Here is a 113880-nt window from a genome sequence, read left to right on the forward strand (position 1 = left end):
AACTGGCCTTCGGTGACCACTTGATCACCTTCATCCAGCCCCTTGCTGATCATGACGTGGCTGTCGCCTACTTCGCCGGCTACCGTCACCGGCTGCATCGCCACGGTCTGATCCGGCTGCAGCTTGTAGACAAAGTCGCCATCCGGACCCCGCTGCACCGCCTGCGCCGGCACCACCAGGCCGCCGTTCACGACTTGCACGCGCAGCTTCACATTGACGAACTGACCCTGCCACAGCTTCCTGTCGGGGTTGGTGAACAGTCCACGCAGCTTGAAGGTGCCGGTGGTGGTGTCGATCTGGTTGTCGACCACCTGCAGGTAACCGCTGGTATCGAGCGGATGTGCATCGGTGCGATCCAGCGCAACCACCTCCAGCTTGTTCGCGCCGTTCTGGAAGGCGTCGCGTACTGCTTCCAGGTTCTGCTCGGGCAAGTTGAAGATCACGTAGATCGGCTGGATCTGCGTCAGCGTAACGATCGAGGTCGTGGTGGTGACCACGTTGCCCGGGTCCACATTGCGAATGCCGGCCACGCCGTTGATCGGCGAGATGATCTTGGTGAAATCCAGCTGCACCTGGGCCGAGCGCGCGGCCGCCTGGTCGGCAATCACCGTGGCCTTGAGCTGCGCCACGTTGTTGCGATAGGTATCCATGTCGAGCGCGGCCACATAACCCTTGGCCACCAGTTGCTGGTTGCGGTCCAGCGTGCTGATGGCCGTAGCCAGCGTGGCTTCGTCCTGCTTCTGCTTGGCGACGGCCTGATCGTACGCAGCCTGATAGGTGCGCGGGTCGATCTGGGCGATCACATCGCCCTTCTTCACATCCTGGCCTTCCTTGAAGTTGATGGTCCACAACTGGCCGCCAATCTCCGGGTTGACCGCGACGTTGTTCAGCGCCGTCACCGTACCGAGTGCGGTCAGATAGACCGGCACGTTCTGCTTGACCGTGGGCTCCACCGTGACCGGCACCGGCGCATTGTCCTGACCGCTGCCACCCGGCTGGCCCGATCCGCCGCCGCTCTGGCTGGCATGCTGGCCTTGACCGCCGCCACGATGATGGCCATAGCCACCACCGGCTGCTTCAGGTTTGTGCAGCAAACGGAAGGCCACTCCCCCGACTACGAGCACGGCGATCACGATCAACGCGATCTTCCAAAAACGCGACATGTGAAACTCCTGGATTAAACGGGGGCCCACCCGACCCACCGGCGCGTACAACGCACTAGCCCTTCAACTTGCTTACAAGCACTTGCACGCAAGCATAGGGGTAGCTCAACGAGATTGGACAATGCCGGTTGACACAGGTGCCTTGTGACCGATGGCAGGGTCCAACGAGCCTGCTTTTATAACCTGCAACGCCCGCGCTGGTTATCTGACCGGCGATTCGTACCATCCGGCACGGCACTGGGCTGGCCGCCTGGTCAAGCCATACGGCGCCCGTGGTCGGTTATCAATGCAGCAACGCGGATGCGGGCTTCGAAGACGAGCTCGAAGCCCAAGCGTAGCAGCCACTTATGACAACGTGGGTGGCTTTTTTGCGCTGCCGCGAAACACAGCATCGCGAAGGTACACAAGCAGCGATGCCCGACATACCGGCATGCAGCTCGCCCTCGGCCCGCGACTCTTCGTCCCATGTACATCGCGCCGGCTGGGCTTAACTTGTCTCGAGCTTCGTCTATACTCGGAACCTTAATTGTCCGCGGGGGCTCAATGGACCGCGGCGCATGGTCGCCAAGGGGTGGCGGCAAGGCACGGCACGGGGACGTGGCGGCTTTCCAGACTAATCATTTGATGACTGGAGTATTGCGTGAGCGGTTCCATGAGCAAGTCCGATCGGAGTTTCCTGCATCAATTCTCATTGCTTATCGCTGGTCTTGCTGTACTGACCCTGGTCCTTATCTTCACCGCCTGGACCATCTACGAGCACGAGCCGCAGGAAACCAATCCGAACGCCGCGCAACAACTTTCCTCCAGTCTTGCTCCGAACGGCGCCGTGTATGCCGGCAACACCGGCCGCGCCGCCATGGAAGCCGCGCAGGAAGCCGCCGCCAAGGCCGCTGCCGCCCAGGTCGCCTACGGTGGCACCACGGACGGCAAGACCATCTACGACAACCTCTGCCACAGCTGCCACACCGCCGGCGTCGCCGGTGCGCCGGTGCTGGGCAACAAGACGATGTGGGGTCCGCGCATCGCCGAAGGCCTCGATACGCTGATCAAACACGCCACCGACGGCTACCACGGTCCGGACGGCAACTTCATGCCACCGAAGGGCGGCAATCCGTCCTTGACGGACGCGCAGGTGAAAGCCGCGGTGACCTGGATCGTTAGCCAAGCGAAGTAGTTTTAAGAGAGAGTGGCGAGGAGTGAGAAGTAAGAGAGAGCGGGAAGCCGCATGCCTTCTCTCACTCCGCACTACTCTTCACTCACTCCTGCCTTGAGTGGGGCCTCAATTTGGCTCCCGCAACTTCCGCATCCGATTCCCGACCGGCTCGTCGCAACTTCCTGCTGCCCAGGGCGGTAGCCCGGCCTTGACGGATGCACGGGTGAAAGAAGCGTTTTAAGAGAGAGTGGAGAGGAGTGAGGAGTAAGAGAGAGCCAAGAGCCGGCACGCCTTCTCTCACTCCTCACTCCTCTCCACTCTCTCCTGCTCTTCACATGGCGGCTATCATTAGCCCCCATGACTCCCCCCACCCCAGACCCGACCCAATTTCCGGACCAGCTCACCGAGTTCTTCCTGCAAGGCCCGGCAGGTCCGCTTGAAGCCATCAGCGATGTCGCTGAGCCTCCCTGCGCGCGCCGCGGCACGGCGATCATCTGCCACCCCAACTCCAAGGATGGCGGCACCATGCGCAACAAGGTGGTGACCATGCTGGAGCGCAGTCTGCGCGAATCCGGACTGGATACCTTGCGCTTCAATTTCCGCTGCGCGGGCGAATCCGCCGGCGAGTACGACAACGGCATCGGTGAAAGCGAAGATCTGGCTGCCGCGGTGGCCTGGGTGCGCAAGATGCGCCCGGACGATGCGTTGTGGTTGGCCGGATTTTCGTTCGGCAGCTACGTCACGCTGCGCAACGCCGTGCGCTTCAAGGCCGATGCGCTGATCAGCATCGCGCCGCCGGTCGGCCGCTGGTCGTATGAAACCCTCGCGCTGCCGGCCTGTCCCTGGCTGGTGGTGATGGGGGAGGAAGACGAGATCGTGGAGCCACAGGCCGTGTTCGACTGGATCGATAGCCTCGAACAGCCGCCGGAACTGATCCGCATGCCTGAAACCGGCCATTTCTTCCACCGGCGCCTGATGGATCTGCGTGGCGCGGTCAAGCATGCGATCCGCGATTGGCTGCCGGCGCCGAGAGCTTAAAAGCAGGAGAGAGTGGAGAGGAGTGAGAAGTGAGAGAAGAGCGAACAGCTCCCCTCCTTTACCGCCCTCCGCTTAACCCACGCTTTTCTCTCACTTCTCACTCTTCTCCACTCACTCCTTAGCTTTACCCGTATGACGGATCTCTCCCCCAGCACTCGTTATCAGGAAGGCGTCGCCGCGCATCGTTGGACGTCCGATCCGGCGCAACAGGCCGTGTTACCTGAATTCGATCGCATTCAAGCGGCGCTCTGCGCGAGCAACGGAAACGGCAACAGCCTGTTTGGCCGCCTGAAATCGCTGCTGGGCGCGGAAGAACGCGCAGCGGTGCCCGGCCTTTACCTCTGGGGCAGCGTGGGCCGCGGCAAAACCTTCCTGATGGATTTGTTTGCTGCCAGCCTGCCGCATGGCGTGGCGTTGCGCCGTCACTTCCACCGTTTCATGGGTGAAGTGCACGAAAGCTTGCGCGAGCTGGGCGACCGGCAGAATCCGCTGGTCGAGGTTGCCGCCGGCATTGCGGCGCGTTGCCGCGTGCTGTGCCTGGACGAGTTTCTGGTCAACGACATCGGCGATGCGATGATTCTGGCCAATCTGTTCGATGCGCTGTTTGCGCGCGGCGTCACGCTGATCACCACCTCGAATACGGCACCGGCGAATCTCTACAAGGACGGCCTGCAACGCGCGCGGTTTCTGCCCGCCATCGCGGCGATTGAAGCGCACTGTCACGTGGTCGAGATGATCTCCGCGCACGACTGGCGTCTGCGCGCATTGACGCACGCACCGGTGTACCACACACCACCCGGCGCCGAAGCGGAGCGCGAATTGGCGCGCATCTTTGCCAGCCAGGCACAAGGCGACATCATCGATGGCGGCGAGTTGATGATCAACGATCGCCCGATCCCGGTGCGCAAACGCGCCGCCAACATCCTGTGGTTCGATTTTGCGGCGCTATGCGATGGCCCGCGCGCGGTGGCCGATTACATCACCCTCGCCAAGGCGGGTCCGGCCGTGATCATTTCCAACGTGCCGCAGTTCACCATCTATAGCGAGGATCCGGCCAAGCGCTTCATCCAGCTGGTCGACGAGTTTTACGACCGTCATGTGAAGCTGATCCTTTCCGCCGCAGCTCCGATCACCGAGCTGTATGACGGCGAGCGCCTGCGTGCGGAATTTGGCCGCACCGAATCCCGCCTGATCGAAATGCAGAGCGAGGAATACCTGGGCTTGCCGCATCGCGCGGAATAAGCGCTACTTCGTCTTGCTTCGGCATCGACGCAAGATCGACGTGTGTCTACGAAGGAAGCAAATCCGCATCAACGTCCCGGGCCGCCAATAGCTTATCGATGCGACGCCCGTCCGTATCGACCACTTCCAGCCGCCAGCCCTCGTAAACAACGTACTCACCCACTTGCGGTATGTGCGCCAACTGGGCAAGCACGAAACCAGCCGCGGTGTGATACGCACTGCGTTCGGCGGGCTGGCGCAATTGGAGCCGTTCGAACATCTGGAATACCGGGCAAGCGCCATCGATCAGCAGGCTGCCATCTTCGCGCTCGACGATATCGGGCATGTCGCCTTCGGTTTCCGGCATGTGCCCCACCATGGCTTCGAGCAGATCGGCCTGCGTGACGATGCCTTCCAGTCCACCGTATTCATTGCGCACCAGCACCATGCGTACCGGGGCGGCGCGGAAGCGTTCCAGCACCTTGAAGATCGGTGTCGATTCCTGAATCGACAGCGGCGCATGTAACGCCGCCTGCAGATCCGGTTCACGACCATCCAACAGCTGATCGAGCAGATCGCGCTTGGCGACGATGCCGAGCAGTTCGTCGACATCGCCCCGCCCTACCGGAATATGTTCATGCCGACATTCACGCAGCGTGCGCAGGATGTCCCTGCGATCGTTGTCCAGATCGATCCAGGTTATGTCGGTGCGCGGCGTCATGATGTCACCGATGCGGCGATCACCGATATTGAACACGCGCTCCACCACTTCCTGCTGGGTGCGCAGCAGCAGTCCGGCTTCCTGGCTGGCCGACACCAGCAGCTTGAGCTCTTCGGCCGAATGCAGCATCTCCTCGCTGACACCGGGACGCAGCCCGCACGCGCGCAACACCAGATTGCCCAGGCCGTTGAGCAGCACGATCACCGGACGGAATACAAACAGAAACAGATTCAACGGCCGCACCACCCACAACGCCGTGCCTTCGCTGCGCTGCAGGGCGAGGCTTTTCGGCGCCAGTTCGCCCAGCACGATATGCAAGGCGGTGATGATGCTGAAAGCGATCGCCACCGCGATCACCTCCGCGCCCAGGCCCGCATACTTGCCGGCCACACCTTCCAGCAGCGGCGCAATCAAATGCGCCAGGGCCGGTTCACCGACCCAGCCAAGCGCCAGCGACGACAGCGTGATACCCAGTTGGGTCGCCGCGAGGCTGGCGTCGAGGCGATCCACCGTGCGCAACAGCGGCTTGGCGTTTGCGCGGCCTTGCGCGACGAGTTCGGCCACCCGGCTGCGGCGCACCGCCACCAGCGAAAATTCCGCCGCGACGAAGAAACCGTTGGCGGCGACCAGCAGAAATACCGTAAAGACGCCTATCCATTCGTTCATCGCCAAGCATCCTTTGCAGATCAGTTCGCCATGTGCAGAGCCATCTACCCGCAGCTTACTTTGCCTCTGCCCGTGTTAAATGTTCGATCCGCTTCACGCGGTGCTACCACTGCTGCTACGGTGACGCCCTTCTCCTACGATCCGGAGTCGCCATGCTGACCGTCATCGCCTTTGCGCTTCTGGCCGGCGCTCAGCCAGCCGCCTCCACCGATACGTTCACCGCGCGTGTGCAGCGCGCCAAGATGCTGGAGGCGAACGCCACCGGGCCGGCTTACCAAAAGCAATTCTGGGACAAGACCAAGCAGCCGATGACCGAGGCACTGCGCGGCTGCATCGCCAGCAATATGCCTGCGGACAAATCGCCCTTTACCCTGGTCGCCGACATTTCCCCGGACGGCCACCCGCTCAACGTCGAAGTGCGCGCGCCCACGCCGGTCGCCCGCTGCCTCGCCGGACAGTTCTCCGTCTGGAGCTTTCCGGCACCACCCAAGGCGCCCGGTTCGACCAACTATCCTGTCGAAATCGACGTAAGCATGTAAGCGACCGCCATGGCCACCGTGCTGATTCCGCTCCCGCATATGGACTACGACCCCAGCGAGGTCGCCGTGCCATGGCGTGTGCTGACGCAGGCCGGACATCACGTCATATTCGCCACACCGGACGGGCAGATCGCCAGCGCCGATCCGATCATGCTGAGCGGCATGGGGCTCGACCCGTGGGGCTGGTTGCCCGGTGTGCGTCGCCTGCCCGTGTTCGGCCTGCTCCTGCGTGCCAACCGCGATGCGCGCCGCGATCATGCGCGGCTGGTCCAGGACGTCGCCTTTCGCTCGCCCCTGCGCTGGGATGCCATCGACGACAACTCGTATGACGCGCTGTTGCTACCGGGTGGCCATTGCGCTCGCGGCATGCGCAGCTACCTGGAAAGCGAACGGCTCAAGGCCGTGATTGCCGCCAGCTTCGCGGCCGACAAGCCGGTCGCTGCGATCTGCCACGGCGTCCTGCTGGTCGCGCGTACGCTGGGTGCCGATGGTCGCTCGGTACTCCATCGGCGGCGCACTACCGGCCTGACCTGGGCGCTGGAAAAATCCGCATGGTCGCTCACCCGCATCACACGCTTCTGGGATCCGCATTACTACCGCACTTACCGCGAAGAACCCGGACAGCCCGCCGGCTATATGTCGGTGCAACAGGAAGTGACACGCGCACTCGCCGATCCCGCCGATTTTCTCGACGTACCCAAACATGCGCCGCACTACTGGCGCAAAACGTCCGGCATGGTGCGCGATAGTGATGGCGACGACACGCCGGCCTTCGTGGTGCGCGACGGCAATTATCTCTCCGCCCGCTGGCCTGGCGATGTGCATCGCTTTGCGCAGGTATTTGCCGACATGCTGAGCGCTGGCCGGAAGTAATGGTGTATTCCCATGTCTGCTTTCGCATGATCGATCTCGCCGGCGATTTCATCCGTCGCGCCGGGGCAACGGGCTGAGGAAAGCACGGATGACGCACAGCGCAATCAATCGCTCACGCCGCGACAGCTTCAAAGCGATCATCCGCGTCGTCAGCGGCAATTTCCTGGAAATGTATGACTTCATGGTCTACGGCTATTACGCCCCGGCCATTGCCAGAACGTATTTTCCTAGTCATAGCGCCTACGCCTCGTTGCTGCTCACCTTGCTGGCGTTTGCGGCGGGCTTTGTGATGCGCCCGGTCGGCGCCATCGTGCTCGGTGCTTATATCGATCACTACGGCCGTCGCCGCGGCCTGATCCTTACCCTGGGCCTGATGGCGATCGGCACCTTGCTGGTGGCAGCGGTGCCCGGTTACGCAACGATCGGCGTGTTTGCTCCGCTGCTGGTAGTGGGCGGCCGCTTGCTGCAAGGTTTTTCTGCAGGAGTGGAATTGGGCGGTGTATCGGTCTACCTGGCGGAAATCGCCACGCCAGGGCATCGCGGCTTTTACTGCTCATGGCAATCGGCCAGCCAGCAGGTGGCAGTGGTGTTCGCCGCGCTGCTCGGTTTGCTGCTGCAGTACTGGCTGCCGCCGGAAGCCATTACAGCGTGGGGTTGGCGTGCGCCCTTCGTGATCGGCTGCCTGATCGTGCCGTTCCTGTTTCTGATCCGCCGTTCACTGGAAGAAACCGAAGCGTTTCTTGCGCGGCACCGCCCCGGCATCGGCGAGATCTATCGCTCCATGCTCGCCAACGGACGCATCGTGCTGGTCGGTGTCGCACTGGTGATGATGACCACCGTGTCGTTCTATCTGATTACCGCGTACACGCCCACGTTCGGCGTTGAAGTGCTCAAACTCTCGCAGTTCGATGTGTTCGTGGTGACGCTGTGCGTGGGTGTGTCGAACTTTGTCTGGCTGCCAGTGATGGGCGCGTTGTCCGATCGCATCGGCCGCCGTCCGCTGTTGCTGGGATGCACCGCATTGGCACTGCTCAGCGCCTATCCCGTGCTGCACTGGCTGGTCGCCGCACCCGATTTCGGCAAATTGCTCGGCGTGGAGCTGTGGCTGTCCTTCATCTATGCCAGCTACAACGGTGCGCTGGTGGTGACGCTGACCGAAATCATGCCGGTCGACGTGCGCACGACGGGCTTTTCGCTGGCCTACAGCCTGGCCACCACGCTGGGCGGTTCCAGCCTGGCGATATCGCAATGGCTGATCCACGTCACCGGCAATAAAGCCGCGCCGGGGCTGTGGCTGTCTTTTGCGGCGCTGTGCGGCCTGATCGCCACCTTGATCGCCTTCCGCAGCAGCGATAGCCGGCAATCGCATCGAGCGTAAGTTGGGTAGCTCCGGATCAAGTCCGGAGCAGCCCCATGCACGGCGGCATGGCGCGAGCCTACCGGCCGCATCCGGGTCGCCACCATGCGCTACCCTACGGTTCGCCTCCTCCCGTTCGGAGCCAGCGATGCGCGCACCCACCGGTTCGGTTGTCGGACTTTGCTCCGCCTCCGCCACGATGTCGGCGATGGGCATGGCCTTCCTGGGCTATTGGGGCATCCACGAACCGATACCCTGGAAGGTGGGCGACATCCTGGTGGCATGCCTGGCTTTTCTGAGCTTCGGCGCCCTGGGTTCGACGATCTGGCTGATCACCACGCCGGTGCCGGAAGACGGCCACGAACGGATCGTCCCGGCCCGCCGGGCCTTCGCCACGGGCATGATCCTGATGTGGTTGGCGATCGTGATTGCCGTGCTCCCGTAGCGACGGTCGTGCCGCAAAATCATGAAATTCCCGCAGCCCGCACCCGGTCGGGCTTCGCGCCGCTTATCCACTGGCTTATCCACAAATTATTGGGTTGACCGATGGCAGCTACCCCGATATGTTGTGTCTCGTCGGTCGCTTCTCTCGGATTAGTCCGAGGGCGGCTTGAGGGAATCCTGGTGTAAATCCGGAACTGCCCCGCAGCGGTAAGCGGAAACGAACGCCCATCATGCACTGGCTCTGGGGCCGGGAAGCGGGGCAACTAGGCGGGTCGCAAGACCCACGTCCGCAAGTCCGAAGACCTGCCGACACGACATGACCGGAGCGTCATGCCGAAAGTGACGGCCTCCGCGGGGAGGCGAGTCGCATGACGCGGCGCAGTATCTGTGTCATGCGAAAGCGGCCGCGGCAACCGCCACATCAGCCCTGCGCGCGGGAGCAGGCGGTTGAAATCTGGAAGCCCGTCCTGACCGAACCGGACCCGAGAAGTCCGGCCATGGGCAGGTTCCACAGCCCGGAGCGTCCGACATGCAGCCTATTGATACCGAATCGCGCGAGCGCACTGACGCGCGCGATGAGTCGTCCGTCTTTTCCGCCGACGCAACCACGTCAGCCACTGCCAACCACGTAACGATGTCCGCTACCGCCGAAGCACCCTTTGCCCTCACCCCACCTCACAACCCCGGCCAGATGCGCGTCACCAAGCGCAACGGCGGCCAGGAAATTGTCGACGTCAACAAGATCGTCCGCGCGGTCACGCGCAGCGCCGAAGGCCTGCACGCGGTCGATCCGCTGCGCGTCGCGCTGAAGACCATCGGCGGCTTGTACGACGGCGCGACCACGCTGGAGCTGGACCAGCTATCCATCCGCACCTCCGCCGCGCTCACCGCTGAAGAACCGGAATACGGCCAGCTTGCCGCGCGCCTGCTCGGCGCCTTTATCGACAAGGAAGTAAGCGGGCAGGAAATCCAGAGCTTCTCGCAATCCATCGCACGCGGTGCCGAGCTGGGCATCGTCAATGCGCGTCTGCGTGATTTCGTCAGCGCCAACGCGCGCAAGCTCAACGATGCGATCGATCTGCTCGCCACCCGTCGCTTCGAATACTTCGGCCTGCGCACGGTGTACGACCGCTACCTGCTGCGTCATCCGCAGCTGCGCAAGGTGATCGAAACGCCGCAGTACTTCTTCATGCGCATCGCCTGCGCGCTGGGCGGCAGCGAGATCGCCGAAACGCTTGAACTGTATCGCCTGCTTTCTTCGCTGGAATACATCGCCAGCTCGCCGACCCTGTTCAACTCCGGCACGGCGCACGAGCAGCTCAGCTCCTGCTTCCTGCTCGACTCGCCCACCGATTCGCTGGAGTCGATCTACGAGAAATACGGCGACGTCGCCAAGCTCAGCAAGTTCGCCGGCGGTATCGGCCTGGCCTATTCGCGCGTGCGTTCGCGCGGTTCGCTGATCAAGGGCACCAACGGTCATTCCAACGGCCTGGTGCCATGGCTGAAGACGCTGGATGCATCCGTCGCGGCCGTGAACCAGGGCGGCAAGCGCAAGGGCGCGGCCTGCGTGTACCTGGAACCGTGGCACGCGGATATCGAGGAATTCCTCGAACTGCGCGACAACACCGGCGACGAAGCGCGCCGCACGCACAACCTCAACCTGGCCAACTGGATTCCCGACGAATTCATGCGCCGCGTCGAGCACGACGGCAACTGGTCGCTGTTCGATCCGAAGACCGTGCCGCACTTCGTGGATAGCTGGGGCGAGACGTTCGAGCGCGCCTATCACAAGGCCGAGGCCGAAGGCCTGGCGGTCAAGACGGTCAAGGCGCGCGAACTGTATGCGCGCATGCTGCGCACGCTGGCGCAGACCGGCAACGGCTGGATGACGTTCAAGGATCGCAGCAACGCGACCAGCAACCAGACGGCCAAAGCCGAAAACGTCATCCATCTTTCGAACCTGTGCACCGAGATCCTGGAAGTCACCAACGCCGGCGAAACGGCGGTGTGCAACCTGGGTTCGGTCAACCTTTCCCGGCATGTGGTGGATGGCGCCTTCGATTTCGCCAAGCTCGCTGCGACGGTGCGTACGGCGGTGCGTCAGCTCGATCGCGTGATCGACCTCAACTTCTACCCGATCGACACCGCGGCGGTGGCCAATCGCAAGTGGCGTCCGGTGGGACTGGGCGTGATGGGCTTGCAGGATGTGTTCTTCAAGCTGCGTCTGCCGTTCGACTCGGCTGAAGCACAGGAACTGTCCACGCGCATCGCCGAAGAGATCTACTTCAACGCCTTGTCGCAATCGAATGCACTGGCCGAACAGCACGGTGCGCACCCGGGCTTTGCGGAAAGCCGCGCCGCCAACGGTGAGCTGCAGTTCGACTACTGGAGCAACGCCAAGCCGAACGACCGCGCACGCTGGGATGCCCTGCGCGAAGCGATCAAGGCCAAGGGTCTGCGCAATTCGCTGCTGATCGCCATCGCACCGACGGCAACCATTGCCTCGATCGCCGGCTGCTACGAATGCATCGAACCGCAGGTCAGCAACCTGTTCAAGCGTGAAACGCTGTCCGGCGACTTCCTGGTGGTGAACCGCTACCTGGTGGACGAGCTGAAGACGCTGGGCTTGTGGACGCCGGAAATCCGCGACGCGATCAAGCTGGCGGAAGGCTCGATCCAGGGCATCAACGCCATTCCCGAGCGCCTGCGCACCATCTACCGCACCGTGTGGGAGCTGCCTCAGAAAGCACTGATCGACCTGGCTGCAGCGCGCGGCGCCTATATCGACCAGAGCCAGTCGCTGAACCTGTTCATGGAAAATCCGAACATCGGCCAGCTCAGCTCGATGTACATGTATGCGTGGAAGGCAGGAGTGAAGACGACGTATTACCTGCGCTCGCGGCCGGCAACGAAGATTGCGAAGACGACGGTGACGGCTGCCGCTGTTGTGGCGCCGGCTCCCGATGCGCAGGAAGCGGCGACTGCTGCAGTGTTCTGTTCGCTGGAGAATCCGGAGTATTGCGAGGCTTGCCAGTAGTCACATTCCCGTCGCCCCGGCGCAGAGCCTGCCCCGGACTGGATCCGGGGCCGGGACCCAGCGACTTCCTACACGCTATAAATCGAGGACTCCATGTCAATCACAGCAAAAGCCCAACACATCCTCGAACCGGGTTTCGAACTCACCTTGCGTCCCATGCGCTACCCTGAGTTCTACGAGATGTACCGCAACGCCATCAAGAACACCTGGACGGTGGAGGAAGTGGATTTCTCGCTCGACGTCACCGACCTGAAGTCGAAGATGACCGATGCGGATCGCCACCTGATCCATCGCCTGGTTGCGTTCTTCGCCACCGGCGACACCATCGTTGCGAACAATCTGGTGCTGAATCTGTACCAGCACATCAACGCGCCGGAAGCGCGCATGTATCTCTCGCGCCAGCTGTACGAGGAATCGCTGCATGTGCAGTTTTACCTCACCCTGCTGGACACCTATATTCCTGATCCGAACGAACGCAACAAGGCCTTCTCCGCGATCGAGAACATCCCTTCGATCAAGCAAAAGGGTGCGTTCTGCTTCAAGTGGATCGATTCCATCCAGAACCTGCAGCGCCTGGAAACGCGTGAGCAGCGCCGGCAGTTCCTGCTCAACCTGATCTGCTTTGCTGCCTGCATCGAGGGTCTGTTCTTCTTCGCCGCGTTTGCCTACGTGTATTTCCTGCGCTCGCGTGGCTTGTTGCATGGATTGGCCTCGGGCACCAACTGGGTGTTCCGCGACGAATCCGGGCACATGGCCTTTGCCTTCGAAGTGGTGCGTACGGTGCGTGCGCAGGAGCCGGATCTGTTTGACGAGGAGATGCGCACCCAGGTCGAGGCCATGCTGGAAGAGGCCATCGCCTGTGAGACGCAGTTTGCCGAGGACGTGCTTTCCGGCGGCGTGGCGGGTCTGTCGGTCAAGGACATGCGCCAGTACCTGGAATACTGCGCAGACCAGCGCCTGACCCAGCTCGACCTGCCGAAGAAATACGGCGCGAAGAATCCGTTCGATTTCATGGATCTGCAGGATGTACAGGAAGTCACTAACTTCTTCGAACGCCGCGTCTCGGCCTATCAGGTCGGCGTGGAAGGCGAAGTTGCCTTTGACATGACGTTCTGATCACCAGCGCTTGCATGGATTCGCCGCAGATCGTTCTTACCGATACGCCGGATGCCAGCGAACTGCTGGCAATCCGGCGTGGGCTCGATGCCTTCAACCGCGCGGCGAGCGGTATCGACGACCAGCGTCCGATCGCGTTGCTGGTCAAGGATCCCGCGACACACGACGTGCTGGGCGGCCTGAATGGACGCACCTCGCGCGGGGTGCTGTTTGTCGATGTGTTTTTCCTGCCCGAGTCGATGCGCGGCAACGGCCTGGGCAGCCGGCTGTTGCAGATGGCGGAAGACGAAGGCCGCCGTCGCGGCTGCCGTATCGGCCTGCTGCACACCAACTCCTTTCAAGCGCCCGAGTTCTACAAAAAACACGGCTGGCGCGAATACGGCAATTTCCCCAGCGATCCACCTGGCAACCGCCGCATTTTCTTTACCAAGGATCTGATGCCGGCGACGTGAGCGGCGTGGATTGGGTATGCTGCGGGCATCACCGCCTGGCATGCCACGCATGACACCACGCAGATTTCTGGCCAAGGTTTTCCGCCGCATCGCCTACGAAATCGATCGCTCCCTGTTCGATCAGGCTAATGCACCGGCCACACCGGCATCGACCGCATCAAACGCAACGCTCACGCTCACGCAGGATTTTGATCCGCTGGCCGTTCCGCTACGTGATAACAAGCTCGCCGGCTGGTTCAACGAAGAACGCCGTGAGTTGTATACCGGCTTTGCGCTTGGCCCCGATGATGTCGTCGCAGATATCGGATGCGGCACCGGCATGCATGCGCGCTTCTGCGCAGATCAGGGCGCGCACGTCATTCTGGTGGAGGCCAACGAGGCCAAGTTGAATGTAACTCGCGCGCGCTGGGCGGCCGACAATTCGAAGGTCGAATCCCATCTGCATAGTGCAATCCCCTTTCCGATTGCAGATGGCCGCTGCACGCGCATTGTCTGCAATGAAGTGCTTGAGCGCGTCGAAGATACTTCGGCCTTCCTGGCCGAGTTGAAGCGTATCGGCGCACCAGGTGCGCGCTACCTGATCTGCGTGCCGGCGCCTTTCAGCGAACGCGTATTGAAAAACATTGCGCACCCTTCCTACTTCGAACCGCCGAATCATATTCGCATCATTGAACCGGACGATTTCCGGCAGATGGTGACGGACGCCGGCTTGATCGTCGAATCCGAATCCAGCTACGGCGCGTATTGGGCAATCTGGTGGTGGCTATGGTGGTGCGACCCGCAGCCGAGCACTGCACCGCGTCATCCGGTGCTCGATCACCTGGCGTTCGCCTGGAACAGCCTGCTGGATAGCGCGAGCGGCCCGCATATCAAGAAAGCACTGGACCGTTGCGTGCCCAAGAGCCAGGTGATCGTGGCGCGCAAGCCATGATCGAAGCTGCTTTCGATACTTATCCCGCAGCCGTCTTTTCCTGATCACACACAAAAACACCCGGGACCGAACACCCCGGGCGTTGTCGTTGCGACTTGAAGCCGGGAATTATGTCCAGCTGTTATCGTCGTCGAAATTACCACCGTCAAAATTGGCGTCGTCGAAACCGGTGGACGAGAAATCCTGGCCGCCGCCGTTCGACAGGTTGCCGTCATCGAAGAAATTGTTTTCGGTGACGTTTTCGATGATCTCCGGCTGGCCGCCAAAGCCGCCACCGAAAAAGCCACCGCCACGGTGGCCACCGAGCAGATCCTCGATACCGTTGAACAGGAACATGCCACCGGCCACACCGGCCGCCGTGGTGGCTGCGCTGGCCAGGAAGCTCGGCGCGGCGCTCTGCGGCGCGGCGGGCGCGCCACCAAACAGGCGCTCGCGCCACGTCGGCGCCGGGGCCTGCTGTTGCGGCGGATAAGGCGGCGGGTTAGCGCCCCAGCCGGACGGCTGCCCGCCGAGGAAGCTGCCGCCTTGCTGGCCGGCCAGCTGGGCCTGCAACTGGGCGATCTGCGCCTTGGCCGCATCCAGCGCGTGCTGCTGCAACAGGCTGCGCTGCACCAGCAGATAGAGCGCATCGGGCTGACCGGCCAGGCGTTGGCGGATCAAGGCGTCGGCCTGGGCATCCTTGCCGACGCCATTGACGGCGGCCAGGCGCTGAAGAAAGTCGTCGAGAAGGAGCTGTTCCTGGGGAGTCATGGGGTTCTCCGTTGCGCTGTAGATGAATGCCGGCGCAGTGCTGGCAGTACATGGAAATATGCACGAGATATGTGACCTCAAGAGGCGCGTCGAGTGCAGAGCGATTTCCGTGCTGCTGATATTCAGTTCATTTTGGGGCCGGCGTCTGCCGCACGCGCCGCAGTGGATACGGCCCTACTGAGCCGTTCCAGCGTAACCATTTTTCGGCGTTCAGGCTGCCATGTGCGCCAGGCTATGGCTATGGCGCACATGGCAGATCAGTTGCTAGCCCACCCGGTAAACCGCGCCATGCAGCGCACGCGTGCTTCCCGTTCAGCGCCAGGGCCAGGGCTTGAGTTCGTACTCCTGCGGCGGCGTGTCGCCGGCAAGGTTATGCACGAAGTAATCCCAGCGGCGGCGCGTGATATACGGCGTGTCCGGGCCATAGGCGTGATGCTGGTTGGGCAAGAACAACATGTCGAAATCCTTGTTGGCCTTGATCAGCGCATCCACCACCAACAGGGTGTTGTAGGGCGGCACGTTATCGTCGATGGAACCGTGCACCAGCATCAGCTTGCCCTTGAGATTCTTGGCGATCAGCTGATTGGCCTGGCTGTCGTAATTGGTGCTGCCGTCCTTGTTGGTGACCAGCAGCCCCTGCCATTTCTCGGCCCAATCGTCTTCATAGTCGCGGTTATCGTGGTTGCCGCTTTCCGACCAGCCGACCTTGAAGAAGTCGGGATAGCGGAACATCGCATCGGCCGTGGCATCGCCGCCGCCGGAATGGCCCCAGATGCCGACCCGGTCAAGATCGATCCAAGGATAACGCTGGGCAAGCTGCTTGATTGCCGTCACCTGATCCGGCAGCGTGTTGTCGCCCATGTTGCCGTACCACGTGTCGTGGAACGACTTGGAGCGCCACGGCGTGCCCATGCCGTCGATCGCCACCACGATAAAGCCGAGTTCGGCCAGCGACTGGTTGTCGTAGTGCGAAGGCGTGAAGCCGAAGGTTTCAACCGAGCCGGTCTGCGGACCGGGATAGATGTAATCGACGATCGGGTACTTCTTCTGCGGATCGAAATGGGTGGGCTTGAACATCAAGCCGTACAGATCCGTCTTGCCGTCGCGCGCCTTCACCGTGAACGGCACCGGCGGCTGCCAGCCGGTCGCCAGCAGGCGCTTGATGTCGGCCTTGGCGACGGTGGCGATGATGTGTCCGTCATTGGCATCGCGCAGCACGGTGACCGGCGGCGTGGTAGTGGTCGAATAGCTGTCGACGAAATACTTGCCATCGTCCGACATGGTGATCTCGTGATCGGCCGGTTCCGGGGTCAGCAGCACCGGCTCGCCGCCGTCCAGGCTCACCTTCCAGAACTGCTGGTAATACGGATTGACGCCGGCAGTGCGGCCCACTCCGCGGAACCACACCGTGCGGGTTGCCGCGTCCACTTTCAGCACTTCGGTCACATTGCCGTCGCCGCTGGTGATGGCGTGCTTGAGCTGGCCGTTGCCGAGGTCGTAGAGGTACAGGTTGCCCCAGTCGTTGCGTTCGCTAAACCAGATGGCCTCGTGTGTGCCGGGCAGGTAACGCCAGTTCACTGCGCCGTTGCCGCTCTCGTAATAGGTGGGCACATCCTCGTGGAACACGGTGCGCACTGCGCCGGTTTTCGTATCGGCGATGCGGAAGGTTTCGTGCTTGTGATCGCGCGAGGTGGATACAAAGGCGAGCGTCTTGCCATCCGGCGCCCACTTCACATCATCCCAGCCGCCATTGTCGCCGCAACTGACGTCGTCGCAGAGAGTGGAGCGATGCTGATCGGCCGGCATGTTCAGGCGCACGACCTTGTGGGCAGGCACGTCGATGACCACGCGTTCGATCATCGTGATATTCGCATCGCCCGGCAGTGGGTATTTCCAGGCCTGCAGTTCGGGATGGCCCACCTTGGTGGTGACCAGGTACATGTCGCCATCGCGGCGCTGATCCTGCTGGAAGGTCGCGATCTGCTTCGAATCGGGCGACCATTCCAGAATGGCGTTATCGGTGTGCTTCCAGCCCGCGTTGTCGGTGGCGTAGCCGAAGTTTTCCACGCCGTCGGTGGTGAGCTGGGTTTCCTTGCCGGTGGCGACATCGCGCACCCACAGGTTCCAGTTGCGGATAAAGGCTTCCTGCTTGCGATCCGGCGACAGCACGCCCGGCTCCTTGCCTTCCTTCACCGGCGCGCATTCGCCGGCGCCCTGCAGATTGCAAAGGTATTTTTTGCCCGCCGCCTCGATTTCGTCGCGCCCGTCGGCGGCGACCCGGAAATCGGTGATGCCAAGTTTGTCGGCCTTGACTGTCTTATCGCCGGCCTTGGTCAACGCTCCCGCCAGCTTGACGTGGTCGAACAGCGGCGAAGCGCTGCCGTTGGTTGCATCCATTTGCAGATAGTGGTCGCCGCCGGCGTCGTGATCGACGTACCAGAAATGCGTGCCATCCATCCAATGCACCGTGCGCACCGCGTGATCCACCAGCGGCGCGGTGTTGTACATCATGAAGCGCTCGGCCTGCGCGTAGTCCTGCGCAGTCAGCGTCCGGCCCTCGGCCATCGCGCTGCCGGCACTCGATGCCGCCAGCAGCCCACACAACAGAGCGCCGTAAAGACGCGACATGCCGATTGTCGAACGCATGCTTGCTCCCAATGAACTTGCCGAAGAACTCGAAACAGCCACCGCCGGCGCTGTCCCCAACCAGGCATCCTAACCCGGACACCGTCTGCTCACCCCTGCCAAAGGTACTCAAGAACCCGGCTACCGGCACGCCCCGCATGGCGCCGTGGCCGGCGTGGCTTTATTGTGTACGGCCCTTTCTCACCGCTGATCCGCCATGACCTCCACCCTGCCCGAAGCCCACCTGCTGGAAATGGTCTTTCCGGACCACACCAACCACCTGGGCACGTTGTTCGGTGGACAGGCCCTGGCCTGGATGGACAAGGCCGCCTTTATCGTCGCCTCGCGTCATGCGCGGCGCACCGTGGTCACCGCGCGCTCGGAGGAAGTGAACTTCCGCGTCCCGGTACGCAAAGGACAACTGGTGGAGTTGGTCGCGCGCATCGTCGGCACCGGGCGTAGCTCGATGCAGGTGGAAGTGGAGATGACCGCGGAAGACCCGCTCACCGGCGACCGCCGCATCTGCACCACCGGGCGCTTTGTGATGATCGCGCTCGATTCCAACGGCTCGCCCACGGCTGTACCGCAGTTGCACTCCGCCTGATACCCGGATAACTGACCATGTCCCAGCCATTGACCGTCATCGGCAACTACATCTCGCCCTTCGTGCGCAAGGTGCTGGCATGTCTGGAGCTCAAGGGCATCGACTACGTGATCGATCCGATCACGCCCTTCCTCGGCAACGAGGACTTCAGCCGATTGAGCCCGCTGCGCCGTGTGCCGGTGCTGATCGATGACGACCTGGTACTCAACGATTCCTCGGTGATCTGTCAGTACCTGGAAGACAAATATCCCACCCCATCGCTCTACCCTGCCGATATCGGCCAGCGCGCCAAAGCGCGCTGGCTGGAGGAATTTGCCGATACGCGACTGGCCGACGTGCTGGTGTGGCGGCTGTTCTATCAACTGGCGGTCCTGCGCTATGTGTTCGGGCAGGCCACCGATGAAAGCGTGGTGCAGAAAGCGCGCGAGGTGGATATTCCCTCCGCGCTCGATTATCTGGAAACACAGCTTCCCGCGGATGGTTTCGTCTTCGGCGAGCTGTCGATTGCCGACATCAGCATCGCCTGTTATTTCCGCACGGCATCGTTCGTACGCTACACGGTGGATGCGCAGAAGTGGCCACGCGTTGCGGCACTGGTGCAGCAGGTGCAGGCCTTGCCGTCGTTTCAGAAACTGGCGCGGCTGGAAGACAGCATGCTGCGCATTCCGGTTACGCAACAACGCGAAGTGCTGGCCGCGGCGGGAGCGCCGCTCACGCGTGCGACGTTGGCAACGGATACGCCGCGGCATGGGTTTCCGCGCAGCTGATTTGCCGTCACCGCTTCGTAATGCGCTACCAGGCGCAACGTCAAAGCTGTTTGCTCATCTGCTCCACCAGCCAGTCCACAAACACGCGCAACCTGGCCGGCATCTGCCGGTGCGGTGCATACAGCACGGTAACCGGCAATGACGGTGGCGGCGTGGCGGGAAGAAGCTCTCGCAAGGTGCCGTTGGCAATGCCTTCCGCGACGCGATAGCGCGGAAACTGCGCGATGCCCAGTCCCGCTTCGCAACAGGCAAGATAGGCTTCCACACTGCTGACCGTGACCTGCCCGGGCAGGATCACTTCGCGCCGCTTGCGTCCCACCATGAACTCCAGCGGCTCGCTGCGATGCGTGGTGGGCGAGGCCCAGTTCACGGCGCAATGCCTGTTCTGCAAATCGGCCAGCGATTGCGGCACGCCATGTTTGCGCACGTAGGCGGCGCTGGCCACGGTCAATTGTTCGAGGACGCCGACGCGACGACCGACCAGGTTCGAGTCGGGCAATTTGCCGACGCGCAAGACGCAATCCACGCCTTCACGCAGCAGATCGACAAAATGATCACCGGTGCCGATATCCAGCTCGAGCAAGGGATAACGTGCGAAGAACGCAGGCAGCGCGGGAATCAGCCAGAGGCGGGCCATCAGCGCAGGTACATCGATGCGCAGATGTCCGCGCGGCTGTACCGTGGCTTCGCGAAAATCCGCTTCGACGGCATCCATCTCAGCCAGCAGGCGCACGCAATGGCTGTAATAGGCCTCGCCATCGCGCGTGGCGTGTACCCGCCGGGTCGTTCGCTGCAATAGCTGTGTGCCCAGCCGTGTCTCAAGCCGCTTGATGGTATGCGTGACGGTGGCGCGCGGCAGGTTCAGATCATCGGCCGCCGCAGTGAAGCTGCCCAGTTCAATGATGCGGGTGAACAGACGCATGGCATCGAGGCGATCCATGGATTGTTGATCCAAATGAAATGGTGATGGCCATTATTGAGCATTTATCGCATCACCGTACAAGCCGAAGATGTGCTGTCCCCCCAACCACGAGATGCATCATGCAAACACGCACACTCGGCAAAAACGGACCTGTCGTTTCCGCCCTCGGCCTCGGCTGCATGGGCATGAGCGATTTCTACGGCGCACGCGACGACGCCGAATCGGTCGCCACCATCCAGCATGCGCTCGACCGCGGCCTGACCCTGCTCGACACCGCCGACATGTACGGCCCATTCATCAATGAGGAACTGGTCGGCAAGGCGATCAAGGGCCGCCGCGACCAGGTTTTCCTGGCCACCAAGTTCGGCATCGTGCGCGACGCCTCCGATCCGACCAAGCGCGGAATCAGCGGCCGGCCGGAATATGTGCGCGCCAGCTGCGATAACAGCCTCAAGCGGCTGGGTGTGGATCACATCGATCTGTATTACCAGCATCGCGTGGATCCGAATGTGCCGATCGAGGAAACCGTTGGCGCGATGGCCGAGCTGGTGGCCGCGGGCAAGGTGCGTTATCTCGGATTATCCGAAGCCTCGGTGCAGAGCATCGAGCGCGCCAGCAAGGTGCATACGATTACCGCACTGCAAAGCGAACTGTCGCTGTGGACCCGCGACCTGCTGGACAACGGCACGCTCGCGCGATGCCGCCAACTGGGCATCGCGCTGGTGGCCTATTCGCCATTGGGACGCGGCTTCCTGACCGGCGCGATCACCCGGCCGGAAGATTTTGACCCGGACGATTTCCGTCGCACTAATCCACGTTTCGTCGGCGAAAACTTTGTGCACAACCTGCAGCTGGTGAAGCGGGTGGAGGCACTGGCCCAGGAAAAAGGCTGCACCCCGGCACAACTGGCACTCGCCTGGGTATTGGCGCTGGGCCAGGACATCGTGCCGATCCCCGGCACCAGGCGCCGTTCGCGTCTGGACGAAAACCTGGGCGCACTGAATGTCCATCTGAGCGAAGGCGACCTGGCCTCGATCGAGCAGATTTTCCCCATCGAGGCCGTAGCCGGCGAGCGTTATACCGCGGCGGGAATGGTTCATGTGAATCGGTAAGAGAGAGAAATAAGGAGTGAGGAGTAAGAGAAAAACCGGCCTTTCAGCGCTCTTCTCTCACCTCTCACTCCTCTCCACTCTCTCCTATAAAATAGGGAAATGACTTCCCCCGAATACTCCCCCCTCGGCAAGCACACCGTCTACGCCGACCGTTACGATCCCAGCCTGCTCTTCCCGATTCCGCGCCAAGCAAAGCGCGATGAGATCGGGGTGGATGAGCCACTGCCTTTCCAGGGCGTGGATATCTGGAATGCGTATGAGCTGTCCTGGTTGGACATGCGTCGCAAGCCGGTGGCGGCAGTGGCGGAGTTTCATGTGCCGGCGACCTCGCCAAACATCATCGAGTCCAAGTCCTTCAAGCTGTATCTCAATGGTTTCGCACAGGAGCCGGTTGCCAACGCGGCGGCACTGAGTGCATTGCTGCAGCAGGATCTGTCGCGTGCGGCGGGCGCGCCGGTGATGGTGTATATCCGTGAGCCGCGCGCGGCAAAGCATCTTTTTGCCGATCTCGAAGGCGAGTCGATCGACGGTCTGCCGGTGAAGATCGATGATTACGGCCCGCCCAAGGCCGACTATCTGCGTGTCAGCGCGGCTGGCGATGTCGTCGAGGAAGTCCTGGTATCGGACCTGCTGCGCTCTAATTGCCCGGTGACCGGCCAGCCGGACTGGGGCAGCGTGCAGATCAAGTACCGTGGCCCGGCCATCGACCGCGAAGGATTGCTGCGCTACCTGGTTTCGTTCCGCACGCATAACGAATTCCACGAACAATGCGTGGAACGCATTTTCATCGACGTGATGAAGCGCTGCGCGCCCGAGCAACTCAGCGTGTACGCGCGCTACACCCGCCGCGGCGGACTGGACATCAATCCCTTCCGCAGCACCGGCAAGGCGCTGCCGGACAATGTTCGCGGCGCAAGGCAGTAAAGGCAGTGAGTGGAGAGGAGTGAGAGGGGTGACAGGCAGGTTTCGCTGGCCTTTCTCTAACTCCTCACTCCTCTCCACTCACTCCTAGCCTTACCGGTTACACTCGCCGCCCTGGTCATCGGCACTTCAGATCGGCGGCGCTAGCCTTGTCCACCGGTCCGAAGTCGTCAGCCTCCGGTTCTCTTGCTCCCTTATTTCGGAATCCCGCCCATGAAACTCTCCGCACGTTCCGCCGCCCTATACAGCGTCACGTTTGCCGGCCTGCTGGCGCTCAGCGCCTGCGGCAAGAACGAGCAGCAGCCTGCGAACCAGCCCGCTTCCCCGAGCACGGCGCCGGCAGCACCGAGCACCGCCGCCAAACCCGCTCCGGCCAGCACGGCGCCGGCTCCGGCCAGCACGGCCGCCAAGCCTGCCGCAGCCAGCACCGCGCCGGCTGCCGCCACGGCCGCTCCCGCTGCGGCGGACAACACCTTCCAGGTCGCCGACATCACGCTGGGCGATGCCGTCACCCCCGATCACAAGGTGCGCAAGGAAGTCGACACGTTCGCGCCGAACCAGAAGACCATCTATGTCAGCGTTGACACCAGCGGCAGCACCACTGGCGCCACGCTCAATGCCAAGTGGAGCTACCTGGAAGGCAACGGTGAACTGGTGAATAGCGTCAGCCAGTCGATCGTTGCCGATGGTCCGGCCACCACCACCTTCCGCGTGCAGAACCCGGACCTGTGGCCGGTGGGCAAGTACAAGGTGGACATCCTGCTTGATGGCAAGCAGGTCGCGAGCAAGACCTTCGAAATCAAGAAGAGCTGAGCCTCGCCGACATGATGTAGATGGGGCGCCCCACGGGCGCCCCTTTTTCGTTGAACATGTTCCATCGAGCACGTCCCGTTGAAATGTCCTCGTCACGCGCACCGTTGCGGATGCGCCCTTGAGCGGACCTTTGGCGTCGGACATGTCGTCGCGCATGGCATCGCAAGTTATTACCTGCAATGTCTGATGTGGCACCATCGCAGTGTGAGGGATGCTCTAATCCATTCCCCGCAGATGGCATGATGCCCAGAAGGCTCTCAGGGTGTGTCGCGCGGCGCAGGGAAGACTGGCCGTCTTTTCAAGCCGGGCGGCGCAGGCTGAGAGCCTTCTGGGCATCACCCCATTAGTAAATCCAAAACGCAGTGCTGGCCCTGTCTGTCCGCATGCCTTCGGTCCATCGTCTCGACAGACGGCCAGTCTGCCTTCGCCGATGACCCGGTGGCCTGCGAACAGACAGGGCCAGTGCCACCTGTGGCGAATGGATTAGAGCATCCCTAAGGAATCGAGAGAGTCGTAGCGTGGAGCAACAAGGCGGGGCCGAAGTCCTTAGCCAAGAAGATGCCTTGAGCCGGCAGGGCCCGGTCTGGTTGCGTCGATTCGGTGGTCCGGCATTGTCGGTGCTGATGCTGTGCCTGGCGCTGTGGGCGCTGTACCGGCTGGCCGGCGAGGTGAGCTATCACCAGGTCGGCGAGTACATGCATCGCCTGCGCCGCGGACGTATCGGCCAGGCTATCGTGCTGACCGCGCTCGGCTATGCGGTGATGCCGTTCTACGATCTGTTCGCGCTGAATTCGATTGGCCGCAAACTGCCGCGTCCGCGCGTCGCACTGATTTCTTTTATCAGCTACGCCTTCAGCAATACGCTGGGCATGGCGATGCTGGTGTCCGGCTCGATCCGTTATCGCTTCTATATCCAGGCCGGCTTGTCGACGATGGAAGTGGCCAGGGTCGTGTTGTTCTGCACGATCAGCTTCTGGCTCGGCCTGTTCACGATCACCGGCGTCACGCTGATATTGGTGCCATTGCCGACCGGTTTGCCGCTGGCGTCCGCACGTGTGCTGCTCGGCGTGACACTTTGCGTGATTCCTTCGCTGTGGTTGCTTGGCGGCGCCTTGATGCGCCGGCCGATTCGTCTGTGGCGCTGGCATTTTCGATTGCCGCCGGTGACGGTCGGCCTGCGCCAGGTGCTCGTCGGGGCGGTGGACTGGGGGCTGGCCGCCGCCGTGCTGTATGCGCTGATGCCCGATGCGATGGTGCTGCATTTCGGCTCGTTCCTGGCGATTTTTGCGCTGGCGCAGATCGCGGGCCTGATCAGCCATGTGCCGGGCGGTCTGGGCGTGTTCGAAGCGGTGATGCTGGCCGGCTTTGGCGCCACCGGCAATCAGGCGCTTTCGGCACCGATTCTCGGCGCATTGGCAGCGTATCGCGGCGTCTACTATTTGCTGCCGTTGTGCGCCGCGACGGTCGCCGTGGTGATCCGCGAAGCGCGCGGATTGCGCCAGGCTGCGCTGCTCACACCGTGGTTCAACGGCATCCTGCCGCCGTTCTTTGCTGGTCTTACCCTGGTCTCCGGCGCCGTGCTGCTGTTCTCTGGCGCCACCGCGGCACTGCCCGGGCGCATGGAATTGCTCAGCGATCTACTGCCGCTACCGGTGCTGGAGGTTTCGCATTTTCTCAGTAGCGTCATCGGCATGTCGCTGCTGATTCTTGCGCGCGGACTGCAGCGACGGCTTGATGCCGCGTATTGGCTGACCCTGGTGCTGCTGATCGCCGGTGCGGTCGCCTCACTGCTCAAGGGCATCGATTACGAAGAAGCCGGCCTGCTGATCCTGCTCGCCGTTGCCCTCGCGCCTGCGCATCGCCTGTTCTACCGGCGCGCGTCAATGTTCGAAGTGACCTTCTCGTTTGGCTGGGTGCTGGCATGCGCGACCGTGCTGGGTTGCACGGTATGGCTGGTGTTCTTCAGCTACCAGCACGTGGAATACAGCCGCGACCTGTGGTGGCAATTCAGTTTCTATCACGGCAATGCGCCGCGCGCACTGCGTGCGCTGGTCGGCGCCACCGGCGTCGCATTGCTGTTTGCACTCACCACGCTGATCCGCTCGGCGCGGCCACGCCCCACCCTGCCGGATGAGACCGAACTGGCGCGCGCATTGCCACTGATCAAGCGATTCCATTCCGCACAAGCGCACCTCGCCTTGATGGGCGACAAGAGCCTGCTGTTCGATCCGGAGGACAAGGCGTTCATCATGTACGGCATCGAAGGCCGCAGCTGGGTCGCCATGGGCGATCCGGTCGGCCACGATGATCGTGCACGACAGGAGCTGGTCTGGACCTTCCACGAACACTGCGAACGCGGCGGCGGCTGGCCGGTGTTCTATCAGGTCGCACCGGACGATCTGGATCTGTATCTCGAAGTCGGCATGAGCCTGCTGAAAATCGGCGAAGAAGCGCGCGTCAGGCTGGAACACTTCAATCTCGACGGTAAATCGAAGAAAACCTTGCGCGGCACGGTCAACAAGCTGACTCGCGATGGTCTGCGCCTGGAAATCGTGCCGGCCGCCAATGTCCCGGCCTTGCTGCCGCAACTACGGCCGGTCTCGGAGGCCTGGCTGCGCGACAAGCGCGTGCGTGAAAAAGGCTTCTCGCTCGGCGCATTCAATGAGCACTACCTCTCGCGCATGCCGATGGCGGTGGTGTGGCAAGACGACAAACCCATCGCCTTCGCCAATATGTTCCTGTGCGAAAACATGGAAGAAGCATCGGTGGACCTGATGCGCCAGCTACCCGACGGTCCTACCGGACTCATGGATTATCTGTTCGTGGAACTGATGCTGTGGGCCAGGGCCGAGGGCTATCGCTGGTTCAACCTCGGCATGGCCCCGCTTTCGGGCCTGCAGAGCCGGCGCCAAGCACCGTTGTGGAACCGGTTCGGTGCGCTCATCTTCGGCCGCGGCGAGCGCTTCTATAATTTCCAGGGTCTGCACCGCTACAAAGACAAGTTCGACCCCGAGTGGGAGCCGCGCTATATGGCAGTGCCGGGCGGCATTGCCCTGCCGGTGGTGCTCACCAATGTCGCCAGCCTGATTTCGGGCGGCCTTACTGGAGTTGTGCGTCGATGAAATTCCGCATCATCGCAATCGTTGTCTGCCTGGCGATTGCTGCATCTCTGATCATTTGGAAACCCTTTCCCCGCCCCAGCCTGGAAGAAGCCACCGTCGCGCTGACGCCTAAAGTGCAGGCTCCGGCGGGTCACGATGATGTGCTGGCGGTGTTCTACTCCGGTGACGGCGGCTGGCGCGATCTGGACAAGGAAGTAGGTGCGCGCCTGGCCAATCGTGGCATACCGGTGCTCGGCGTCAGTTGCCTGGCCTATTACTGGCGCAACCGCTCGCCGGAGGATTCCGCGCAAGATCTGGATGCACTGATCACCAAATACGCCACGCAGTGGCACAAGCAGAAAGTGTGGCTGATCGGCTTCTCGTTCGGGGCAGACGTGCTGCCGACGATCGTCGACAAGCTCAGCCCCGCCAATCGCGCCCGCATCTCTCAGCTGGTGCTGCTATCACCGAGCCAGGACGTGAACTTCGAAGTCGAGCTGGAAGGCTATATGCGCGAGAACTGGCTCAAGACGCACACCAAGGCGCTGATGGAATGGATCAATCCGGTAGCGCACTATCCCGCGCTACCGCCGATCACCGCACTGCAAAACAAACCGCCGATGATCTGCTATTACGGCCGCGAAGACGGCGACGACACGGTGTGCGACGACCCGAAACTGCCGACCTGGGTAAAAGTTTACGAAATGCCGGGCGACCATCATTTCAATTACGACTATGACGGCCTTGCCACGCGCATGATCGGCGACTTGCCGGCTGACTCCGCAACCGTGCAAAACACGGCACAAAATTCCATGACAGTGCACTGATTACCTGGCGCACGGCCTGATAATAAAAACCACACAATCCAATCACGCTCATGCCGTTGACGCGCATGACGCGGTGAGCATGCACGCCTTTACCAAGGTGAATGCCGGCAACCTCTTTATACAAACCAGGCACGAATGATTCACGTGCGCGGTGATCGAATCGACAACCGCACTCGGTGCATGTGCCTTGTGCATCCTTTCAAGCTGAAGAGGTAACGTCATGAACCAAGACATGCTCAGGGGTCAATGGAAACAGCTCACCCCCAATATCAAGCAGCACTGGGGCAAGCTCACTGATGCCGACCTGAAGGTCAGCGAAGGAAGCGTGGAATACCTGACCGACAAGGTAGAGAAACGTTACGGCATCAGCCACTCTGAAGCCGAAAAACAGGTTCGCGAGTTCGAGACTCAGATCAGCAAGCATACGCATCACTGAACCTTTCATCCGCGGCCCCGCACCAGCATACGTACCCGAGCAGCTCGCAAGATGGCTGGTGCGGGGGCACAGGGCACCCTCATCATCGCCGCGGCGCGCTTAGAGCGTGAGACCGCGCGACATAAAGACGTAGAGATCGCACCGCAGGCAGCAGCGTGATGCGCCTCACTGCATGCGCCCGCCGACCGGCTGATGCATGACATGCTGGCCGCTGTACAGTTCACGCCCATCGGCAACACGTCTTCAGGCATACCGCGAACCTCCCATTGCTGAATTCGTGCCGGACACGTCGCCCGTCCTGGCTGCGACCACGCTTCTGCGCGCGGGCGGACAACCCTTCTGGAATTCGCCTGAGTTCAGTAACGCGAGACGATCACGCGTATATCCCCACGTGATCTGCACACCACGCAAACAAATCGTGCGCACGGCATTCATGTGACTTAACCGTTCCAGCGCACTCCCACACATTGTTTACAGCGGGGCTGTTCGAATCGATCGCGTCAGATGCGTGGCGTCTGGCTTATCCATCGAAGCGCACGAGGTGACTGTAATGAATCACGACACGATCAGTGGCCAATGGAAACAACTCGGCGGCCAGATCAAAAAGCAATGGGGCAAATTGACCGACGATGATCTGAAAGTCGTCGAAGGCAACGCCCAGATGCTCGCCGGCCGGTTGCAGGAACGCTACGGCATCGCCCGCGAGGAAGCCGAACGGCAAGTCCGTGACTTTCAGAAGGATCTGGACGTCAGTAGGCAGAAAGACAAGCCACTGAGCCACTGACCCGGATGGCGCGCCACACCCCGAGGCGCGTGCATCCAGATCAAGCACGCATGCCATCATTGATTAGGAGATCGCCATGCTTTATTGGGCTGCCGTATTTTTTATCATCGCGATCATCGCTGCCGTATTTGGTTTTGGCGGCATTGCCGCCGGTGCCGCGAGCATCGCCAAGATACTCTTTATCGTGTTTATCGTTCTGTTTGTGCTATCGCTGATCTTTGGTGGCATACGGCGAGGACCTCGTCTCTAACAGTCCGCTGATCTAGATGGACGTCACGGTGACGAGCCGTGGCGTCTCTTTCGCTGCGAGGGCGCGATTGTTTATCGCGAAAGTGCATAAACAAGACCTAAAAAAGCTATAAACAATTCAAGCCGCGTAGTTGCTGCTGAATACGGAAATCCTGTCGACATGCACGCTGCCGATCGGTGTCAGCCAGGTTTCGTTCGCCACCACGGATGTACATGGCCCTAGGGTGCACAGGCGGATAGGACGCTGCGCCACCTCTTTCGCCAAGCGCTGCAATACGCTCCGCAACATCATGCCGATGAATGGCGTATAGAGATAGAACACCGTACCGCTAGAGAAGTCGGCTGAACGCACGTCCTGGTGGATAAAGCTCGCATTGGCAAGATTCAATGCCTGGGCGCACTGCCGTGCACACGCGACGTAAGCCGTTTCCAGCTCGATGCCAACGCAATACGCCTTGGCGCAGATCGCCGCCAGCAGGGGAACATGTCCAAGCCCCGAACCGAGATCCATCAGCACATCGCTGCCGCTTAGCGACAGGCGGCGGACGGCATCAAAGATATGGCGCGCCGGCGTCGGCTGGTAGAAGACCATTTCCGGCGCCAGTGCGGCGATACCTTCAGCCGGCGCCTCGAATGCGAGCACGCCGCTTAGCAAGGCGTCCAGGTAATCGTAGCCTTGCCCGCTTTGTTGGTCGCATGATGCGCTGCCACCTGACGCCCACTTCAATAGTTCATCTGCACCACGGCCTTGCTGGATCTCGCGCCGGATCTGCTGATAGATCCGGCGATTGATCGCATCCAGCCCGTCATAGATCGCCTTGGCGCGGCACCGGACTTGCCCATCCTCGGCCCGGTCGTGCGCGTCGAGCAGTGCGTCATCCAGACGATCGAGCATCTCGATCCGCTGGCGCAGCCGAGCCGGCTCATGCAAGGAACGATCGCGTTCGCACGCGTCGAGCAGGCGTTGCATGGTGCTGCTATTCATCGGCCCGGAACGCCTCCGTTATCGGCACACCAGGCATGGCGCCTTTACGCCGCATTTGAACATCACCGAAGGATGGCATCCTGCGTGATATCGCCAGCGAAGGCTAAGCGAAAGCTCGCTCGTGAAAGCTGCATAGCGTAACGACCACCTTTCATTCGAGGCAGGCATGCATCCTCCGGTTACGGTACGACCTGTTGCAAAGGATGACTTTGACGCATGGAAGCCGCTATGGAACGGCTACAACGCTTTCTACGGCAGAAGCGGCGCCACCGCACTCCCGGATGACGTATCGCGCACGACCTGGTCGCGCTTTTTTGATGCTTACGAACCGGTGCATGCCCTGGTCGCGGAATGCGAAGGACGCTTGCTGGGGCTCGCGCGCTATCTTTTTCATCGCAGCACGACCCAGATCCAGCCGGTCTGTTACCTGCAGGATCTTTTCACCACCGAAGCGGCGCGAGGCCGGGGTGTAGGGCGTGCCCTGATTCATGCCGTGCATCAGCGTGCGGTGGAGATGGGTTGTCTGCGCCTCTACTGGCATACCCACGAAACGAACACCAAAGCCATGGCGCTTTACGACCAGCTCGCCGATAAATCGGGCTTCGTGGTCTATCGCAAAGCGCTATAGGCCGGGCTGGCGATCAGGCCGCCGCGCTGCGGCGCAACCAGTCGGCCAACTGCGCCAGCACCTGGTGACGTCCGGTCTCGGTCTCATTGAACAGTTCGTGGAACAAGGTATCGAAAAAGCGGCTGGTAAGCTGCTTGGTCGCCCATGCGCCATCAGCGAAAGCACGGCTGCCGGACGGATCAACCAATCGATCGCTGCCCGCTACCAAGAGCAAGGTGGGCACCTTCAGGCGCCAGGCGTCGGCGATGCTCGACGCACCGGCACGGAAAATGAAGTCCGCCATGCGCGGCGTAACGGCGCCGCTGCACAGCGGGTCGTTGCGATAGTCTTCAATCACCTTGGGATCGTGCGACAGGCCCTCCAGCGACAGGCCATTACGCAAGGGAAGGTTCGGCAGTACGCGCGTCAGTAGCGCGGCGAGGCGGCGCAACCAGGGGGCTTCGTAGGTGCGCAGCGCTGGCGAGGAAAGAATCAGCAGCGGCGGCTGGATCCAGTCGTCGAGGACGGTCCGCAACGCCACCGCGCCACCCATGCTATGACCGAGCAGCAAGGGTGGCCTGCCGAAGCCGGCGGCGTAATCCCGGTAAACCACCGCCAGGTCCCGCAGCAAGTCATCGCTCCGTTTGATCGCGGCCCGTTGCCCAGGGGTATGCCCGTGTCCACGCTGATCGTAGCTGCGGACCGCATAGCCCCGCGCAAGAAACCACTGCGCAAGCTGTTCATAGCGTCCGCTATGCTCGCCCAGCCCATGCACGATCAGCACGGCCTGATGCGCCGTCGGATTCGGCCAGTCGCGCAGATATAAAGCCTGGCCGTCCGGCATGGCCAACCACCTTGCCTCTGCCGGATCCGTTACGTGACGGTCATTCGCCATCGAGTGCGCTTGCTCTTGCTGTTCCATAGATCACCCTGCCCCTCAGCCTGCGTACCTTACCTCTGCGGCCCTATGCCGGGGAACTGTGCGGGCGCACGTGCCGCATATCGTGGCGTGCGATAGGGACGATATCGGTCTGGCAGGGTGCCTGGAAAAGCACTCACGCTGCGAAGAACAGGCATCCGGATGCAGCAAAGCTGCGCCTATCCATTCGCGGGTGACAACGACGCCCGCGCGCTATCGTCGCACTCGCCACCTCGTGGCAAATCGGGCGCGATGCAAAGTAAATGGGGGCATAGCCAAGCAATAAATGCGCCGAATATTCCGACGCATTATTCGCATCTAAATATCCCGTAAGCCTAAATACAGCCAGTACTCCATTACACCTCAAGTGATTATGCCAAGCCATTGCGGCGCATCACCGCGGATGGGTCTATATTAATGACCAGGCCCATGTGTTGTCGGCAAATTAACATAACTAGGCAGGCAATCTTCCGCTTTGACAACGATCTGTGAAGGGGATTTTCACACTTTCGAGACATGTCCCAGACGCCACGCGTTCACAATAAATACCGCGTTAAAAGTATTATCTCCCCCAGCTCGGGCGACATAGCTGGAGCTAACAGCGATTTTCGCTTCAGTTCAGAAGGAGAAGGAAAACTAAACCTACACGAAAGGCGGAGGGATTCGCAGGACCTTGGTGGAACTTGCCAAGCTGCTGGTGTTAAACAGGCCGCATCGGCTGCATGAAGCTGGCGGCGTTTCATCCTCCCCCGGATAAACGTCGATATCACATAAAGAGGAGACACCTCATGATGAAGCGTAGGAGTCTGTATTTTTTAGTTGCACTTGCTCTGGGCGGCGCCGGTGTCGTGCATGCGCAAGACAATACGTCTACTGCCGCGGGCAGTTCGACCAGTAATGACGTCACCAACACCAACTACGACGATCGCTGGTATATCGGCCCAATGGTTGGCTGGTATCACAACGACGCCAAGCGCTACACCAACCGCAATCAGATCTACTACGGTCTTGATGTCGGCAAGTTCATTAACCCGAACGTGTCGATCGATATCTTCGCGGACCGCACGGACCGCCGCTTCCGTAGCTCGGTCGATCCCGGTGGCCGCTGGGCAAGCAACAACATTGGCGTTGACGCGCGTTACTTCTTCCTCGATTGGGACGCATGGCGCCCCTACCTGGTCGGCGGCATCATGGCCAGCCAGCACATCAACTCCTTCGATCACAAGGTTGAGCCCGCCGCTGAAGGCGGTGTAGGCCTGTCGAAGACAGTCACTCCGAACATCGACGTCCGCGCCGAAGTCAAATACCGCTACGACTGGGACGACAAGACCTTCCCGCAGCGCAACGGCTATGGCGACGCCGTGGTCGACTTCGCAGTGCTGTTCCGTATCGGCCCGCCGCCGGCTCCTGCCGCGCCGCCTCCGCCGCCCCCGCCGCCGCAACCTGACTGCTCCAAGCAGTTCCGCAACGGCGTGAACCTGTGCGACAACAAGTGCCCGGATCTGCCGGAAGGCACGATCGTGGGTCCGGATGGTTGCCCGCAGAAGGTCGTTATCGATCTGAAGGGCGTGAACTTCAAGTTCGATCGTCCGAAGAAGGGCGAGACCAACATCGAACCGACGCTGGCCGTGCCGGCTTCCGATTCGATGGCGATCCTGGATCAGGCGGTGGACACGCTCAAGCGCTATCCGCAGGTGCACGTGACGGTCGCCGGCTACACCGACAGCGTGGGTACCCCGCAGTACAACCAGGGTCTGTCGGAACGTCGTGCGAAGATCGTGTACGACTACCTGACCGCGCATGGCATCGACCCGAGCCGCCTGGAAGGCCCGATCGGGCATGGCGAGAACGATCCGATCGACACCAACAAGACGGCAGCCGGTCGTGCGCGCAACCGTCGTACGGAATTGCAGGTCCAGCAGTAATTGGACAGTTGCAAAGCGTCACGAAAAAGCCCGGCTCCGGCCGGGCTTTTTCTTTGCCTACCGTGGCGACAACGACACCTATCCGACGCATCCTTGCGCTGACCATCGACCATCAGCTCACGAACAGTTCAAGCGCGTTGGCTGAGTGCGCCATGCTCGGAATGCTCTGCCGTCGGTTGCGTCGCAATGCCGTCCAGCATGGCCATCACTTCATCGGGCACGTTCAGATTGGCCGCGGCAAGGTTTTCGTTGAGATGCGCGAGGGAAGATGTGCCGGGAATAAGCAGCACGTTCGGCGCGCGGCGAAGCAGCCATGCAATGGCCACCTGCATCGGCGTCGCATCCAGGCGCCGTGCAACGTCCGACAGCACCGACGATTGCAGCGGAGTGAATCCGCCCAGCGGAAAGTACGGCACATAGGCGATACCATCGCGCGCCAGGCTGTCGATCAATGCATCGTCGTGTCGATGCACCAGGTTGTAGTGATTTTGCACGCATACGATCGGACAGATTTTTCGCCCCTGCTCGACCTGTGCGGCCGTCACGTTGCTTAGCCCGATGTGACGAACCAGACCTTGCCGCTGAAGATCGGCAAGGATCGAGAGCGGCGCCTCGATGGACCCCTCAGCCGGGCCATGTGGATTGATCATGATGCGCAGGTTCACGACCTCGAGCACATCCACGCCGAGGTTGCGCAGGTTGTCGTGGACGGCCTGCGTGAGCTCTTCGCGCGAGAAAGCCGGGATCCACGATTTGTCTTCGCCGCGGCGCGCACCGATTTTGGTAACGATCACCAGCTCATCCGGATAAGGCGCAAGCGCTTCCCGGATCAACTTGTTGGTGACGTGTGGACCGTAAAAATCGCTGGTGTCGATATGGTCTACGCCGGACTCCACCGCGGCGCGCAGGACGGCCAGTGCGGCAGCGTGGTCCTTGGGCGGTCCGAATACGCCGGGTCCGGCCAATTGCATGGCGCCATAGCCGAGCCGCTTAACAGCGCGGTCGCCCAGCACAAACACCTCGGATTTACGGGTCATGGACATCGTCAACCTCCTCTCATGGATAGCTGCAAAGCCTAAGCGTTGTTTGATCGCGCGATAAGAGCGCACAATCTGCACGACCCGTGCGGATTAGCGAACAATGAACGTCGATCTCAGCGACTTGAACGCCTTTATGTCGGTGGCCAGGGCCGGCGGCTTTCGCGACGCCGCACGGTCTGGGGGCATGAGCCCTTCCGGGCTGAGCGAAGCGGTGCGACGACTCGAAACCCAGTTGGGCGTCAGGCTGCTGAACCGCACCACGCGCAGCGTCGTGCCGACCGAAGCAGGCAGGCGCTTGCTCGATCGCCTGGGTCCTGCATTGGCCGAAGTGGAATCGGCGCTCGACGTCGTCAACAGTGCCCGCGACAAACCGATCGGCACCTTGCGGCTCAATGTGCCAGTGAGTGCAGCGCGACTGGTGCTGCCGGCGCTCCTCCCCGCCTTCCTCGCCGCGTATCCGGAAGTGCAGGTGGAGATCATTGCCGAAGACAGTTTTGTTGATCTCCTGACCTCCGGATGCGATGCAGGCATCCGCTACGACGAACGGCTCGAACAGGACATGATCGCAATACCGATCGGGCCCCGCGTACAACGCTTCGCTGTCGCGGCATCACCAGCATATCTCGACCGCCACGGACGCCCGCAACATCCGCAGGACTTGTTGTCACATGCATGTATCCGCGGCCGCTTCAGCAGCGGGATGATCAACGCATGGGAGTTCGAGCGCGCAGGCCAGCTGGTCAAGCTGGAGCCTTCCGGCCCCTTGATCGTCCGCATTGGCACGGCCACTGATCTTGGCGTCGACGCAGCGGTGGCCGGGGCCGGCATCATTTATCTGTTCGAGGATTGGCTGCGCCCTTATTTTGATCGCGGCCAGCTCGAACCTATTCTTGAGTCATGGTGGCAACGCTTCAGCGGGCCGTTCCTTTACTTCCCAAGCCGCCACCTGATGCCTGCGCCGCTGCGCGCATTCGTCGATTTCGTCAAGGCGACGAATCGGGATGAATGAGCTTGCTTGAAAAGCAGCGATAGCCAAATCGGATCGCCGAGCAAGATGTCTCAACCCCAGATGCTCAATGCGGAACAAGGACCAAGGCTCATCCGGCCGCGCAGGAAAGCGTTTCCGGACCTCTCACTGGTCAGGGGCCATCCGCCAGCTTTCGCTCCATGTGGATGACACTGTCACTTCGCTCGGTGACTTCGAACCGAAGACTTTCATAAAGCTGATACGCACGACTGTTGGACGCCTTGACCTCCAACCGAAGCCGATGGAGTCCGAGACTCGTTGCAGCAAGCAGAGAAAGCGCCTCAATGGCGGCGCGCATCAGTCCCCTGCCGGCGAATTCGGGAGCAACGATAAACCGACCTACTTCGGCATCGGCGTGCGCCAGGTTAACGTCGTACAGGGAAACCTGGCCGATACGCTGCCCGGATTCCAGCTCTTCGGCGATGAAGACGAAGTCATCGTTTTTATCCGCATAGCGGGTGAACCAAGCCACGTGATGGTCCCAGCTGATCAGCTCACCGGAAAAGAACTGTTGACGCGCCCCATCCCGGTTTCGCCACTCAAGCGTCGCTGGCAGATCGTCTTCCTGCAGAAGGCGTAGCCTGATCGGACCATGTGAAAATGGCGGGATCGGCTGCTTCATGCCTTGGCGTATTGCAGGATGATGTCGCTGATGGTGTGCACATCCTTGCGCGTGACGCCCATGTGCATCGGCAGCGACAGGATTTCACTGCTCGCGGCATGCGCCTGAGGACAAAGACCGCTGAACTCTCTGTACATGCGGTATTCGGTGTTGTCCCGGTAATGCACGCCGGGGAAGATGTCGTGCTTGTTGAGGATCAGGATCATCTCGTCCCGGTTCGCGATGCGGATCTGAAAGAGATGGCGCGAGGATTCGCAACCTTCCGCCATGGGAATCAGGCCAATGTGCTGGTGGCCGCCAAGCCTGGCTTCATACCATTTGGCCAACTGGTGTCGATAGGCATTGTCCGCGTCCAGGTATTTGAGCTGCACCAGGCCGATCGCGGCCATGATGGAGTTTCCATGGTACTTGAAGCCGACGTCTTCCACGTCGTACATCCATTTGTAGGCGCCATGGGACATGGTGCGGGCGAAGGTGTCCTTGCTGATGCCAAGCCAGCTCAATTTACGCGCTTGTACATCATCTTCCTCGTGCTTGAAGCAGACCATGCCGGAATCCGCGGTCGGCAAATTCTTGACGGCCTGGAAACTGAAAACGGTCGCGTCGGCGTCGCCGCATACGTGCCTGCCGTGAAGACGCGTTCCCGCCATGTGGGCGGCATCCAGAATCACCTTGATGCCGCGCCCGTCGCACAGCTGGCGCACCCGTTCATACTGGCCGACGTTACCGCCGATGCCGACAAAGACCACGGCACGCGTGCGCTCGGTGATGTTTGACAGAATGCTCTCAGGATCGAGGCAGAGTGAATCGTCGACATCGGCGAATACCGGCTTGAGCCCGGTGTGCACGATGGCGTGATTGGTCGATACGAAGGTCAGCGGCGTGGTAATCACCTCATCGCCGTCACGCCACTGATGGCGGTCCTTGAGAATCTTGAAGGCGAGATGCAACCCCACCGTGTTCGAGCTTACGAAATGCGCATTCGGCAAGCCGGTGTATTCCTTCCACGCATCCTCGAACTGCAAGGTCTTGAAGCCGCTGCCGGTCCAGCCCTTTTCAAGGCATTCCCTGATTTCAAGCAGGCATTCGTCCACGCGAAAACTCGGCACAAAAAGCTGAACTGACATCTGCCACTCCGACCATTCGATTCAAAGGCGGTAGCAAACCCGCCACACGCCATTAAATTGACGTCCGGGTAGCTAGCAGCAATTAACATGCCAAGCTTCAACTCTGGCTTTAGTTCGATGTAGAGTGGCCGAAACAGGGCTACCGATGAATCAGCATGCTATCGATGGGTTCTGGATAGCGGGCATTGACTTGGCTTGGACGGAGTAACTCCACATGGCGACGGGAACAGTGGGCACCGATCCACTGGTGAGCATTTTGATTCCTACCTATAACCGACCGCGCTATTTTGAAAAGGCGCTGAAGTCGGCTTTGGTACAGAGCTACAAAAACATCGAAATCATTGTCGGTGACGACAGCACCAACGACGAAACGGAAAAGCTGGTGCTCGCGTATCGAAAGGTCGCCAAGAACATCAAGTACGTGCGCAACAAACCCCGTCTTGGCGGCATCGGCAATTTCCGTAAATGCATGGATCTGGCGCGCGGCCAGTTCATCAATTACCTGATGGACGATGATCTTTTCCATCCCCAGAAAATCGAGGTGATGATGAAGGTCATGCGCAGTGACAAGGATGTTGCGCTGGTCACATCATCCCGCGTGTGCATTGATGAAAACGACGTCGCGGGGGAGGAAGTCGGCGGCCTTAACCTGTATCTGAACGAAAGCAAGTCCTTTAATGGCGCCGAGGTTGCCAACCTGTGTCTTCGGACAGCCCACAACCTGATCGGCGAACCAACCACGGTCCTATTCCGGCTGTCGATGCTGACAGAGCCTTTCGGGGTGTGCGCCGGTCGCCAGTATGGGTGCAACTCGGATATGGCCTCGTGGGTCGTGCTGATGAGCAAGGGCAAGATCGCTTATATAAAGACTCCCTTGAGCTTTCTAAGAGTTCATCAAGCACAGATGTCCAATACATTCCACATGTATTGCCATGGTGTATCGGACATGCTGCATCAGCTTTATGTGGCGGAACAATTTGGCTTCCTGCTTGAAAAGGACGAATTTTTAGCTGGCGCCGAAAGGGTGATGCACCTGATGCCGAAGCTCGTCAAAGACGCGGGCACCAGCAACCAGGGGCAGCTCCTGGCTGAATCCGGACTCATGGAAAATTTTGCGCGCGTCATGGAGAAAGTCAGTCAACTCACGCGCGCGTAACGCATCGGGTTGTGTTCGCCGACCAGTCACTGCGTGGCAGACGAACGTACCTACCGATGCGCTCACGGACATCCCGCAGCAAGCATCGCGCATGGCTCGCCTGCCCGGCTGGAATTTTTCGGATATCGTCACCATATGGCCTTTTCACAGGCACATCGGTGATTCCCGATGTTGAAACAGCTTCTGATGAGGTACCCCGTATGAACAAGCCAAGCGAAACGGCCGTCCTGGCGGGCGGGTGTTTTTGGGGCATGCAGGATCTGTTGCGGCGCTATCCGGGCGTACTGTCCACGCGCGTGGGCTACACGGGTGGTGACGTGGCCAATGCGACGTATCGCAATCATGGCACGCATGCCGAGGCGATCGAGATCGTGTTCGATCCGGGCCAGCTGGACTACCGCCGCATTCTCGAATTCTTCTTCCAGATCCACGATCCAACCACCAAGAACCGCCAAGGCAACGATGTCGGCATGAGCTATCGCTCGGCCATCTTCTATCTCGACGAAGAGCAAAAGCGCGTCGCGGAAGACACCGTGGCCGACGCGAACGCCTCAGGTCTGTGGCCAGGCAAGATCGTGACCGAGATTGCGCCCGCCGGCCCCTTCTGGGAAGCAGAGCCGGAACATCAGGATTATCTGGAACGCTATCCCGACGGCTATACCTGCCACTTCATTCGGCCGGATTGGAAGTTGCCCAAGCGCGCTTCGTGACGCACCAGCGGAAGCGACCGCCGCGGGCAACGGCCAACGGCGATTCAACATGGTTTGCCCGCTTGCCGGAACGGCCCGTATCGAATTGCCTATGGCCGGCTAAGTTGTGCAATGGCGTCATTGGCCACGTCCTTGAAGAGCTCGGCATTGCCATAGGCTCGTGCAGCCAGCATCGCGCCATAGATGAGAGACACGAGCAATTTGGCCTCCGACTTGGCAGTGCCCCTGAGCTTGAGCTGTTTGCTTTTGGCGCCTGACGCAAGCACCTCTTCCAGCCACTTGTCGAAGTTTTCGAAATACGCGCGCACCTCCTGCGCCACTTCGTCTGGTAGCGCGGGAAGCTCCGCACCCAACATGCCGGCAACGCAAAACGGTGCACTGTCGTCCGCGATGCACCGTTCCCAATAACCGACATAGGCTCGCAACTGCGTCAATGCATCGGCGCCGCTCGCCTGCAAGGTCAGCAGGTCGGTATCGAACATCTCGCGATGTTGCCTTACCACCGCAATGGCCAGATCCGTCTTGGTCGGGAAGTGGTGATGGATGCTCGCCTTGCGGATGTCGATGGCGTCGGAGATGTCGGCATAGCTAAAGCCGCTGTAACCACGCCGCATGATGAGTTGGCGCGCTGCTTCCAGGATCTTCCCGGCGGTGATTTCTCCACTGTTGGTCATGCAAATATCTACCATCTAGTTGGTCGGATACGCGTAAGTGTATATCCAGCAAGGGAAAATCGCCAAGGTGAGAAAGTGCTTGCAGCTTATCCTACCAACTAGTAGGATGGCAAAGCCAGGCAAGCAAGGCCTGCCGAAGCCTTCTCGATCCCTCAACTGACTTCTGGAGTACGAACATGAAAACCGCATCCCGTGTAAGCCGTATCGCCGCCGCACTCGCCCTTTCCTTTGCCGCCGTGGGTGCCCAGGCCGCTACGGCGGCGCCGGTCAAGAACATCGTCCTTGTCCACGGTTACTTCGCCGATGGCTCGGGCTGGCAAGCCGTATCCGATATCCTGACCCGCGATGGCTACAAAGTCTCCGTCGTACAGGAGCCGGAAACCTCGTTCGAGGATGACGTCAAAGCAACCACACGCGTGATCGATGCGCAGGACGGCCCAAGCATCCTGGTCGGACATAGCTACGGTGGTGCAGTGGTCTCCCAAGCCGGTAATGACGCCAAGGTTGCCGGTCTGGTCTATGTGGCAGCGTTCCAGCCGGATACCGGCGAAAGCGCCATGGTGCTGAACAACAAGATGCCGTCCGCCACCAAGGCGATCAAGGCAACCGCTGATGGCTACCTGTATCTGGATCCGGCTCAATTCCATCAGGACTTCGCTGCTGATCTTCCTGCCGATGAAGCGAAGTTCATGGCGCTTTCCCAGGTTATGCCAGCAGCCAAGTCCTTCGGTACGCCAATCACCGCCGCCGCGTGGAGGATGAAGCCGAGCTGGGCTGTTGTCGCCACTGCAGACCGCGCGATCAATCCGGATCTCGAGCGCTTCATGACCAAGCGCGCCGGCAGCAAGACCATCGAGATCAATGCGAGCCACGTGGTCTATATGTCGCACCCCACCGAGGTCGCCAAGCTGATCGAACAAGCTGCAGTTGCGTCTGGCAAGTGATGAGTTACCTGGAGTTGCTCGCTTGCAAGGCTCATGCTGATGAGCGCCTTGATGCGGAACCGGGAAATCCGGCATTCCGCATGGCCAGGCGATGGCGAACGCTCGCCATCGTCTGGCTCCACTTTCCAAGCAAGCAGTGGATGCTATGCAAGCGGTCTAAGTGATTTTGTTTGGACGCGCCGCGCCGCGTGTCCCTCCTGTGTCCCTGGTTAGTTATGTCCGCAGTCGAAAGCGGACATGGTTTTGCTCTCAACTCATCTAAGACCCGAGAGCACTGCCTGGCTTGAATGCGCTTGACATAGAGACATCATGATGTCATGATGTGTACATACAAATAAAGGACTGCCGTGATACGCCCATCCCTCCGGGTCGGATGGTTCGCGGACGCCCAACTGTCTGCGTGAAGACCGAATCACAGAACAGTTGGCGCAGGATCGACCTGAATACCTTGCCCGCAGTATCTGCGCGGCGGCAGACGAGAGAAGAGGTTACGTATGCTTAAAGAGTTCAACATCGCCGAGAGAGGCGAAGGCTCCTATTGGCTGCTTGCCATTCTCAGATGGGTGATGGTTCTGATTTTTATTTCGTTCGGCATACAGAAATTCACGCCGCAATCGGCACATGGTATCGCCGTGTATATCTCCAACAGCCCGTTTGTTTCCTGGCTATCCATATTCGGAATTCGGGGTGAGGCTAATCTGCTTGGTGTTGTTGAGCTGACAACGGCAGTGGCGCTTGCTGCTGGAGCATTCATCCCCGTTCTGTCGGCCATCGGCTCCTTGATGGGTGTCGGCACTTTCATGATCACTTGGTCGTTTTTCTTCACGACACCAGGAGTCGTGACATGGAGCCTGTCCACGGACCCCATAGCGTGGAACCTTGCCGGAGAATTTCTATACAAGGACATCGTGCTTCTTTGCGTTTGCCTCGTATTGTTTTTGGCATCCCTGCCGAAAACGGTTGTTCGTCTTCGAATAAACTGAGTTCCGCCATGCCCGCCAAGCTTTTCGTTGACACCAAGCAGGTGGCCAACTAGGTATTCGTCGATACCCCAAAGAGGTCGCGTCTCAGCATGCCCGAAAGCCCTTCAACGCGTCTGCCGCTTTACGCCCAGATCGAAGATGTTCTCGCAGCCCGTATTTCGAGCGGCGCGATGCCGGTTGGAACGCAACTTCCATCGGAAGAGGAACTGAGCCGCGAGTTTGGCGTTAGCCGGACCACCGTCCGCGTGACGATTCAGAACCTCGTACGGCAGGGCCTGGTGGAAATCAGACGTGGTCGAGGGACATTTGTGGCCTCGCCGAGAATGGTTCAAGAACTCGCAGAGTTGACCGGCTTCGTTGAGGATATGCGGGCCTTGGGCCGAACACCCACCGCCCGCGTGCTCAGTCGAGAGATTGTTCCGGCCGCCTCGCTCGTCGCAGAGAAACTTGCCGTTCCTGCAGGAACAGCGGTGGTGCAAATTCGGCGCGTGCGATTGTCAGACGGCGTGCCACTCTCGTTCGACGAGACCTATCTGCCGGAGCAACTCGGCCGCAGGGTGATAACCGATGACCTCGCCAAAGAGCCCATCTTCACTCTGCTGGAAGAGCGATACGACACTCCGCTGGTCGAGGCTGAATATGTTCTGGAAGCCACCGTGGCTGATCCCACCGTCGCGATGGCGCTGGAAATTCCCGTCGGCAGTCCGATCTTCTTGATCGAGCGAACTTCTTACACCTCGGGACATCGCGCCGTCGACTACGAAAGGCTGTATTACCGGGGCGACTACATTCGGTTCAAGACACGCTTGGCCCGACGCCGAGTTCCTCCTGGCCAGAAGTGAGATTGCATGTTGGCAACATCTGTTCCGGGACTCTTTTGTATCTCGGTGGGCGCGAGCGCCCTGGGTGGGGCGCTCGGAATGAGCAGCGGCATCTTCATCGTCCCTATCTTGACCCTCATCGCAGGTGTGGATGTTCGCGTCGCCATTGGTGCCAGCATCGTTTCCGTGATCGCCTGTTCCTGCGGTAGCGCTGCGTCGTTCCTCAAGGAGCGTCTTACGAACGTGAGGCTCGCGATTGTGTTGGAGACAGCGACCACCCTCGGAGCTGCGAGCGGCGTGCTGCTTTCCGGTGTCGTTCCGGTTTCAGTTCTCTATGCGGTATTCGCCATGGTGCTTCTGGTTTCCGCTTGGCAGATGCTGATGCGCCGAGGGAACGCCGCTGCGCATCCTCATGACGGACCGAACGATGGGTGGGTGCGCCGGCTTGACTCTGTCTATCCAGACCGCGCCATCGGCGGCGATGTGGCCTATCGGGTCGAGCGCCTGACGGCGGGCCTCGCCTTGATGTACGGCGCCGGGCTGCTGTCCGCGCTACTTGGGATCGGCAGCGGTGTACTAAAGATCCCGGCCATGGACACCGCGCTTCGCTTGCCGATCAAGGTCTCGTCCGCGACGTCGAACTTCATGATAGGTGTAACGGCAGCCGCGAGCGCAGGCGCCTATTTCATCCGCGGCGCGATCGTGCCGACGATCGCGGGCCCCGTTGCGCTAGGGTCGGTCGTCGGTGCACTTCTGGGCGCACGCCTCCTGGTGCTCATCTCGCCGAACAAACTTCGCTTGGTCTTCGTAGCCGCGCTGCTGGTCTTGGCGATTCAGATGATCCTCGCAGCGGTGGGCGTACGCAGAGTCTTTGGGGTATGACGACGCCGATGTGCAGCGCTGCTGATCGATTGAACAGCCGCTTGGCGTGGCTCCTGAGCCGTGGAAGCGGGGTGTCATGCTGGCTCATCGCGATCGGGATGGTGCTGCGCACGTTTGCCGCAAGCGCACGATCGGGAGCTGATCGTCTTGTCTCAACCGGAATCGTCCTGTTGATTGCGCTCCCGACCATTCGCGTCGCGACGATGGGTGTGTGCTTTCTTTTTCGCCGTGAATTCGACTTCGCTCTGATCGCTGCTCTTGTCCTCGCGATCTTGGTTGCATCGACTTTGCTCGGCGTTGCTGCGGGATGACCGCAGTGAGGCACTGAATGAATCGATCGACGATTGGTTCGACGCACATCTGTCCGGCAAGCAAACCTCGGGGACAAGGTTAAGCAGACGTCGATGCTCGGCGGCAGGGTCAAAGCGTCCACGATAGTGCCCAAAGGCCGCCCTACGTCCTCACCTGCAATGTCTGTTTTGGGTGAAAGCGGACGCTATGCGCAAGAGTAAGCTGGTACAGCCCTGCCTGTTTGCATCGAGTTACTCCTTTATTCCTTCATGGACCATCACGTGTCCGCGGTGGCAAGTCCGATTGTTCAGAACATCGAAGGACTCATGCAACTCTCACGCGCTGTGATAGCTCCGCGAGCGCTTCGCGGGCCCCTAACCTGCTGCCTTCAATGCAACTCCGAGGAAGCGTTCGACGATCCCCGACAGCATCGGCTCGACGGGGAGTGTGTAGTGGGTGGTATTCGGCAAGATGGCGAGCTCGTTTGCGGGCCGCAGGGAGCCATCGATCCCGGCATCGCGCTGGCCGCCTCCCAACGCCTTCCAGAACTCGACCATGTGTTCGGGCCGGATGGCGTCAGCGTCGGCAAAGACCAGCAGTGTGCGTGCCTGAAGCTTGGCGACGTCGGCGCTCCAGTCGAAGGGGCGTTTGGTCAGGTCACCAACCTTCCTGAAGAGGTTGGTCCAATCGACATCGGGATAGGCCTTCCCTAACGGCGATGCCTTTACGCCAGGACCGAACGTGGCAGCGTTGGCCTCCAACTGCTTGAAGGCCGCCACCACCTCCGGATAAAAGCCGTCCTGCCTCATTGCCGCGGACACGAGCACAAGCCGGTCGACCACGTCCGGATGGCGGATGGCGGTCTGCAGCGCGACGCTGGCACCCAGCGAGTAGCCCATGACGTCGGCCTTGCCGAGGTTCAGATGGCCGATCAGCGCGGCAATGTCATCGCCCATCGTTTCACTGCGCAGTGGCCTGTCCGCGTCTGGCGTGCGCCCATGTGCCTGGAGATGGGGAGCGATCACCTGCCGGCCCGCAGCCAGTTCGGCCAGATTGCTCCCGAAGCTGTCCGGGTCGATGCCACCGTGGAGAAGAATGAGCGGCTTGCCGGCGCCATGCACGCTGTAAAAGAGATGCTGGCCATTGACGTCGGCAAAATGCTCGTTCGAAGTGGCAAGAGTCTGCTTGGCTTGAACGCGAAGGGCCGCGGTCAGTACTGCGGTCGCCATGGCAGTCTTCAGGAAATCGCGTCTGAGCATATCGTCCTCACGGGGTGCCGAACGGTCCAGCGCGGGGGTGACCGTGTGTTTCATCGTCACCCCTTCCATGCGCCGGTGACCGCGGCGTGGTCACGATCCGCCTGCGAGCAACTCATCCAACTGCGCGAACTGTTCGGGTAGGCCTTCCGCCGAACCGGCGAGGGCTTCGTCGAGGGCCTCCGTTGTTGGGTAGCGTTCGTGCAGGGTGACCCGCGTTTTGCCGGCATTTTCTTCGAACGTCACCGTAGTCACGGCTCCCTGATCGCTTTCTTCGTTCGTCCATACGAGACGCTTGTGCGGCGTTACTTCTTTGTACGTGCCGAAGAACGTCATCGGTTGATCGAAGGCCGGATGGCGGAACACGAGGAGATACGTGCCCCCGGTGCGAATATCCATGTCGCACGAGAGCAGCGACATACCCGCCGACTTCGGAACCCACCACTGTTTGAACAATTCGGGTTTGCTCCACGCTTCGAAGACGATGTGCGCCGGGGCATTGAACGTTCGCGTCACGACGAGTTCGAGGTCGGACTTGCGTTCCACAACGGTGCGGTTCATGGCGGCGGAACTACTTTCTTTTGCTTCTGGCATTTGCCCTCTCCTTGCGGTTCAAGTGCTCGACAAGCTTGTCCAGCGCGTCGAAACGTGCGCTCCAGAGTTCGCGGTGCCGCTCGATCCATGCGGCCTCTTCTTCCAGCCGGCGCAGCCCGAGTTTGCAGGTTCGTACGCGTCCAACCTTCTCCGTGATCACGAGCCCCGCCTGCTCCAAGATGCTGACGTGCTTCTTCATGCCCGTGAGGGTCATCTGAAACCTTTGGGCAAGGTCGGTGATTGAGGCGTCTGAACCCCCGAGCTGCTCCAGCACGCCGCGTCGGGTGACATCGGAGAGCGCGGCGAACGTTGTATCGAGGCGGGTTTGATAGTGAACCATATGGTTCACTGTAAGGCGCACTTGGGTGATTTGCAAGTGGATGACCCTACGGGCGCAAATCGCACGTAGCTCCTCTACCGCTCTGAACCCAAACTGCGCATGTCGAGCGCGGGCAAAGTTCCGACCGGCGGCTTTGTGGCAGCCAGGTCGAGATGTCGGATGACACCTCAGGGTCGGAAGCGAACGTCCGGATCTCTCACGCATCGGCAACGGAAGCTTCCGACGCCCACAGGCGGGGCACATAAAGTGCAGGCCGAAGTCATCGAGGTTTGGCTCAGCCTCGGTCTTAAACTCAGCGAACCCGATCTCTGAATACAAGGAGCAACGAGATGAAGCTCACGACTATCTCACAGCTCACCCTCGACGGAGTGACCCAGGGCAACGATGCCACGAGTGACGAAGATCGCAAAGGGGGATTCGAACGCGGCGGATGGGCAAAGGGGGCTGGCGACGACGCGACTCGCGATCACATTTTTGCGACCTGCCTGCGCGCTGACGCGTTCCTTTTTTGGGCGCAGAACGCATGACCTGTTCCTCGAATCTTGGGGCACGATTGAGTCCATGCGGCATCACCCTGTCGGAGAAGCACTGGAGTCGAAGCCGAAGTACGTCGCGTCTAGAACATTGACTGATCCGGTAGGCATGAAGGACGGAGCAGTCCTAGAGATTCCCTTGAAATTGTAGGCCGTACGCGATGGAGGGGAGTCAATCGGCTTGCGCGAAGCACAAACCGTGATCGACGAACGGCATCGCTGCCGCCGCAGAAGCAGGTTAGGTGGACAAACTTGCTGGACGTCCATCGAAGTTTGTCCAAAACGGACAAACTATGCTGGATCGCGCAATAGCGACGCCGCATCAAGAGAAATGGCGCGCCCGGAGGGATTCGAACCCCCGACCAATGGCTTCGGAAGCCACTACTCTATCCGGCTGAGCTACGGGCGCGTGGTGTGCTGCGCGCTGGATGGGCAATCCGAAGGATGCGGGCCAGCGGCGAAGCGGGAGTATAGCGGAGTTGGCGGAGGCTCGCCCACGCATGGCGTTTTTCGCGGGCGCAGCGGCTCACCCAGGCACTCCCTCCCGCGGCGGTCGCCGCAGGAGAGAGGCAGGAGCTCGCCTGGATCAGCGGGCCTTGATCAACTGGCTCAAGGTGTCCGGCTTGCTGGTGTCGCGTTCCAGATGCGGATACTTCAGGCCGCCGTGGTAGTCGATGCGCACGGTCTTGTACTCATCGAAGTTCTTCACCAGCAATTCGATCGGCTGGCTGGTGTCCTTGGCCGCGGCGGTGACGGCATCCTTCATCACATCCGGGTCATAGCTCTGGCCGTTGACGGCGACGATCGTCATGCCGGGCGAGATGCCGGCATTGAAGGCCGGGCCATCCCACAGCACGTCGCTGATGGCGCCTTCCTTGCCGATCGACAGACCCAGCGAATAGGTGAAATCGGCTGTGTGGCGCAGGGCTTCGACGGCCTTGATCACGTCGGACGGCTTGTCGTTGTAGACCAGCTTCCAGCCGTGCGCTTCCAGACCGCCGGTCAGCGGACCGTGACCATCCAGACGCGTGCGCAGATAGCTGGCCCAGTCATACGGCGTGATGTCGTTGAGCGTCTTCACCACATCCTCGAAGGTGTAGGTGTCGACGTCCCACGCACCGGGATTCACGCCAAAGAAGGCCTTGGCGAAATCGTCGATGTTCTTCTTGTTGCCGGTCAGCTCGCGCAGCTTGCCATCCACATCCAGCCAGATCATCTCACCGGCCGAGTAATAGTCTTCGCTGGCCTGGTAGTTGCGATAAGGCAGCGGACGACGCTGGGCGATGGTGGGATCGTTGGTGGTGTCCTGCACATTGCGCCAGCTGGCCAGGCCCGGGCGGCCCTTGTCATAAGTGGCGGCAACGGCAGCGATCATTTCGTGGTACTGGTCGCTGCTCCACAGGCCCGAACGCGCGGCCACCACCTGGCCCCAGAACTGGGTCTGGCCTTCGTAAACCCACAGCAGCGAATCGCCCATCGGCACGTTGAAATTCGGCGTGGCGAGGTCGGCGCCACGGCGGTATTTGCCGTCCCAGGAATGGTTGAACTCGTGCGACAGCAGATCGCGCATCACCCAGGTCTTGTCCCACTCGGTGAAGTAGCCGGTGGGCGTGCCGTCTTCGCTGGAGCGATGATGTTCAAGACCGTTGCCGCTCATCTTGTCGCTGAGCGAGAACAGGAAGTCGTAGTGGTTGTAGTGATGCGCGCCGTACAGCTTGTACATCTGCTGCACCAGATTCTCGTGAATCTTCAGCTGCTCGGGCGTCATCACCAGGTACTTCGGATCGTCCGCCACGATGTCCATGTGCACCGGCGTGCTCGCGCCCGGATCGAGATCCACGCGCTTGAAGTATTTGCCGGCATAGATCGGCGAGTCGACCAGGTCGTCGTAGTTGATCGGCTTGAAGTGCACGGTGCCGCCGTCCTGCGAAGCGACTTCCAGTGCCGAGCCGAACTGCCAGCCGGCCGGCAGCGTGACGCTGGGCTCGGTCTGAATCTGGCGCGCGTAGTAACCGGCCGGATAAAGCGTAACGGTGTTCCACTGCAGGTTGAGCATTTCCGGCGTCATCACCACGCGACCCTGGCGCACGTCCTGCGGTGACAGGTACTGGAACTCGACGTCGAGCGAGCTGACGCCCTGCGGTACGGTCACATGGAAGGCATAGACGTTGTATTCGTCACGCGTCCACGGCAGCACCTGGCCGTTGGCTTTCACCACCAGGCCGGCGAACTTGTCGATCGGACCACTCGGCGAGTGATTGCCGGGGATCCATTGCGGATAAAGCAAGGTGAGCGGACCCGCTGCCACCGGCACAACTTCGTGCACGCGGAACACGCGATGGGCAAGATCGGTGGCATCCACATCGATCTTCAGCGTGCCTGCGCTGTAAGGCACGTTCTGCGGTGCGGGTACATCGTCCGCATGAACGGCGAAGGCGGTGCATCCCAGCGCGGCGGCGAAGATGGCGGCAGTAAGCGGGTGACGTTTCAAGGTGTTCTCCTGTGCGGCAAGCGGCCTCGGCCGCGCTCACAAAAGTGAACACGGCATTAAGTATCCGATGCTAGCCAGCTGTGCAGGTCGCGCTCCCCTGCCAGAGGTCACAGACTGAACGGCTTTCCGGTATCGGCCCGACGCTGGCCGATGGTTTCCAGAATCAGCCAATTCCTTAATTTTCGTAGGAGATCGCGGGGTTGTTCGCGACGGTTAAAGCTGAACAACAGCTTCCGCGTAGAAGGTTGCGGAAAGTTTGAAGTAAGAGAGATGTTACAATGTTGTTACATCGCGTATCCCCGCGCGATCCGCACAGTGACCTCCCCATCCTGTGTCGGCCAATAACAAAGAGATGGAGTCCTCCATGAATAAGCTAGCCCTCTCGGCCGCTGTGGCCGCCCTTGCCCTGTCCCCCGTCCTGAGCCAAGTGGCCCATGCGGACGACGCCAGCACCACCCCCACCTACGGTTCGAACGTCAATCCGAACTGGCAGGACAATTTCTTCGTTGACGGCAACCTGGGCCAGACCCAGGCTCGCGCCGGCGAGCTGACCCACAACAACAGCGTGTTCCAGAACGTCCGCTTCGGCTGGCGCTGGAACGGCATCGTGGGCGCGGAAATCGGCTACGCCTACCTCGGCCGCCCGAAGGCTGATATCGGCAATGGCTTCGGCTCGTTCTCGGCCAAGCCGCAGGCCGCCACCATCGGCCTGAACGCCAAGTACAACTTCTACCAGGCCTGGTACGTCACCGCGCACGCCGGCTACATGCGCTCGCGCACCGAGCTGGCCCTCACCGCCGGTGATTTCGACAGCCGCTACAAGACCTGGAACAACGGCCTGTACGCCGGCCTGGGCGTCGGCTACGACGTCACCAAGAACGTCAGCCTGGCGCTGAACTACGACAACTACCGCGTGCAGGCCGGCAACGAGACCAGCCCGTACTACGTGGGCGTCGGCCACATCCGCACCAACGTCGCGGCCTACTCGGCTTCGGTGGAATACCGCTTCTAAGCAAGTCCGTGGCCGCTGTGCGCCCCCTGCGCAGCGGTCCAGCTTCGCAAAATCCTCCGAGGCGACTCGGGGGATTTTTTATTTATATATGCCAGTCGTCTACCTGACGCACCCCTAAAGTTTCCCAGTCCCGTCGCCGATACCTCTTTCAAGCCGCTCTGCGCGCTCACCTCGGCCTAAGGACTGACATATGAAATCTCTCATCGCTGCGACCGTGCTGATGGTCGCCCCCATCGCCGCTCACGCATGTGCCTCCAGTGATTTCGCCATCCAGGACGTCAAAGTCTCGGCCATCGGCAATGGCATCGGCACCCGCCTGAGCGTGAAAGGCAAGCTCGTCAACAACTGCTCCACCGCCGCCGCTGCGCAAGTGCGCCTCGACGCGAAAGACGGCTCCGGCAACGTGCTGTCGTCAAGGGAAGGGTGGCCGGCCGGCACCACCAATATCAGCCCCGGCCAGTCGGTCGACTTCGACCTGGGCCGCCTGCTCCACTACCAGGCGGACATGCAGAGCTACTCGCTCACCGTGGTTGACGTGCGCGCCTGGTAAACCTGTTTTTCTGTGCGTGTGTGAACCTGCCGGCGGCACGCCCATGTCGCCGGCTTTTTTTGCGCGCGGTAGCGAAGCGTAGGTTGGGTTAGCGCAGCGTAACCCAACGATGGTTATCGCTTCGATGAAGTTCCGTTGGGTTACGCTGCGCTAACCCAACCTACCCAACCTACGCCGATCTTCGCGTGGTCAATGCCGCATCGGGCTGCGAGGTTCGATGTGGTGGCGCTTCTCTAAATGCTCCAGCGCCTCACCGATCAATCTGCTGATGAGCTGGAAGGTGAGTTGCATTTCCCAGCGGGGAATCATCACGGTGCCATCTTCGTCGGTGTGCGACTCCTCGTCGCTGCCTACGTTCGACATGATCATCAGCAGGCGCTGAAGATTTTTTAGTTCGATGTAGTCGTCTTCAGACAATAGGTAATGCTTCAACCCGAACGGGTCGATGTAGGTGCTTTCCATTGCGGCGCTCCACGGGTTTAGGTCGCCCGCGCATTGCGCGCGGGCGAAGGGACTGCAGGAAAAAATCCTGCTCGTTTCAGCGGAATGGCCAACTTCCGCTAGGACGATTACCCACTTGGGCCCGACGCCGCGCAGTTTGAGCGGCGGTGAAGTAGCGCTAATGTCGGCAAGGCGGGGGCACGCGTAGGCGTGCGTGCCGTAAAATCGGGGATAACCATGACTAACTCCTAGTTAGTTTGTTGTGGCCAGCGGGTCGTTTGGGTCTGTCCCCCAGGCGATCCGCGCTACTTCTCTAGTGTCGGGCGTGTCGTAGTCATCGCAGGGATGGGCACGCCCGACACCCATACGATTGCATAAGCAAGATCGATGGTGTTCAAGAATGGGCGAATTTGTGGCGATGGAAAATTCGTCGCGTTTGCGCCGCTCTCCCTACTTGCCGTGATAGCTCCCTCTCCCCGGAGGGGAGAGGGAGCCAATGCTTGCAAGCGCGATGCAGCTTGGATCAGTGCAGCGTAAAAAGCTTATCGAAGCCAGCCACTTTCAAAGTGCCGCGCAACGAACTACTGGCATTGACGATGCGAATCTCAGCGCGATCGCCACCCGCGTGCTCACGCAGCAACATCAACATGCCAAGCGCGGAGCTATCCATGCTGTCGACCTCACCCAGGTCGATCACATAGCTGCGCGACGGCTTGCGGCCACCCAGGCAGGCTTCGTGGAATTGGCGATGTACGCTGAAATCGAAGTGGTTGCCGAACTGCAGGGTGAGGCAGTCCTGCTCCATATCGTGTTGAACATTGAGACTCATGGCGGTCACTCCTCAGAACAGTTCAATATCGCCGGCATCCATGCTGTTCTGCAGCGCCGGACCGCGTGAACGGATGCGTGCCTTCTCGCGCTGCAAGGCCAGGCGCTCACGCACGCGCTCGGAATGCTGGCGCAGTACCTGCGCATCCACCGGCTCGCAGGCCAGGGTCTGGATATCGCGCGTGGTCTCGGCCACTACGCCCTGCAACTCGACCAGGCGCGAGCGCGTCTGATTGAGCAGCTGGCTGAGAATGTCTTCGAACTGCAGCGAGCGGATGGTGGTGGAGACGTCATTGCCCAGGCCACGATTGATCTCGACCACTTGGTCGGCGACAGCGTTGGTGCGTGCATCGCTTTCGGTGACGTGCGCCATCATCGCGTCGATGCCGCCCTTGGCGGAGAGCGCCACGTTCAAGTCCTGCGAAGCGAGTTCACCGATCAGGCCGCGCACTTGCTCCATCGCGATGCGGGCACGCTCGACGTGACTGCCGATCTGTTCGTTGAACTGATTGGAATGGCTGGCCAGATTACGGATCTCGCCCGCGACGACGGCAAAGCCGCGCCCTGCTTCACCCGCGCGCGCCGCTTCGATCGCGGCGTTGAGCGCCAGCAGGTTGGTTTCCTCGGCAATGGTGTTGACGTTCTTCAGCAAGGCGAACACCGCGTCCATTTCTTTGGACATGCCGTCGATGCGATAGACGATGCGCAGGCTTTCGCGCGAAAGCTGCACGATCAGGCCTACGAAGTGTTCCAGCAGATCGCCGGTGCGCGCGGCAAAGTCCTGCACCGACACGCCGCCGTTCTGCACGCCGATGATCTGCTTGAGCAGCGATTGCTGCATGCCGGTCTTCTGCGACAAACCATCGAAGCCGCCGCCGAGCTCGGACACCGCATCGCGCAGCAGGTCCAGTGCCTGATGCAGTTCGCGCGAGGCATGGCCAAGCTCATCGACCAACGCGCCGCGGATATCTTCCAGCGCTTCGCGTACCGGCGTGCTGTCCGGTTCTGCGGTGGTTTCCACCACGATCGTGGGGGTCGCCAGCCGCCGGCATTCGAAGATCCACACCGCGCAAAGCGCGGTCACCAGCAGCGGCGCCATCCAGAGCGGATTCCAGAACAGGCACAGCAGCAGCGCGACCAGGCTGGCGCCGATGCCGATGAGTGGACGCGGAGCGGCGAAGGGCCGGGCAGCGACGTGGGGCATGTTTACGGACATAGGATGTTCCGATATGTCAGGAAGCAGCGCGTCGTGCGCTGACAATGGGTTGTTGCGCCAGCACCAACAGGCGTGCGGCGATTTGTTCGAGCGGCAGCTTTTCGTCGGCGGCGCCAAGCTTCCAGGCGGCGCCCGGCATGCCCCAGACCACGGAGCTTTCTTCGTCCTGCACCAGGGTCGGCGCGCCGCTTTCGCGTAGTTCGAGCAGTCCGCGCGCACCGTCGTCGCCCATGCCGGTCAGCAGGCAGCCGATGGCGGCCGCGCCGATGCTGGCGGCGGTGGAGCGGAACAGCACATCCACGCTGGGCTTGTGCCGGTTCACTTGCGGGCCGTCGTGCAGGCGGCACACGTGCTTGGCGCCGTCCCACATCACCAGCAGGTGCTCACCGCCGGGTGCGATGTAGACGTGGCCGGGCTGGATGGGCTGGCCATCGCGCGCTTCGCTCACGCGCATGGCCGAGCAGTTGTTCATGCGGGCAGCGAACGGGCCGCTGAAAGCCGCCGGAATGTGCTGGGTGATGACGATCGGCGGGGCATCCGGCGGCATCGCTTCCAGCAATACACGAATCGCTTCGGTGCCACCGGTCGACGCGCCGACGGCGATGATGCGCTGGCTGCCGCGCGTGCCCGGCGACTGCGAACGCGGCAACACCGCATCGGCGGAAAGGCGTGGCGCCACATCCAGTTTCTGCACCGTGGTGTAGGCGCGCGGACGGGTCAACGCGGCCATCTTCACCTTGGCGCAGATTTCCTGCGCGCTCTCGGCAAAGCAATTGGCCAGATCGCTGGACGGCTTGGTGAAGAAATCCACCGCGCCGATTTCCAGCGCGCGCAAGGTGACCTCGGCGCCGCGTTCGGTCAGCGAGGACACCATCACCACCGGCATCGGCCGCAGCCGCATCAGGTTTTCGAGGAAGGTCAGGCCATCCATGCGCGGCATTTCCACGTCGAGCGTGAGCACGTCGGGATTGAGCTGCTTGATCTTGTCGCGCGCAATCAACGGATCGGCAGCCACGCCGACGACCTCGATGCCCGGATCGGAATCGAGCATGGCCGACAGCAGCTTCCGCACCAGCGCGGAATCATCGACTACCAGGACGCGAACTTTTTCCATTGCAACCTTCCCGCTTAATGCTTCGGTCTTCAATCAGGAGCGAAGGGTGAGTAGCGAGGGCTGCGGACCTGGGCGTCGCATGCCCCCTGTATTGACATACGCGCTCGCGCCCCCGCCACTCATCCTTCGCTCCCGCAAACGCCAGGGAGCCGGATCAAAACAGCTCCACTTCTCCCTTTATCGGATCATTTGCCAAACGCTTGAGGTAACGCTGCTCGTTGGCGGCCAGTTCGGCGTCGCGCTGGGTGCGCAACTGGCGCACCCGGATCCGCCCGCTGACCGGGAAAAACTGCAGCTGGCGCGGGTAGATATCGCCCACGTCCGCGGCGGCCAGCGGCAAGCCTTCGGTTTCCAGGTAACGCTTCACAAACGAGATATTGCGCTGCCCCACGTCGGTCATCTGGGCCAGCACGCGGCCGCCGCCGAAGATCTTCACGCTCAGCGCGTCACGCCGGCCGCCGGCTTTGAGGATGGCGTTGATCAGCTGCTCCATCGCATCGCTGCCATAGCGCGCCGCACGGCCGATCGCCGACGACCAGTCATTACGCTCCCCGGTCATCGGCTCGGGCAGCATGAAATGGTTCATGCCGCCGATACGCCGTTCGTTGTCGCGGATGCAGGCCGACACGCAGGAACCGAGCACGGTGGAGACCATTTCCTCCTGCGCGCTGACGTAGAACTCGCCGGGCAGCACTTTGACGGTCATGCAGCCGTGGGTGGGATCCCAGTATCGGCGCATATGCTCGAAACCAGGCAAAACGGGGGCCGCTGAATTGGGCGCAACGGCAACGCCGGGCATGGGAGCAGTCATGACATACGTTTTCGATAGACAGTACGGCCGACCAGTTCGAACGAATCGCTAAGGCCGTACATCGATTCGGAATGACCAAGGAACAGATAGCCTCCCTGCTCCAGCAAGCCGGCGTAGCGTTCGAACAAACGCTGCTTGGTCGGCTTGTCGAAATAGATCACCACATTGCGGCAGAAAATCGCGTCGAACGGGCCGCGCATCGGCCAGTCGTGCAGCAGGTTGAGCGGCTGGATGGTGACCAGTTCGCGCAAGCGCGGATGCACTTGGGCCAAGCCTTCGTAAGCGCCTTCACCGCGCAGGAACCAGCGGTTGCGGCGTGCATCGCTGACCCCGCCCATGCGTTCCATCGCGTAGGTTCCGGCCCGCGCGGTTTCCAGCGCCTGTGGCGAAAGATCGGTGGCCAGGATGCGTGCATCGACCTTGCTGCCGGTGCGCTCCAGCGCTTCGGCCAGCACCATGGCCAGCGCATAAGGCTCTTCGCCGGTGGAACAGCCGGCTGACCAGATGCGCAGGCGTCCACTCTGTTTCTTCGCTTCCAGCCAGCGCGGCAGCAATTCCTCGACCAGCAGATCGTAGTGATGCATCTCGCGGAAGAAGGACGTGACATTGGTGCTGATCACGCTGGCCAGTTCGCCCAGTTCACCGTCAGGATCCCGGCGCAACAGCTCGCAGTAGCCGCTGAAGTCTTTCAGGCCCAGTGCGCGCAGGCGGCGCAGCAAACGTCCCTGCACCAGCTGCCGCTTCTGTTCGCCCAGCGAGATGCCGCAATGCTGATAAACGAAGTCGCGCAGGAACTGAAAGTCGGCGTCGCCCAACGACAGGCTACCCGTGCCCGACGCGGCGGGATTCAAATCGCTCAGGGTTGCCGTCGCCATTGCTTGAAACTCCGCCCATTCGGCGACTGCTGCGGTCGCCTTTGTCTACATAAGCCGCATCTTTGTCGAAAACCGGGTGGTGGTTGCTCGCACGAAACGCCACGCAAGCGGCAACCCCACCGCAACCCTCCCCTGCTTTGGGGGAGGGCCTGGTTGATTGTCAGAATTCCTTCCACACACCGCTGTCGGCCGTTTCCGGCACGTTGCGGCGAGCAGCCGGCGCCGATTGGCGCACCGCGGCGAACACGGCTTCGGTTTCCGCCATGATTTCCGCGGCTTTCGGCTTGGCCGGTGCAGCGGCAACCACCGCGTCATCACCGAAGCGGAAGAAGCTCACCTGGCGTGACAGCTCGCTGGACTGCTCATGCATGGCGCGTGCGGCGGCGGAAGCTTCTTCCACCAGCGCAGCGTTCTGCTGGGTCATCTCGTCCATCTGCGCCACGGCGTTGTTGACCTGATCGATACCGGCCGATTGCTCCTGGCTGGCAGCGGCGATCTCAGCCACGATGTCGGTCACTTTCTTCACGCTGTCGACGATGTCGGCCAGCGCCTTGCCCGACTGATCCACCAGGTCGGTACCGGTGCGCACCTTGTCATTGCTGTCGTTGATCAGCAGCTTGATCTCTTTCGCCGCGCCCGCACTGCGCTGGGCCAGGTTGCGCACTTCGGTGGCGACCACCGCGAAGCCACGCCCCTGCTCACCGGCACGCGCTGCTTCCACCGCTGCGTTCAAGGCCAGCAGGTTGGTCTGGAAGGCGATTTCGTCGATCAGGCTGACGATGTCGGAGATCTTGCGGCTGGAGCTGTTGATCTCGCGCATGGCGGTCACCGCCTGCGCCACCACTTCGCCGCCGCGCTCGGCCTGTTCGCGCGCACCGCGGGCGAGCTGGTTGGCGTGGCTGGCGTTTTCCGCGTTCTGCTTCACCGTCGAGGTCATCTCTTCCATCGACGAAGCGGTTTCTTCCAGGCTCGAAGCCTGTTCCTGCGTGCGCTGGCTCAGATCATCGTTGCCACGCGCAATCTGCTGCGCGGCGGTGCTCACGGCATCGGAACCCTGGCGCACTTCGGCCACGATTTCCACCAGGCGCTGGTCCATCGTGCGCAGCGCGGAGAGCAGGTTGGCCAGTTCGTCCGCACCCTTTACTTCGATCTCATGACCGAGCTTGCCGCCGGCGATTTCCTTGGCGACCTTCATCGCGTAGTTCAGCGCGTGCGAGATCGAGCGAATCAGCAAGGCCGAGCGCAGCAGCGCGAACAGCAGGCCGGCGAGCAGGGCAATGACGGTGATCAAGCGCACGTGTTCGTAGCTTGTCACCTGATCCTGGTAGATCTGCTGGGCTTCCTGACGCTCCGTGTCGACCACCTTGGACAATGCATCCTGACGCTGCATCAGCAGCGGACGCATTTCCATCTCAATCAGATCGGTGGCGGAGTTGTCGTTCTGCTTGATGGCATCCAGCACGTCATCGCGCGCCTGGGCGTAGTCCTTGTCGGACGACCGATAGTCCTTTACCACCGCCATCAGCTTGGGGCTCAGCATCGCCGAGCGCTTTTGCAGCGCATCGGTGACATCGTCGATCTCCTTCTGGTAGCGAGCGACTTCAGTCATTTTCTGCTTCAACTGATCGGCCTTGCCTATCAGGTTGGCGGCCTCGTTGAGCGCGATGAAGTACTTCAACGAACTGGTACGCAGGGTGTCGGTGAGCTGCGTTGGTACCAGTTCATTGTCGTAGATGGCTTGCGTGCCGGCGTTCTGGCGGGCCATCGAGCCCAGGCCGATCACCGCACCGGCGACCAGCATGAAGCACAGCAGACCCACCAGGACGATCAGACGAGCCTTGATGGTGAGCGAGAAAAACTTCAAGTTCGGGAAGCGCAGTTTCATGTTGTTTTATTCCTTCATGCCACAGCTTTCACATCGTCAGCCGCGTTCAGGGCGGCCTCGAGCATCTGCGCGTCCTGCGGTTGCAGCAGCTTGTCTGCATCGAGCAGCAGCACCATGCGGTCGCCGATCGAGGTCAGTCCTTTCAAGTATTCGGTGTCGACGGTGGTGCCCATGTCGGGCACCGGGCGCAGCGCGTCGCTGGCCACGTCGATCACATCGGAAACGGCATCCACCACGATGCCGAACTGGCGCCCGGCCACGGTGATGATCACGGTGACGGTGGTGGCGTTGTATTCCTCGCGCGCCAGACCGAAGCGCAAGCGCAGATCGATCACCGGCACGATGGCGCCGCGCAGATTCAGCACGCCCAGCACGTAATGCGGCGACTGCGGAATGCGCGTGACCGGGGTCCAGCCGCGAATCTCGCGCACGGAGAGGATGTCGACACCGTATTCCTCGTGCGCGAGGTTGACGGTGAGGTACTGCGACTGGAGCGCTTCGCCCCGGGCCAGGTCAGACATGTTTCGCCTCGTCATTGGAGCGCCCCCAGAGGGCTCCCGTTCGTGAGATAGATCGGCGGTTTTGGGCAAAACTTGAGCTGAAAGCTGCATGTTTCCCTTCATCGGCAGCCCATTACTTTCGGCATGCTTTTCTCCCTGGAGAGAGGCGGCTATGCGTGACAACACACCTACTCGCCGAGCTGTTGCTCCCTCTCCCCTCCGGGGAGAGGGTTGGGGTGAGGGGTCGGGCTTGCCGTAAGCGCCGTCGTTACGACGAATCTTTGCTTCGATGGTTTGAGGCTTCGTAAGCAACTGTTTCGCAAGAGTGGCCCCTCACCCCGGCCCTCTCCCCGGAGGGGAGAGGGAGAGAGCCACGCGCGGAGATTGGCGTCAGAACTCGGCCCACTCGCCCGCCACCGCCAGCGGCCGCGCGACCGGCTGCTGCACCCGTACCGGCGCGGGTTTCGGCCGCAACTGGATCACCGGCGCCGCAACCTGCACCCGGAAATACCCCATCTGCGCCTGCAACCGGACCGCCTGCTCCTGCATGGCGCGGGCGGCCGCCGCCGCTTCTTCCACCAGGGCGGCGTTCTGCTGGGTGACCTCGTCCATCTGGGTGACAGCACGGTTGACCTGATCGATACCGGCCGACTGTTCCTGGCTGGCCGCCGCGATCTCATTCACGATATCGGCCACTTTCTTCACGCTGCCGATGATCCCGGCCAGGGCCTGGCCGGAGGCGTCCACCAGTTCGGAACCGGCCTGGATTTTGTCCACGCTGTCGTTGATCAGGCTCTTGATCTCTTTCGCGGCGCGCGCGCTGCGCTGGGCCAGATGACGTACTTCGGTAGCGACCACCGCGAAACCATGGCCCTGTTCGCCGGCGTGCGCGGCTTCGACCGCCGCGTTCAACGCCAGCAGGTTGGTCTGGAAAGCGATTTCATCGATCAGGCCGACGATATCGGCAATCTGCCCGCTGGCTTGCTTGATCGCGTGCATCGCGGCACTGGCCTGCGACGCGACTTCACCGCCTCGTTCGGCCTCACTGCGCATGGCGCCGGCGAGCTGGCTGGCGTGGCCGGCGTTCTCGGCGCTTTGCTTGACGGTGGACGTCATTTCCTCCATCGACGCGGCGGTTTCTTCCAGACTCGACGCCTGCTCCTGCGTGCGATGGCTGAGATCGTCGTTGCCGTGCGACATCTGCTGCGCGGCAGCGCTTACCGCATGCGCACCTTGCTGCACTTCGCCCACGATATCGGTGAGTTTGCCGCGCATGCGGCCCAGGGCATCAAGCAGACTGCCGGGTGCGGCCTGCAAGGCGTCACCGCTCAGATCGCCATCGGCGATGCGCGCGGCCATGCTCAGCGCAACGCTCGGTTCGCCGCCGATGCTGCGCCGGATGCTGCGCATGGATTCCCATACCACCAGGATCACCAGCAAGCCCACCAGCGCCGCACGCAGCAGACTGCCCACCAGCATCTGCTGGAATTGCGCATCGATATCCACGAAATACGCGCCTGCCGCCACATGCATGTCCCAGGGCTTGTACCAGGACGAGTAGGTCATCTTCGCCTTGTTGCCCGTGCTGCCCGGCATCGGCCACACGTAGTCGGTGAGGCCGTGGCCATCACGCTGATCGGCGGCGAGCATGTCCCGATAAAAGAATTTGCCGGTGGCGTCGGCATCGTCATGGATGCTCTGGCCGACGCGCTTGGGCATGATCGGATGCATGCGCATGACCAGACCGGAATCGAACACGTACACGTAACCGGTACCGTTGTTCCAGCGCAAGGTGGACAGTGCGGCAAGGGCGCGCTGCTGCGCTTGCGCATCGCTGAATTCACCCTTCGCAGCGCGATCGTGGTAACTCTGCAACAGGGACATGGCGGTTGCCACCTGATCGCTGAGCGCTCGTTCGCGCGCCTGCATCTGCAAGCTGCGGCTGTCGATCGCTGACAGCACGGTCAGCGCAACCAGCCCGACCACCACAATGGCAATAACCAGCCAAACTCTGGCTGCGAGACTCAGGCGCTCAAGCAATTTCAACGGGGACTTCATGACGACAACCTTCAAAAATAGGGAAAAAACAGGGCGCAGCGGCCCGCGCACCGACGCCCGCGGTGCGTGACACGATGGAGTTGGAATGTGGCTGCGCCTTCCCGGCGCAACCGGTTAAGCCGCCTTACGGCGCGATTGCAGCCGGATCAATCCGGCAATATCGATAATCAGCGCCACCGAACCATCGGCCAGGATGGTCGCGCCGGAGATACCGTCGACCCGGCGATAGTTGGCTTCCAGCGACTTCACGACCGCTTGCTGCTGACCGATCAGTTCATCGACAAACAAGCCAACCTGGTTACCGTCCGCCTCGACCACGATGACCAGGCCGTCTTCAATGTTCTGCCGCGCATTCGTGCAACCGAATTGCTGGTGCAGGCGCACGATCGGCCGGTATTCGCCACGGAAACGGAACAGCTCGCCGCCACCGGTGACGCTGCGTATCGCCTCGGCAGGCAACTGGATCGATTCCACGATCGACACCAGCGGCACGATGTAGCACTCATCGCCGACCGCCGCGCGCAGACCGTCGATGATCGCCAGCGTCAGCGGCAAGGTGATGGTGAAGGTGGTGCCGTTGCCGGGGCGCGTCTTGATCGCCACCGTGCCGCCAAGATCCACCACGTTGCGGCGAACCACGTCCATGCCCACGCCACGGCCGGAAAGGTCCGTGGTCACCGCGGCCGTGGAGAAGCCCGGCTGGAAGATCAGCTCGCCGACTTCGTCGTCGCTGATGCCTTCGCCGCTCTTGATCAAACCTTTCTGCAGCGCCTTGGCGATGATCGCTTCGCGATTCAGGCCGGCGCCGTCGTCGACGATCTCCACCACGATGGAACCGCCGCGATGGAACGCTTCCAGGCGCAGCGTGCCGATGTCGCCCTTGCCGGTGGCACGGCGTTTTTCCGGTGTTTCCAGGCCGTGGTCGATCGCGTTACGCACCAGGTGCACCAGCGGATCGCCGATTTTCTCCAGCACCGTTTTGTCGAGTTCCGTATGCTCGCCGACCAGCTCCAGCTTCACCTGCTTGCCGAGCTTCTGGCTGAGGTCGCGCACCAAACGCGGGAAGCGGTTGAACACCGAACCGATCGGCAACATGCGTATACCCATCACGCTTTCCTGCAGCGTGCGCGTATGCCGGGCCAGCTGGGCCAGACCTTGTTGCAGCATGGCCAGGCGCGAGGGATCGAATTCTTCGCGGAACTGATCGAGCATCGCCTGGGTAATCACCAGTTCGCCGACCAGGTCGATCAGGCCATCGATCTTGTCGATGCCGACGCGGACTGAACCGGCATCATTGCTGCTGGCCGCCGCACTGCGCGTGGTACCCGCCGCGCCGCCTGCGCCGGCCGGCGCGCTGACTGCTTCGACAGCCGGTGCAGGCGGTGGCGCAGCGGCAACGAGCGGCTCGATGCTCAGATCGCACTCGTCCTCGACCCATTCGAATACACCGGCGATGGCTTCGCGGCTGACCGAACCGGTCAACTCGATGCGCCAGCCCAGATGGCATTCGGTGGGGTCGAGCGCGTCCAGCGTGGGCACACGATCCAACTGTGCCTCGACGACCAGCTGCCCGAGCGCAGCCAGTTCACGCAACAGACGCAACGGGTCGTTGCCGCCGGCCAACATGCCGGCGTGGGGACGGAATTGAATGATCCAGCCGCTGGCTGCGGCCGGTTTGGCAGCGACCTTGGTCGCCGTGGGCCCAGCATGGCCGACAGCTGCGGCCAGTTGCTGCTTCAAGCTCTCGCTTTCACCATTGGCGAGCGGCTGACCGCTTTGTGCGCGGTCGAACATGCCGCGCAGGCAATCGACCGTGCGCAACATCAATTCAATGATGCTCTTGTCGATCGCCCGGCGGCCGTCGCGTACCTGGTCGAGCAGCGATTCGGCTTCATGCGTCAGCGCCGCCATATCCGGAAAACCGAAGGTGGCCGAACCGCCTTTGATCGAGTGCGCCGCACGGAAAATGCTGTGCACCAGCTCGGCATCACCGCCTTCATCGAGCGCCAGCAGCGCCGCTTCCATGGCGTCCAGCCCTTCCAGGCTTTCCTCGAAGAAGACTTTGTGGAATTGGGCGATGCTGATGTTGCTCATAAACAAAATCCTGGAATGGGCCTGATACCGCTCTGCTCCCTCTCCCCTCCGGGGAGAGGGTTGGGGTGAGGGGCCGCGCTTGCCTCAAGAGTGAAGATCAAAGCGCTGGCACTGATAGCGTCTTTCGCGAGGTTGTCCCCTCACCCTGCCCTCTCCCCGCAGGGGAGAGGGGAAAGGCGGCTCAGCCAAGCACGCGCTTGACCGTCGCCAGCAACTGCTCCGGATCGAACGGCTTCACCAGCCAGCCGGTCGCGCCAGCGGCCTTGCCTTCCATCTTCTTGTCCGTGTTGGACTCGGTGGTCAGCATCAGGATCGGCACGCCCTTGTATTCGGCGCGCGTGCGCAGTTCGCGCACCATGCTGATGCCGTCCATGACCGGCATGTTCACGTCGGCCAGCACCAGGTCGAAGCGCGAAGCCGCCGCCGTATCCAGCGCGAGCTGGCCGTTCTCCGCCTCGGCCACTTCATAGCCGGCGCTACGCAGCGTAAACGCCACCATGCCGCGCATCGAAGCCGAATCGTCCACCGCAAGAATCTTTGCCATCTTCCACCTCAAGTTCAGGCCGGCTGTTTCGCCGGCAATGTCAAAACCTCTGCCAGGCCCAGCTGGCTGGCCGCGTCATGCAGCGGTGCGCTCGCGCTGGCCCACTGCACGGCGTTGCCGCGCTTGCGGGCCTCGTGCTGGAACACCACCAGCAGTTGCAGGGCGGCCGTGTCCACGCGCTCGACCGCACCACCGTCGAGCACGATTTCGGACACGTCAAGCGCAGCACTGAGCTGCCGATGCATATCGGTCACCTCGGCGATACGGAAATCGGACGGCATGCCCACCCGCACCGGGCCCTTCGCTGCATCACTCTTGTTCTTGCTGCCCATGACACGTTCCTCACGGATGCCTGTTGGAAGATTTATCGGCCAGGCGCGAGGCAGCTTTAGAGGGTTTTCTTGACGCTTGCGTCACAAACCCGGAGGTTGCCGCCCCCAGGATCCGCGCAAAAAATCACGCCACAAAACCCCCTAAAGTTTTTTCGCCCTGCGCCGATTAATCCCCCAGGTTCGCGAGAACGTGCGACGAGAGCACGTCGCTGGCCGAGGAGCCAAGCGTGATCATCCAGCCAACCAGCGTTGCCGCACTGACCTGGCTCGGTGCCGCCGCAGGCGCCAGCTCCGAGGGCTGGCGTATTGGCAGCGTGTTGTCCGCGCGTCCGCTTGGGATAACCGAAGAAGGCTTGATGGTGTTGCAGATCGGCGCGCTGACGGTGGAAGCCGAGGCGCCCGGCACCGGCACCAAGCTTCCTCCGCAATTTCAAGTGCGCGTGCTCAGCCTGGGCGCGCAGCCGCAACTGGAAATCCTCAGCGCCAATTCGCCGCTCGACAGCACGGTCAACCAAGCCCTGCGCGAACGCCTGCCGCAGCAGAACGGCTACGCCCCGCTGCTGGCGACCGTGGGCGCCTTGTCGCAATGGGCGATTGCCAAGCAGCTGCCGCCGTATCTGCGTTCGGCCCTGGCGTTGCTTGAGCACAGCATGAGCTCGCCGGCAGAACTTACTACCCCTGATGGGGTACGCCAGGCCATCAATCGCAGCGGTATGTTCCTCGAAGCGCAGCTTGCGCAGGCGCCGGCCAGCGATGCCACCACCGCGCATGACGATATGAAGGGTGCGCTGCTACGACTGGTGGCGATCCTGAAAGGCCAGCCTCTGCTTGGTGAAAGCAGCGATGCCGAGGTGGACCCGCCCCTGCTCTATCGCGGCGTGATGCCACAAGGGCGCCTGCCGCTGCCATTCGAACTGGCCAATACCAGCGAAGCTACCGACTTTCTGCCCCGCCTCTACGCCGATGTGCAGTCCGCGCTGGCGCGGCTGGAAGTCGCGCAATTGCAGGCGACGCCTGCACACTGGCTGGTGGAAATTCCGGTGCAGGATGAAGACGGCGCCGATGTGCTGCAGCTGATGCTCAAGCAGGAACAGGAAGCCGAGCAAGGCTGGACCATGGGTTTTTCGCTGGACCTGCCTTCGCTGGGACCGATTGCCGGCGAACTGCATCTGCGTGGCCTGCGCCTGTCGGTGCGCCTGTGGGCGCTGCGCCGCGAAACCGTGGATCGATTGGAACAACAGTTCGATGACTTGCGTTCGCGCGTCGACGCGACTGGTCTGTTTCTTGATCAGCTCAGTTGCCAGCTGGGACTTCCGCAAGCCGGCAGCAGTGTCAGCGCCGCGTTCCTGAAGGCCACGGTATGAGCACACCACTCCTGCCCGCACCACAACGCAAAGTCGTATTGCGCCTGCCGGGGGGCGCCGATGGTTCGTCCGGGACGACGCATTTGAATGCGGCTGAGGTTGAGAATCTGTTCAAGCATGCGCATGCGCTGGGCTTGCCCTTGCACCACGATGCGCAGGTTGCGGCGTTGCTGGTGTCGTTGCGGATGAATGCGGATGTGCCGGTGCTTTTGTATGCGGTGGCGGCGGCGGTGTTGGCGAGTATTTACGACGCTTCGCGCAAGGCTTGACCGCGCTTTTCTCCCTCTCCCCTCCGGGGAGAGGGTTGGGGTGAGGGGACACTCTTGCACAGATGGTGATTCAAAGCGTCGCTTCGATGGATAGATCAACGCGAGGTTGGCCCCTCACCCCAGCCCTCTCCCCGGAGGGGAGAGGGGGAAGAGCGCGGGATCATGCGCGTTTGGCGTAGAGACGCAGCACCAGCTCCGCTTCGTTGCGCGACAAACCGCAACGCTCCATCAACTGCTCCAGATCCCCACCCTCACGCGCCAGATGCTGTGCCAGCTCATAGTTGCTCGCCGACGAATGAAGACTGGCCGAACGCACCGGAGCCATCTGCGCCGCCGGCACTTCCACCGAACGCCGCGGTGCTTCCGGCAGATTCACGCGCGTTTCCAGCACACTCAGCCGATGCTCGATCTTGTTCAGCGCATTGACGATCATCAACCCCGGCACGCTCGCCGCTTCGTCGTCTTTGCCGCCGACCTGCCGCTTCATGCGACGCCCCTGCTGCCAGAGCAGGATGATGGTGAGGGTTTGAAGTACGAGCAGCGCGATCACCACCGCCTCAAGCCACATCCTGCAACTCCTGGTTCAAGCGGCACAAACGCACAACATCAAGCAACGCCACAAAACCTCCCTGCCAGCCCATCACGGCCTGCACCGGATCATCCACCCGTCCGGATCGCGCCGGTGGCGGCTCGATCGCTCCAAGCTTCGGCTGCAACAGATCGCCCACCGCATCCACGCGCAAACCCACGCGATGCGCATCGTGTGCAAAGACCACGATACGCACGGAAGCCGGATCAGCCGCTGCGGCCTGACTGAAACCAAGCCGGCCGCGGCCGTCCATCACCGGCACGATGTTGCCGCGCAGGTGACAAATGCCCAGCAGATCCGCCGCTGCGCCGGGCACTGGCGTGGGCGTGCAATCACGGATGACCTCGCTCACCTGGCTCAACAGCACCGCGTAATGCTGACCGTCCAGCTGAAAGGACAGCCACGGCTCCCGGGCGATCTTCTCGATGTTGGGAACAGAACTCATGCGCTGGTGTTATCCCTTGCTATCTGGCGTAACGGGTTGAGGCGGCGGCACGACGACCGGCGTGCTGATAATGCTGGCGACCGGTGTAATGACGCGCGGTGACGGCAGCGTTGCCGGTGTCTGCGCAGGCGCGGATGCTGGCGGCGTGGCAGGGGCCAGCACCTGCACGGGCGGCGTCATGGTGACTGGACCGGGAGCGGTCGTTGATGTCGACGCCTGCCGATCGTCCGTCGCGTCCGAATCGGCATCGGCGATCTGGTCGCTGTTGGTGTAGAAGCGGCGCGGCGCGGCCTTGTCGCTCAACACCACCACCAGCACACGCCGGTTGCGGTTGCGGCCATCGGCGCTGTCGTTGTCCGCCGCCGGGCGATATTGTCCCCAGCCGACGATGCCCATCCGTTCCGGATCGACACCGTGTTCGGCAAACAGGCGCGCAACACTGGCGGCGCGTGCGGCGGAAAGCTCCCAGTTCGACGGGTAGACCGCGGTATCAATCGGCACGTCGTCGGTGTATCCCTCCACCCGCAACGGGTTGGCGAAGGGCGCGAGAATTTCGCCGAGGCTGGTCAACACTTCATTGGCCGACGGCGACAAGCTGGCTACACCGCTGGGAAACAGAATATCGGTGCGGATCTCGATTTCCAGCCAATTGGGCGTGCGCCGCACCACCACCAGATTCTTGTCGATCAACGGCTGCAGCGCATGCTCGACTTCACTGCGAATGCGCTCCAGGTTCTGCTGTTCCTCGCTGAGCTTGCTCTTGTTCTGATCGGAGGGCGTACCGGGCACGGTATTGGGCGTGCTGATGTGCTGCGTCAGCACCGGCAGCAGGACTTGCGCAAGCGGTGAGCGCGGAATCGGCGCCGGCTTGGAACTGGGTACCGGCGTGCTGGACTGCATGCTTGGCGTGACCGGCTGAATCACCGAGCGCGAACCATTGAACGCAGCGGAAATCGCCTGGGCCAGCGCGCGATACTTGGTGGTGTTGACGCTGGACATCGCATACAGCACAACGAACAAGGCCAGCAACAGCGTGAGCAGATCCGCATAGGGAATCACCCACGCTTCGTGGTTGGGATGTTCTTCGTGCTTATGCCGGCGTCTCATACCAAATAGCCTTGCAACTTGCTCTCGATCTGACGCGGGTTATCGCCCTGCGCGATCGAGATCAAGCCTTCGATCAGGATTTCGCGTACTTGCGTCTGCTTGGTGATCAGCGCCTTCAGGCGTGCGCCGATCGGCAGCAGCAACAGGTTGGCCAGGCTGATGCCGTAGATGGTGGCGACGAAGGCGGCGGCGATACCGTGACCGAGCTTGGCCGGATCGGTGAGATCGCGCATCACCGCCATCAAACCCAGCACGGCGCCGATGATGCCCATGGTCGGCGAATAAATACCGCCCTGTTCATACACCTTGGCGGCATGCAGGTCGGCCTGTTCGCGCGTTTCCACTTCCAGTTCCAGCACGCTGCGGATCGCTTCCGGCTCGCTGCCGTCGACCAGCAATTGCAGGCCTTTCTTGACCAGCGGATCGTCTTCCGCATCGATATGCGGCTCGAGTCCGAGCAGACCCTGGCGGCGCGAAATTTCGCTCCAGCCGATCACCCGGCTGATCAAATCGGAAGGATGCAGTTGCGGCGGTTTGTAGACCATTTTCAACATGCCCGCCGCACGCTTGAGCACCTTGCCCTGCGTGTGCAGCAGCAGCGCGGAAATCGTGCCGATGAATACGATGACGAACGCCGCCGGATTCCACAGCGCGGAAACATCGGTGCCTTTGAGGATGGCGCCGACGATCAGCACCACGAAGGCGAGAATGGTGCCGGCGATGCTTACGATGTCCATATCAAGCACCTGCCTTGCTGCGAACTACAACTCCCTCTCCCCGAATTACAGCTCCCTCTCCCCTCCGGGGAGAGGGTTGGGGTGAGGGGGCGGGCTTGCGGGGAAACTCAGCGCTTCGCGAACTGTTTGCTTTTGGCTGTTGCGCACGAACAACCATCGGGCGAGGTTGGCCCCTCACCCCAACCCTCTCCCCGAAGGGGAGAGGGCGAGAGCGTTGTGTGGCGAGACGGAAGTTCTGGCTCATGCCGACACCTTCAACGAAGGCAGCAAGCGCCCGTCATCCTGCGACAGCGCCGCCAGATCCAGCACCAGCGCAAGCCGCCCATCGCCGGTAACGGTGGCACCGGCCACACCGGGCACGCCTTCGAACAACGGACCAAGCGGCTTGACCATCACGTCTTCGCGGCCGATCACCTCGTGCACCAGGCAACCGAGATGCATGTGTCCGACATGCAGCACCACCACATGACTGCCGCCCGGTCCGCTGATGCCCGCCCAGTCACCCAGGTCACCCAGCATCAGTGCGCGGCCGCGATGCGCAGCGACACGGCGACCATCCAGCATGTGGTCATGCTGCGGATTCAACTCGAACACTTCGCTGACATTGCTGAGCGGCAGCGCGAACAGGCGGTCGGCCACGCGCACCATCAGCACGCGCAGGATGGCCAGCGTGAGCGGTACGGTCAGCTCCAAGTTGCTGCCGTGACCCAGGCGCGAGTGCACCTGCAAGGTGCCGCCGAGTTCGGCGACGCGGGTTTTCACCACGTCCATGCCGACGCCACGGCCGGAGATATCGGAGATCTGCGCCGCCGTGCTGAAGCCGGGGCGGAAGATCAATTCATAGCATTCCACTTCGGACAGACGCGCCGCTTGCGCCGCGTCGATCACGCCTTTCTCGACCGCTTTGCGGCGCAGCACTTCCGGATCCATGCCGCGACCATCGTCGCTCACGGAAATCACGATGCGCTCGCCACGCTGGCTGGCCGACAAGGTCACTTTGCCTTTGTGCGGCTTGCCGGCACGTTCGCGGCCGGCCGGATCTTCCAGGCCGTGGTCGACCGCATTGCGCAGCAAATGGATCAGCGGATCGGCCAGGGCTTCGACCAGGCTGCGGTCGAGATCGGTGTCTTCGCCTTCGGTGATCAGCTCGATGTCTTTGCCGAGCTGACGTGCAAGATCGCGCACGATGCGCGGAAAGCGTTGGAACAGACGGCCCACCGGCTGCATGCGCATGCCGAGCACGGCAGTCTGAAGATCGTCGGAAACGCGATCCAGATCGCCGGCCATCGCGGCCAGTGTTTCGTTCTCGCTGCGCGAGGCCAGGGTAAGCAGGCGATTTCGCAGCAACACCAGTTCGCCTGCGCGGCTGACCAGTGTGTCGAGTCGTGCCGTGTCTACACGCACCGTGCTTTCGGCCTGCGTCGATTTCGCAGCCGCTGGTGCGCGCTTCGCTTCGACGGGCTCCGGTGCAGGTGCTGGCGCGGGAACGGGCGCTGCCGCCTGACCAGGCGCCGCGCCCTTGCCATGCAGGTTGTCGAGCAAGGACTCGAACTCATCGTCGCTGATTTCTTTGTTCTCGGCCGCTGCCGCTTGGGCGGTGCCGGGCGATCCACCCTTGCCGTGCAGGGTGTCCAGCAGACTTTCGAATTCGTCGTCGTTGATTTCCTTGGATGTGTGCGCGGGTGCACCCGGCACACCGCCCTGCCCGTACAGCGTATCGAGCAAGGCTTCGAATTCCGCTTCGATCGGGTCGGCCGCACGCGCCGGTTTGGCCGGCGCGGCTACCGGCGCGGCGGCGATCGCTGGCTGCAGGCGTTGCAGCAATGCCTGCGGCGGCGGCGCCATCGGTTCGCCGTTGGCCAGCGCCGCCATCATCACGTTGAGCAGATCCAGCGCTTCCAGCAGCGCATCCATATGCACCGAATTCAGCACCAGCCGGCCGTTGCGGGCATCGTTGAGCAGTTCTTCGGCGTTATGGCACAACTGCACCATCGGTTCGACACCGAGGAAGCCCGCCCCGCCCTTGACCGTGTGGAAGACGCGAAACACCGCATTGAGCAGCTCGCGATCGAGCGGCGAGGCTTCCAGCTCGATCAGCTGTTCGCCCAGCCGCTGCACCAATTCCCCGGCCTCGACCAGGAAATCGTCACGCAGTTCGCTGTCCAGGTTCGCATCCATCAATGTGCTTCCGTAAAGCTTGGCAAACGTTGGGCAAGTTGTTCACCGGAACGAGAGAGGGACGCGGGACACGTCGCGAGGACACCGGCGCAGGGTCTTGCACACATTCCCGACATCACGCCCACGCCACGCATCCGTCAGTCGCCTAGAACCCGAATTCGCTCAACAGGCGATCCACTTCGTCCTGGCTGGCTACCTTCGCCACTTCCACCGGCGCTTCGCGGCCGGCGAGTGCGCCGGTCAGACGCACCAGTTCGAGCAGCGAGGATTCGACGCTTTCGATAAAGCTCACCACTTTCTTCACGCGCTGCCCGGCCAGGTCCTGCCAGGACTGCACCAGCACCATGTCGTTGAGCCCTTCGGCGCAGGCGTTGGCGAACACTTGCGCCTGACGCGCCAGCACGGCGGCGGGATCGGTCTCGCTGCTGTTGAAATCGAGCACGGCGACCGCGTTGGCCGACAGCGCTTCGGCTTCCGGACGCATGCGGTCGACGAAATCCAGGCTGCGATGCGCGGCCTTGGAGCTCATGTCGAGCACTTCGGCCAGGTAGTTGCGCGCATCGGTCATGCTCTCGGGCACGCCTTCATTGGCCAGGTCGCTGCCGAGGCGGCACACCGCGCCATGCAGATCGCGGGCGAGCACGCCGAGTGCGCGGAACAGATGCTGCTCGCGCTGACGCACCATGCTGTCCAGCGCCTGCTCGAACGCGGCACCGTCGGTGCTGTCGAGCAGCGCGCGAACTTCCGCGGGAAGGCCATCGTTGAGTACGGCGGTCATGGTTGCGGTCATGCGGAAGCTCCACTGGCGGCCAGGCGCTCGAAGATCTTGTCCAGCTTTTCCTTCAGCGTGATCGCCGTGAAAGGCTTGACGATGTATCCGTTCACGCCGGCCTGGGCAGCGGCGATGATCTGTTCGCGGTTGTTTTCGGCGGTCACCATCAGCACCGGCAGGCCTTTCAGCTTGGGTTCGGCGCGAATCGCCTGCAGCAGTTCGATGCCGGTCATGTTCGGCATGTTCCAGTCGGTGACGACCATGTCGAAAGCGTTGGCCTTCAGCATCGTCAGCGCCGCATTGCCGTCATCGGCTTCCTGGATCAGCGGATTGCTGAAGCCCAGTTCGACCAGCAGATTGCGGACGATGCGCCGCATGGTGGAGAAGTCGTCTACCACCAGGATTTTCATGTTCTTGTCCAAGCCGATCTCCTAAAAGCGAGAAGTGAGTGGAGAGGAGTGAGGGGTGAGAGTGGCAAGCCGGCGTGCTGCGGCAGCCCGATGGGGATGTGGTTGCATGCGTGTCGTTCTCTTACTTCTCACTCCTCTCCACTCACTCCTAAGCATTCATCCACGCCAGTCGCCCATGCGCGCGCGCAGTCTTACCAATGCCTGGCCGTGGATCTGGCAGACGCGTGATTCGGTCACGCCAAGCACCAGGCCGATTTCCTTCAGGTTCAATTCCTGCTCGTAATACAGGGACATCACCAGTTGTTCGCGTTTGGGCAGCGTGCTGATCGCTTCGGCCAGGGCATCGCGCAGGCCATCCTGCTCGATGCTGTCCTGCGGACCGAGGCTGTCGTTGTCGGCCACGTCCAGTGCGCTGCCTTCGCCGCCTTCACCGTCGTCGGGCGCGGTGAGGCTGAGCAGGCGCGCGCTGGTCGCGTCGGCCAGCACCTGGTGATATTCCTCGGCGCTGATGCCGAGCCGCTTCATCACCTCGGCGCTTTCCGCGTCGGCACCGGTCTCGTTTTCAATCTGCCGCACCACTTCGGCGACTTCGCGGACCTTGCGATGCACCGACCGGGGGGTCCAGTCGGTCCGGCGCAGTTCGTCCAGCATCGCGCCGCGTATGCGGATGCCCGCATACGTCTCGAAGCTGGCGGCGCGATCGCTCGTAAAGTTTCGCGCTGCCTCGAGCAAGCCGATCATGCCTGCCTGTACCAGATCTCCTACGTCAACGCTCGGTGGCAGCCGCCCCATCAAGTGGTAGGCGATACGCCGCACGAGCGGCGCGTGCCTGCGCACCAGCTGGTCCGCATCTTCGCGCTGTAGCTGCAAATATTCGGAGGCCACATTCATCTCACCACCCCGCAGCCGGCAGACTCTGGCCGCTGAAAAACGCAATACGTCCGAGGTCCGGGTACGCGGGTTCTCCCCATGTATCGACCGCACCTGCCAATTGCTTGAATCCCACCGCCGAGCGGCTGGAGGGCCACAGGTCGACCACGGCGCCTTGGCGGCGAATGGCCTGCCGCAGCCATTCGTCATGCGGCACCATGCCCATGTAGTCCAGCGCCACGTCGAGGAAGCGCCCGCATACCCGGGCCATCTTTTCGTAAAGTTTTTTCGCGTCGCCGGCCTGGCGCACCATGTTGGCGACGATGTGGAAGCGACGTACGCCGAAGTCGTGCGCGAGGATCTTGATCAAGGCGTAGGCATCGGTCAGCGAAGCCAGCTCATCGCAAACCACGATCAGCACGTCATCGGCCGCGGCGGCGAACATGGCCACGTTGTCGGCCACGCCGGCGGCGGTATCCACGATCAGGAATTCCGGTGGCTGGATCAGATCGTCGAACGAGCGGATCACCGCGGCATGTTCGCCGTTGCCCATCTTGGCCAGCCGGCGGATGCCGGAACCGCCCGGGATCACCTTCAGGCCATGCTGCGCCGGGATGATCAGATCCTGCAGCGTGCACTGCCCTTCCAGCATATGGCCGACGTGGCGGGTCGGACTGAGGCCCAGCTGCACATCGATATTGGCCACGCCCATGTCGGCGTCCAGCAACATCACGTCACGCCCGGCCATGGCCATCGTCATCGCCAGGTTCACGGCAACGGTGGTCTTGCCCACGCCGCCCTTGCCGCCGGCGACGGCGATGGTGCGGGTGATGCGACGTCGCTGCACGATCGGGCGCAGGTTTGCCGCCTGATGGATGACCGGCGGCTCTTCACGTTGGACCGGAGCGGCGGAAAACAGATTTTTTAGACCAGCTGCTTGATTCATATGCATTGCTTCGCTCATAGACCCGCCACCGCCATGCCAAAACGATCAGCCATATCCAGATCCTCAGCCGCCGGCCCCAGACGCTTCTGCGTCTGCGCCGCACGGCAAACCAGTACGCGTGCATCGGCGGCGCTGATGTCTTCCGGAACACGCTGACCGTCGGTGGTGCAGTCCAGCGCGAGACGGTGCCGGATCAGCGCCGAAAGCAATCCGCCCAGGCTCGGCGCTTCGTCGAGCTTGGTGGCGATGCATCCGCTCAATTGCAGCGGCAGATAGGCGCGTACGGATTCATCCAGCGCCGATGCCTGCGCATTGGCCGCCAGCACCAGACAGGCGCGCAGCTTGGTGCCGCCCTGGGCGCCAGCATCGCGCAACACGTCCATCTGCTGTTGCAGACGCGGGTCGGTACCGGAAACCCCGGCGGTGTCGACCAGCACGGTGTGGTGTTCGCGCAACAGATGCAGCGTCTGCGTCAGGCCCGCCGCGTCGTAGGCGGGATAGACCCGCACGCCGAGCAGACGCCCGTAATGTTCAAGCTGCGCCGCGGCGCCGATGCGGTAGTGATCGGTGCTGACCAGCGCGACTTTCGCCGGGCCATGGTTCATCACGGCACAGGCGGCGAGCTTGGCGATGGTGGTGGTCTTGCCGACCCCGGTGGGGCCCACCAGCGCGGTGACGCCGCTGCTTTCGGCCAGACGGCGGCCAGTTACTTTCAGGCTGCGGCTGAGCAGACCCAGCGGCAGATAACGCGCCTGGTCGGCGTTGAGTTCTTCCGGCAGTTCATCGATCAGCTGACGCGCGACATCGGTATCGATGCCCAGGCGCGACATGTCGCGCAGCACGCGCGCACGCATTGGACTGCGGCGCTCCATATCGTTCCACGCCAGGCTGGAAAGCTGTTGTTCGAGCAACTGGCGCAGACCGCCGAGCTCGCTGCGCATGCGTGCCGTTTCCAGCGCGCTCTGCTCGACGATCGGCTGCAACGCGGCCACCTCGCTGGGTGGCACCGGCATCGGCGGCGGCGGTGGCGGCGTGACCGCGCTCACTTCCTTCACCGGTTCCTTCATCGGTTCCTTCGCGATCGCTTTGCTGCGTTCCTTGGAGCTTTCTTTCAACGCATCCTTCACCGGCGGTTTCACCGCTTCCGGCGCGGGCGTGTTGTGACGCACGGCTTCGCGCATCAGCGATTCGTCGTAATCGACTGCCGCGATGATCTCGATGCCTTCCTCGAGACGACGCGTGGAGAGGATCACCGCATCGGCGCCCTGCTCCGCGCGTACATCGCGCATGGCCTGGCGCATATCGGGGGCCAGGAACCGTTTGATCTTCATTGCATGCTCCTGTGATCGACATCGGATGTCGCGTGGAGCTTCTTTTTGTTCACGCCATCAATAGTCATCCGATATGTCCTCACTGCCGCCTTGCCTTGTCGCTGTTCGTATTTGATGTAGAAAAAAGTGCGTCCTGCACTTTTTTCTACTCGCCCAATCCAGCAAGGCCGGCTTGGGCTCCGCTGAATCAAGCACTGAGTGCTTGATTCACGGCAGGCCATCCGTGGCCTGCAGGGCTATCGCCCTATCGCCTGCACCAAGCGCACGCGACGGTTATCCGGTACTTCGTTGTAGGCCAGCACATGCAGGTTCTGAGCCACGTGGCGCGTGAAGCGCGAGAGCCACGGACGCAGTTGCGGTTGCACCAACATCACCGCCGGTTCGCCGTTTGCCTCTTGCCGCCGCGCGGCTTCCGCCACGCTCTGCTGCAAGCGGTCCGCGAGCCCCGGCTCGACCGCCGCACCTGCTGCACCACTGCTTGAAAGGGATCCGAGCAAGATCTGTTCCAACTCCGGCGCGAGCGTCAGCACCGGGATTTCCGTGCCCAAACCCGCGATTTCCTGCACGATCTGGCGGCCCAAAGCCACGCGCACCGCCGCAGTCAGGGTGCCGGGATCCTGACTCTGGCCCGCGTGCTCCGCCAAAGACTCGACGATGCTGCGCATATTGCGGATCGGCACCTGCTCGGCGAGCAGGTTTTGCAGCACTTTCACCACCACGCCCAGCGACAGGCGCTTGGGCACCAGGTCTTCCACCAGCTTGGGCGCGGTCTGCGCCAGGCGGTCCAGCAGCTGCTGCACGTCCTGGTGGCCGAGCAGTTCATGCGCATGGTTCTGCAGGATGTGCGAGAGATGCGTGGCAATCACCGTGGCCGGATCGACCACGGTGTAGCCCAGTCCCTGTGCGTGTTCGCGCTGGCTGTTTTCGATCCAGACCGCTTCCAGGCCGAAGGCGGGATCGCGCGTGGCCAAGCCTTGCACGGTGCCGTGCACGCGGCCGGGATTGATGGCCAGGTGGCGCTCGGTATAGACCTCCGCCTCGCCCATCGGCACGCCCATCAGCGAGATGCGATAGGCATTGGGACCGAGATCCAGGTTGTCGCGTATGTGCACCGGAGCGACCAGGAAGCCCAGCTCCTGCGAAAGCTTGCGGCGCACCGATTTGATGCGCGCCATCAGCTCGCCGCCCTGGTTCTTGTCGACCAGCGGAATCAGGCGGTAGCCCACTTCCAGTCCGATCGGATCGACGCTGGCCACATCTTCCCAGCCCAGTTCCAGCTTTTCCGCCGCGACCGGTGCGGGCAAGGCTTCGGCCGATGCCTTGGCCAGGCGCTCCTTGGTTTCCTGCTCGCGGCGGATCATCAGGTAAGCCGCGCCGCCGCACACCGCGGCCAGCATCAGGAAAGCGATATTCGGCATGCCGGGCACCAGGCCCATCACGAACAGCACCACGCCGGCCACCGCCAGCGCGCGCGGCTGGGCGAACACCTGCCCCACCACCTGCTTGCCCATGTCCTGCGACTTGGATACACGGGTGACGATCACCGCTGTAGCGACCGACAGCATCAGCGCCGGCACCTGCGCAACCAGGCCGTCGCCGATGGTCAGCAAGGTGTAGGTGCGCGCCGCTTCCGCGGCCGACAGGCCGTGCTGCAACATGCCGACGAAAAAGCCGCCGACGATATTGATCATCAGGATCAGGATGCCCGCGGTGGCGTCGCCGCGCACGAACTTGGACGCACCATCCATCGAGCCGTAGAAATCCGCTTCCTCGCGCACTTCCTGGCGGCGCTCGCGCGCTTTTTCCTGGGTCAGCAGGCCGGCGTTGAGATCGGCGTCGATCGCCATCTGCTTGCCGGGCATCGAATCCAGGGTGAAGCGTGCGGTCACTTCCGATACGCGCGTGGCGCCCTTGGTGACCACCACGAAGTTGATGATGGTGAGGATGGCGAACACCACCAGGCCGACGGCAAAGTTGCCGCCGATCACGAATTCGCCGAACGCCTCGATCACCTTGCCCGCCGCGCCGGGACCGCCGTGGCCGTTGAGCAGGATCACGCGGCTGGACGCAATGTTGAGCGACAGGCGCAGCAAGGTGGACAGCAACACCACGGTGGGAAACGCGGCGAACTCCAGTGGCCGCATGACATAGACCACCGCCAGCAGGATCACCAGCGACAAGGCGATGTTGAAGCTGAAGAGTATGTCCAGCACGAACGGCGGCAACGGCAACATCAGCATCGCCAGCATGGCGAGCATCACGATCGGCGCTCCCACACCACGCCGGGTGATTTGCTTGAAGGTATCGAAGGCGCTTGCGGTGGTGGCCATGCGGGTTGCCTTAGCAGTTCAGTGCATTAGGGTTGGCGGTAACGGCCCTGCAGCTCGGGATCGACGTCCGGCTTAGGTACCGTGGGGGCAGGCCCGCCGTGCTTGAGAGCCTGTTTCAACTGATAGACGTAGGCGAGGATCTGCGCGACCGCCACATACAGCGCCGCCGGAATTTCCTGACCGAGGTCGGTGGTGGCATACAAAGCGCGTGCCAACGGCGGCGCTTCGACCAGGGGAATGTGGTGCGCATCGGCAACCAGACGAATCTGCTGCGCGAGTATGTCGACACCTTTGGCCACCACGCGCGGCGCACGCATGCGTGCATCGTCGTAGCGCAAGGCCACCGCAAAATGGGTCGGGTTGACCACCACCACATCCGCCTTGGGCACTTCCTGGATCATGCGGCGGCGCGCGATCTGCTGCTGCATCTGGCGGATGCGGCCCTTCATCTGCGGATTGCCTTCGGTGTCCTTGTGCTCGTCCTTCACTTCCTGCTTGGACATGCGGTGTTTGCGCTCGAAATCGAAGCGCTGCCAGATCGCATCGAGGCCGCCGATCAAAGCCAGCACCACCGCGAACAGCAATGCCGCATGCGCGACCAGCGTGAGTGCTTGCCCGACGCCCGCGCCAATCGCCTCCTGGCCGGTCGCCATCACCGCCATTTCGTCGTGACGCAGCAGCAGCACCAGCGCCAGGCCGATGAAGATGACCTTGACCAGTGACTTGGCCAGCTCGATCAAGCCGTTCAAGGAAAACAGCCGGCCGAAACCGGCGATCGGATCGAGGCGCCCGAAGTTCGGCACCAAGGCTTCCGAACTGAAATTAAGTCCGCCGATCAGCACCGTCGAACCCACCGCGGCCAGCAGCGTCGCGGCGAAGATCGGCGTGAGCAGGGACAGTATTTCTCCCGCCACTTGTCTGAGCACGCGGATCAGCAGTTGATCGCTAAACAAAGCGTCGCGTGAATACGTCAGGCCAAGCCCATAAATGCGTTGCATGTGCGCGTAGATGCTTTCACCGCCAGACAGCAGCATGCTCGCGCCGGCCAGCACCACCATCGCGCCGGACAGATCGCGCGAGCGGGGAACCTCGCCTTTGTCGCGGGCGTCCTGAAGACGTTTTTCCGATGGTTTTTCGGTGCGGTCTTCGTTTTCTGTCCCCTCGGCCATGGGCGCTGCTCCTCAGAGTCCCGCCAGGCGTTGCATCAGGGTCCAGGCCACCGCCTGCAAAGATGCATAAGCACTCGCGATGCCGCGCATCGCCAGCCACAGCGTGATAAAGCCCATGCAGATGCTGATCGGAAAACCGACCGCGAACAGATTCATCGCCGGCGACGCGCGGCTGGTTGCCGCAAAGCCGATATTCACCAGCAACAAGGCGGTCACCCCCGGCAGCGCGACGCGCAGCGCGCCGGAGAACAAATCGCCGCCGGCCTTCACCACCAGCCACAGCGATTGTGGATCCACGCCGCTTGCGCCCGGCGGCAAGCTGCGAAAACTGTCGGCGAGCAGCGATATCACCTGCAGATGGCCGTCCATCGCCAGAAACAGCAGGCTCACGATCACCATGTAGTACTGGCCCAGCACCGGCTCGGTGTTGTTGTTGGTCGGGCTGATCAGTTCCGCAAAGCCAAGCCCCATGCTCTGCCCGATCAGGATGCCGCCATAGGAAACCGCCTCGAACACCAGCTGCAACACGAAACCGATGCTGGCGCCGATCAGGATCTGCATGGCCATCGTCGCCGCGCCGGTCGCACTGAACAGATCCATCTGGGTCGGCGCCAGCGGCGCCAACACCATGGTAAGCACCACGACGAGCGCTACGCGAACGCGTGCCGGCATCACCGTGGAGTTGAAGATCGGCGCGGTCATGCAGAAGCCGCCGATGCGGCCCAACGCCCACAGCATGCCGGACAGCCAGTAGATCAGCGCCGACATCTGGATCGTCACTTAACCGCCCCCGGCAGGCCGACGATGATGTCATGCGTAAACTGGATCAGGGTGCGCAGCATCCACGGCCCCACCAGCAGGCCGACCGCCGCCATGGCCAGCAGCTTCGGGATGAAGCTCAGCGTCATTTCGTGAATCTGGGTCGCGGCCTGGATGACACCAACCAGCAAGCCGACCAGCAGCGCCGTCAGCAGCAAGGGCGCGGCCACGATCATGGTGACGTACAGCGCATGCTGGCCGAAGTTGATCACCCATTCCGGCGTCATGTGTAGAAGCTCCCTGCCAGCGTGCCGATCAGCAACGACCAGCCGTCCACCATCACGAACAACATGATCTTGAACGGCAGCGAGATGATCATCGGCGACACCATCGCCATGCCCATCGACATCAACACGCTCGCCACCACCACATCGATCACCAGGAAGGGCACGAACAACAGAAAGCCCATCTGGAACGCGGTCTTCAGTTCGCTGGTGACGAAGGCCGGCATCGCCACGCGAAACGGCACATCGTCGCGGCTGGCATAGGGCTGCAGCTTGGCCAGATGGGTGAACAGCTGAAGATCCGAATCGCGCGTCTGGTCCAGCATGAAGCGCTTGAACGGCGCCGCAGCGGCGGGAATCGCATCCTCCGCGCTCATCTGGTGATCCATGTACGGCTTGACGCCGTTGTCGTAGGCGCGGCTCAGCACCGGCGACATCACGAACATGGTCAGGAACAGGGCCAGTCCCAGCAGCACCTGGTTGGGCGGCGTGGACTGCGTGGCCAAGGCCTGGCGCAGGAAGCTCAGCACGATGATGATGCGCGTGAACGAGGTCATCATCAGCAGCACCGCCGGCAGCATGGTCAGCACCGTCATCAGTGCCACCACCTGCAACGACAGGCTCCAGTTCTGGCCGGCGGCGCCGACGTTTTGCACGGTCAATACGGGGATGCCGGCCGAAGCGGCGATTGGAGCAATCGGCGCTATCGGCGTGATCGTGGATGATGCCGTGGTGGTCGTGGTCGTCGCGGCATGCGCGGCAAAAGGAATGAACACCATCACCAGTAGCAAAAAAACGCTACGTACAAACTTGCCCATCATCTTCCTTATCCCGTCGTCCCGGCGCAGGCCGGGACCTAATGTCTTTTGCAGATCCAAGGCGCTGGATCCCGACCCCGGATCCAGTCCGGGGCAGGCTCTGCGCCGGGATGAGGGGGCGGGGCGTTTGCGCCCGATATCCATCTTCATGACTTGCGCCCCAGGCGACCCAGCAGCTCGGCGAAGGACGGCGCGGCGACCGACGCCGGTGCTTCCCCGACCGGCACGCTGCCTTCATAAACATGCAGCGCGCGCACACCACCCGCGCCCACGCCGACCAATACCCGCTTGCCGTCGGCCTCGATCAGCAGCACACGTTCGCGCGCACTGATCGCCATGCTTTCGATGCAACGCAGACGACGCCCACCGATGAACTGCCGCGATTGCAGGCGGCGCGTCAGCCAGCCCGCGGCAAAGATCAACGCCACGATCGCGCCCAGGCTCAGCATCACGCGAACCATTTCGCCAGCGACATTGATATCGGGCACGCTCGCCGTCGGCGCGCGCGCCAGCATCGCCTGGATCATGCTCACCTCAGCTTGCGCACGCGTTCGGCCGGGCTGATCACGTCGGTCAGCCGGATACCGAACTTCTCGTTGATCACTACCACTTCGCCATGCGCCACCAGCGTGCCGTTGACGAAGACATCCAGCGGCTCGCCGGCCGCGCGATCCAGTTCCACCACCGAGCCCTGGTTGAGTTGCAGCAGGTTGCGGATGCTGATGCGCGTACGACCCACTTCCATGGCCAGGGTCACCGGCACATCGAGGATCATGTCCAGGCTGACGTCGGCGCCTTCGCCGGTGCCTTCGTTCAAGGTGTCAAACTCCATGCGTTGCCCGCCGCTCTTCGACGCGCCGTTGGTGGCAGATGCGGTATCGCTGTTCTGGTTCATAGGACTTTTTCTTCGGCGAGTTCGAGGGAGGGAAGCGGTGCGCGGCGACCGGCCGCGGACTTGTAGCGCACGGCGTAATGGCCGTTGACCTGGCCGTATTGACCGCGGAATACCGGTACGTCTTCAGCAAAAACGGTGGTGACTTCGGGCAGGTTGATCGGAATGACGTCACCGATGCGCAGGCCGAGGAATTCCCCGATGTTGATTTCGGTTTCCAGCAACAGCGAACTGAGCTCGACCTCCGCATCCATCACTTCTTCGTGCAGGAAATGGATCCAGCGCTCGTCGCGCTCGCCCATGCGATCGCTCTGCACACCCGCGTCGAGCATGGTGCGGATCGGCTCGACCATCGAATAAGGCAAGGTCAGGTGGATCTCGCCGCCGCCGCCGTCGAGCTCGACGTGAAAACGCGACACGACCACGGTCTCGGTCGGGCTGACGATGTTGGCGAACTGCGGATTGATTTCCGAATTGAGGAATTCGAACTGCACGTGCATCGCCGGCGCCCAGGCTTCGGTCATCGACGCAAACACTTCGGCCAACAGGATCTGGATCACGCGATTTTCGGTCGGCGTGAAGTCGCGACCCTCGATGCGTGCGTGGTAGCGCCCGTCGCCACCAAAGAAATTGTCGATCACCGTGAACACCAGGCGCGGCTCCATCACGGTGAGCGCGGTGCCGCGCAGCGGCTTGACGCGCATCAGGTTGAGATTGCTCGGCACGGCCAGGCCATGCACGTATTCGCTGAACTTCACCATCTTCACGCCCAGCACCGACACTTCGCAGGTCTTGCGCAGCACACCGAACATGGCGGTGCGGAAGAAGCGCGCGAAACGATCGTTGATCATTTCCAGCGTCGGCAGGCGGCCGCGCACGATGCGGTCCTGCTGGGTGAAGTCGAAGTCGAACACCGTGCCGGGTGGCGGCGGTATGTCGCTTTCGGTTTCGATCTTGCCGTCGTCGACGCCGTTGAGCAGGGCGTCGATTTCTTCCTGGGAAAGCAGATCGCTCATTGGTGCCTCCAGAGCCTGCATGCGGTCTCTGAGTGACCCGCGTTGTTGTTGTGCAAATGCCAGGTGGTGGTGCGTGGCGCAGCGCTTGACTGGCTGTCAAGCCAAGCCTCGCGCCGCCGCATGGCATTTGCACGGCGGCAACGCGGGTTACTCAGAGATCGTATGCAGGCTCTCATCTACTGCATCACGAAGCTGGTGAAATACAGGGCATCGACATCCGGCTTGCCGGTTTTGTCGGACACGATCTTGCGTACGGCATCCAGCGCCTGGGCCTGCAACTTCTTCTTGCCGGCGGTATCGCTCAGGCCGGCATAGGTCTGGCTGCTGAACAGCATCACCAGCGCGTTGCGGATGACCGGGTCGCTGTCTTTCATGGCTTGCACGGCGTTCTGATCGTGCGTCATCACGGTCACGCCTACTTGCAGGTAGCGCGTGGAATCCTGGTCCTGGAAATTCACCACGAAGGCCGGATCCAGCGGCAAGTAAAGTTCCGGTTTCGCGGCCTGTGCCGCCGCGCCCGTACCGGCATGCGCCGTGCGCGGCTGTATCAGCAGATAGCCGCCGCCAGCCAACAGAACCAGCACCACGACGCCCAACACCATCAACAAACCCTTGCCACCCTTCTTCTTCGGGGCGGCGGACTCTGCTTCCTGAACACTCTCGGCGTTAGCCATGAACGACCTCAACTCCTGTGAATGCGAACATCCGCTTGCTCGGCGCAAGCTTGATCTACAGGAGTTTTAGCAAGCGGCGTGCCATCGTTCGGAATCGCATGACGGCGCGGTTTTGCTAGGTTGCCTGGGTGGCGAACGGCGTTTTATTGACGCGCGACGGGAAGCAGGCGTGGCGGTGGTGTGGTGATTCCGTCAGCGCCGATGCACAGCGCATGCAACGCCACGATCCCGACGTGGCCGGGATCGATCAGGTACGCGCGATGTTGCAGTGAGATATCAGGCGAAGGCGTCGACCAGGCCGACCGCTACCCGCGTCAGCGTTTCCGCCGTCGAGCTGTCGCCGGTGTTATCCCCGTCGGCCGATGCTTGCCCACCGGAGCCGGACGATTGCTGTTGCTGACCGGCAAATTGCTGGCCGCCATGCTGGCCCACCGTGGTGTGGCCCAGCGACAGGCCCTGCCCGCCCAGCATCTGATTGAGCTGACCCAGTCCCTGCTGCACGGCGCTGGCGGTGGCCGCATGCTGCGTCATGAAGGAAACGTCGACGCGCCCACCATGGTCCACGCTGATTTTGACGTCGAGCGGGCCCAGATCCTGCGGATTGAGGCGAATCTGCGCCTGTTTCACATCCTGCCCGCTGAGCCAGGTGACTTGCTGTCCCAGCTCTTTGGCAAAACCGGAGGAACCGACCGGCGCATTCACGCCGAGCGCATGTCCGCCTGTCGCATTCGTGCCAGTCGGTACGGCGACAGCGGCGGCATTGGCGATGCTGCTCAGCGCACTGAGATCCGGCGCCGCGCCAGCCGCGGTGTTGGTTGACGGCAACGCGCCAGCCGTCATCGAAGCGGCGTGACTGGCCGCCGACAGCGTACCGGCAAAGCTTTGCGCGCCATCACTCGTGCTTTGCGTGGCCGCCGAACTGTCACTGGTACCGCTGCTTACTGAATTGCTGCCGCTGTCATCGGCATCGTTCTTTCCGCTCTCCGCATCACTCGACTTCTGCATGTTTGCGGCGAGGTTGCCGCCCACGCTATTGGCGTTGGACTGCACCGCATTGATACCGCTCTCCTTGGTGTTGGCGCCGCCCTTGCCCCCAGACACTGCGGCCACCACCGCCGGTGGAAGCATCGGCGGCACGACACCCTGCGCCAGCTGCTGCGCGGTCTGCGCGCTGGTGGTTTGCGTGGCAGGCTTGGTACCGGATGGCGCCTTGCCGCTGCTGACGGCGTCAGCGGCCTTATCAATCAGACCCAATACCGTGCTGACCAGCGAACCGGCACTGGTCGGGATGCTGAGGCTGTCACTGCTACTGTCCGCGCTGCTGCTTTGCGTCGCGTCGGCGCCGGACGATGCCACACCCGACGCGCTGGCCTGCGCGCTGCCGGCGGCTTGCTGGTCATTGCCCTGATTGGCGTTCTGGTTCGCCGAATTCTGTGCATCATCAGACGCCGATTGCTGCTGTTGCGCGTTTTGCAGATGCGCGCCGAAAGCCGAGCTGCCGTTATGCGAACTCGGTGGCGCCGGGCTGGGAGCCGGTGCCGGGCTGACCACGGGAATGGCGGGTAACGGGCTGGCGCTCATGCTCGACACTCATTCAATAAGGAAGGCTTCGACAGATCCCGCGCCGTGCAGCCACGCAGGACTTCCGCTCGCAATACATGCCTCGTTGCAGCAAAAACCAAGCCAAGGCCGCAAGCGCCGCTCATGGCGTGCCGGCCCGGCGCGAGCGGTGCTGCATCCGCTCGTCCACTTCCGCTTGTTCCAGACGCTGCTCGCGCTGCTGCTCCTGCTGGCGAAAGCGCTCCACCACGTTATCCAGCGCGTTTTCGCGGGCATGCGCCTGCAGCCAGCGCTGGCGCGCGGCCTCCACCTGGCGCTGCAACCGCTCGATCAGCCGCTCCTGCTGGACGATGGCCTGGTCGATGCGTTCGACGAATTGTTGACGGTTGAGCAGCGCACTGACCGTCATGCCACCGTCGCCAAGGCGGTAATCGCGCCGGTACCGCCGGAGCTCCTCCAACTGCTGCTCAGCACCGGCAAGCTTTTGCTGCTGCTCGGCCATGCGCTGCAAGGCGTCTTTCTGGCGGCGCTGCGCCTGATCCACCGCTGGCTGTAGTCGCTCCGAGCGAGACGTCATGAGAGCGCCTTAAGAGAGAGTGGAGAGGAGTGAGAAGTGAGAGTGGCGAGCTCGGGGGCTGAAGCCTTCGGGAAAGCCCCTGCGGAGCCAACCTGACTCAAGGGCTTTTCAGAGTGCTGCGGGCTGTCAAGCTTTTCTCTCACTTCTCACTCCTCTCCACTCACTTCTCGTCCTTCCCTACGAGTTCCGCCAGGCGCTCCTGCGCCGAGCGCAGCGCCATCGGCTCATCGACCTCCTGCTGGAGGAAGCGGGCCAGGCGTGGCCACATGGCGATGGCCTGGTCGACTTGCGGATCCGAGCCTTTTTGATAGGCGCCGACCGCGATCAGGTCTTTACGCTGGCTGTAGGCCGAATAGATCTGCCGGAAGCGCTGCGCGGCGCGCATCTGTTCCTTGCTGACTACGGCGGGCATGACACGGCTGATCGAGGCCTCAATATCGATGGCGGGGTAATGGCCGGCTTCGGCCAAATCACGCGACAACACGATATGGCCGTCCAGAATCGCACGCGACGCGTCGGCGATAGGATCATGGCGATGGTCATCGCCTTCGGTGAGCACGGTGTAGAACGCGGTGATTGAACCGCGCCCTTCCGCATCGTTGCCGGCGCGCTCGACCAGCGCGGGCAGCAAGGCGAAGACCGAGGGCGGATAACCCTTGGTCGCCGGCGGCTCGCCGATCGCCAACGCAATCTCGCGCTGGGCTTGTGCATAACGCGTCAACGAATCCATCAACAGCAACACGCGCTGGCCGCGATCACGGAACCACTCGGCGATCGCCGTGGCGTATTGCGCACCGCGCAGACGCTTCAAGGGCGGTGCGTCGGCCGGCGCGGCGACGATCACGGCGCGCTCGCGCCCTTCATGGCCCAGCGTCTGCTCGACGAATTCCTTTACTTCGCGGCCGCGCTCGCCAATCAGCCCGACCACCACCACGTCAGCATCGGTGTAACGCGTCATCATGCCGAGCAAAGTGGATTTGCCCACGCCGGAACCGGCGAACAGGCCGATACGCTGGCCACGGCCAACGGTCAGCAAGGCATTGATCGCGCGCACGCCGGTATCCAGCGGGGTGTCGATCGGTTTGCGCGCCATCGGGTTGATCGGTTCGCGCTTGAGTGCGGCGTGACTGTCCGCACCGAGCGGACCTTCGCCATCCAGCGGCACACCGTCTGCGCCTACGACGCGTCCCAGCAAAGCTTCACCGACCGGCAAGCCGCCGATACGCGAGCAAGGCCGCACGCGTGCATTGGGCAACACGCCATGCATTTCGGTGACCGGCATCAACAACAGGCGTTCGTCGGCAAAACCGACCACTTCGGTATCCAGCTGCGTGCCATCGGCCGCATCGACCAGACAGCGTGAACCCAGCGGCGCTTCGCAGCCTTCGGCCTCCAGCGTGAGTCCGACCACGCGGCGCAGACGTCCTTCCACGGTCAACATCGACGCGGCATGCGCACGCTGCGCACGGCGTGCCAGCTGCTGTCGCCAGCGTTGCTGCCGTGCCTGCGTCGCCGCTTCGGGGTTCACGCAGAAACCTCTTCTTCGCCGTCATCCAGATCGTCGCCCAACACGGCATCGACGACAGCCGCAAGCCGCGTCGAGACACGCGCATCGAGGCGCGAACGTTGGCTTTCCAGCACGCAGTCGCCACGGTTTAAGGCGGGATTCGCGCCAAAACGCCAATGGGTTTCCGCCGCACCAAGCTGATGCAGCAGGTCCAGGTCGCCGGGATTGACCCACACACGCAACTCGCGCGTGGCGGAAGGCAAGGCCGCCGCGGCCTGACGCACAGTCAGCTCGATCAACGAGGGATCGAGCTGCAGTTCGCGGCCGACTACGCGTTGCGCGATGACCGTGGCAAGCAAGGCCAGCTCACGCTCGGTGGCATCGTCGAACTGGATCAGCGGACGCGCGGCAGCGGCGCAGATGGCATCGAATCGCGCCAGGCGTTCGTCCAGTTCCTGTTTCGCGGCGGCACGGCCTTCGGCAAGTCCGGCGGCGTAGCCTTCTTCGCGTGCCTGGCGTTCGATTTCCTCGAGTTCGAAAATAGTGGGGCCTGGCGGTGCAGCGGGCTCCGGATCAGGTTCCGCGGCAGGCGCGGCGCCGACGATGGGTGGTTCCCAGCGGTCGTAGATGGAGATGGTTTCGCGGGAGAGGACGCCGGGCATCAGTGCACCTCACGCTCAAAATTAAACTCCCTCTCCCCGGAGGGGAGAGGGGCGGGGTGAGGGGGCAACCTCGCGGCAGACTTTGTTGCTGCGCTGGAGATCGAGAAGGCACCACAACATGAGCGTGGAGTGCGAGGCAAGCGCGGCCCCTCACCCCGACCCTCTCCCCGAAGGGGAGAGGGAGATTTGGTTTGAGGGAGCTGGAAAGTAACGCTCGCCATCACACAAACTCATCGCCGCTGGCGGTAAGGCTGATCTGCCCCGCATCCGCCAGCTTGCGTGCAATGCCGAGCACTTCTTTCTGTGCGGCATCCACTTCGCTGAGCTTGACCGGGCCTTTCACTTCCAGGTCGTCGCGCAGCATGTCGGCGGCGCGCTTGGACATGTTGGCGAAGATCTTTTCGCGCACAGCCGGTTCCGAACCCTTCAACGCCACGATCAGGCGCGCCGACGGCACTTCGCGCAACAGTGTCTGCATGCTGCGGTCGTCGAGCTCTGCGAGATCTTCGAACACGAACATCAGCTCTTCGATCTTGTTGCTGAGGCTGGCGTCCTGGCTGCGGATGGCGCTCATCAGCTCGGTTTCGCGCGAGGTTTCCATCGCATTGAGGATGTTCGCCGCCGCCTTCAGACCCCCGACGGTGGCGGACTTGAGCTTGGACGAGGTGCCGGAGAATTGGCGCTCCATAATCTCGTCCAGTTCATTCAGCGCCTGCGGCTGTACACCGTCGAGGTTGGCGATGCGCATCACCGCATCGCTGCGCGTGCGTGCCGGCAGGTAGCCGATCACCTCGGCAGCCTGGTCGGGTTCCAGATGCGCCAGCACCAACGCGATGATCTGCGGATGTTCCATGCCGATCATCTCGGCAATGGCGCGGCTTTCCATCCACTTCAGCGATTCCAGCCCCTTGGTGGAGCGGCCGAGCAGGATGCGGTCGATCAGGCTGCCGGCCTTGGTTTCGCCCAACGCGTTGACCAGCATCTTGCGAATGTATTCCTCGGTGCCGACGCCAAGCGCCGTCTGACGGCCGATGTCGTCGTTGAGGCGGTTGAGCACGACCTCGACCTGATCGCGCGAAACATTGGTCAATGTCGCCATTGCCGTGCCGACGGCTTGCACGTCGCGCGCGCTCAGGTGCTTGAGCACTTCAGCCGCATCCTGTTCGCCGAGCGTCAGCAACAGGATGGCCGCGCGCTGTGCGCCGCTGAGAAGACTGCCTTGCTCAGCCGCCATCGTCGCCTACCCAGTTCATCACAACCTGTGCCACTTGCTTGGGGTTTTCCTGCACGAGCTTGCGCGCCAGACCGATCTTCTGCTCGTACGCCATGCTCTGAATCTGTGGTGAGGTGATGCGCACCTTGTCTTCGCGTTCGTCGCGATCGTCGTCGTTGATGCGCACCGACACGGTGGGGATCGGGCCGGCCAGCGCCGGCATCGGTTCCGGCGCGCGCAACAGGCCCTTGAGCATTGGCTTCAACAGACCGAAGGCAATCAGCAGCGCAATCAGGATGCCGGCGCCTTGCTTGATCAGGTCGAGCATGCCCGGGCGCTGCCAGAACGGCTCGCTCACCGGCGTATCGTCGACCGGCGGAGCGGAGAACGCCTGATTGATCACGCTGACGCTGTCACCGCGTTGCGCGTCGAAGCCCACGACATTCTTGGTGAGATCGGTCAGGTGTTGCAGTTCCTGCGTGGTGAGCGGAATGCTCTTGCCCTTGCCATCCGGCGCGGGCATGTTGTCGACCACCACGGCTACGGTCAGACGCACCAGGCGGCCGGCTGGATCGCTTACATGACTGATGGTGCGACCCAGTTCGTAGTTGCGCGTGGAGCTGGATGAGCTGTCGGTCGGGGTGTTCTTGGAAGTGTTCGCCGCAGTCGCCGTCGTGGGATTCGCCGCCGGGGGCGTACCGGCATTCGGCTTGGCGGCAGTCGGTTGTGCGACCGTGTTCGGCGGCTGGTTGCTAAGCGCACCGGCAACGCCGCCGGCCGCGTCGTCCTGCTTCTGTTCGGTGCTGGTTTGTTCGCTGCGCAGAGCCGGGTTGGCGCTGTCGTAGCTTTCGCTGGCTTTTTCAGTCTGGCTGAAATCCAGATCGACATCGACCTGTGCACGCACGCGTCCTTGTCCGACCAGCGGGGTCAGCAGGTCTTCGATGCGTTGCGCGTAGCTGTTTTCCATGCGCGTCGCCAGGCGCATGCGCGTATCGCCTACCGCGCCGGGACTGTCGGGATCGGAATTGGTCAACAAATTGCCTTGCTGATCGACTACCGACACCTGCGTGGGATCCAGGTCCGGCACGCTGGACGAGACCAGGTGCACGATGGCGGCGACCTGGCTGCTGTCGAGCTGGCGGCCCGGATAAAGCGTCAACAGCACCGAGGCGCTGGCCGGGTGGTTATCGCGGATAAAGGCCGACGGCTTGGGCAAGGCCAGGTGCACGCGTGCGGCACGCACGAATTGCAGACCGGCGATGGTGTTGCCCAGATCGGTTTCGAGCATTTCCTGGTAGTGCGTGCTTTCGGCCAGATCGCTCATGCCGAACGGCGAATCGCTCTGCGGCATGGTGGCCCCGGCGGTGCTGCCTTGCGGCAGGCCCTGGCTGGCCAGACGCAGGCGGGTGTCCGCCAGCACATCGGCGGGTACGGAAATCGACGCGCCGTCCGCACCAAGGCGGTACGGGGTGTTGCTGGTCTGCAAGGCCTGGGTGACCGCGGCCGCATCTTTCGGATCGAGTCCCGCATACAGCAAGGCGAAGTTGGGACCGCGGGACCACAACACGATCGCCACGCCCAAGGCCACGGCTGCCGCAACGCCGACCAGCAAGAGCAGCAAACGCGTCATCGGATTGCTCAACAGACTCTTGAGCGAGTCCATGCGCGTCGCGTTGTTGGTGGTGGCTACCGTGTTTTCGGCCATGGCTTTCTAGGAGTGAGGGGAGAGGAGTGAGAAGTGAGAGACGATGAGCAACGGCAAAGGCAAAAGTGTTCGATCTCCTGTTTCTCGCTCCCCTCGCTTGACCTTGCGCTCTTTTACACGGGCATGTTCATGATCGTGGTGTATGCATCCGTGAGCTTGTTGCGGATTTCGACCAGGCCACGGAATGCCAGGTCCGCTTTCTGGCCGGCAATCGATGTCTTGACGATGTCGGCACCCGGATCGCCACGGTCGAAAGCATCGGACTGCGCCTGCGCTTCGTTCTGCTGCGAGGCCACGGCATTGATGGATTGCTTGAACAGGGTGCTGAAATCCACGTTCGGCGCGGCACCCGAGGCGGATGACGGCGCTGCGGTGGGCAATGCTCCGCTTGCTTGCGCACCAAGGGCACGCATCTGGGAGAGCACACTGTTGACGTCAAACTGGCTCATGTCGGTTTTCCAACGCTTGATAGGCTTTGAGGTGCTTCAAGCAACGGCCGTGCCACTCTGCGCAGACGCATCGTTGGCGCGGGCGCACGACTGCAAACCGTACTTGCGCAGTTTTTCGACCAGCGTGGTGCGCTGCATGTGCAGCAGTTTCGCCGCGTGCGCCACTACACCGTCGGTGATGTCGAGCGCCTGGCGGATCAGGCCTACTTCGATATCGGCGAGATGATCCTTCAGATCGACGCCGCCTTCGGGCAACAGTACTTCGGTATCCAGCGCGGAACGGCCTTGCACCGGCGCGGGCTTGGCCTGGCCGTCCAGCATGGCGCGCAGGATGCCGCCGCCGGCTTCATCGATCGGCTGCATGCCGCGATATTTTTCCGGCAGGTCGCCCGCACGCACCTCACTGTTGGGATAGAGGATCGCCAGCCGCTCGACCAGGTTGGACAGCTCGCGCACATTGCCCGGCCAGGTGTGCTGGCGCAGCGCCTGCATCGCGCTGCTGCTAAAGCGCACGGTATTGAGTCCGCGGCGCTGCAGGCGCTGGTTGAATTCGTTGATCAGCTCCGGCATGTCATCCAAATGCTCGCGCAGGGCGGGCATCTCCAGCGGGAACACGCTGAGGCGATAGTAAAGGTCTTCGCGGAAGCGGCCTTCAGCGGTGGCCACTTCAAGATTGCGGTGGGTGGCGGCAATGATGCGCACGTCGCAACGTTGCGTACGGTTGCTGCCGACGCGCTCGTACATGCGTTCTTGCAGCACGCGCAGCAGCTTCACTTGCATCGGCAGGCTCATGTCACCGATTTCGTCGAGGAACAGGGTGCCGCCCTCGGCCATTTCAAAGCGGCCTTTGCGGGTGCTGATGGCGCCGGTGAACGCGCCCTTTTCATGTCCGAACAACTCGCTTTCCAGCAGCTCGGCGGGAATCGCGCCGCAGTTGATCGCCACGAAGGGCTTGTCGCGACGCGGAGAGCAATCGTGGATGGCCCGCGCCACCATCTCTTTGCCGGTACCGGATTCGCCCAGTACCAGCACGCTGGAATCAAACGGAGAAACCTGACGGATCAATGCATTGACGCGCCCCATGGCGGTGGAGCCGCCGACCAGGCGCAGGGGTGCGGCGCTCGGCGCCACCCGCGGCGTCGGCGCGCGGCGCACGGCCTCAGCCAGGCGCTCGTAGCGGAGTGGGAAATCCAGCACTTCCAGCTGCGCGGCATAGGGCGAGCCGCCCTGGGTCATGCGTGACAGTTGCGGTGAATCGGCCCCGACCAGCACCAGCAGCTGGTCCGGCGGCATGTCGAGCGAGGCCAGGGCCTGTTCGCAAAGTTCGTCGTCTTCGATCCCCCCAACGTAGACCGCACGCCAATCGTGCGTGATCGAATCGGACGGTTGCGAAGCATCCCAACGCTGAGGGATGTAACCCATGAATTGCAGCGCCGAAGTAATGATATCGGCGCGAGTCCCGTTTGATTCGATAATGAGTACGTTGCTGTTTGGCATGAGCGAGTCCTGCTGCGTTACGACCACTGCTGTCGAACAACGACGATTCCCCGTCCCAAGTCGCGTTGCCCCCTGTGTGTCAGCTATCCGTCGTGACACGTGTGTCCACGCAGCAAGAAGAACGCCAAGAAGTTGGTGTTCCGTCGCGTCACTCCGCCTGTTTCGTGACGCACTTCGCGCTCCATATCTCGATGGATGCACAGATTTGGCGGATCAAAGAACCGTCAGTTATCAAGGGTTTAGATCGAGCAGATCGACCGCTCGCCAAGCCGGTTCAGGCGTCAAGCCAACCGTTTGCATACGTATGCGAGGCAAAAACTTGTCACTTTGGATATCCGATTGCGTGATGTGAATCACACTCTGTTCTTGATACCCGACACATTGTCCGCCGAGGCCGTCAAACGAGCCTCTGCCACTTTTCGGCGGTGGTGACAAAAAACGAAACGTTCCAACCCATCCTCGACCAATTCATTCACATCGCAAAAATAAACGAACGCATGGTCGTCGCTCTGTTGGCATCCAAACCGTGATGCATGCCCATGCGGCAGAGCGCGGCGAGTGTCGGCACAGGATCACGTCAGCAATGAATCGCCTCCTAGGAGAGAGGAACTCCTAGGAGAGAGGAACTAGGAGTGAGTAATGAGAGAAAGGCAGCCGTGGGTCTTTTGCTTTTCTCTCACTACTCACTCCTCTCCACTCACTCCTCGTCCGTCAGCCACTTTCAGCAAGACGTTGATCTTGCTGCCACGGCGTGCGCCATGAAGGGGGTGTTGCCGAAGTAACACCTTGTTACGGCACGGCATTGTGAGAATCGATGGCTGATGTTGATTGCAGGAACCATTGATGTCTTCCATCACCAACGACCTGTCGCCGCTCATACCGGCCGCCACCGCCCCTTCCATTGCCGGGCCCAAGGAATCCTCGCCGGGCATACGCCCGTATTCGATCATACCCACCGCCCCCTTCGACGATGGCGTGCATGCTTACGCCCAAACCTCGGGTCATGATCGAACAAAGAGAGATACCGGATCCAACAGCAAAAGCTACTGGAACCATGAGAACGGCGCAGATACTCATACCGATGGGGACGGCACCGTCGTTGCCCGAACACCGATCCAATCACCTGTCGGCATCCGCACAGACTATTCGAACTACAGCCTCGATGAATTCCTAGGTCAATTGGGCACCTCCCTCAAAGACCCATTTGGGGAACTTGCCAAACAAATTGTGACCGTTGACGGCGGCTCCCCCGAGAAGATCGACCAGGCAAAACAAATCGGGTCGCAGATCACGAATGTCTTATCACTCGGCACTGGCCCCAAGGGCGCCATCCTGCAAGCGATAGGGGGCACCCTGGTTGGACTGCAGAACACAGCCAAGGGTAGACCCTTAACCGTTGACGACCTGCAAGATTTATCTCAGCAGCTGAAGACGGCGCTAAAAAGCCCTGCAGCTCAGCCGGACAAATCATCCGGCCCCCAGGACTCGCCCGTATCCCAGGAAAAGGAAAAGAAAGAAGTCAAAGCGGGGAGCGACACGTCGAACACCACAGATCCATCAACGTCGTTTCCAGACATGCAAAACGTTCAATTCAATGGAAAGGAGTATTTCGCCGCTAACGCGCCCGACACGGCCGACGGATTTTATCTGCTGCGCATGCCAAACCCGGAAAAGTCATCGGAGCTGGTCAGCAGTGGAATTATCGCCAAGCCGGACGAGGCGGGAAACTGGCGGCGACGAGGGGTCGAAGGTGGCGGCCCCGTATTCTCAAAGCAGCTTGCATTTTCGGACCAGACCACCCCGCAAGAGGCGCAGAAACTTGTCGACAGTACTCAATCAATAAACTACGTGGGCGGTGACAAGGGCTATGTCTATAAGGGCATGGTCTTTCGTGGAGATATGCGCCCGCGGGAAGTGATTTTCCAAGATGGATTCAAATTACGCACGCCGATTACCGACATCAACCAAGTCAATGGTTTTCGCGGCGGATTTGGCGGTGGCAAAGATGCGTTGGATCCCGACGGCATGGGCATATCCACCTCGGCATTTTACCAACGCGCCGGAGCGGGAGCTTTTTATTACGGAGGAAACAAGGGTGGGCACACCTTTGTTATCGACGGAAGAAATCTGGAAGGCTTTCACCTTTATGCGAACCGTCATTTGCAGGAGCATCCTGGTGATACGCGGATAAAATTACTGCCATGGGAAATCAATTACGGTACAGATATCCCCGGCACGTCCGTGGTCGGCGCCTTCGATAAAGCGGGGAAATTCACGCCCAATCCAAATTACAAAGGGAATTAGGATGCTCTGATCCATTCCATGCAGAGGGAATTCGACATTGATGCGTCACGCTCTGTTCTTGCCGCCCGACACGCTTTCCGTCGCGGCGGTCAAGCGAGCCTCGGCCACTTTTCGGCGGTGGTGGCAAAAAACGAAACGTTCCAAGCCATCCTCCACCAATTCATTCACATCGCAAAAATAAACGAACGCATGGCCATCGTTCAATTTGCGACCGAGCCGGGACGGAAGCTCCAGTGGCAGTGCACGGCAGGTGTCGACATGCAGTCGCACCAGCAGCGATTGGTCGGAAACGAGCAGGCTTTCCGGCAGCACGATGCCTGCCGCATTGAAACGGACCGGGTGACGCGCCGGCAGCATGGAAACCGGCACCAACAGGCGGTCGACGATGTCGAGCAAGACATTGATCTTGCTATCCATGCGCTGCAATTCCAGCATGATGGGGTCATCGACATCCATGCCGTTTTCGCTGCGGCGCTCGTCCAGTGAGGCCAGCGTGCGCAGGATATGCAGATTGCGCTCGTTGTAGCGCGCGATGGCGTCGGGCGCGGCATCGAAGGCGTCGACCGCCACGTGCATGCCGCCTTCGAACGCCATCCGCTCGTTGAATTGCTGCCATTTTTCATCGGTGTGCATGAATCTGCTCCTTGCGCCGCCGTGACGGAATACCGGCGGCACGTGTTGCTTCATTCACAACGCGTGCCACGGCGGCGGCCCTGGGCGACAACGGTTCTTGCCTGCCGCAAGCATGCTATCTGCGCAGCGTTCTGGCGATAGTTTCCCCATGCTTTACCGTCGCGCCGGCAACGGTGCCTTATACCGAGGAGGAAATGTAAGAGCGCAGCGCTCGATGGTTATGTTGGTGCTGATCCAGTTTTTGCTTCAGCGCAGCACGAGCGATGCCGGCATGCGCCTTCAGGGTCTGGTTGTGCGTGAGCATGGTCGCGATGACCTGGCGATCATCGCCGGTCAGCGGACCGGCTTGGCGCCGCTGCAGCTGGCGATGCCGTTCGGCATCGAGCTGGCTGACGCGATCCCAATTGTTGCCGGCGGCGGCATCGAGCATTTCGATGGTGATCTGCAAGGCACGCTGCAGGTCGACGCTGGCCGCCTGCTTCATGGCTCGCTGACCTGGACGCGGCCTTGTTCGGCCAGGTATTCGCCGCGGATGGCATGCCAGGCTTCGCGAATCGGGGCGATCAGGCGCTCGCTTTCATCCAATGCGCGCAGATCATCACGCAACTGGGCGTGGATCAGGCGGCGGCTGATGTAGTCGTAGAGCGCGTCCAGCCGACCGGTGAGCGTCGGTTCGATGCTGTGGTTCAGACTGCGGCGCAGCTCGTTGATGATGCCGATGGCCTTGGCGAAGGCGTGGCCCTTGGCGGGTATGTCCTTGTGGATGATATGGCCCCGGGCCTGGTGGATCCGGTCGACCAATCCATCCAATAACATGGCGATCAACTGGTGACGGTCAGCGCCCTCGACGCTGCCCTGCGCCTTGGTCTGGCTATACAGCGTGCTTGCATTACGCATCGCGTAGCTCATGGTGCTTGGTCCTTTCTCCCTAAATTAGCTACTGCTGCTGGTGCTCTGCTTCTCGAGATCGGTCAGATAGGAGCTGGTGTTGTTGAGCGAGGTCATCAGCGTGTCCAGATTGGTGTATTGCTGGACAAGCTGCTGCTGATACGTGGCCATGCGCGCGGTGAGCGCCGACTGCTGGGTCGCCAGGTTGCTCACATCCGAGTTCAGATCGTTGATCCGTGTCTGCAGGATGCCGGAGCTGCTGTTGTAGTTGGTGACCAGGCTGCTCAACTGCGTGGCGATGCCGTTAGTGCTGGCGAACAGGTTCTGCACCGCCGATGGATTGCTGCTGAGGTCGTTGCTGAGCGTCTCGCTATTCAGCGACAGGCTGCCGTCTTGATTGCGCGTAATCCCCAGCGTGGCCAGGTTGCCGATGCTGTTGCCGTTGAGGGTGGTGCCGATCACCTGCGAGATCTGATTCTGGATCGCCTGCAGCGTCGGGTCGCCGAGCAGCACGCCCGCCTGGCCGGTGCTGGCGGTGTAACTGGAGAGCTCGCCCACTTCGCTGTTGTAGGTGTTGTAAGCCGTGACGAAGTCGTTGACCGCCTGGGTGATCGGCGCGGTGCTTTGCGAGACCGTCAGAGTCGACGTACCGGTGGAGGTCAGATTCAACGTGACACCGGTCAGCGCACCGCTCACATTGTCGGTGGGGCTGGTGACCGGAATGCCGTCCACGGTGAGCTCGGCATTGGCCGCCGCGGTGCTGGGTGTACTGAGCTGACTCGCCAACGCCGCGACCCCGCTGCTGCTGCCGCTGGCGGCGCTGATGCTGTAGGCGTTGGCGGTGCCGGTCTGGCTGGAGGTAAGCACCAACTGGTCGCCGTTGGAGCCGGCCACCACGGATGCCGTGACGCCCAGGCCGCCGCTGGTGGCAGCGCTGTTGATATCCGTGGCGATGCTTTCCAGCGTATCCGAGGACGACACCGGAACATTGATCGTGCTGCTGCCGATGCTGATATTCAACGAACCGGTGCCGACCGTGGCGCCACTGCCGTAAGCGCTGCTGATGCCCGTCTCCGCTGCGGCAAGTTGAGTGACGTCCACGGAATAGGTGCCGGGAGATGCGTCAGGCAGCGTAGTGGCCGTGCCGACGCCGCTGGCCGAGGTGCTATTGGCCGAAAACGCCGCCGTGTAGGTCTGATAAGTCGTACTGGAGGTCAGCTCGGACAAGGCGGACTGCAGGCCCGTGAGCGCGGTTTGCAGCGCGGTCAGGCCAGCGACCTGCCCGTTGTCTTCGTTGGTTTGATTGGTGATCTGCGCCTGCGGGCCGGCTTCGGCCGCGTTCACCAGCGCGGTGATGATCGAGCTCACATCCAGGCCCGAGCCCAGGCCCAGCGAACTCAGGATGCCGGTACCGGCAATGTTCGCCACGTCCGAACCGCTGCTGCTCGACGACGAAGTGCTGCTGGAGGACGAACCGGTAATCGCGCTGGAAATCGCGCTTGAGCTACTTCCAACGCTTGAAATGCTGCTCATGTCAGACCTCGCAAAATCACCCTGCCGAATGCGGCGGCTTCGCCGCATGCCGTCAAGCTGCCGGTAAAACGCTTACGTCTGGTCAACGCTTTACCTGCCGCTCGCGTAAGTTTTCTGGCGGCCAACTCGCCGCCAGAACCCTTTTAAGCAAAATCCCGGCCATGGCGATTCCGCCATGGCCGGTGGTACTTCATCAGTTACCCAGCAGCTTGAGGATGTTCTGCGGTTCGGAGTTGGCCGTGGACAGCACCGAGATACCCGCCTGCTGTAGCACCTGCGCCTGACTGAGCACCGCGGTTTCTGCGGCGTAGTCGGTGTCCTGAATCGACGACTGCGACGAGGTCAGGTTGGTTTGCTGCGCGCTCAGCGTGGAGATGTCGGACTGGAAGCGGTCCTGCACCGCACCGAAGGTGCTGGCCAGCGTGCTGACCTGAGCCAGAGCCGCATCGACGCTGGAGATCAGCTGGTTGGCATCGTCCACCGTCAAAACGTCGCCACCCGAGAGCGAACCGCTGGCGTCGATGGTTGAACCGTCGGTATAGGCGGTACCCGCGGTGATGGCGGTGGTGCCAGAGGCGCCCTCTGTAACCGTGGCGCCGGACGTGAGGTTGCTGAAGCTGCCACTAGCGGCAGACGCCGCCGAGGCGCCGGTGACGGCCCCGCCGGATACCGCCAGCTCGCCGGTGGAGTAGATGTTGATACCGCCGCTGGCATTCACCGCCGCGCTCACGCCATCGATGCCCGCCGCGTTGATCGCGTCGACCACGTCCTGCGCGCTCGAGGCCGTGCCGCCGGTGAACGTATACGCACTGCCGTCGGCACCGGTGATCGCCAGACCACTGAGGCTGATCGAAGCGCCGGTACCGCCGGTGGAATTCAGGAACGCACCGCTGATATCACCGGTGGAGATTTCCGAGATCTGACCCAGCTGGCCGGTGGTGGCGCCCTGGCCGAGCTGCACGTCAATCGCCTGGCCGACGTTGGCGCCGACCTGGAACGACAGGGTGCTGGACGAGCCATTCAGCACATTGATGCCGTTGAAGCTGGTCTGATTGGCAATGGTGTTGATCTGCGACAGGTACTGCTGAACCGTCGTGTTGATCGCCTGGCGGTCAGATGCCTGGTACGTACCGTTGGCCGCCTGCACGGCCAGGTCGCGGATCGACTGCAGGTTGGAAGTGATCTGGCTCAACGCCGAACCCGCGGTCTGCGACAGGTTGATGGCGTCGGTGGCGTTCTGGCTGGCCTGGCTCAGGCCGCCGATCTGGGTCTGGAAGTTCTGGACGATCGCATAACCGGCAGCGTTGTCGGCTGCGGTATTGATCTTCAGACCCGAGGACAAGTCTTCGGTGGCGGTGCTCAGCTGGTTGGACGAAGTCGTCAGGTTGTTCTGAGCTTGCAGCGAAGAAACGTTGGTATTGAGAACGAGTGACATGGAAGTCTCCTGGAACCGGTAAGTTTGTACTCATGCCGGCGGGGTCCAGTAACTGCTGTGCCGACCGCCTCGGAGACTTTTTCGGCGTCGCACGCGAATACTTAAGCGCATCCGAGGCAAAAAAATTGAGCACAGGCAACGAGATGGATCACAAAAATGTGATGCAGTGTGCCTAAAGGTTTCGCCGCGACTGCCGATGCGACATCGCTTAGGTGATGCTTTAGACGAAATCCGCATGCGGCACCGCGAGTCCGCATTTACTCCCTGTCCCCTCCGGGGAGAGAGCCTGCCCCGGACTTGATCCGGGGTTGGGGTGAAGGGCCAATCTCGCGACGAGCCTGCAAAGAAACATCGAGGAAGCTGTGAAGATCGCAGCAAGCGCAGCCCCTCACCCCAGCCCTCTCCCCGGAGGGGAGAGGGAGCTAAAGCGGAACTGGCAAACACAGCGGCGCAAGCGCGGCAAATCTCCCGTCGACCGCAAACACCCACGCCCATTGGCACCAAGCTTGCTCCTTACCTCCCATATCCGGCGCCGGCGCCCGGAAGTGTCGGAATTCCGACGCTTGCGCCCGGCGCTCTATAGATAAGGTGAGGAAGTCAAATGCGTTGTGTGCTTGCGATCTGCGCGATCTTCAAGGATGAGGCCTGGTATCTGCGCGAATGGGTCGAATTCCATCAATTGATGGGTGTAGAGCGCTTCTACCTCTACAACAACAACGGCTCCGACCGTTACCTGGATGCCCTGCAGGTGCATATCGAGTCCGGCGCGGTCGTCGTGTACGAATGGCCGCAGCAGTCCGCGCAGCTGCAGGTCTACGAGCATTGCCTGAAGACCCACGGCAGCGAAACCGACTGGCTCGCCTTCCTCGACGTGGATGAATTCCTGTTTTCGCCCAAGGCCAAGCTGCTGTCCGATGTCCTGGCCGACTATGCCGACCAGCCTGGCGTCGGCGTTAACCGGGTGACGTTCGGTTCGGCCGGACACCAGCTCAAACCGAAAGGTGGTGTGCTGGAAAACTTCCTGCGCCGTGGTGACCTCAATGGGGATCTGCAATACGAGCATCTGCGTTTGCCGGACGGCAGCTACCGCTCGGAAAACTCGCATATCAAGAGCATCGTGCAACCGTCGAAAGTGCGTAGCTGCGGCGATGCGCACCATATGCTTTACGTTGACGATGCACGCGCAGTCGACGAGAACCGGCGACCGATCACCGGCTCCTTTACCGACAAGGTGTCGGTGGAACACCTGCGCATCAATCACTACTGGAGCAAATCGGAAGAAGAGTGCCGCCATAAGTTCAACCGCGGTTTTGCCGATGGCACCGGCTCGCGCGACTGGAATGAATTCCTGGCGCACGACAAGATTCTCAATTCCGTCCATGACGACACCGTGCTGCGTGTCGTGGCGCAACTGGGTGTATTGCCGCCCAAGTGGGCGCTGGATACCTTCGAGCGCAATGACGAGGGTGTCTACCATTCACCCTTGCGCGATCGTCCCGCGCATAAAGCCATCCACACCACGGCAACGCATCTGTTCGATGTGATGCATCAGGCCGCCGATACCAGCCTGTATTCGGCAACGCTGGCCAGGGAAATCCACAGCCGCGAGAGTGCCCTGCACTTGTCGCCCCGACGCGCCAATCCCCTGCATGCTCTCGACGGCATCGCCGCTGACAGCCGCGTGCTGGAGCTTGGCTGCGGTGGCGGCGTGCTGACGCAGGCGTGGATTGAACGCGGCTGCAGCGTGGACGCCATCGAATTCGCCCCGCACTGGGCACGCGTTGCCGCTGCACGCCTGCGCGAGCAGCCGAAGGCGCGGGTTTTCCAGGCCAGTCTGCGCGAGCTTGATCTGGCTGCGAACTACGATGTGGTCTGTCTCAATTTTGATCATGAGTATGCCGAGGCGTGGCCGCGCGGTGACGCACTGCGCGAGGCCATCGCCGTGGCCGCCGGTGCGCTCAAGCCAGGCGGCGTGCTGTTGTTGTTCAGCGGCAACCGTCTGGCCGAACCGGACAATCATGCGCTACTCACCCGCAGCCAGCTCGAAGCGGCCTTGCGTGCAGCCGGGCTGCCACGGATCGACACGCAGCTCGTCTTCCCGGATGTCCGGCTTCCCGAATTGCTGGTATCCGATCAGGCACTCACTGCGGCACCCCAGCTGCGCGTCGACGAGCTGATCGCTCAACGTCCGCTGCTGCGCGATGGCGGCAACGAAGCCGTGCAATGGCAGCGGCATCAGGAAGCAGGCTCGCTGGGCCAGTACGCCCCAGGTCTGCTGCTGATCGCGCGCCGCGAAGATACGCCCTCGCCCTTGCGCGCTGGCGTGCTCGCACAGAGCTATGTGGACAATCGCATTCCTGCACTCGATACCGTTACCGAGATCGTGCTGGATGAAGGCGCGATCAAGGTGGTGCCGCGCAGCCTGGTGAGCGATCAGGGCTGGAACACGACCGGCTTTGATCAAGTCCTGACATCGCATGCGTATCCGCAAGGCCGCTCCTTGCTGACCGAGGTTCGCCGCGCCATCCACGAACGCCGCACCGACCGCATGATCGCACTGCTGCGCAAGTGGGGCGCCCTGGTCTACGCGCAGGCCGACGACGACGACAAGATTCCGGCCGAATGGCTGGATGCACTGCCCGCGCACATCTATATCGACGCCGACGGCGGACTCAGCTACCAAGGCGGCGAATGGCGCTCGCGACAGCCGATCGAAAAGCAGATTCCGGTCTACGTCGGCCTGTGGCAGATCGCCTATGAAAGCGGGTTCGAAAACCTGCTTGGCATCACCTCGCCGATGGAGCGCGTGATCTGGCTGTGCAAGCGGCTGATGATTGACGCCTCCGCCGAGTGGATTGGGCACGGCCGCAATATCAATGAATCGTTTGCGCGCGAGATTCACGAAGGCGATTGCTGGAATCGCACCGATCGGCACCTCAAGGTGCTGCCTGCGTGGATGGTCCCGCCCCCGCCATCGGATCTTTACAAACACTGGCAGGCCAAGCTGCAGCTGGGCGAGATTGCGATTGCGCAAGCCATGCAACGTATCGAGCAGCCAGGTACGCCACCGCGTATCCATGTGCTGCTGATCGACACGGCGGACGATGCGGAAGCCGTCGCAATCACGCGCGACAGCCTGGATGCCCAGCACTATCCCCATCATCAGCTCAGCGTCGTTTCCGGCGAAGAGCGCGTAATGGAACGGCTGAACCAGGCCATCGCCGCCAGCGACGCCGACTGGATCCAGCTCGCCTACGCCGGCGACATCCTGCATCCGGCCACCCTGCTGCTGCTTGCCGAGCGCGTGGCCACGCATGCCCATCTGAGTGCCGTCTATTTCGACGAAGACACGCATACGCATGGCACGTTCGAGAGTCCGATCTTCAAGCCGGATTTCAATCTCGACATGCTGCGCAGCTATCCCTACGCAGGCCGTGCGCCTGCCTTCAAGCGCGAGCGCTGCGTGGCATTGGGCGGCCTGAGCGAAGACTACGGCGACATCGCCGGCTACGACCTGCTGTTCCGCTTGCTGGAAGCGGATGGCCTGTACGCGATCGGGCACATCGGCGAAGTCATGTACCACGCCGCGCTGCCGTATGCGCGCTGGCTGGCTTCGGACACGGTGAAGACCCATAGCGCCACCATTGTCTCGAACCACCTCGCGCGCCTCGGCGTGCCGCACCAGATGGACCCGGGCGCACTGCCCGGCTTCAATCGCGTGCTGTACCAGCACAACCGGCAGCCGGCGGTGTCGATCATCGTGCCGACCAAGGATCAGCTGCCGATCCTCAACGGACTGATCGACAGCCTGTTGTCGAAGACCACCTATCTCAACTACGAGGTATTGATCGTCGACAACAACACCGAGGAACCGGCCGCGTGCGCTTATCTGGATGGCATTGAACGCCTCAACAACAGCCAGTTGCGCGTGCTGCGTTATCCGCATCCGTTCAACTATTCGGCCATCAACAACTTTGCCGCCGCACAGGCACGCGGCGAATACCTGATCCTGCTCAACAACGATACCGCCGTGCTGCATGGCGACTGGATCGAAGCGCTGCTCAATCACGCGCAACGTCCGGAAGTGGGCATCGTCGGCACCAAACTGCACTATCCGGATGGGCGCATCCAGCATGGCGGCGTGGTGCTGGGCCTGCGCGGTCCGGCCGATCATCCTTTCATCGGCCAACCGATGGAGGCGGATGGCTACATGCATCGCCTGCGCGTCGATCAGAACTACACCGCGGTCACGGCAGCCTGCCTGATGATCCGCAAGTCCGTGTACGAGCAGGTCGGCGGCCTCGATGAGCAGGACTTCAAGGTGTCCTACAACGACGTCGATCTGTGCCTGAAGGTCAACAAGGCCGGCTATCTCACGGTCTGGACGCCTTACGCACGTCTGATGCACGTCGGCAGCGTCAGCCAGGCCAAGGTCGACAAAACGGCCCAGGAAGCCAAGCAGAAACGCTTCCAGGGCGAACAGGGCGCGATGTATCGCAAGTGGTTGCACCAGCTTGCGCGCGATCCGGCCTACAGCATCAATCTCAGCATCGACGGCACCGGCTTCGAGCTGGATCCGCACCGCGGCAAGAACTGGCAGCCCTTCACCCAACCCTTGCTGCCGCGCATGTTCTGCGTAGCGGCCGATTCGCATGGCTGTGGCCATTACCGCATCATGCAGCCGTTCGCTTCCATGCAGCGCAGCGGCATGGTGGAAGGCATGATTGCCGGCGCGCATCTGCCGCCGGTGGCGATGGAGCGCTTCCAGCCCACCTCGCTGGTGCTGCAGCGCCAGGTCACCGACGCGCAGGTGAAACTGCTCGAGAGCTATCGCGACTTTTCACGCGCGTTCAAGGTGTTCGAACTCGATGACCTGATCCAGCAGATCCCGATCAAGAGCCAGTTCCACGGCCTGATGCCCAAGGACATCGTCAAATCCCTGCGCCGCTCGCTCTCCACGGTGGACCGCTTCGTGGTCTCGACCGATGCGCTGGCCGAAGAGTTCAAGGGTTTCCACTCCGACATCCGCGTGGTGCTCAATCGCCTGCCGGTGAATTGGTGGGGCGACATGCCCAAGAGCGAGCGCCGCGTGGGACGCAAGCCGCGCGTCGGCTGGGGCGGCGGCTCCAGCCACCGTGGCGACCTGGAACTGATCGCCGATGTTGTGCGCGATCTCGCCAACGAAGTGGAGTGGGTCTTCTTCGGCATGTGCCCGGAAAAGCTGCGCCCGTATATCCACGAATTCCACAACGGCGTGCCGATCGAGGAGTACCCGCGCAAGCTGGCTTCACTCAACCTGGACCTTGCGCTGGCGCCGCTGGAAGAGAATGTCTTCAACGAATGCAAGAGCAACCTGCGTTTGCTCGAATATGGCGCCTGCGGTTTCCCGGTGGTCTGCACCGACATCGTTTGCTACCAGGGCGACTTGCCGGTCACGCGCGTCAAGAACCGTTATAAGGAGTGGACCGCAGCGATCCGCACGCACCTAAGTGATCTGGATGCCACCGCCAGGATGGGTGATGCATTGCGCGATGCCGTAAAGAAGGACTGGATGCTCACCGAAGACAAGCTGCTGCATTGGCGCGATGCATGGCTGCCCAACTAACCTGTTTGAACTTGCCGGCCCCGGGGAAGGACGGCAAGTTCGCCAACCGCAAGGCGCGTCAAAGGAATGTGAAGGCGGGCCACTGCTATCGGTTCGCTGAATATTCGCGCATTTGCGCAAAAGATGACTCTTTTGCGTACATTTCCCCTGCTACATTCCTGTTACCGGTAGGTCACTACCTTTACTTAGGGGAAACCCATGCGCACTAAAGCAAATCTCATCCGCAAAGTCGCCCTGTCCAGCCTGTTTGCTCTTTGCGCAGCCTCGACAGGCGCAGCCTTCGCCCAGACCGCCACGCCTTCCAACGGATTAGGCCAAGCTTGGCCAAATACCACGGACCTCAGCGCCAGCCCGAACTGGCACGTCTACGTGTTTGTGATGAACGGCGTCAAGTACATTCAGATCAATGACTTGAATGGCACCGTGCATGCGGCAGTGGGTGTGGCCAATGGTACCGGCGTAGTGCTGCCGATGGGTGTCGATTCGCAGAATGTAACGATGACGCCTGTGACGTCGACATCGTCACCTTCATCGAATTCAAGCGCGCAGACAATTTATAGCGACAGTGACACCACGGTGACCGCGGCGCCACAGAGCAACGGAACGACGCAATTCACCACGCTGACGGCGGTTTGTCCGAACGGCTGCTCCGGTGGCGGCTAAGAAGCGATGCAGGCGTAAGATTATTTGACCCACAAGCGCAATGGAGCAGAGGCAGGTGTAGGAACCGGCCTCTGTTCCTCTTGCAGGACATCATGCAGCAGCGCCGTAATACGCAGCCTGTCCTTGCGCGTACGCAGGTGAAGCGCCCCGTCGAAGATGCCCACGTTGTCGCGCATCTCAGATACATCCAGGGCGCTTGCGCCCAGTTTTGACGCAAGGCGCTGCCGCTCTTCCGCGAAATACACGGCGTTGGCCACGCCAGTATCTTCCAGCACCCCTTCGATACGAAGCACTACCCAACGCTTGCCGTGGGTTTCTCCTCCGCGGAGCGTTAAACGGACCCTGCTGCAGGCAAGACGCGAAGTCACGTAGACAACGGCTTCGCACGCCAACCGATATGTCACGGTAAGTACGGATGGTGCAAGCCGGGTAAATCCGCGTCCGGTGATTTCGCAGCGGTAAGCGATGCCGGCTTCATCGAGTGCACGCGCAACCGTCTCATTGAGCGCGGCAGGCAGTCCGCGTTCGCGCCAAGCTAGCGGATGCATGCTTTCGGCCAGCTGGTAAACCTGTGTCTGCGTCGATAACGCCTGCTTGTAGAACGCGTGACTTTCGATATTCGGCACGATTCGCCGCATTTGCTCAAGCAAGCGGCTGTTCGTTACATGCAGGCTGCCGGCCAGATATTCCAGCGCCTGCGATGTCTGCCTCATGCGCTGCTCGCCCATCTGAAGCGTTTGCCTCGCAAGGCGTTGCACGTTCAACGCGCTCTGCCGCTCCTTCTGCTCCTGCATGAGCTGGGCGCTGATGCGTGCGCCAAGGGCAAACAAACAGGTAATGCCAATGGCCAGCAACACTTGGGTTGCATATGTCTTGGTCTCAAATTCATTGACCGACAGGATCTGCAGGGAGAAGCAGGCAATCGCAAGGGCTCCACTCACGGCCGCCGCACGCCAACCATGCTTGAGCGTAAGCCACGCCATCGGCAGAAACACGGCAACCGGGGCAATCTGCTTGACCTGCTCGTCTCCAGAAACACTCAGCCAGAACAGAATCGCCAACGACGGAACCAGCAAACCGATCGTGTCGAGGAACAGCCTGCTGGCAGTAACCTGCCGCACCAACTCGCGCCAGTGTCCTGCCCGATAGTCGAGTTTCACCATCACGGCCCACGGCATCACGCACATGATGGCCAGATAGGGCCCCAGGAAGCAGCCAATGGCTATGTCGATAAGCGGGGCCGTTGGGCGTGCGCTGTCGATGAGGACCGAGTAGGCGATCGTGCTGTAGACCATGCCGGCGGCGGAACTCAGCAACGCGCAAATGATCAGCGCCTTGATATCCACCAGATGCTTGGCGGGGAAAGGCGGCATGTTCTTCCGGCACCACCAGACGAAGGGCATGACGGTAAGGCTGGGAGGAATGGCGCGCACCGCCACCCAGACGGGACCCAGCGTATCCAGGCAGCTATAGACCTCATAGCCATTGGAAAGCGACTCACCGACAAGCAGCGCTGGCCAGAAGCGATAGGGAAACAGCAGCAGGCAGGCAAGCCGCACACCTGCGTGAATCGGAAAATACGTTGTCGAAATCGGGTTGATAGCGAGATAAAGCAGCGCATAGCCGACGGCAACGCCGACTTGTGCCAGCCATTCATCTCTCACCGATACCTTTCCCATGCTCCGCGCCCCTTATCGAACAACTTGTTTGTGCCCGCCGCGTGGCTGTCAGTATGACTTCTAATCCAATGGATTATGGAACAATTTCTGGTGTGAATTCGGCGTGAGCCACTGGCTCTATACAAATGGATGCAAGAGCCCAGCCAAGCCATACCCATCAAAGGGTTAACTGCGTCACATTCCGGCGATCGGCCATCCCGGCCATAGACATTTGTGAAGACCGAGCTCCCCGTTCGGCCATTCACCCACCCAATACACTCGGCGATCGTAAAACCTTCCGATGCGTCCCTGATCCCCACCACCTGCGTCATCGATCAGGTGAATGTCGACAGGACCATGCCCGCCCTGATCAACCCCAGCCCCAGCCACCCCGAAAGCGCAGGCACTGGCCAAACAGGGCGATGCCAAATATCGCCATCGCGATCAATCCCACCTCGCCCCGCACACCACCGGCCATCGAAAGTTCGATGCCTTCGACCGCATGGCTCAACACCCCAAACGCGGATAGCGCGCCACATAGTATCGCCGAAACGCCCTCAAACTTGAATTGGAAGCCATCGGGAATGGGGATAGCACCTGGGCGGCGATCTCAACTGCGTCCGGTCGTGACCTGGTTGGGCACGCTTGCACAAAAACGCTTTGACGCCAGGCGTCCATCACATCGCCCAGCCACCCCCACGCTGCCGTGCGCAAAATCCCGTGAAATCGCCTTGAAAATGGCTTCCCGCAGCAAGTAGCAGCCAGCTGGCACGGCTTGTGTATAGCCATCTATGCGGCCTGCTGTCTGGGCCGTGCCAGTCAGGGGGATTGATGATGGACAAGAAAGCGCTGACACACGCGTGCCTGCGCCAGGACTTCAAGGGGCATCAGATCGAGCAGAAGCACGGCGAGGTTCCGATTCGCATCTTCCGGATGATCTACGGGTCCGGATTCGCTCCGGCCTTCAGCGCCTCGCACGGCCTGCGCCATACGCTGGCCCTGCTGGACCGGCGATCGCTCGACAAACTCTTGCAGGACGAACGCAGCGGCGTGCTGGACGGCAAGATCGAAACCGCCCTGGCGCACGAAGCCGCCGGCACCAACACGGCAGCCGACGGCCCGGGCCCGCAAGGCAACTGATCGATCAACTCTGCAGGTAATCGAACAGGCTGGTTCCCTGGATCTTCGAAAACACCTGCTGCGATGCCTGCAATGCCGTCGATTGCAGCGAAAGGTTGCTGATCGCCGTCGCCATATCGACGTTCTGCACATCCGACAGCGCACTCTGATAGGTGACGCTGAGATTGGAATAATCGCTTTGCTGTTGCTGCAGGGTATCGATGCGGGTGCCTACCGACACTTCCGTGCTCTGCACGCCGTTCATGGCCTGCTGCAGCGATTGGAGCTGCTGGTTCAATGTATTGCTCAACTGCGTGTTGTTGTCACCGCTTTGCAGCGCGGAGATCATGTTGTTGAGCGTGGTGAACACGTCCTGCGTGTTGGATGCCGTATCGGACTGGATATTGACCGTGTCGCCCGCCGCCGGCGTGCCGCTCATGGTGACGGACATGCCATCGAAGCTGATGCTGCCACCGTCGGTATACGTCCCGGTGATCGGGTTGCCGCTGCTGTCCATGACCGGATTGCCGGCGGCATCGGTGACCGTATACGTGCCGTTGGCGCCGAAGGTGATGGTGTCGTTGATCGGCCCCGCCGCGGTCGCCGCGTCGAATGCGCTGGTGTCGGTAACGCTGTTGGCGCCGACCACCAGGGTGCCGGTATTGCTGGAGCCGGCGCTGGCCACGAACGAACCATTGCCGGCCGGGATGTCCATGAAAAGCGCGTCGCCGGGATCGCCATTGGCCACCTGCAAACCCTGCCCGATCGCCGTGTACGACTGTTGCCCGTTGCCGGTATAAGTCACCGCGCCCGCGCTGTTGGCCACGAATGGCGTGGTAGTCGTGCTGGTGCCGGCGAACAGCGCCTGGCCGTTGGCGTCGGTGGTGTTGGCAAGCTGCACCAGCTGATTGCGGTATTGCTCCAGCTCGGTTGCCATGTTGCTGAGATCGGTGCTGTTGTTGGTGCTGCTCATCGCGCTCAGCGCAACATCGTTCACGCTGCTGAGCAGGTTGTTGATCGAGCTGAGCGTGCTGCTTTCGGTGGACAGCCGCGTGTTGGCGCTGGTGATGTTGCTGGTGTACTGGGTGTTTTCGGCCAGGATATTGTTCAGGCCGACAATCTGCGCCGCGCCGACCGGATTGTCGGAGGCGACATTGATCGCATTGCCGGTGCTGACCTCGTTTTCCGTCTCGTCCAGCGCGTTCTGCTGGTTGAGCATGGTGTCGACCGACTGCTGATACATCCAACTGGTAGAGATACGTATCATGTGCCGTCCTGAATCGCCGTGATCAAGTTAGTGAACAATTGCTGCGCGGTTGAAATCACCTGCGCCGAGGCCTGATAGGCCTGCTGGTACTGCACCAGGCTGGCCGCTTCCTGATTGAGGTTCACGCCGGCAAGGCTCTGCTGATTGCTTTCGGCCTGGCTGTAGAGATCGGTCTGCGTGGTGAGTTCGCTGTTGGCCTGACTGCCGGCGTCGCCGATCTGCGTGGTGAGATTGGCGTAGCTGTCCACCACCGAGGTCTGGCCGCCATCCAGCACACCCGTGTTGGCAAGCGCCGCCAGGGCCGTTGCGTTGGCGTTGCTGTTGAGGCCATTGGTATTGGCCGCCACGCTGAAGCTGTCGCCACTGGCCGGCGTGCCGCTCAGGTTGAGGCTCCAGCCATCGGCGGTGATCGGCTGGCCGGCGGTATAGGTGCCGGTGGTGGTGTTACCCGCGCCATCGGTGACCGTATACGTGCCGCCCGCACCGAAGGTGACGGTCGCACCGGAAAGCAGATTGGTATTGCTGGCGTCGGTCACGCTGATCGAACTTACCGCGCCGGTACCGGTATTGCTCGTTGCCGCCGTCGCCGTCAGCGCCGCGGCGGCAGCAATGCCGCTGGGATTGGTCAAGCTGACCGACAACGACGTCGCGGCATTGCGGGTGGGCTCGATCTCGTAGCTGTCACCCGTCTGCGCCGTCCCCGACACACTGAAGGTGAGACCGTCGGCGGATAACGTGCCGTTGCTGTTGGCCGTCAACGCCACGTTTTGCCCGCCGGTCGTGCTCAGGCTCCAGCCGTTGGTGCCGGTGCCCGTGCCGGTATAGGTGAGGATGTAGTCGGAAGTGGTGAGCTGCGACACGTCGCTGATCGACGCACTCACGCTTGCGCTGCCGGCGTTGTTGCTGGAAGGCAGCACGCCCGGCGAACCCACACTGAAGATCGGCTGGCCTTGCTGGCCATTGAGATCCAGGCCCTGTGCCTGTTGCGCATTCACGCTCGAGGCCAGCGCAATGGCCGACTGGCCGAGCGCATTCTGCGCCGGCTCCAGCACCGTATTGCGATAGCTGATCAGCGCGCCCAGCGTGCCGCCGGAGAGCTGCGAGGTGATGTCATTGCCCGAGCTGTCGAAGACATCGGTGCTGGTCGGATCGTACTGATTGGAGCCCGACGACAAGGCATACGACTGCGTACCGCTGACCAGGGTTTCGCCGGCCGAGGTGTACACGCTGACCGCGCCGTCGCTGTTGGTCGACGCGGAAATGCCGGTCAGGCCGGCCAGCTGTTGTACCAAGTTGTCGCGCTGGTCGAGCAGGCTGTTCGGATTGGTGTTGCCGGCTGCTGCGATCTGCCCGTTGAGCTGGGCGATCTGCGAAGCAAGGTCGTTGATGCTGGTGACGGTGTCGCCGATCTGCTGATTGACCTGGGTCGACTGCTGGCCGAGCTGCTGCCCCAGCGTGTTGTACACACTGGTCAGCGAGGACGCATCGCCCAGCGTCGCTTGCCGTACCGATGACGAACCCGGCGTATTGGCGACGTTGCTGAAGCCGCTGTAGAAATTGTCCAGTGCGGTCTGCAGGTTGCCGCTGTTGCTCAGCAGGCTGTTGAGCGTGCTGGTGAGATTGTTCGTGGTGGTGGCGTTCTGCAGCCCGCTGTTGCTGCTCCACAACGCACTGGTCAGGTACTGGCTGTAGGCACGTTGCACCGCCACCACATTGACACCGCTGCCGAGGGTGTACTGGCTGTTGCTTTGCCCCAGGGTTTCCACCTGCTGCACGCTTTCTTCGCTATAGCCGCTGGTGCTGGCGTTGGCGATGTTGTTGCTGACCGTGCTCAGCGCTACCTCGGCGGCATTGAGGCCGGATATGCCGATGTTGAGCAAGCTGGACATGAAGCCATCCTGTAATCAGTTAACGTTTTTTCCCTCGCCCCGCAGGCAGGACGAGGATGGGAAGGGACTGCTCGCGCCCGCCTTGGCGCAAAACGATGCAACTCCACCCCAACCCTCCCTTTGCTGCCGGGGAGAGGGCATGCCGCGCTTCGTATAACGGGAGTTCTGTTTCAAGGTGTCGGCATCCCCGTCGCTTTCTTAAGCGCATCCAGGGCGTCGCGCATCATCGCGCTGTTGGCGATCGCCGCCACCTTGCCCGCGTATTCCGGGTCGGTGGCATAACCGCCGTCGATCAGCGCCTTGGCATAACCGAGCGCGTCATCACCGCGGCCACGGGCCTCGGCGTAACGCGGGTCCTTGCCGATCAGATCGGCGAAATCGGCCAGCGAATCGGCGGTGGACTTATAGGAACGGAACTGCGCCTGGCGGCGCACGGCGATGCCGTCCTCATATTCCACGGTAGGCACATTCACGCGCGGGCCGTCCCAACTGCTGCCGGCCTTGATGCCGAACAGGTTGAAGCTGCTGCTGCCGTCCGCGTGGGTCGGCATGTGCTTGCCCCACTGCGTTTCCAGTGCGGCCTGGGCCAGCACCGTGCGCAACGACAGACCCAATTCCTTCGCCACGATGCTGGCCTGCGGCGCCAGTTCGCGCACGAATGCCTCCGCATCGGCAGGCAGCCAGGCCATCGCCGACTTGCCGGCCGAGCGCGTGGCATCGCCCAGTTCATACAGGCGCTGCTTCCAGTTATCGACCAGGCCTGTCGTGCTCGGGTCGACGGCGCCCGCCTGGTGTTCGCCACCTTGGCCATGGCCGTGTCCGCCGAGTTGGTGAATCAGCAGATCGGCAATTCCCAGGCCCTTGCCATGCTGGGACAGATTCAGCGACAACTGCTGGTCATACATGTCCTGCCATTCGTCGCCCGCCTGGCTTTCGAACAGCGGATCGCCGAAGTTCGCATCGCGCATCGACTTGAGCAGCATCTGCGTGAACATGGCTTCGAACTGCTTCGCGACGGCGGGCAAGGTGCCGCCTTGATCGGTCTCGGCCTGATGACGCAGCGCGCTGAACCCGGCCAGATCGGTCCAGGTGCTCAGACTTTGCGCGGCGGCATTGCCGATATCAGCCATCGCAGCGTCCGCCTGACGTTGCGACGCGACCATGCGGACGGCGCGATGATCCCGGGCAGACACTCATATGACCACCAGATCCGCGTGCAAGGCACCGGCCTGCTTGAGTGCTTCAAGAATTGAAATCAGGTCCGTAGGTGTCGCGCCGACCTGATTCACCGCGCGCACGATCGAATCCAGGCTCACACCCGGCCCGAACTTGAACATATGGCCGCCCTGCTGGCTGATCGACACCGAGCTGTTCGGCACCACCGTGGTCTGCCCGCCATTGCTGAAGGCATTAGGCTGGCTGACCTGCGGCTGTTCGGTGATGGTCACCTGGATCGAACCATGCGCGACCGCGGCAGCGCTGACGCGTACATCCGAACCGATCACCACCGTACCGGTACGCGAATTGACGATCACGCGTGCCGGCGCATCGCCCGGCTGCACATCCATCGATTCGATCGCGCCCAGCCATGCCACTTTCTCGCTGGGATCCACCGGTCCGCGCACCGCCACCGAACCGCCGTCCAGCGCACGCGCGGTACCCGCGCCATAAAGATGGTTGATCGCGTCGGCGATGCGTCCCGCGGTGACGTAGTCGGCGGTATTGAGATTCAGCACCAGGTCACTATTGGTGTTGAAGGAAGACGGCACCGTGCGTTCCACCGAAGCGCCGTTGGGAATGCGTCCGCTCGCCGAGATATTGATCTGCACGCTGGAGCCGCTCCGGCCCGACGCACTCACCCCACCTACCACCACGCTGCCTTGCGCGACCGCGTAGACATTGCCGTCCGCGCCGCGCAGCGGGGTCATCAACAGTTCGCCGCCGCGGATGCTCTTGGCATTGCCGATCGACGCCACCGTGATGTCGATGGTCTGGCCGGGTTTGGCAAACGGCGGTAAGTTCGCCGTAACAGTCACCGCAGCCACGTCTTTCAGCTGCGGCTGGATGCCGGTGCTGGGGATCGACACGCCGAATTCCTTCAGCATGTTTTCCAGGCTTTGGGTGGTGAACGGCGCCTGCGTGGTCTGGTCGCCGGTGCCATCCAGACCCACCACCAGACCATAGCCAACCAGCTGGTTGCTGCGTACGCCGGCAACCTGCACCAGGTCGCGGATCTTGTCGGCGTGCACCGGCTGGATCGGCGCCAACAGCAATACCAGCGCTGCGACCACGCCGCTTATCGATAATTTGTTCCACGCACGCTGCATCGTCACACCTCGAACATCATGCCCGCATGACATGCCCAAACGGGGCGCCTTTCACACGTCATCAGTAAGGCATCCATTTGGAATTGAAGAATCTCGCCAGCCAACCCTGCTGATTGGCGCTGTTGAGCACGCCACGGCCGGTATAGGTAATGCGCGCATCCGCAACGCGGGTAGAGTCGACCGAATTGTCCTGCTCGATATCTTCGGGACGCACGATGCCGGACAACCGGATCAGCTCCTGGCCCTGGTTGATCGTCAGCCACTTCTCGCCGCGCACCAGCAGATTGCCGTTGGAAAGCCGCTGTGACACCGTGACCGTGAACTCACCGGTGAGCTGGTTGCTCTGCGTGCTGCTGCCCGCGCCATCGAAGCTGTTGGCCGAATTGAGATTGCTATCGGCGGTGTTGCCGCCCTTCACGCTCAGCGTATGGCCCAGCACCTCCGGCGCGTTGAGCGTGTTCTTGTCGGTCTTGCTGGTGGTGGTTTCCGAGGTCTTGCTCGCCTGCATCGCCTCAACCAGGTTGATGGTGAGGATGTCGCCGACACGATGCGCGCGCGGATCGTTGAACAGCTCCAGGTTCTGCATGTCGTGATAAATCGAACCGTCGGCCGGCGGCGGCGTGGGCTGCGTCACGGGCGCGGTAGCCGCCCATTCGGCGTCTTCCTTTTTTTGCCGTTCCTGCATGCCCGCACAGCCTGCCAGCGTTGCGACCAGCAACACAGCAGAAACAAGACGCGTATAGACAGGTAATTTCGACATGACAGTACTACTCAGGTCTTGTTGATGACGAACTGCAACATGTCGTCCACGGCGCTGATCGACTTGGAGTTCATCTCGTAAGTGCGTTGGGCTTCGATCATGTTGACCATCTCCTCCACCGTGTTGGTGTTGGAAGACTCCAGCGAACCTTGCGCCAGCGTGCCCATGCCGTTGACACCGGGCTGGCCGGTCTGCGCCGTGCCGCTGGATTCGGTCTCCAGATAAAGGTTCTGGCCCATCGCCTCGAGGCCGGCGGGATTGATGAAGTTGGCCAGCTGGATCACACCGATCTGCGTCGGCGTGGTGGAGCCGTTGGCGGTGGTGCTTACTGTCCCATCGGTACCGATGGTGACACTGTTGACGTTGGCCGGCAGCGTGATCGACGGCACCAGCGGATAACCGTCGGCCGTGACCAACTGGCCGGTGGAGTCTTCATGCAGCGAACCATCACGCGTGTAAGCCACCGTGCCATCCGGCAGGCTTACCTGGATAAAGCCGTTGCCCTGCACCGCCACGTCCAGCGAATTGCCGGTCTGGGTGATCGCGCCCTGGGTAAACAGCTTTTCGCTGCCCACCACCTTCACACCGGTACCTAGCAACAGGCCCGAAGGCGCTTCGGTCTGCTCGGTGGTCTGGCCGCCGGGCTGGCCTTCGTTCTGGTACATCAAATCCTGGAACGATGCGCGCGACGCCTTGAAGCCGGTGGTACTGGCGTTCGCAAGGTTGTTGGAGATGACATCCATCTCCGTCTGCTGCGCATCCAGTCCGGTCTTGGCAATCCACAGTGAGGAAAACATCGCTTAACTCCGTTCGTAAGCTGCGTTAGCTGGTTTGCAGCAGTTTGCTGCTGTCGTCCGCAT

The 113880-nt window shown here is 61.8% G+C and carries 109 protein-coding genes, 1 tRNA gene and 1 riboswitch (2 of these 111 running past the window's edge); of the genes, 41 read left to right on the forward strand and 69 right to left on the reverse strand.

The features are described 5' to 3' along the window. On the reverse strand, positions 1–1163 hold the 5' portion of the coding sequence (locus ISP19_RS12665; RefSeq protein ID WP_204682742.1) for an efflux RND transporter periplasmic adaptor subunit. 148 nt of this gene lie to the left of the window's left edge; 1163 of the gene's 1311 nt are visible here — the first part of the coding sequence; its start codon is at positions 1161–1163; the stop codon falls past the left edge of the window. Between the two features lie 652 nt (positions 1164–1815). On the opposite strand from ISP19_RS12665, the gene ISP19_RS12670 reads away from it, so the two are divergent. The 3 genes from ISP19_RS12670 (at position 1816) to zapE (ending at position 4596) form a co-directional block, all read left to right on the forward strand. Beyond that, the gene (locus tag ISP19_RS12670; RefSeq protein ID WP_204682745.1) at positions 1816–2337 is read left to right on the forward strand and encodes a c-type cytochrome; all 522 of its coding nucleotides are present in this window, start codon (positions 1816–1818) and stop codon (positions 2335–2337) included. A 336-nt stretch (positions 2338–2673) separates the two neighbouring features. Further along, complete coding sequence (locus ISP19_RS12675) at positions 2674–3354, forward strand: alpha/beta hydrolase (protein WP_204682747.1); 681 nt, start codon at positions 2674–2676, stop codon at positions 3352–3354. 132 nt (positions 3355–3486) lie between these two features. After that, on the forward strand, positions 3487–4596 hold the full coding sequence (gene zapE, locus ISP19_RS12680; protein ID WP_204682749.1) for a cell division protein ZapE: 1110 nt from the start codon (positions 3487–3489) through the stop codon (positions 4594–4596). A 46-nt stretch (positions 4597–4642) separates the two neighbouring features. On the opposite strand, the gene ISP19_RS12685 is transcribed toward zapE, so the two are convergent. After that, positions 4643–5962, reverse strand: coding sequence for a hemolysin family protein (locus ISP19_RS12685; RefSeq protein WP_204682752.1), 1320 nt, complete (start codon positions 5960–5962; stop codon positions 4643–4645). Positions 5963–6114: 152 nt separating this feature from the next. Between ISP19_RS12685 and ISP19_RS12690 the strand changes: the two genes are divergently transcribed. The 8 genes from ISP19_RS12690 to ISP19_RS12725 all read left to right on the forward strand — a co-directional run bounded on the left by ISP19_RS12690 (position 6115) and on the right by ISP19_RS12725 (position 14711). Then, on the forward strand, positions 6115–6501 hold the full coding sequence (locus ISP19_RS12690) for a peptidase C13 (protein WP_204682754.1): 387 nt from the start codon (positions 6115–6117) through the stop codon (positions 6499–6501). 9 nt (positions 6502–6510) lie between these two features. Continuing rightward, positions 6511–7374, forward strand: coding sequence for a type 1 glutamine amidotransferase domain-containing protein (locus tag ISP19_RS12695; RefSeq protein ID WP_204682756.1), 864 nt, complete (start codon positions 6511–6513; stop codon positions 7372–7374). Between the two features lie 88 nt (positions 7375–7462). Further along, a complete protein-coding gene (tcuC, locus tag ISP19_RS12700) occupies positions 7463–8752 on the forward strand; it encodes an MFS transporter (RefSeq protein ID WP_204682758.1) in 1290 nt (429 codons plus the stop codon). A gap of 127 nt (positions 8753–8879) precedes the next feature. Further along, positions 8880–9176, forward strand: coding sequence for a hypothetical protein (locus tag ISP19_RS12705; protein WP_239556767.1), 297 nt, complete (start codon positions 8880–8882; stop codon positions 9174–9176). A 115-nt stretch (positions 9177–9291) separates the two neighbouring features. Continuing rightward, positions 9292–9500: riboswitch (cobalamin riboswitch) on the forward strand. A 309-nt stretch (positions 9501–9809) separates the two neighbouring features. Continuing rightward, positions 9810–12212 carry a ribonucleoside-diphosphate reductase subunit alpha gene (locus ISP19_RS12710; RefSeq protein ID WP_239556806.1) on the forward strand — a complete coding sequence of 801 codons (2403 nt, stop codon included), beginning with the start codon at positions 9810–9812 and terminating at the stop codon, positions 12210–12212. 93 nt (positions 12213–12305) lie between these two features. Next, positions 12306–13328, forward strand: a complete 1023-nt coding sequence (locus ISP19_RS12715) for a ribonucleotide-diphosphate reductase subunit beta (protein WP_204682762.1) — start codon at positions 12306–12308, stop codon at positions 13326–13328. Between the two features lie 14 nt (positions 13329–13342). Then, positions 13343–13780: a GNAT family N-acetyltransferase gene (locus tag ISP19_RS12720; protein ID WP_204682763.1), complete on the forward strand. Its 438-nt coding sequence runs from the start codon at positions 13343–13345 to the stop codon at positions 13778–13780. A gap of 49 nt (positions 13781–13829) precedes the next feature. Continuing rightward, a complete protein-coding gene (locus ISP19_RS12725; protein WP_204682764.1) occupies positions 13830–14711 on the forward strand; it encodes a class I SAM-dependent methyltransferase in 882 nt (293 codons plus the stop codon). A 108-nt stretch (positions 14712–14819) separates the two neighbouring features. On the opposite strand, the gene ISP19_RS12730 is transcribed toward ISP19_RS12725, so the two are convergent. Both ISP19_RS12730 and ISP19_RS12735 read right to left on the reverse strand, forming a co-directional pair. Beyond that, positions 14820–15461 (reverse strand): DUF2076 family protein, encoded by a 642-nt coding sequence (locus ISP19_RS12730; RefSeq protein ID WP_204682765.1) that lies wholly within the window; start codon positions 15459–15461, stop codon positions 14820–14822. Positions 15462–15773: 312 nt separating this feature from the next. Then, positions 15774–18107, reverse strand: a complete 2334-nt coding sequence (locus ISP19_RS12735; RefSeq protein WP_204682766.1) for a S9 family peptidase — start codon at positions 18105–18107, stop codon at positions 15774–15776. Between the two features lie 196 nt (positions 18108–18303). Here ISP19_RS12735 and ISP19_RS12740 point away from each other — a divergent pair, with 196 nt between their 5' ends. After that, a complete protein-coding gene (locus tag ISP19_RS12740; RefSeq protein ID WP_204682767.1) occupies positions 18304–18690 on the forward strand; it encodes an acyl-CoA thioesterase in 387 nt (128 codons plus the stop codon). 17 nt (positions 18691–18707) lie between these two features. After that, positions 18708–19457 (forward strand): glutathione S-transferase family protein, encoded by a 750-nt coding sequence (locus ISP19_RS12745; protein WP_204682768.1) that lies wholly within the window; start codon positions 18708–18710, stop codon positions 19455–19457. Between the two features lie 40 nt (positions 19458–19497). Here the strand turns inward: ISP19_RS12745 and ISP19_RS12750 are convergent, their stop codons facing one another. Next, the gene (locus ISP19_RS12750) at positions 19498–20397 is read right to left on the reverse strand and encodes a LysR family transcriptional regulator (protein WP_204682769.1); all 900 of its coding nucleotides are present in this window, start codon (positions 20395–20397) and stop codon (positions 19498–19500) included. A 101-nt stretch (positions 20398–20498) separates the two neighbouring features. Here ISP19_RS12750 and ISP19_RS12755 point away from each other — a divergent pair, with 101 nt between their 5' ends. The 8 genes from ISP19_RS12755 (at position 20499) to ISP19_RS12790 (ending at position 28623) form a co-directional block, all read left to right on the forward strand. Then, positions 20499–21491: an aldo/keto reductase gene (locus tag ISP19_RS12755; RefSeq protein ID WP_204682770.1), complete on the forward strand. Its 993-nt coding sequence runs from the start codon at positions 20499–20501 to the stop codon at positions 21489–21491. 99 nt (positions 21492–21590) lie between these two features. Then, a complete protein-coding gene (gene queF, locus ISP19_RS12760) occupies positions 21591–22415 on the forward strand; it encodes an NADPH-dependent 7-cyano-7-deazaguanine reductase QueF (RefSeq protein ID WP_204682771.1) in 825 nt (274 codons plus the stop codon). 210 nt (positions 22416–22625) lie between these two features. Further along, on the forward strand, positions 22626–23225 hold the full coding sequence (locus ISP19_RS12765; protein ID WP_204682772.1) for a hypothetical protein: 600 nt from the start codon (positions 22626–22628) through the stop codon (positions 23223–23225). A gap of 563 nt (positions 23226–23788) precedes the next feature. Further along, a complete protein-coding gene (gene mprF, locus ISP19_RS12770) occupies positions 23789–26347 on the forward strand; it encodes a bifunctional lysylphosphatidylglycerol flippase/synthetase MprF (protein ID WP_239556768.1) in 2559 nt (852 codons plus the stop codon). Continuing rightward, positions 26344–27153 carry an AcvB/VirJ family lysyl-phosphatidylglycerol hydrolase gene (locus ISP19_RS12775; RefSeq protein ID WP_204682774.1) on the forward strand — a complete coding sequence of 270 codons (810 nt, stop codon included), beginning with the start codon at positions 26344–26346 and terminating at the stop codon, positions 27151–27153. Before mprF ends, ISP19_RS12775 begins: the two co-directional genes overlap by 4 nt. A 220-nt stretch (positions 27154–27373) precedes the next feature. Continuing rightward, positions 27374–27589 (forward strand): CsbD family protein, encoded by a 216-nt coding sequence (locus tag ISP19_RS12780; protein ID WP_204682775.1) that lies wholly within the window; start codon positions 27374–27376, stop codon positions 27587–27589. A 550-nt stretch (positions 27590–28139) separates the two neighbouring features. Further along, a complete protein-coding gene (locus ISP19_RS12785) occupies positions 28140–28373 on the forward strand; it encodes a CsbD family protein (protein ID WP_204682776.1) in 234 nt (77 codons plus the stop codon). A 76-nt stretch (positions 28374–28449) separates the two neighbouring features. Continuing rightward, the gene (locus ISP19_RS12790) at positions 28450–28623 is read left to right on the forward strand and encodes a DUF1328 domain-containing protein (protein ID WP_204682777.1); all 174 of its coding nucleotides are present in this window, start codon (positions 28450–28452) and stop codon (positions 28621–28623) included. 117 nt (positions 28624–28740) lie between these two features. Here ISP19_RS12790 and ISP19_RS12795 read toward each other — a convergent pair whose 3' ends face one another. Next, entirely contained in the window at positions 28741–29607 is an 867-nt protein-coding gene (locus ISP19_RS12795; protein WP_204682778.1) for a class I SAM-dependent methyltransferase, read from the reverse strand. A gap of 166 nt (positions 29608–29773) precedes the next feature. Between ISP19_RS12795 and ISP19_RS12800 the strand changes: the two genes are divergently transcribed. Beyond that, positions 29774–30235, forward strand: a complete 462-nt coding sequence (locus ISP19_RS12800; RefSeq protein ID WP_204682779.1) for a GNAT family N-acetyltransferase — start codon at positions 29774–29776, stop codon at positions 30233–30235. A gap of 13 nt (positions 30236–30248) precedes the next feature. On the opposite strand, the gene ISP19_RS12805 is transcribed toward ISP19_RS12800, so the two are convergent. Next, entirely contained in the window at positions 30249–31136 is an 888-nt protein-coding gene (locus ISP19_RS12805; RefSeq protein WP_338082383.1) for an alpha/beta hydrolase, read from the reverse strand. Positions 31137–31924: 788 nt separating this feature from the next. On the opposite strand from ISP19_RS12805, the gene ISP19_RS12810 reads away from it, so the two are divergent. After that, complete coding sequence (locus tag ISP19_RS12810; protein ID WP_204682890.1) at positions 31925–33058, forward strand: OmpA family protein; 1134 nt, start codon at positions 31925–31927, stop codon at positions 33056–33058. Positions 33059–33186: 128 nt separating this feature from the next. Here the strand turns inward: ISP19_RS12810 and ISP19_RS12815 are convergent, their stop codons facing one another. Then, the gene (locus tag ISP19_RS12815; protein WP_204682780.1) at positions 33187–34101 is read right to left on the reverse strand and encodes an aldo/keto reductase family oxidoreductase; all 915 of its coding nucleotides are present in this window, start codon (positions 34099–34101) and stop codon (positions 33187–33189) included. 118 nt (positions 34102–34219) lie between these two features. Here ISP19_RS12815 and ISP19_RS12820 point away from each other — a divergent pair, with 118 nt between their 5' ends. After that, complete coding sequence (locus tag ISP19_RS12820) at positions 34220–35107, forward strand: LysR family transcriptional regulator (RefSeq protein ID WP_204682891.1); 888 nt, start codon at positions 34220–34222, stop codon at positions 35105–35107. A gap of 130 nt (positions 35108–35237) precedes the next feature. Here ISP19_RS12820 and ISP19_RS12825 read toward each other — a convergent pair whose 3' ends face one another. Continuing rightward, positions 35238–35747: a GNAT family N-acetyltransferase gene (locus ISP19_RS12825; protein ID WP_204682781.1), complete on the reverse strand. Its 510-nt coding sequence runs from the start codon at positions 35745–35747 to the stop codon at positions 35238–35240. After that, the gene (locus ISP19_RS12830) at positions 35744–36874 is read right to left on the reverse strand and encodes a DegT/DnrJ/EryC1/StrS family aminotransferase (RefSeq protein ID WP_204682782.1); all 1131 of its coding nucleotides are present in this window, start codon (positions 36872–36874) and stop codon (positions 35744–35746) included. Before ISP19_RS12830 ends, ISP19_RS12825 begins: the two co-directional genes overlap by 4 nt. 214 nt (positions 36875–37088) lie before the next feature. Here ISP19_RS12830 and ISP19_RS12835 point away from each other — a divergent pair, with 214 nt between their 5' ends. After that, complete coding sequence (locus tag ISP19_RS12835) at positions 37089–38030, forward strand: glycosyltransferase family 2 protein (protein ID WP_204682783.1); 942 nt, start codon at positions 37089–37091, stop codon at positions 38028–38030. Between the two features lie 200 nt (positions 38031–38230). Then, positions 38231–38740: a peptide-methionine (S)-S-oxide reductase MsrA gene (msrA, locus tag ISP19_RS12840; protein ID WP_204682784.1), complete on the forward strand. Its 510-nt coding sequence runs from the start codon at positions 38231–38233 to the stop codon at positions 38738–38740. A gap of 89 nt (positions 38741–38829) precedes the next feature. Here msrA and ISP19_RS12845 read toward each other — a convergent pair whose 3' ends face one another. Then, the gene (locus ISP19_RS12845) at positions 38830–39414 is read right to left on the reverse strand and encodes a TetR/AcrR family transcriptional regulator (protein WP_204682785.1); all 585 of its coding nucleotides are present in this window, start codon (positions 39412–39414) and stop codon (positions 38830–38832) included. Positions 39415–39590: 176 nt separating this feature from the next. On the opposite strand from ISP19_RS12845, the gene ISP19_RS12850 reads away from it, so the two are divergent. From ISP19_RS12850 to ISP19_RS12870, 5 genes are all read left to right on the forward strand, one after another. Further along, positions 39591–40358, forward strand: coding sequence for an alpha/beta hydrolase (locus ISP19_RS12850; protein ID WP_204682786.1), 768 nt, complete (start codon positions 39591–39593; stop codon positions 40356–40358). 494 nt (positions 40359–40852) lie between these two features. Continuing rightward, a complete protein-coding gene (locus tag ISP19_RS12855; protein WP_204682787.1) occupies positions 40853–41341 on the forward strand; it encodes a DUF417 family protein in 489 nt (162 codons plus the stop codon). An 89-nt stretch (positions 41342–41430) separates the two neighbouring features. After that, positions 41431–42183 carry a GntR family transcriptional regulator gene (locus ISP19_RS12860; RefSeq protein WP_204682788.1) on the forward strand — a complete coding sequence of 251 codons (753 nt, stop codon included), beginning with the start codon at positions 41431–41433 and terminating at the stop codon, positions 42181–42183. A gap of 6 nt (positions 42184–42189) precedes the next feature. Beyond that, on the forward strand, positions 42190–43044 hold the full coding sequence (locus ISP19_RS12865) for a sulfite exporter TauE/SafE family protein (RefSeq protein ID WP_204682789.1): 855 nt from the start codon (positions 42190–42192) through the stop codon (positions 43042–43044). Next, positions 43041–43355: a DUF1634 domain-containing protein gene (locus ISP19_RS12870; RefSeq protein ID WP_204682790.1), complete on the forward strand. Its 315-nt coding sequence runs from the start codon at positions 43041–43043 to the stop codon at positions 43353–43355. Before ISP19_RS12865 ends, ISP19_RS12870 begins: the two co-directional genes overlap by 4 nt. A 354-nt stretch (positions 43356–43709) precedes the next feature. On the opposite strand, the gene ISP19_RS12875 is transcribed toward ISP19_RS12870, so the two are convergent. From ISP19_RS12875 to ISP19_RS12885, 3 genes are read right to left on the reverse strand one after another with little or no spacing between them, the layout of a single operon-like run. After that, on the reverse strand, positions 43710–44648 hold the full coding sequence (locus ISP19_RS12875) for an alpha/beta fold hydrolase (protein WP_239556770.1): 939 nt from the start codon (positions 44646–44648) through the stop codon (positions 43710–43712). A gap of 36 nt (positions 44649–44684) precedes the next feature. Next, entirely contained in the window at positions 44685–45185 is a 501-nt protein-coding gene (locus ISP19_RS12880; protein ID WP_239556771.1) for an SRPBCC family protein, read from the reverse strand. Next, positions 45163–45561, reverse strand: a complete 399-nt coding sequence (locus ISP19_RS12885) for an ArsR/SmtB family transcription factor (RefSeq protein ID WP_204682791.1) — start codon at positions 45559–45561, stop codon at positions 45163–45165. The genes ISP19_RS12880 and ISP19_RS12885 overlap by 23 nt, the downstream gene beginning before the upstream one ends. A 293-nt stretch (positions 45562–45854) precedes the next feature. Here ISP19_RS12885 and ISP19_RS12890 point away from each other — a divergent pair, with 293 nt between their 5' ends. Further along, entirely contained in the window at positions 45855–46052 is a 198-nt protein-coding gene (locus tag ISP19_RS12890; protein WP_204682792.1) for a hypothetical protein, read from the forward strand. Between the two features lie 338 nt (positions 46053–46390). On the opposite strand, the gene ISP19_RS12895 is transcribed toward ISP19_RS12890, so the two are convergent. Further along, positions 46391–46467 (reverse strand) — tRNA-Arg (locus ISP19_RS12895). Positions 46468–46644: 177 nt separating this feature from the next. Continuing rightward, entirely contained in the window at positions 46645–48549 is a 1905-nt protein-coding gene (locus tag ISP19_RS12900; protein ID WP_204682793.1) for a M61 family metallopeptidase, read from the reverse strand. A gap of 364 nt (positions 48550–48913) precedes the next feature. On the opposite strand from ISP19_RS12900, the gene ISP19_RS12905 reads away from it, so the two are divergent. Next, positions 48914–49561, forward strand: a complete 648-nt coding sequence (locus tag ISP19_RS12905) for an outer membrane protein (protein ID WP_204682794.1) — start codon at positions 48914–48916, stop codon at positions 49559–49561. A gap of 190 nt (positions 49562–49751) precedes the next feature. Then, the gene (locus ISP19_RS12910) at positions 49752–50111 is read left to right on the forward strand and encodes a hypothetical protein (RefSeq protein ID WP_204682795.1); all 360 of its coding nucleotides are present in this window, start codon (positions 49752–49754) and stop codon (positions 50109–50111) included. Between the two features lie 189 nt (positions 50112–50300). Here the strand turns inward: ISP19_RS12910 and ISP19_RS12915 are convergent, their stop codons facing one another. The 12 genes from ISP19_RS12915 to ISP19_RS12970 all read right to left on the reverse strand — a co-directional run bounded on the left by ISP19_RS12915 (position 50301) and on the right by ISP19_RS12970 (position 62809). After that, entirely contained in the window at positions 50301–50573 is a 273-nt protein-coding gene (locus ISP19_RS12915; protein WP_204682796.1) for an XAC0095 family protein, read from the reverse strand. Positions 50574–51075: 502 nt separating this feature from the next. Beyond that, positions 51076–51381, reverse strand: a complete 306-nt coding sequence (locus ISP19_RS12920; protein WP_204682797.1) for an STAS domain-containing protein — start codon at positions 51379–51381, stop codon at positions 51076–51078. A 12-nt stretch (positions 51382–51393) separates the two neighbouring features. After that, positions 51394–52596, reverse strand: coding sequence for a methyl-accepting chemotaxis protein (locus ISP19_RS12925; protein ID WP_239556772.1), 1203 nt, complete (start codon positions 52594–52596; stop codon positions 51394–51396). 16 nt (positions 52597–52612) lie between these two features. Beyond that, positions 52613–53710 carry a protein-glutamate methylesterase/protein-glutamine glutaminase gene (locus tag ISP19_RS12930; RefSeq protein WP_204682798.1) on the reverse strand — a complete coding sequence of 366 codons (1098 nt, stop codon included), beginning with the start codon at positions 53708–53710 and terminating at the stop codon, positions 52613–52615. Positions 53711–53864: 154 nt separating this feature from the next. Beyond that, on the reverse strand, positions 53865–54449 hold the full coding sequence (cheD, locus tag ISP19_RS12935) for a chemoreceptor glutamine deamidase CheD (RefSeq protein ID WP_239556773.1): 585 nt from the start codon (positions 54447–54449) through the stop codon (positions 53865–53867). Positions 54450–54517: 68 nt separating this feature from the next. Further along, positions 54518–55396: a CheR family methyltransferase gene (locus ISP19_RS12940; protein ID WP_204682799.1), complete on the reverse strand. Its 879-nt coding sequence runs from the start codon at positions 55394–55396 to the stop codon at positions 54518–54520. A gap of 160 nt (positions 55397–55556) precedes the next feature. After that, positions 55557–57281 (reverse strand): methyl-accepting chemotaxis protein, encoded by a 1725-nt coding sequence (locus ISP19_RS12945; RefSeq protein WP_204682800.1) that lies wholly within the window; start codon positions 57279–57281, stop codon positions 55557–55559. Positions 57282–57295: 14 nt separating this feature from the next. Next, positions 57296–57802 (reverse strand): chemotaxis protein CheW, encoded by a 507-nt coding sequence (locus ISP19_RS12950; protein ID WP_204682801.1) that lies wholly within the window; start codon positions 57800–57802, stop codon positions 57296–57298. Positions 57803–58171: 369 nt separating this feature from the next. After that, a complete protein-coding gene (locus tag ISP19_RS12955; RefSeq protein ID WP_204682802.1) occupies positions 58172–59839 on the reverse strand; it encodes a methyl-accepting chemotaxis protein in 1668 nt (555 codons plus the stop codon). 114 nt (positions 59840–59953) lie between these two features. Beyond that, complete coding sequence (locus tag ISP19_RS12960) at positions 59954–61933, reverse strand: chemotaxis protein CheA (RefSeq protein ID WP_204682803.1); 1980 nt, start codon at positions 61931–61933, stop codon at positions 59954–59956. Positions 61934–62114: 181 nt separating this feature from the next. Next, positions 62115–62477 (reverse strand): response regulator, encoded by a 363-nt coding sequence (locus ISP19_RS12965; protein WP_204682804.1) that lies wholly within the window; start codon positions 62475–62477, stop codon positions 62115–62117. A 14-nt stretch (positions 62478–62491) separates the two neighbouring features. Further along, the gene (locus ISP19_RS12970; protein ID WP_204682805.1) at positions 62492–62809 is read right to left on the reverse strand and encodes an STAS domain-containing protein; all 318 of its coding nucleotides are present in this window, start codon (positions 62807–62809) and stop codon (positions 62492–62494) included. A gap of 227 nt (positions 62810–63036) precedes the next feature. Between ISP19_RS12970 and fliK the strand changes: the two genes are divergently transcribed. After that, on the forward strand, positions 63037–64173 hold the full coding sequence (gene fliK / locus ISP19_RS12975; RefSeq protein WP_204682806.1) for a flagellar hook-length control protein FliK: 1137 nt from the start codon (positions 63037–63039) through the stop codon (positions 64171–64173). Then, entirely contained in the window at positions 64170–64442 is a 273-nt protein-coding gene (locus tag ISP19_RS12980; RefSeq protein WP_204682807.1) for a flagellar biosynthesis protein, read from the forward strand. Before fliK ends, ISP19_RS12980 begins: the two co-directional genes overlap by 4 nt. A gap of 160 nt (positions 64443–64602) precedes the next feature. Here ISP19_RS12980 and ISP19_RS12985 read toward each other — a convergent pair whose 3' ends face one another. From ISP19_RS12985 to ISP19_RS13075, 19 genes are all read right to left on the reverse strand, one after another. Then, positions 64603–65010, reverse strand: a complete 408-nt coding sequence (locus tag ISP19_RS12985; protein ID WP_204682808.1) for a DUF2802 domain-containing protein — start codon at positions 65008–65010, stop codon at positions 64603–64605. After that, positions 65000–65476, reverse strand: a complete 477-nt coding sequence (locus ISP19_RS12990) for a chemotaxis protein CheW (protein ID WP_204682809.1) — start codon at positions 65474–65476, stop codon at positions 65000–65002. The genes ISP19_RS12985 and ISP19_RS12990 overlap by 11 nt, the downstream gene beginning before the upstream one ends. 9 nt (positions 65477–65485) lie before the next feature. Then, positions 65486–66583, reverse strand: a complete 1098-nt coding sequence (gene motD, locus ISP19_RS12995; RefSeq protein ID WP_204682810.1) for a flagellar motor protein MotD — start codon at positions 66581–66583, stop codon at positions 65486–65488. Beyond that, a complete protein-coding gene (locus ISP19_RS13000) occupies positions 66580–67320 on the reverse strand; it encodes a flagellar motor protein (protein ID WP_204682811.1) in 741 nt (246 codons plus the stop codon). Before ISP19_RS13000 ends, motD begins: the two co-directional genes overlap by 4 nt. A 240-nt stretch (positions 67321–67560) precedes the next feature. Then, positions 67561–69498 carry a chemotaxis protein CheA gene (locus ISP19_RS13005; protein WP_204682812.1) on the reverse strand — a complete coding sequence of 646 codons (1938 nt, stop codon included), beginning with the start codon at positions 69496–69498 and terminating at the stop codon, positions 67561–67563. 145 nt (positions 69499–69643) lie between these two features. Then, entirely contained in the window at positions 69644–70288 is a 645-nt protein-coding gene (locus ISP19_RS13010) for a protein phosphatase CheZ (RefSeq protein ID WP_204682813.1), read from the reverse strand. After that, complete coding sequence (gene cheY / locus ISP19_RS13015; RefSeq protein ID WP_204682814.1) at positions 70285–70692, reverse strand: chemotaxis response regulator CheY; 408 nt, start codon at positions 70690–70692, stop codon at positions 70285–70287. Before cheY ends, ISP19_RS13010 begins: the two co-directional genes overlap by 4 nt. A gap of 144 nt (positions 70693–70836) precedes the next feature. Beyond that, entirely contained in the window at positions 70837–71571 is a 735-nt protein-coding gene (locus ISP19_RS13020) for an RNA polymerase sigma factor FliA (RefSeq protein WP_204682815.1), read from the reverse strand. Between the two features lies 1 nt (position 71572). Continuing rightward, entirely contained in the window at positions 71573–72496 is a 924-nt protein-coding gene (locus ISP19_RS13025) for a MinD/ParA family ATP-binding protein (protein ID WP_204682816.1), read from the reverse strand. Positions 72497–72510: 14 nt separating this feature from the next. Then, the gene (gene flhF / locus ISP19_RS13030; RefSeq protein ID WP_204682817.1) at positions 72511–73827 is read right to left on the reverse strand and encodes a flagellar biosynthesis GTPase FlhF; all 1317 of its coding nucleotides are present in this window, start codon (positions 73825–73827) and stop codon (positions 72511–72513) included. Between the two features lie 236 nt (positions 73828–74063). Then, positions 74064–76157, reverse strand: coding sequence for a flagellar biosynthesis protein FlhA (gene flhA / locus ISP19_RS13035; RefSeq protein ID WP_204682818.1), 2094 nt, complete (start codon positions 76155–76157; stop codon positions 74064–74066). A 26-nt stretch (positions 76158–76183) separates the two neighbouring features. Further along, a complete protein-coding gene (flhB, locus tag ISP19_RS13040; protein WP_204682819.1) occupies positions 76184–77326 on the reverse strand; it encodes a flagellar biosynthesis protein FlhB in 1143 nt (380 codons plus the stop codon). 12 nt (positions 77327–77338) lie between these two features. Continuing rightward, the gene (gene fliR / locus ISP19_RS13045; RefSeq protein ID WP_284384618.1) at positions 77339–78106 is read right to left on the reverse strand and encodes a flagellar biosynthetic protein FliR; all 768 of its coding nucleotides are present in this window, start codon (positions 78104–78106) and stop codon (positions 77339–77341) included. Beyond that, entirely contained in the window at positions 78103–78372 is a 270-nt protein-coding gene (gene fliQ, locus ISP19_RS13050; RefSeq protein ID WP_204682820.1) for a flagellar biosynthesis protein FliQ, read from the reverse strand. The genes fliR and fliQ overlap by 4 nt, the downstream gene beginning before the upstream one ends. Beyond that, positions 78369–79190 (reverse strand): flagellar type III secretion system pore protein FliP, encoded by an 822-nt coding sequence (gene fliP / locus ISP19_RS13055; RefSeq protein WP_239556774.1) that lies wholly within the window; start codon positions 79188–79190, stop codon positions 78369–78371. Before fliP ends, fliQ begins: the two co-directional genes overlap by 4 nt. A 143-nt stretch (positions 79191–79333) precedes the next feature. After that, entirely contained in the window at positions 79334–79714 is a 381-nt protein-coding gene (locus tag ISP19_RS13060) for a FliO/MopB family protein (RefSeq protein WP_239556775.1), read from the reverse strand. Between the two features lie 2 nt (positions 79715–79716). Then, complete coding sequence (fliN, locus tag ISP19_RS13065; RefSeq protein ID WP_239556809.1) at positions 79717–80019, reverse strand: flagellar motor switch protein FliN; 303 nt, start codon at positions 80017–80019, stop codon at positions 79717–79719. 59 nt (positions 80020–80078) lie between these two features. Further along, positions 80079–81095: a flagellar motor switch protein FliM gene (gene fliM, locus ISP19_RS13070; protein WP_204682822.1), complete on the reverse strand. Its 1017-nt coding sequence runs from the start codon at positions 81093–81095 to the stop codon at positions 80079–80081. 176 nt (positions 81096–81271) lie between these two features. Beyond that, the gene (locus ISP19_RS13075; RefSeq protein ID WP_239556776.1) at positions 81272–81769 is read right to left on the reverse strand and encodes a flagellar basal body-associated FliL family protein; all 498 of its coding nucleotides are present in this window, start codon (positions 81767–81769) and stop codon (positions 81272–81274) included. Between the two features lie 128 nt (positions 81770–81897). Here ISP19_RS13075 and ISP19_RS13080 point away from each other — a divergent pair, with 128 nt between their 5' ends. Continuing rightward, entirely contained in the window at positions 81898–82041 is a 144-nt protein-coding gene (locus ISP19_RS13080; RefSeq protein ID WP_204682823.1) for a hypothetical protein, read from the forward strand. A gap of 4 nt (positions 82042–82045) precedes the next feature. On the opposite strand, the gene ISP19_RS13085 is transcribed toward ISP19_RS13080, so the two are convergent. From ISP19_RS13085 to ISP19_RS13120, 8 genes are all read right to left on the reverse strand, one after another. Further along, a complete protein-coding gene (locus ISP19_RS13085) occupies positions 82046–83350 on the reverse strand; it encodes a flagellar hook-length control protein FliK (protein WP_204682824.1) in 1305 nt (434 codons plus the stop codon). A gap of 121 nt (positions 83351–83471) precedes the next feature. Continuing rightward, a complete protein-coding gene (gene fliJ / locus ISP19_RS13090; RefSeq protein ID WP_204682825.1) occupies positions 83472–83906 on the reverse strand; it encodes a flagellar export protein FliJ in 435 nt (144 codons plus the stop codon). A gap of 160 nt (positions 83907–84066) precedes the next feature. Next, on the reverse strand, positions 84067–85434 hold the full coding sequence (gene fliI / locus ISP19_RS13095) for a flagellar protein export ATPase FliI (protein WP_204682826.1): 1368 nt from the start codon (positions 85432–85434) through the stop codon (positions 84067–84069). Beyond that, positions 85431–86075: a FliH/SctL family protein gene (locus tag ISP19_RS13100; protein WP_204682827.1), complete on the reverse strand. Its 645-nt coding sequence runs from the start codon at positions 86073–86075 to the stop codon at positions 85431–85433. The genes fliI and ISP19_RS13100 overlap by 4 nt, the downstream gene beginning before the upstream one ends. A gap of 220 nt (positions 86076–86295) precedes the next feature. Next, the gene (gene fliG, locus ISP19_RS13105; RefSeq protein ID WP_204682828.1) at positions 86296–87309 is read right to left on the reverse strand and encodes a flagellar motor switch protein FliG; all 1014 of its coding nucleotides are present in this window, start codon (positions 87307–87309) and stop codon (positions 86296–86298) included. Beyond that, the gene (gene fliF / locus ISP19_RS13110) at positions 87299–88993 is read right to left on the reverse strand and encodes a flagellar basal-body MS-ring/collar protein FliF (protein ID WP_204682829.1); all 1695 of its coding nucleotides are present in this window, start codon (positions 88991–88993) and stop codon (positions 87299–87301) included. The genes fliG and fliF overlap by 11 nt, the downstream gene beginning before the upstream one ends. A gap of 113 nt (positions 88994–89106) precedes the next feature. Beyond that, positions 89107–89442 carry a flagellar hook-basal body complex protein FliE gene (fliE, locus tag ISP19_RS13115; protein ID WP_204682830.1) on the reverse strand — a complete coding sequence of 112 codons (336 nt, stop codon included), beginning with the start codon at positions 89440–89442 and terminating at the stop codon, positions 89107–89109. Positions 89443–89478: 36 nt separating this feature from the next. Then, positions 89479–90939, reverse strand: coding sequence for a sigma-54 dependent transcriptional regulator (locus ISP19_RS13120; protein ID WP_204682831.1), 1461 nt, complete (start codon positions 90937–90939; stop codon positions 89479–89481). A gap of 843 nt (positions 90940–91782) precedes the next feature. On the opposite strand from ISP19_RS13120, the gene ISP19_RS13125 reads away from it, so the two are divergent. After that, positions 91783–93243 carry a hypothetical protein gene (locus ISP19_RS13125; protein WP_204682832.1) on the forward strand — a complete coding sequence of 487 codons (1461 nt, stop codon included), beginning with the start codon at positions 91783–91785 and terminating at the stop codon, positions 93241–93243. Positions 93244–93288: 45 nt separating this feature from the next. Here the strand turns inward: ISP19_RS13125 and ISP19_RS13130 are convergent, their stop codons facing one another. The 5 genes from ISP19_RS13130 to ISP19_RS13150 form a co-directional block, all read right to left on the reverse strand. Then, the gene (locus ISP19_RS13130) at positions 93289–93876 is read right to left on the reverse strand and encodes a PilZ domain-containing protein (protein ID WP_204682833.1); all 588 of its coding nucleotides are present in this window, start codon (positions 93874–93876) and stop codon (positions 93289–93291) included. A gap of 178 nt (positions 93877–94054) precedes the next feature. Continuing rightward, positions 94055–94360: a flagellar protein FliT gene (locus ISP19_RS13135; RefSeq protein ID WP_204682834.1), complete on the reverse strand. Its 306-nt coding sequence runs from the start codon at positions 94358–94360 to the stop codon at positions 94055–94057. Continuing rightward, the gene (fliS, locus tag ISP19_RS13140; RefSeq protein WP_204682835.1) at positions 94357–94785 is read right to left on the reverse strand and encodes a flagellar export chaperone FliS; all 429 of its coding nucleotides are present in this window, start codon (positions 94783–94785) and stop codon (positions 94357–94359) included. The genes ISP19_RS13135 and fliS overlap by 4 nt, the downstream gene beginning before the upstream one ends. A 24-nt stretch (positions 94786–94809) precedes the next feature. Next, positions 94810–96297: a flagellar filament capping protein FliD gene (fliD, locus tag ISP19_RS13145; RefSeq protein ID WP_239556777.1), complete on the reverse strand. Its 1488-nt coding sequence runs from the start codon at positions 96295–96297 to the stop codon at positions 94810–94812. Positions 96298–96490: 193 nt separating this feature from the next. Continuing rightward, positions 96491–97732 carry a flagellin N-terminal helical domain-containing protein gene (locus ISP19_RS13150; protein ID WP_204682837.1) on the reverse strand — a complete coding sequence of 414 codons (1242 nt, stop codon included), beginning with the start codon at positions 97730–97732 and terminating at the stop codon, positions 96491–96493. A gap of 601 nt (positions 97733–98333) precedes the next feature. On the opposite strand from ISP19_RS13150, the gene ISP19_RS13155 reads away from it, so the two are divergent. Both ISP19_RS13155 and ISP19_RS13160 read left to right on the forward strand, forming a co-directional pair. After that, complete coding sequence (locus tag ISP19_RS13155) at positions 98334–103337, forward strand: glycosyltransferase family 92 protein (RefSeq protein WP_204682838.1); 5004 nt, start codon at positions 98334–98336, stop codon at positions 103335–103337. Positions 103338–103535: 198 nt separating this feature from the next. Then, the gene (locus ISP19_RS13160; protein WP_204682839.1) at positions 103536–104000 is read left to right on the forward strand and encodes a hypothetical protein; all 465 of its coding nucleotides are present in this window, start codon (positions 103536–103538) and stop codon (positions 103998–104000) included. 20 nt (positions 104001–104020) lie between these two features. Here ISP19_RS13160 and ISP19_RS13165 read toward each other — a convergent pair whose 3' ends face one another. Together ISP19_RS13165 and ISP19_RS21300 are read right to left on the reverse strand one after the other, a co-directional pair. Continuing rightward, positions 104021–105679 carry an MASE1 domain-containing protein gene (locus tag ISP19_RS13165; RefSeq protein ID WP_204682840.1) on the reverse strand — a complete coding sequence of 553 codons (1659 nt, stop codon included), beginning with the start codon at positions 105677–105679 and terminating at the stop codon, positions 104021–104023. A 349-nt stretch (positions 105680–106028) separates the two neighbouring features. Continuing rightward, positions 106029–106250 (reverse strand): SMR family transporter, encoded by a 222-nt coding sequence (locus tag ISP19_RS21300; protein ID WP_204682900.1) that lies wholly within the window; start codon positions 106248–106250, stop codon positions 106029–106031. 239 nt (positions 106251–106489) lie between these two features. Here ISP19_RS21300 and ISP19_RS13175 point away from each other — a divergent pair, with 239 nt between their 5' ends. After that, positions 106490–106798 (forward strand): hypothetical protein, encoded by a 309-nt coding sequence (locus ISP19_RS13175; protein WP_204682841.1) that lies wholly within the window; start codon positions 106490–106492, stop codon positions 106796–106798. A gap of 4 nt (positions 106799–106802) precedes the next feature. Here ISP19_RS13175 and flgL read toward each other — a convergent pair whose 3' ends face one another. The 7 genes from flgL to flgF form a co-directional block, all read right to left on the reverse strand. Then, the gene (gene flgL, locus ISP19_RS13180; protein ID WP_239556778.1) at positions 106803–108044 is read right to left on the reverse strand and encodes a flagellar hook-associated protein FlgL; all 1242 of its coding nucleotides are present in this window, start codon (positions 108042–108044) and stop codon (positions 106803–106805) included. Then, on the reverse strand, positions 108041–109933 hold the full coding sequence (flgK, locus tag ISP19_RS13185; protein ID WP_204682842.1) for a flagellar hook-associated protein FlgK: 1893 nt from the start codon (positions 109931–109933) through the stop codon (positions 108041–108043). The genes flgL and flgK overlap by 4 nt, the downstream gene beginning before the upstream one ends. Before the next feature lie 170 nt (positions 109934–110103). Next, positions 110104–111096, reverse strand: a complete 993-nt coding sequence (gene flgJ, locus ISP19_RS13190; RefSeq protein ID WP_239556779.1) for a flagellar assembly peptidoglycan hydrolase FlgJ — start codon at positions 111094–111096, stop codon at positions 110104–110106. Between the two features lie 30 nt (positions 111097–111126). Further along, the gene (locus ISP19_RS13195; protein WP_239556780.1) at positions 111127–112260 is read right to left on the reverse strand and encodes a flagellar basal body P-ring protein FlgI; all 1134 of its coding nucleotides are present in this window, start codon (positions 112258–112260) and stop codon (positions 111127–111129) included. A gap of 61 nt (positions 112261–112321) precedes the next feature. Continuing rightward, entirely contained in the window at positions 112322–113020 is a 699-nt protein-coding gene (gene flgH, locus ISP19_RS13200) for a flagellar basal body L-ring protein FlgH (RefSeq protein WP_204682843.1), read from the reverse strand. 11 nt (positions 113021–113031) lie between these two features. Further along, positions 113032–113817, reverse strand: a complete 786-nt coding sequence (gene flgG / locus ISP19_RS13205; protein WP_204682844.1) for a flagellar basal-body rod protein FlgG — start codon at positions 113815–113817, stop codon at positions 113032–113034. Between the two features lie 25 nt (positions 113818–113842). After that, positions 113843–113880, reverse strand: partial view of a flagellar basal-body rod protein FlgF gene (gene flgF / locus ISP19_RS13210; protein WP_204682845.1) — the 3' end only. It continues 703 nt past the right edge of the window; only the last 38 of its 741 coding nucleotides appear in the window; its start codon lies off the right edge, out of view — the gene reads right to left on this strand; the stop codon is at positions 113843–113845.

Origin of the sequence: Dyella flava, from assembly GCF_016904955.1 — a bacterium.
Taxonomy (GTDB): domain Bacteria; phylum Pseudomonadota; class Gammaproteobacteria; order Xanthomonadales; family Rhodanobacteraceae; genus Dyella_B; species Dyella_B flava.

What these genes read in the sequence shown, in the direction of transcription:
- ISP19_RS12670 (WP_204682745.1), top strand. Translation starts at nt 1,816, where the DNA reads ATGAGCAAGTCCGATCGGAGTTTCCTGCATCAATTCTCATTGCTTATC.
- ISP19_RS12675 (WP_204682747.1), top strand. Translation starts at nt 2,674, where the DNA reads ATGACTCCCCCCACCCCAGACCCGACCCAATTTCCGGACCAGCTCACC.
- zapE (WP_204682749.1), top strand. Translation starts at nt 3,487, where the DNA reads ATGACGGATCTCTCCCCCAGCACTCGTTATCAGGAAGGCGTCGCCGCG.
- ISP19_RS12685 (WP_204682752.1), bottom strand. Translation starts at nt 5,962, where the DNA reads ATGAACGAATGGATAGGCGTCTTTACGGTATTTCTGCTGGTCGCCGCC.
- ISP19_RS12690 (WP_204682754.1), top strand. Translation starts at nt 6,115, where the DNA reads ATGCTGACCGTCATCGCCTTTGCGCTTCTGGCCGGCGCTCAGCCAGCC.
- ISP19_RS12695 (WP_204682756.1), top strand. Translation starts at nt 6,511, where the DNA reads ATGGCCACCGTGCTGATTCCGCTCCCGCATATGGACTACGACCCCAGC.
- tcuC (WP_204682758.1), top strand. Translation starts at nt 7,463, where the DNA reads ATGACGCACAGCGCAATCAATCGCTCACGCCGCGACAGCTTCAAAGCG.
- ISP19_RS12705 (WP_239556767.1), top strand. Translation starts at nt 8,880, where the DNA reads ATGCGCGCACCCACCGGTTCGGTTGTCGGACTTTGCTCCGCCTCCGCC.
- ISP19_RS12710 (WP_239556806.1), top strand. Translation starts at nt 9,810, where the DNA reads ATGTCCGCTACCGCCGAAGCACCCTTTGCCCTCACCCCACCTCACAAC.
- ISP19_RS12715 (WP_204682762.1), top strand. Translation starts at nt 12,306, where the DNA reads ATGTCAATCACAGCAAAAGCCCAACACATCCTCGAACCGGGTTTCGAA.
- ISP19_RS12720 (WP_204682763.1), top strand. Translation starts at nt 13,343, where the DNA reads ATGGATTCGCCGCAGATCGTTCTTACCGATACGCCGGATGCCAGCGAA.
- ISP19_RS12725 (WP_204682764.1), top strand. Translation starts at nt 13,830, where the DNA reads ATGACACCACGCAGATTTCTGGCCAAGGTTTTCCGCCGCATCGCCTAC.
- ISP19_RS12730 (WP_204682765.1), bottom strand. Translation starts at nt 15,461, where the DNA reads ATGACTCCCCAGGAACAGCTCCTTCTCGACGACTTTCTTCAGCGCCTG.
- ISP19_RS12735 (WP_204682766.1), bottom strand. Translation starts at nt 18,107, where the DNA reads ATGCGTTCGACAATCGGCATGTCGCGTCTTTACGGCGCTCTGTTGTGT.
- ISP19_RS12740 (WP_204682767.1), top strand. Translation starts at nt 18,304, where the DNA reads ATGACCTCCACCCTGCCCGAAGCCCACCTGCTGGAAATGGTCTTTCCG.
- ISP19_RS12745 (WP_204682768.1), top strand. Translation starts at nt 18,708, where the DNA reads ATGTCCCAGCCATTGACCGTCATCGGCAACTACATCTCGCCCTTCGTG.
- ISP19_RS12750 (WP_204682769.1), bottom strand. Translation starts at nt 20,397, where the DNA reads ATGGATCGCCTCGATGCCATGCGTCTGTTCACCCGCATCATTGAACTG.
- ISP19_RS12755 (WP_204682770.1), top strand. Translation starts at nt 20,499, where the DNA reads ATGCAAACACGCACACTCGGCAAAAACGGACCTGTCGTTTCCGCCCTC.
- queF (WP_204682771.1), top strand. Translation starts at nt 21,591, where the DNA reads ATGACTTCCCCCGAATACTCCCCCCTCGGCAAGCACACCGTCTACGCC.
- ISP19_RS12765 (WP_204682772.1), top strand. Translation starts at nt 22,626, where the DNA reads ATGAAACTCTCCGCACGTTCCGCCGCCCTATACAGCGTCACGTTTGCC.
- ISP19_RS12775 (WP_204682774.1), top strand. Translation starts at nt 26,344, where the DNA reads ATGAAATTCCGCATCATCGCAATCGTTGTCTGCCTGGCGATTGCTGCA.
- ISP19_RS12780 (WP_204682775.1), top strand. Translation starts at nt 27,374, where the DNA reads ATGAACCAAGACATGCTCAGGGGTCAATGGAAACAGCTCACCCCCAAT.
- ISP19_RS12785 (WP_204682776.1), top strand. Translation starts at nt 28,140, where the DNA reads ATGAATCACGACACGATCAGTGGCCAATGGAAACAACTCGGCGGCCAG.
- ISP19_RS12790 (WP_204682777.1), top strand. Translation starts at nt 28,450, where the DNA reads ATGCTTTATTGGGCTGCCGTATTTTTTATCATCGCGATCATCGCTGCC.
- ISP19_RS12795 (WP_204682778.1), bottom strand. Translation starts at nt 29,607, where the DNA reads ATGAATAGCAGCACCATGCAACGCCTGCTCGACGCGTGCGAACGCGAT.
- ISP19_RS12800 (WP_204682779.1), top strand. Translation starts at nt 29,774, where the DNA reads ATGCATCCTCCGGTTACGGTACGACCTGTTGCAAAGGATGACTTTGAC.
- ISP19_RS12805 (WP_338082383.1), bottom strand. Translation starts at nt 31,136, where the DNA reads ATGGAACAGCAAGAGCAAGCGCACTCGATGGCGAATGACCGTCACGTA.
- ISP19_RS12810 (WP_204682890.1), top strand. Translation starts at nt 31,925, where the DNA reads ATGAAGCGTAGGAGTCTGTATTTTTTAGTTGCACTTGCTCTGGGCGGC.
- ISP19_RS12815 (WP_204682780.1), bottom strand. Translation starts at nt 34,101, where the DNA reads ATGTCCATGACCCGTAAATCCGAGGTGTTTGTGCTGGGCGACCGCGCT.
- ISP19_RS12825 (WP_204682781.1), bottom strand. Translation starts at nt 35,747, where the DNA reads ATGAAGCAGCCGATCCCGCCATTTTCACATGGTCCGATCAGGCTACGC.
- ISP19_RS12830 (WP_204682782.1), bottom strand. Translation starts at nt 36,874, where the DNA reads ATGTCAGTTCAGCTTTTTGTGCCGAGTTTTCGCGTGGACGAATGCCTG.
- ISP19_RS12835 (WP_204682783.1), top strand. Translation starts at nt 37,089, where the DNA reads ATGGCGACGGGAACAGTGGGCACCGATCCACTGGTGAGCATTTTGATT.
- msrA (WP_204682784.1), top strand. Translation starts at nt 38,231, where the DNA reads ATGAACAAGCCAAGCGAAACGGCCGTCCTGGCGGGCGGGTGTTTTTGG.
- ISP19_RS12845 (WP_204682785.1), bottom strand. Translation starts at nt 39,414, where the DNA reads ATGACCAACAGTGGAGAAATCACCGCCGGGAAGATCCTGGAAGCAGCG.
- ISP19_RS12850 (WP_204682786.1), top strand. Translation starts at nt 39,591, where the DNA reads ATGAAAACCGCATCCCGTGTAAGCCGTATCGCCGCCGCACTCGCCCTT.
- ISP19_RS12855 (WP_204682787.1), top strand. Translation starts at nt 40,853, where the DNA reads ATGCTTAAAGAGTTCAACATCGCCGAGAGAGGCGAAGGCTCCTATTGG.
- ISP19_RS12860 (WP_204682788.1), top strand. Translation starts at nt 41,431, where the DNA reads ATGCCCGAAAGCCCTTCAACGCGTCTGCCGCTTTACGCCCAGATCGAA.
- ISP19_RS12865 (WP_204682789.1), top strand. Translation starts at nt 42,190, where the DNA reads ATGTTGGCAACATCTGTTCCGGGACTCTTTTGTATCTCGGTGGGCGCG.
- ISP19_RS12870 (WP_204682790.1), top strand. Translation starts at nt 43,041, where the DNA reads ATGACGACGCCGATGTGCAGCGCTGCTGATCGATTGAACAGCCGCTTG.
- ISP19_RS12875 (WP_239556770.1), bottom strand. Translation starts at nt 44,648, where the DNA reads ATGAAACACACGGTCACCCCCGCGCTGGACCGTTCGGCACCCCGTGAG.
- ISP19_RS12880 (WP_239556771.1), bottom strand. Translation starts at nt 45,185, where the DNA reads ATGCCAGAAGCAAAAGAAAGTAGTTCCGCCGCCATGAACCGCACCGTT.
- ISP19_RS12890 (WP_204682792.1), top strand. Translation starts at nt 45,855, where the DNA reads ATGAAGCTCACGACTATCTCACAGCTCACCCTCGACGGAGTGACCCAG.
- ISP19_RS12905 (WP_204682794.1), top strand. Translation starts at nt 48,914, where the DNA reads ATGAATAAGCTAGCCCTCTCGGCCGCTGTGGCCGCCCTTGCCCTGTCC.
- ISP19_RS12910 (WP_204682795.1), top strand. Translation starts at nt 49,752, where the DNA reads ATGAAATCTCTCATCGCTGCGACCGTGCTGATGGTCGCCCCCATCGCC.
- ISP19_RS12915 (WP_204682796.1), bottom strand. Translation starts at nt 50,573, where the DNA reads ATGGAAAGCACCTACATCGACCCGTTCGGGTTGAAGCATTACCTATTG.
- ISP19_RS12920 (WP_204682797.1), bottom strand. Translation starts at nt 51,381, where the DNA reads ATGAGTCTCAATGTTCAACACGATATGGAGCAGGACTGCCTCACCCTG.
- ISP19_RS12925 (WP_239556772.1), bottom strand. Translation starts at nt 52,596, where the DNA reads ATGTCCGTAAACATGCCCCACGTCGCTGCCCGGCCCTTCGCCGCTCCG.
- ISP19_RS12930 (WP_204682798.1), bottom strand. Translation starts at nt 53,710, where the DNA reads ATGGAAAAAGTTCGCGTCCTGGTAGTCGATGATTCCGCGCTGGTGCGG.
- cheD (WP_239556773.1), bottom strand. Translation starts at nt 54,449, where the DNA reads ATGCGCCGATACTGGGATCCCACCCACGGCTGCATGACCGTCAAAGTG.
- ISP19_RS12940 (WP_204682799.1), bottom strand. Translation starts at nt 55,396, where the DNA reads ATGGCGACGGCAACCCTGAGCGATTTGAATCCCGCCGCGTCGGGCACG.
- ISP19_RS12945 (WP_204682800.1), bottom strand. Translation starts at nt 57,281, where the DNA reads ATGAAACTGCGCTTCCCGAACTTGAAGTTTTTCTCGCTCACCATCAAG.
- ISP19_RS12950 (WP_204682801.1), bottom strand. Translation starts at nt 57,802, where the DNA reads ATGTCTGACCTGGCCCGGGGCGAAGCGCTCCAGTCGCAGTACCTCACC.
- ISP19_RS12955 (WP_204682802.1), bottom strand. Translation starts at nt 59,839, where the DNA reads ATGAAGTCCCCGTTGAAATTGCTTGAGCGCCTGAGTCTCGCAGCCAGA.
- ISP19_RS12960 (WP_204682803.1), bottom strand. Translation starts at nt 61,933, where the DNA reads ATGAGCAACATCAGCATCGCCCAATTCCACAAAGTCTTCTTCGAGGAA.
- ISP19_RS12965 (WP_204682804.1), bottom strand. Translation starts at nt 62,477, where the DNA reads ATGGCAAAGATTCTTGCGGTGGACGATTCGGCTTCGATGCGCGGCATG.
- ISP19_RS12970 (WP_204682805.1), bottom strand. Translation starts at nt 62,809, where the DNA reads ATGGGCAGCAAGAACAAGAGTGATGCAGCGAAGGGCCCGGTGCGGGTG.
- ISP19_RS12980 (WP_204682807.1), top strand. Translation starts at nt 64,170, where the DNA reads ATGAGCACACCACTCCTGCCCGCACCACAACGCAAAGTCGTATTGCGC.
- ISP19_RS12985 (WP_204682808.1), bottom strand. Translation starts at nt 65,010, where the DNA reads ATGTGGCTTGAGGCGGTGGTGATCGCGCTGCTCGTACTTCAAACCCTC.
- ISP19_RS12990 (WP_204682809.1), bottom strand. Translation starts at nt 65,476, where the DNA reads ATGAGTTCTGTTCCCAACATCGAGAAGATCGCCCGGGAGCCGTGGCTG.
- motD (WP_204682810.1), bottom strand. Translation starts at nt 66,583, where the DNA reads ATGAGACGCCGGCATAAGCACGAAGAACATCCCAACCACGAAGCGTGG.
- ISP19_RS13000 (WP_204682811.1), bottom strand. Translation starts at nt 67,320, where the DNA reads ATGGACATCGTAAGCATCGCCGGCACCATTCTCGCCTTCGTGGTGCTG.
- ISP19_RS13005 (WP_204682812.1), bottom strand. Translation starts at nt 69,498, where the DNA reads ATGGATGCGAACCTGGACAGCGAACTGCGTGACGATTTCCTGGTCGAG.
- ISP19_RS13010 (WP_204682813.1), bottom strand. Translation starts at nt 70,288, where the DNA reads ATGACCGCAACCATGACCGCCGTACTCAACGATGGCCTTCCCGCGGAA.
- ISP19_RS13020 (WP_204682815.1), bottom strand. Translation starts at nt 71,571, where the DNA reads ATGAATGTGGCCTCCGAATATTTGCAGCTACAGCGCGAAGATGCGGAC.
- ISP19_RS13025 (WP_204682816.1), bottom strand. Translation starts at nt 72,496, where the DNA reads ATGAATCAAGCAGCTGGTCTAAAAAATCTGTTTTCCGCCGCTCCGGTC.
- flhF (WP_204682817.1), bottom strand. Translation starts at nt 73,827, where the DNA reads ATGAAGATCAAACGGTTCCTGGCCCCCGATATGCGCCAGGCCATGCGC.
- flhA (WP_204682818.1), bottom strand. Translation starts at nt 76,157, where the DNA reads ATGGCCACCACCGCAAGCGCCTTCGATACCTTCAAGCAAATCACCCGG.
- flhB (WP_204682819.1), bottom strand. Translation starts at nt 77,326, where the DNA reads ATGGCCGAGGGGACAGAAAACGAAGACCGCACCGAAAAACCATCGGAA.
- fliQ (WP_204682820.1), bottom strand. Translation starts at nt 78,372, where the DNA reads ATGACGCCGGAATGGGTGATCAACTTCGGCCAGCATGCGCTGTACGTC.
- fliP (WP_239556774.1), bottom strand. Translation starts at nt 79,190, where the DNA reads ATGATGGGCAAGTTTGTACGTAGCGTTTTTTTGCTACTGGTGATGGTG.
- ISP19_RS13060 (WP_239556775.1), bottom strand. Translation starts at nt 79,714, where the DNA reads ATGATCCAGGCGATGCTGGCGCGCGCGCCGACGGCGAGCGTGCCCGAT.
- fliN (WP_239556809.1), bottom strand. Translation starts at nt 80,019, where the DNA reads ATGGAGTTTGACACCTTGAACGAAGGCACCGGCGAAGGCGCCGACGTC.
- fliM (WP_204682822.1), bottom strand. Translation starts at nt 81,095, where the DNA reads ATGAGCGATCTGCTTTCCCAGGAAGAAATCGACGCCCTGCTCAACGGC.
- ISP19_RS13075 (WP_239556776.1), bottom strand. Translation starts at nt 81,769, where the DNA reads ATGGCTAACGCCGAGAGTGTTCAGGAAGCAGAGTCCGCCGCCCCGAAG.
- ISP19_RS13085 (WP_204682824.1), bottom strand. Translation starts at nt 83,350, where the DNA reads ATGAGCGCCAGCCCGTTACCCGCCATTCCCGTGGTCAGCCCGGCACCG.
- fliJ (WP_204682825.1), bottom strand. Translation starts at nt 83,906, where the DNA reads ATGACGTCTCGCTCGGAGCGACTACAGCCAGCGGTGGATCAGGCGCAG.
- ISP19_RS13100 (WP_204682827.1), bottom strand. Translation starts at nt 86,075, where the DNA reads ATGCCCGGCGTCCTCTCCCGCGAAACCATCTCCATCTACGACCGCTGG.
- fliG (WP_204682828.1), bottom strand. Translation starts at nt 87,309, where the DNA reads ATGGCGGCTGAGCAAGGCAGTCTTCTCAGCGGCGCACAGCGCGCGGCC.
- fliF (WP_204682829.1), bottom strand. Translation starts at nt 88,993, where the DNA reads ATGGCCGAAAACACGGTAGCCACCACCAACAACGCGACGCGCATGGAC.
- fliE (WP_204682830.1), bottom strand. Translation starts at nt 89,442, where the DNA reads ATGAGCCAGTTTGACGTCAACAGTGTGCTCTCCCAGATGCGTGCCCTT.
- ISP19_RS13120 (WP_204682831.1), bottom strand. Translation starts at nt 90,939, where the DNA reads ATGCCAAACAGCAACGTACTCATTATCGAATCAAACGGGACTCGCGCC.
- ISP19_RS13125 (WP_204682832.1), top strand. Translation starts at nt 91,783, where the DNA reads ATGTCTTCCATCACCAACGACCTGTCGCCGCTCATACCGGCCGCCACC.
- ISP19_RS13130 (WP_204682833.1), bottom strand. Translation starts at nt 93,876, where the DNA reads ATGCACACCGATGAAAAATGGCAGCAATTCAACGAGCGGATGGCGTTC.
- ISP19_RS13135 (WP_204682834.1), bottom strand. Translation starts at nt 94,360, where the DNA reads ATGAAGCAGGCGGCCAGCGTCGACCTGCAGCGTGCCTTGCAGATCACC.
- fliS (WP_204682835.1), bottom strand. Translation starts at nt 94,785, where the DNA reads ATGAGCTACGCGATGCGTAATGCAAGCACGCTGTATAGCCAGACCAAG.
- fliD (WP_239556777.1), bottom strand. Translation starts at nt 96,297, where the DNA reads ATGAGCAGCATTTCAAGCGTTGGAAGTAGCTCAAGCGCGATTTCCAGC.
- ISP19_RS13150 (WP_204682837.1), bottom strand. Translation starts at nt 97,732, where the DNA reads ATGTCACTCGTTCTCAATACCAACGTTTCTTCGCTGCAAGCTCAGAAC.
- ISP19_RS13155 (WP_204682838.1), top strand. Translation starts at nt 98,334, where the DNA reads ATGCGTTGTGTGCTTGCGATCTGCGCGATCTTCAAGGATGAGGCCTGG.
- ISP19_RS13160 (WP_204682839.1), top strand. Translation starts at nt 103,536, where the DNA reads ATGCGCACTAAAGCAAATCTCATCCGCAAAGTCGCCCTGTCCAGCCTG.
- ISP19_RS13165 (WP_204682840.1), bottom strand. Translation starts at nt 105,679, where the DNA reads ATGGGAAAGGTATCGGTGAGAGATGAATGGCTGGCACAAGTCGGCGTT.
- ISP19_RS13175 (WP_204682841.1), top strand. Translation starts at nt 106,490, where the DNA reads ATGATGGACAAGAAAGCGCTGACACACGCGTGCCTGCGCCAGGACTTC.
- flgL (WP_239556778.1), bottom strand. Translation starts at nt 108,044, where the DNA reads ATGATACGTATCTCTACCAGTTGGATGTATCAGCAGTCGGTCGACACC.
- flgK (WP_204682842.1), bottom strand. Translation starts at nt 109,933, where the DNA reads ATGTCCAGCTTGCTCAACATCGGCATATCCGGCCTCAATGCCGCCGAG.
- flgJ (WP_239556779.1), bottom strand. Translation starts at nt 111,096, where the DNA reads ATGGTCGCGTCGCAACGTCAGGCGGACGCTGCGATGGCTGATATCGGC.
- ISP19_RS13195 (WP_239556780.1), bottom strand. Translation starts at nt 112,260, where the DNA reads ATGCAGCGTGCGTGGAACAAATTATCGATAAGCGGCGTGGTCGCAGCG.
- flgH (WP_204682843.1), bottom strand. Translation starts at nt 113,020, where the DNA reads ATGTCGAAATTACCTGTCTATACGCGTCTTGTTTCTGCTGTGTTGCTG.
- flgG (WP_204682844.1), bottom strand. Translation starts at nt 113,817, where the DNA reads ATGTTTTCCTCACTGTGGATTGCCAAGACCGGACTGGATGCGCAGCAG.